This is a genomic window from Nocardiopsis akebiae (genome assembly GCF_018316795.1).
GTDB classification, from domain to species: domain Bacteria; phylum Actinomycetota; class Actinomycetes; order Streptosporangiales; family Streptosporangiaceae; genus Nocardiopsis; species Nocardiopsis dassonvillei.
In genome coordinates this window covers 5,452,130-5,567,231 of sequence record NZ_CP074132.1, presented here as the reverse complement: position 1 = coordinate 5,567,231, position 115,102 = coordinate 5,452,130, and the positions used below count along the sequence as shown (strand labels likewise).

General features: G+C 72.7%; 92 protein-coding genes, 2 tRNA genes and 1 riboswitch (1 of these 95 only partly in view). Of the genes, 61 read left to right on the top strand and 33 right to left on the bottom strand.

The window, feature by feature from the left end:
• From purU to KGD83_RS23710, 8 genes are all read left to right on the top strand, one after another.
• On the top strand, window positions 1-725 hold the 3' portion of the coding sequence (gene purU / locus KGD83_RS23745) for a formyltetrahydrofolate deformylase (RefSeq protein ID WP_212641248.1). It extends 163 nt beyond the left edge of the window; 725 of the gene's 888 nt are visible here — the last part of the coding sequence; its start codon lies beyond the left edge, outside the window; the stop codon is at window positions 723-725.
• 357 nt (window positions 726-1,082) lie between these two features.
• Complete coding sequence (locus tag KGD83_RS23740) at window positions 1,083-1,553, top strand: Asp23/Gls24 family envelope stress response protein (protein ID WP_212641247.1); 471 nt, start codon at window positions 1,083-1,085, stop codon at window positions 1,551-1,553.
• Window positions 1,553-1,873: a hypothetical protein gene (locus KGD83_RS23735; protein ID WP_212641246.1), complete on the top strand. Its 321-nt coding sequence runs from the start codon at window positions 1,553-1,555 to the stop codon at window positions 1,871-1,873. The genes KGD83_RS23740 and KGD83_RS23735 overlap by 1 nt, the downstream gene beginning before the upstream one ends.
• A 37-nt stretch (window positions 1,874-1,910) precedes the next feature.
• Window positions 1,911-2,084 (top strand): hypothetical protein, encoded by a 174-nt coding sequence (locus KGD83_RS23730; protein ID WP_212641245.1) that lies wholly within the window; start codon window positions 1,911-1,913, stop codon window positions 2,082-2,084.
• A gap of 17 nt (window positions 2,085-2,101) precedes the next feature.
• On the top strand, window positions 2,102-2,470 hold the full coding sequence (locus tag KGD83_RS23725) for an Asp23/Gls24 family envelope stress response protein (protein WP_212641244.1): 369 nt from the start codon (window positions 2,102-2,104) through the stop codon (window positions 2,468-2,470).
• Between the two features lies 1 nt (window position 2,471).
• Complete coding sequence (locus KGD83_RS23720; RefSeq protein ID WP_212641243.1) at window positions 2,472-3,077, top strand: DUF6286 domain-containing protein; 606 nt, start codon at window positions 2,472-2,474, stop codon at window positions 3,075-3,077.
• Window positions 3,078-3,079: 2 nt separating this feature from the next.
• Window positions 3,080-3,670, top strand: a complete 591-nt coding sequence (locus KGD83_RS23715; protein WP_212641242.1) for an Asp23/Gls24 family envelope stress response protein — start codon at window positions 3,080-3,082, stop codon at window positions 3,668-3,670.
• A 43-nt stretch (window positions 3,671-3,713) separates the two neighbouring features.
• Entirely contained in the window at window positions 3,714-4,115 is a 402-nt protein-coding gene (locus KGD83_RS23710; RefSeq protein WP_249352013.1) for a VOC family protein, read from the top strand.
• Between the two features lie 38 nt (window positions 4,116-4,153).
• On the opposite strand, the gene KGD83_RS23705 is transcribed toward KGD83_RS23710, so the two are convergent.
• The gene (locus KGD83_RS23705; RefSeq protein WP_212641241.1) at window positions 4,154-5,410 is read right to left on the bottom strand and encodes a metal-dependent hydrolase family protein; all 1,257 of its coding nucleotides are present in this window, start codon (window positions 5,408-5,410) and stop codon (window positions 4,154-4,156) included.
• 120 nt (window positions 5,411-5,530) lie between these two features.
• On the opposite strand from KGD83_RS23705, the gene KGD83_RS23700 reads away from it, so the two are divergent.
• The 3 genes from KGD83_RS23700 to KGD83_RS23690 all read left to right on the top strand — a co-directional run bounded on the left by KGD83_RS23700 (window position 5,531) and on the right by KGD83_RS23690 (window position 8,397).
• Window positions 5,531-6,364 (top strand): MurR/RpiR family transcriptional regulator, encoded by an 834-nt coding sequence (locus tag KGD83_RS23700; protein WP_212641240.1) that lies wholly within the window; start codon window positions 5,531-5,533, stop codon window positions 6,362-6,364.
• A 187-nt stretch (window positions 6,365-6,551) separates the two neighbouring features.
• The gene (locus KGD83_RS23695) at window positions 6,552-7,982 is read left to right on the top strand and encodes a sodium:solute symporter family protein (protein ID WP_212641239.1); all 1,431 of its coding nucleotides are present in this window, start codon (window positions 6,552-6,554) and stop codon (window positions 7,980-7,982) included.
• A gap of 130 nt (window positions 7,983-8,112) precedes the next feature.
• Window positions 8,113-8,397 carry a hypothetical protein gene (locus KGD83_RS23690; RefSeq protein WP_212641238.1) on the top strand — a complete coding sequence of 95 codons (285 nt, stop codon included), beginning with the start codon at window positions 8,113-8,115 and terminating at the stop codon, window positions 8,395-8,397.
• 313 nt (window positions 8,398-8,710) lie between these two features.
• Here the strand turns inward: KGD83_RS23690 and KGD83_RS23685 are convergent, their stop codons facing one another.
• The 7 genes from KGD83_RS23685 to gcvT all read right to left on the bottom strand — a co-directional run bounded on the left by KGD83_RS23685 (window position 8,711) and on the right by gcvT (window position 16,354).
• Window positions 8,711-9,346 carry a restriction endonuclease subunit S gene (locus KGD83_RS23685; protein WP_212641237.1) on the bottom strand — a complete coding sequence of 212 codons (636 nt, stop codon included), beginning with the start codon at window positions 9,344-9,346 and terminating at the stop codon, window positions 8,711-8,713.
• Window positions 9,334-11,001 carry an N-6 DNA methylase gene (locus tag KGD83_RS23680; protein ID WP_212641236.1) on the bottom strand — a complete coding sequence of 556 codons (1,668 nt, stop codon included), beginning with the start codon at window positions 10,999-11,001 and terminating at the stop codon, window positions 9,334-9,336. The genes KGD83_RS23685 and KGD83_RS23680 overlap by 13 nt, the downstream gene beginning before the upstream one ends.
• Before the next feature lie 11 nt (window positions 11,002-11,012).
• Entirely contained in the window at window positions 11,013-11,663 is a 651-nt protein-coding gene (locus KGD83_RS23675; RefSeq protein ID WP_212641235.1) for a hypothetical protein, read from the bottom strand.
• Between the two features lie 273 nt (window positions 11,664-11,936).
• Window positions 11,937-13,349 carry an L-serine ammonia-lyase gene (locus KGD83_RS23670; protein ID WP_212641234.1) on the bottom strand — a complete coding sequence of 471 codons (1,413 nt, stop codon included), beginning with the start codon at window positions 13,347-13,349 and terminating at the stop codon, window positions 11,937-11,939.
• A 77-nt stretch (window positions 13,350-13,426) separates the two neighbouring features.
• A complete protein-coding gene (gene glyA, locus KGD83_RS23665) occupies window positions 13,427-14,695 on the bottom strand; it encodes a serine hydroxymethyltransferase (protein WP_212641233.1) in 1,269 nt (422 codons plus the stop codon).
• A gap of 7 nt (window positions 14,696-14,702) precedes the next feature.
• Window positions 14,703-15,083 (bottom strand): glycine cleavage system protein GcvH, encoded by a 381-nt coding sequence (gcvH, locus tag KGD83_RS23660; RefSeq protein ID WP_212641232.1) that lies wholly within the window; start codon window positions 15,081-15,083, stop codon window positions 14,703-14,705.
• A gap of 158 nt (window positions 15,084-15,241) precedes the next feature.
• On the bottom strand, window positions 15,242-16,354 hold the full coding sequence (gcvT, locus tag KGD83_RS23655) for a glycine cleavage system aminomethyltransferase GcvT (RefSeq protein ID WP_212641231.1): 1,113 nt from the start codon (window positions 16,352-16,354) through the stop codon (window positions 15,242-15,244).
• Between the two features lie 144 nt (window positions 16,355-16,498).
• A riboswitch (glycine riboswitch) is annotated at window positions 16,499-16,600 on the bottom strand.
• Between the two features lie 225 nt (window positions 16,601-16,825).
• Between gcvT and KGD83_RS23650 the strand changes: the two genes are divergently transcribed.
• Window positions 16,826-17,755 carry a class D beta-lactamase gene (locus KGD83_RS23650; RefSeq protein WP_212641230.1) on the top strand — a complete coding sequence of 310 codons (930 nt, stop codon included), beginning with the start codon at window positions 16,826-16,828 and terminating at the stop codon, window positions 17,753-17,755.
• A gap of 291 nt (window positions 17,756-18,046) precedes the next feature.
• On the opposite strand, the gene KGD83_RS23645 is transcribed toward KGD83_RS23650, so the two are convergent.
• Entirely contained in the window at window positions 18,047-19,102 is a 1,056-nt protein-coding gene (locus KGD83_RS23645) for a 3-deoxy-7-phosphoheptulonate synthase (RefSeq protein ID WP_212641229.1), read from the bottom strand.
• Window positions 19,103-19,335: 233 nt separating this feature from the next.
• Window positions 19,336-21,054, bottom strand: coding sequence for an AMP-binding protein (locus tag KGD83_RS23640; RefSeq protein WP_212641228.1), 1,719 nt, complete (start codon window positions 21,052-21,054; stop codon window positions 19,336-19,338).
• A gap of 233 nt (window positions 21,055-21,287) precedes the next feature.
• Between KGD83_RS23640 and KGD83_RS23635 the strand changes: the two genes are divergently transcribed.
• Window positions 21,288-22,169 carry a DUF4429 domain-containing protein gene (locus KGD83_RS23635; RefSeq protein WP_212641227.1) on the top strand — a complete coding sequence of 294 codons (882 nt, stop codon included), beginning with the start codon at window positions 21,288-21,290 and terminating at the stop codon, window positions 22,167-22,169.
• A 201-nt stretch (window positions 22,170-22,370) separates the two neighbouring features.
• The gene (gene pip, locus KGD83_RS23630) at window positions 22,371-23,327 is read left to right on the top strand and encodes a prolyl aminopeptidase (RefSeq protein ID WP_212641226.1); all 957 of its coding nucleotides are present in this window, start codon (window positions 22,371-22,373) and stop codon (window positions 23,325-23,327) included.
• 158 nt (window positions 23,328-23,485) lie between these two features.
• Here pip and KGD83_RS23625 read toward each other — a convergent pair whose 3' ends face one another.
• Window positions 23,486-25,483, bottom strand: coding sequence for a DUF4153 domain-containing protein (locus KGD83_RS23625; RefSeq protein ID WP_249352012.1), 1,998 nt, complete (start codon window positions 25,481-25,483; stop codon window positions 23,486-23,488).
• 429 nt (window positions 25,484-25,912) lie between these two features.
• Here KGD83_RS23625 and KGD83_RS23615 point away from each other — a divergent pair, with 429 nt between their 5' ends.
• Window positions 25,913-26,104, top strand: a complete 192-nt coding sequence (locus KGD83_RS23615; RefSeq protein WP_212641225.1) for a ferredoxin — start codon at window positions 25,913-25,915, stop codon at window positions 26,102-26,104.
• Here KGD83_RS23615 and KGD83_RS23610 read toward each other — a convergent pair.
• Window positions 26,088-27,359 (bottom strand): NAD(P)/FAD-dependent oxidoreductase, encoded by a 1,272-nt coding sequence (locus KGD83_RS23610; RefSeq protein WP_212641224.1) that lies wholly within the window; start codon window positions 27,357-27,359, stop codon window positions 26,088-26,090. The genes KGD83_RS23615 and KGD83_RS23610 overlap by 17 nt on opposite strands.
• Window positions 27,360-27,403: 44 nt before the next feature.
• Entirely contained in the window at window positions 27,404-28,366 is a 963-nt protein-coding gene (locus KGD83_RS23605; RefSeq protein WP_212641223.1) for an asparaginase, read from the bottom strand.
• Between the two features lie 305 nt (window positions 28,367-28,671).
• On the opposite strand from KGD83_RS23605, the gene KGD83_RS23600 reads away from it, so the two are divergent.
• Window positions 28,672-29,691 (top strand): 3'-5' exonuclease, encoded by a 1,020-nt coding sequence (locus tag KGD83_RS23600; protein WP_212641222.1) that lies wholly within the window; start codon window positions 28,672-28,674, stop codon window positions 29,689-29,691.
• Here KGD83_RS23600 and KGD83_RS23595 read toward each other — a convergent pair.
• From KGD83_RS23595 to KGD83_RS23585, 3 genes are all read right to left on the bottom strand, one after another.
• A complete protein-coding gene (locus tag KGD83_RS23595) occupies window positions 29,672-29,935 on the bottom strand; it encodes a hypothetical protein (RefSeq protein WP_019606664.1) in 264 nt (87 codons plus the stop codon). The genes KGD83_RS23600 and KGD83_RS23595 overlap by 20 nt on opposite strands.
• 153 nt (window positions 29,936-30,088) lie before the next feature.
• A complete protein-coding gene (locus KGD83_RS23590) occupies window positions 30,089-30,748 on the bottom strand; it encodes a TetR/AcrR family transcriptional regulator (protein WP_212641221.1) in 660 nt (219 codons plus the stop codon).
• Between the two features lie 135 nt (window positions 30,749-30,883).
• Window positions 30,884-31,765: an alpha/beta fold hydrolase gene (locus tag KGD83_RS23585; protein ID WP_212641220.1), complete on the bottom strand. Its 882-nt coding sequence runs from the start codon at window positions 31,763-31,765 to the stop codon at window positions 30,884-30,886.
• 107 nt (window positions 31,766-31,872) lie between these two features.
• Here KGD83_RS23585 and KGD83_RS23580 point away from each other — a divergent pair, with 107 nt between their 5' ends.
• Entirely contained in the window at window positions 31,873-32,376 is a 504-nt protein-coding gene (locus KGD83_RS23580; RefSeq protein ID WP_212641219.1) for a CGNR zinc finger domain-containing protein, read from the top strand.
• 18 nt (window positions 32,377-32,394) lie between these two features.
• On the opposite strand, the gene KGD83_RS23575 is transcribed toward KGD83_RS23580, so the two are convergent.
• Window positions 32,395-33,102 carry a biliverdin-producing heme oxygenase gene (locus tag KGD83_RS23575; RefSeq protein WP_212641218.1) on the bottom strand — a complete coding sequence of 236 codons (708 nt, stop codon included), beginning with the start codon at window positions 33,100-33,102 and terminating at the stop codon, window positions 32,395-32,397.
• Between the two features lie 585 nt (window positions 33,103-33,687).
• Here KGD83_RS23575 and KGD83_RS23570 point away from each other — a divergent pair.
• From KGD83_RS23570 to KGD83_RS23540, 7 genes are all read left to right on the top strand, one after another.
• On the top strand, window positions 33,688-34,953 hold the full coding sequence (locus tag KGD83_RS23570) for a PP2C family protein-serine/threonine phosphatase (RefSeq protein ID WP_212641217.1): 1,266 nt from the start codon (window positions 33,688-33,690) through the stop codon (window positions 34,951-34,953).
• 26 nt (window positions 34,954-34,979) lie between these two features.
• Window positions 34,980-36,905: an ATP-binding protein gene (locus KGD83_RS23565; protein WP_212641216.1), complete on the top strand. Its 1,926-nt coding sequence runs from the start codon at window positions 34,980-34,982 to the stop codon at window positions 36,903-36,905.
• Window positions 36,906-36,933: 28 nt separating this feature from the next.
• Entirely contained in the window at window positions 36,934-37,368 is a 435-nt protein-coding gene (locus KGD83_RS23560; protein ID WP_013151498.1) for a response regulator, read from the top strand.
• Between the two features lie 230 nt (window positions 37,369-37,598).
• Window positions 37,599-38,126, top strand: a complete 528-nt coding sequence (locus KGD83_RS23555) for a low molecular weight protein-tyrosine-phosphatase (RefSeq protein WP_212641215.1) — start codon at window positions 37,599-37,601, stop codon at window positions 38,124-38,126.
• A 23-nt stretch (window positions 38,127-38,149) separates the two neighbouring features.
• Window positions 38,150-39,082, top strand: coding sequence for a fructosamine kinase family protein (locus KGD83_RS23550; protein ID WP_249352011.1), 933 nt, complete (start codon window positions 38,150-38,152; stop codon window positions 39,080-39,082).
• A gap of 321 nt (window positions 39,083-39,403) precedes the next feature.
• Complete coding sequence (locus tag KGD83_RS23545) at window positions 39,404-40,096, top strand: haloacid dehalogenase type II (RefSeq protein ID WP_212641213.1); 693 nt, start codon at window positions 39,404-39,406, stop codon at window positions 40,094-40,096.
• A gap of 336 nt (window positions 40,097-40,432) precedes the next feature.
• Window positions 40,433-40,810 (top strand): VOC family protein, encoded by a 378-nt coding sequence (locus tag KGD83_RS23540; protein ID WP_013151502.1) that lies wholly within the window; start codon window positions 40,433-40,435, stop codon window positions 40,808-40,810.
• A 208-nt stretch (window positions 40,811-41,018) separates the two neighbouring features.
• Here KGD83_RS23540 and KGD83_RS23535 read toward each other — a convergent pair whose 3' ends face one another.
• The gene (locus tag KGD83_RS23535; RefSeq protein ID WP_212641212.1) at window positions 41,019-41,951 is read right to left on the bottom strand and encodes a zinc-binding dehydrogenase; all 933 of its coding nucleotides are present in this window, start codon (window positions 41,949-41,951) and stop codon (window positions 41,019-41,021) included.
• Between the two features lie 165 nt (window positions 41,952-42,116).
• Between KGD83_RS23535 and KGD83_RS23530 the strand changes: the two genes are divergently transcribed.
• From KGD83_RS23530 to KGD83_RS23510, 5 genes are all read left to right on the top strand, one after another.
• The gene (locus KGD83_RS23530; RefSeq protein ID WP_212641211.1) at window positions 42,117-42,767 is read left to right on the top strand and encodes a TetR/AcrR family transcriptional regulator; all 651 of its coding nucleotides are present in this window, start codon (window positions 42,117-42,119) and stop codon (window positions 42,765-42,767) included.
• 79 nt (window positions 42,768-42,846) lie between these two features.
• Complete coding sequence (locus tag KGD83_RS23525) at window positions 42,847-43,938, top strand: Gfo/Idh/MocA family oxidoreductase (protein WP_212641210.1); 1,092 nt, start codon at window positions 42,847-42,849, stop codon at window positions 43,936-43,938.
• Between the two features lie 166 nt (window positions 43,939-44,104).
• A complete protein-coding gene (locus tag KGD83_RS23520) occupies window positions 44,105-45,472 on the top strand; it encodes a four-carbon acid sugar kinase family protein (protein ID WP_212641209.1) in 1,368 nt (455 codons plus the stop codon).
• 727 nt (window positions 45,473-46,199) lie between these two features.
• Window positions 46,200-46,442 carry a hypothetical protein gene (locus KGD83_RS23515; protein WP_212641208.1) on the top strand — a complete coding sequence of 81 codons (243 nt, stop codon included), beginning with the start codon at window positions 46,200-46,202 and terminating at the stop codon, window positions 46,440-46,442.
• 122 nt (window positions 46,443-46,564) lie between these two features.
• Window positions 46,565-46,855, top strand: a complete 291-nt coding sequence (locus KGD83_RS23510; protein ID WP_249352010.1) for an Atu4866 domain-containing protein — start codon at window positions 46,565-46,567, stop codon at window positions 46,853-46,855.
• Window positions 46,856-46,948: 93 nt separating this feature from the next.
• Here KGD83_RS23510 and KGD83_RS23505 read toward each other — a convergent pair whose 3' ends face one another.
• Both KGD83_RS23505 and KGD83_RS23500 read right to left on the bottom strand, forming a co-directional pair.
• Window positions 46,949-48,178: a serine hydrolase domain-containing protein gene (locus KGD83_RS23505; RefSeq protein ID WP_212641207.1), complete on the bottom strand. Its 1,230-nt coding sequence runs from the start codon at window positions 48,176-48,178 to the stop codon at window positions 46,949-46,951.
• Between the two features lie 44 nt (window positions 48,179-48,222).
• Window positions 48,223-48,888, bottom strand: a complete 666-nt coding sequence (locus tag KGD83_RS23500) for a DUF4097 family beta strand repeat-containing protein (protein ID WP_212641206.1) — start codon at window positions 48,886-48,888, stop codon at window positions 48,223-48,225.
• A 244-nt stretch (window positions 48,889-49,132) separates the two neighbouring features.
• Between KGD83_RS23500 and KGD83_RS23495 the strand changes: the two genes are divergently transcribed.
• Complete coding sequence (locus KGD83_RS23495) at window positions 49,133-49,888, top strand: GbsR/MarR family transcriptional regulator (RefSeq protein WP_212641205.1); 756 nt, start codon at window positions 49,133-49,135, stop codon at window positions 49,886-49,888.
• 207 nt (window positions 49,889-50,095) lie between these two features.
• Here the strand turns inward: KGD83_RS23495 and KGD83_RS23490 are convergent, their stop codons facing one another.
• From KGD83_RS23490 to KGD83_RS23470, 5 genes are all read right to left on the bottom strand, one after another.
• Window positions 50,096-50,995, bottom strand: coding sequence for an alpha/beta fold hydrolase (locus tag KGD83_RS23490; RefSeq protein ID WP_212641204.1), 900 nt, complete (start codon window positions 50,993-50,995; stop codon window positions 50,096-50,098).
• 91 nt (window positions 50,996-51,086) lie between these two features.
• Window positions 51,087-51,521, bottom strand: coding sequence for a DUF4873 domain-containing protein (locus KGD83_RS23485; protein WP_212641203.1), 435 nt, complete (start codon window positions 51,519-51,521; stop codon window positions 51,087-51,089).
• Window positions 51,505-53,064, bottom strand: a complete 1,560-nt coding sequence (locus tag KGD83_RS23480; RefSeq protein WP_212641202.1) for a flavin-containing monooxygenase — start codon at window positions 53,062-53,064, stop codon at window positions 51,505-51,507. The genes KGD83_RS23485 and KGD83_RS23480 overlap by 17 nt, the downstream gene beginning before the upstream one ends.
• A 367-nt stretch (window positions 53,065-53,431) precedes the next feature.
• Window positions 53,432-54,343 (bottom strand): AurF N-oxygenase family protein, encoded by a 912-nt coding sequence (locus KGD83_RS23475; protein WP_212641201.1) that lies wholly within the window; start codon window positions 54,341-54,343, stop codon window positions 53,432-53,434.
• Window positions 54,344-54,357: 14 nt separating this feature from the next.
• The gene (locus tag KGD83_RS23470; protein ID WP_212641200.1) at window positions 54,358-55,212 is read right to left on the bottom strand and encodes an SDR family NAD(P)-dependent oxidoreductase; all 855 of its coding nucleotides are present in this window, start codon (window positions 55,210-55,212) and stop codon (window positions 54,358-54,360) included.
• Between the two features lie 116 nt (window positions 55,213-55,328).
• On the opposite strand from KGD83_RS23470, the gene KGD83_RS23465 reads away from it, so the two are divergent.
• The gene (locus KGD83_RS23465; RefSeq protein WP_212641199.1) at window positions 55,329-56,138 is read left to right on the top strand and encodes a MerR family transcriptional regulator; all 810 of its coding nucleotides are present in this window, start codon (window positions 55,329-55,331) and stop codon (window positions 56,136-56,138) included.
• A gap of 660 nt (window positions 56,139-56,798) precedes the next feature.
• On the opposite strand, the gene KGD83_RS23460 is transcribed toward KGD83_RS23465, so the two are convergent.
• Window positions 56,799-57,527, bottom strand: coding sequence for a hypothetical protein (locus KGD83_RS23460; RefSeq protein ID WP_212641198.1), 729 nt, complete (start codon window positions 57,525-57,527; stop codon window positions 56,799-56,801).
• Between the two features lie 265 nt (window positions 57,528-57,792).
• Complete coding sequence (locus KGD83_RS23455; RefSeq protein ID WP_275956927.1) at window positions 57,793-59,745, bottom strand: GMC oxidoreductase; 1,953 nt, start codon at window positions 59,743-59,745, stop codon at window positions 57,793-57,795.
• A gap of 214 nt (window positions 59,746-59,959) precedes the next feature.
• Here KGD83_RS23455 and KGD83_RS23450 point away from each other — a divergent pair, with 214 nt between their 5' ends.
• Complete coding sequence (locus tag KGD83_RS23450; protein WP_212644574.1) at window positions 59,960-60,616, top strand: DUF6230 family protein; 657 nt, start codon at window positions 59,960-59,962, stop codon at window positions 60,614-60,616.
• Between the two features lie 4 nt (window positions 60,617-60,620).
• The gene (locus KGD83_RS23445; RefSeq protein WP_212641197.1) at window positions 60,621-62,135 is read left to right on the top strand and encodes a DUF6114 domain-containing protein; all 1,515 of its coding nucleotides are present in this window, start codon (window positions 60,621-60,623) and stop codon (window positions 62,133-62,135) included.
• Between the two features lie 58 nt (window positions 62,136-62,193).
• On the opposite strand, the gene KGD83_RS23440 is transcribed toward KGD83_RS23445, so the two are convergent.
• The gene (locus KGD83_RS23440; protein ID WP_212641196.1) at window positions 62,194-64,005 is read right to left on the bottom strand and encodes a UvrD-helicase domain-containing protein; all 1,812 of its coding nucleotides are present in this window, start codon (window positions 64,003-64,005) and stop codon (window positions 62,194-62,196) included.
• A gap of 879 nt (window positions 64,006-64,884) precedes the next feature.
• On the opposite strand from KGD83_RS23440, the gene KGD83_RS23435 reads away from it, so the two are divergent.
• The 3 genes from KGD83_RS23435 (at window position 64,885) to KGD83_RS23425 (ending at window position 68,079) form a co-directional block, all read left to right on the top strand.
• Window positions 64,885-65,493: a DUF1707 SHOCT-like domain-containing protein gene (locus KGD83_RS23435; RefSeq protein WP_212641195.1), complete on the top strand. Its 609-nt coding sequence runs from the start codon at window positions 64,885-64,887 to the stop codon at window positions 65,491-65,493.
• A gap of 327 nt (window positions 65,494-65,820) precedes the next feature.
• Entirely contained in the window at window positions 65,821-66,426 is a 606-nt protein-coding gene (locus KGD83_RS23430) for a SanA/YdcF family protein (protein WP_212641194.1), read from the top strand.
• A gap of 225 nt (window positions 66,427-66,651) precedes the next feature.
• Entirely contained in the window at window positions 66,652-68,079 is a 1,428-nt protein-coding gene (locus tag KGD83_RS23425; protein ID WP_212641193.1) for a hypothetical protein, read from the top strand.
• Window positions 68,080-68,186: 107 nt separating this feature from the next.
• Here KGD83_RS23425 and KGD83_RS23420 read toward each other — a convergent pair whose 3' ends face one another.
• Window positions 68,187-69,035, bottom strand: coding sequence for a SanA/YdcF family protein (locus KGD83_RS23420; protein WP_212641192.1), 849 nt, complete (start codon window positions 69,033-69,035; stop codon window positions 68,187-68,189).
• Between the two features lie 137 nt (window positions 69,036-69,172).
• Here KGD83_RS23420 and KGD83_RS23415 point away from each other — a divergent pair, with 137 nt between their 5' ends.
• A complete protein-coding gene (locus tag KGD83_RS23415; protein WP_212641191.1) occupies window positions 69,173-70,741 on the top strand; it encodes a DUF885 family protein in 1,569 nt (522 codons plus the stop codon).
• Window positions 70,742-71,186: 445 nt separating this feature from the next.
• On the opposite strand, the gene KGD83_RS23410 is transcribed toward KGD83_RS23415, so the two are convergent.
• Both KGD83_RS23410 and KGD83_RS23405 read right to left on the bottom strand, forming a co-directional pair.
• The gene (locus KGD83_RS23410; protein ID WP_212641190.1) at window positions 71,187-72,224 is read right to left on the bottom strand and encodes an N-acetylmuramic acid 6-phosphate etherase; all 1,038 of its coding nucleotides are present in this window, start codon (window positions 72,222-72,224) and stop codon (window positions 71,187-71,189) included.
• A gap of 81 nt (window positions 72,225-72,305) precedes the next feature.
• Window positions 72,306-73,292, bottom strand: coding sequence for a MurR/RpiR family transcriptional regulator (locus KGD83_RS23405; RefSeq protein ID WP_212641189.1), 987 nt, complete (start codon window positions 73,290-73,292; stop codon window positions 72,306-72,308).
• 199 nt (window positions 73,293-73,491) lie between these two features.
• Between KGD83_RS23405 and KGD83_RS23400 the strand changes: the two genes are divergently transcribed.
• The 6 genes from KGD83_RS23400 (at window position 73,492) to KGD83_RS23375 (ending at window position 77,973) form a co-directional block, all read left to right on the top strand.
• Window positions 73,492-75,381, top strand: coding sequence for an AfsR/SARP family transcriptional regulator (locus KGD83_RS23400; RefSeq protein ID WP_212641188.1), 1,890 nt, complete (start codon window positions 73,492-73,494; stop codon window positions 75,379-75,381).
• A gap of 158 nt (window positions 75,382-75,539) precedes the next feature.
• Entirely contained in the window at window positions 75,540-75,725 is a 186-nt protein-coding gene (locus KGD83_RS23395) for a hypothetical protein (protein WP_212641187.1), read from the top strand.
• Between the two features lie 137 nt (window positions 75,726-75,862).
• Window positions 75,863-75,936: transfer RNA gene (locus KGD83_RS23390), tRNA-Lys, on the top strand.
• 195 nt (window positions 75,937-76,131) lie between these two features.
• Window positions 76,132-76,205: transfer RNA gene (locus tag KGD83_RS23385), tRNA-Lys, on the top strand.
• Between the two features lie 440 nt (window positions 76,206-76,645).
• Window positions 76,646-77,131, top strand: a complete 486-nt coding sequence (locus tag KGD83_RS23380; RefSeq protein ID WP_212641186.1) for a septum formation family protein — start codon at window positions 76,646-76,648, stop codon at window positions 77,129-77,131.
• 245 nt (window positions 77,132-77,376) lie between these two features.
• Window positions 77,377-77,973, top strand: coding sequence for a septum formation family protein (locus tag KGD83_RS23375; RefSeq protein WP_212641185.1), 597 nt, complete (start codon window positions 77,377-77,379; stop codon window positions 77,971-77,973).
• 193 nt (window positions 77,974-78,166) lie between these two features.
• Here KGD83_RS23375 and KGD83_RS23370 read toward each other — a convergent pair whose 3' ends face one another.
• Window positions 78,167-79,786 (bottom strand): alpha/beta fold hydrolase, encoded by a 1,620-nt coding sequence (locus KGD83_RS23370; RefSeq protein WP_212641184.1) that lies wholly within the window; start codon window positions 79,784-79,786, stop codon window positions 78,167-78,169.
• Window positions 79,787-80,107: 321 nt separating this feature from the next.
• Here KGD83_RS23370 and KGD83_RS23365 point away from each other — a divergent pair, with 321 nt between their 5' ends.
• The 18 genes from KGD83_RS23365 to KGD83_RS23280 all read left to right on the top strand — a co-directional run bounded on the left by KGD83_RS23365 (window position 80,108) and on the right by KGD83_RS23280 (window position 114,397).
• On the top strand, window positions 80,108-81,199 hold the full coding sequence (locus KGD83_RS23365; RefSeq protein WP_212641183.1) for an ABC transporter permease: 1,092 nt from the start codon (window positions 80,108-80,110) through the stop codon (window positions 81,197-81,199).
• A gap of 13 nt (window positions 81,200-81,212) precedes the next feature.
• Entirely contained in the window at window positions 81,213-82,088 is an 876-nt protein-coding gene (locus KGD83_RS23360; RefSeq protein WP_013151537.1) for an ABC transporter permease, read from the top strand.
• 3 nt (window positions 82,089-82,091) lie between these two features.
• Complete coding sequence (locus KGD83_RS23355; RefSeq protein ID WP_212641182.1) at window positions 82,092-83,153, top strand: ABC transporter ATP-binding protein; 1,062 nt, start codon at window positions 82,092-82,094, stop codon at window positions 83,151-83,153.
• Window positions 83,146-84,192, top strand: a complete 1,047-nt coding sequence (locus tag KGD83_RS23350; protein WP_394358082.1) for an ABC transporter ATP-binding protein — start codon at window positions 83,146-83,148, stop codon at window positions 84,190-84,192. The genes KGD83_RS23355 and KGD83_RS23350 overlap by 8 nt, the downstream gene beginning before the upstream one ends.
• A 4-nt stretch (window positions 84,193-84,196) precedes the next feature.
• Window positions 84,197-84,385, top strand: a complete 189-nt coding sequence (locus KGD83_RS23345; protein WP_212641181.1) for a hypothetical protein — start codon at window positions 84,197-84,199, stop codon at window positions 84,383-84,385.
• Window positions 84,382-86,187, top strand: a complete 1,806-nt coding sequence (locus KGD83_RS23340) for an ABC transporter substrate-binding protein (protein WP_212641180.1) — start codon at window positions 84,382-84,384, stop codon at window positions 86,185-86,187. Before KGD83_RS23345 ends, KGD83_RS23340 begins: the two co-directional genes overlap by 4 nt.
• 1,215 nt (window positions 86,188-87,402) lie before the next feature.
• Window positions 87,403-89,919: an ATP-binding protein gene (locus KGD83_RS23335; protein WP_212641179.1), complete on the top strand. Its 2,517-nt coding sequence runs from the start codon at window positions 87,403-87,405 to the stop codon at window positions 89,917-89,919.
• Between the two features lie 97 nt (window positions 89,920-90,016).
• On the top strand, window positions 90,017-90,442 hold the full coding sequence (locus tag KGD83_RS23330) for a roadblock/LC7 domain-containing protein (RefSeq protein WP_013151544.1): 426 nt from the start codon (window positions 90,017-90,019) through the stop codon (window positions 90,440-90,442).
• Window positions 90,443-90,479: 37 nt separating this feature from the next.
• Window positions 90,480-90,839: a DUF742 domain-containing protein gene (locus KGD83_RS23325; protein WP_013151545.1), complete on the top strand. Its 360-nt coding sequence runs from the start codon at window positions 90,480-90,482 to the stop codon at window positions 90,837-90,839.
• A 22-nt stretch (window positions 90,840-90,861) separates the two neighbouring features.
• Window positions 90,862-91,419 (top strand): GTP-binding protein, encoded by a 558-nt coding sequence (locus KGD83_RS23320; protein WP_047869036.1) that lies wholly within the window; start codon window positions 90,862-90,864, stop codon window positions 91,417-91,419.
• A 60-nt stretch (window positions 91,420-91,479) separates the two neighbouring features.
• Window positions 91,480-92,742: a styrene monooxygenase/indole monooxygenase family protein gene (locus tag KGD83_RS23315; protein WP_212641178.1), complete on the top strand. Its 1,263-nt coding sequence runs from the start codon at window positions 91,480-91,482 to the stop codon at window positions 92,740-92,742.
• Window positions 92,743-93,248: 506 nt separating this feature from the next.
• A complete protein-coding gene (locus KGD83_RS23310; RefSeq protein WP_212644572.1) occupies window positions 93,249-101,357 on the top strand; it encodes a type I polyketide synthase in 8,109 nt (2,702 codons plus the stop codon).
• A complete protein-coding gene (locus tag KGD83_RS23305; RefSeq protein WP_212641177.1) occupies window positions 101,347-104,673 on the top strand; it encodes a type I polyketide synthase in 3,327 nt (1,108 codons plus the stop codon). Before KGD83_RS23310 ends, KGD83_RS23305 begins: the two co-directional genes overlap by 11 nt.
• A 35-nt stretch (window positions 104,674-104,708) precedes the next feature.
• Window positions 104,709-110,945: a type I polyketide synthase gene (locus KGD83_RS23300; RefSeq protein WP_212641176.1), complete on the top strand. Its 6,237-nt coding sequence runs from the start codon at window positions 104,709-104,711 to the stop codon at window positions 110,943-110,945.
• 67 nt (window positions 110,946-111,012) lie between these two features.
• A complete protein-coding gene (locus KGD83_RS23295) occupies window positions 111,013-111,900 on the top strand; it encodes a 3-hydroxyacyl-CoA dehydrogenase family protein (protein WP_212641175.1) in 888 nt (295 codons plus the stop codon).
• The gene (locus KGD83_RS23290; protein WP_212641174.1) at window positions 111,897-112,178 is read left to right on the top strand and encodes an acyl carrier protein; all 282 of its coding nucleotides are present in this window, start codon (window positions 111,897-111,899) and stop codon (window positions 112,176-112,178) included. Before KGD83_RS23295 ends, KGD83_RS23290 begins: the two co-directional genes overlap by 4 nt.
• Window positions 112,171-113,280, top strand: a complete 1,110-nt coding sequence (locus KGD83_RS23285; RefSeq protein WP_212641173.1) for an acyl-CoA dehydrogenase family protein — start codon at window positions 112,171-112,173, stop codon at window positions 113,278-113,280. Before KGD83_RS23290 ends, KGD83_RS23285 begins: the two co-directional genes overlap by 8 nt.
• A gap of 31 nt (window positions 113,281-113,311) precedes the next feature.
• Window positions 113,312-114,397 (top strand): HAD-IIIC family phosphatase, encoded by a 1,086-nt coding sequence (locus tag KGD83_RS23280; protein ID WP_212641172.1) that lies wholly within the window; start codon window positions 113,312-113,314, stop codon window positions 114,395-114,397.
• 37 nt (window positions 114,398-114,434) lie between these two features.
• On the opposite strand, the gene KGD83_RS23275 is transcribed toward KGD83_RS23280, so the two are convergent.
• Window positions 114,435-115,097 (bottom strand): O-methyltransferase, encoded by a 663-nt coding sequence (locus KGD83_RS23275; RefSeq protein ID WP_212641171.1) that lies wholly within the window; start codon window positions 115,095-115,097, stop codon window positions 114,435-114,437.
• Between the last annotated feature and the right edge of the window lie 5 nt (window positions 115,098-115,102).

The window sequence follows — 115,102 nt, the reverse complement described above, 5'->3', positions numbered from 1 at the left end:
CCGAGCGGGGCGGCGACGGCGTGGCCGGGGAGGACGTCCTGCGCGGCGCCTTCGCGGCGCTGGCGGGGGACTTCGGCGGCGGGAACGGCGACGCGTTCGTGGAGTGGACCCTCAACCGCCGCGACGTGCGCCCGCGCATGATCGTGATGGTGTCCAAGTTCGGCCACTGCCTCAACGACCTGCTCTACCGCCAGCGCAGCGGCCTGCTGGACGCCGACATCGCCGCGGTGGTCTCCAACCACCCCGACCTGGAGTTCCTCGCCGACTCCTACGGCGTTGACTTCCACCACCTGCCGGTCACGGCCGGGAGCAAGAAGGAACAGGAGGCACGCCTGCTGGAGCTGGTCGACTCCTACGACGTGGACCTGGTGGTCCTGGCGCGCTACATGCAGGTGCTCTCCGAGCAGCTGTGCGCCAAGATGTCCGGCAGGATCATCAACATCCACCACTCCTTCCTGCCCAGCTTCAAGGGAGCCCGGCCCTACCACCAGGCCCACGCGCGCGGCGTGAAGCTGATCGGCGCGACCGCCCACTACGTCACAGCCGATCTCGACGAGGGCCCGATCATCGAGCAGGAGGTGTCCCGGGTGGACCACACGCACAGCCCGGAGCAGCTCACGGCGATCGGCCGGGACCTGGAGTCGGTGGCGCTGGCGCGCGCGGTCAACTGGCACGCGCAGCGCCGCGTGCTGCTCAACGGGGACAAGACCGTCATCTTCGGCTGATCCGGACGCCCGCCGCGCGGCGGCGGAGTGGGTCCGTGCACGGGGGCGCCTGCGGGCGCCCCCGTGCGTTTTCCTGGCCCGACCGGATCCTCGACGCTGTTTTGGGTCGGAGTTGGGACGCACGTTGCCCGTTCCGACCAAGAAAAATTACTCACAGTGCTTTGTCGGATACAGTGTGTGTGTATATGGTGTGATCAGTTCGACATCCTTCCGGCCATGACACGGGCCCGGGTTTCGGTCCGGCCCTCTGGGAGGGCACATCCGCCGGGAAGGCGCGGAGAGCGGTCCGAGGGGCGCCTTCGGCGCCGCGACCGCCCGTGCGGCCCGCACACTGCGTAGGGGGACCCAGTGACGGACATGAGGACCGAGACCAAGGTGCCGGGAGCCCGTGAGTCGGGCCGGACGAACCGGGGGGACTCCTCCCGTGAGGAGGGCGGGCGCACCCAGATCGCGGACGGCGTGGTCGCCAAGATCGCCGGTATGGCCGCGCGTGAGATCGGCGGCGTCCACGCCATGGGGGGCGGGACCGCGCGGGCGGTCGGCGCGGTCAGGGACGTCGTGACCCGGGGCGGCGACAGCGGCTCGGTCGCGCGGGGCGTCTCCGTCGAGGTGGGCGAGCGCCAGGCCGCCGTCGACATCGACCTGGTCGTCGAGTACGGCGCCGCCATCCAGGACCTGGCCGCCGCCGTGCGCCGCAACGTCACCTCGGCGGTGGAGCGCATGACCGGTCTGGAGGTCACCGAGATCAACATCCGGGTGGACGACATCCACCTGCCCGACGACGACCGCGGCGAGGACGACGGCGAGTCCGCGCCCCGGGTCCAGTGATGGCGGCCGCCGACGCGGACCCGGGCGAGGTCGCCCGGCGCCTGGCGCGGGAGGCCGAGCGCTTCCCGGACGTGGTGGAACTGTCCTCGGGGGGGTTCGGCACGCTGACCACGCCCGTCCCCGGGGGACGGGTCCTGGGGGTGGCGGTACGCGCCGACAGCGTCGAGGTCGGCGTCGTGGTCCGGTTCGGGCGGCCCCTGCCGGAGATCGCCGCCGAGCTGCGCCGCGGCCTGACCCCGGCCGCCGGGGGCCGCACCGTCCACGTGTCCGTGGAGGACGTGGTCGCGGGACTGCGGGACGGCGCCCGTACGGGTGGTTGAACAGGCAGCATCGGGTGCTGGACAAGAGGGGGAAGCCATGTGGCCCATCGTCGGACTGTCCTACGGGACGGTACTGGGGCTGGCCGCCGCGTTCGGCGGTTTCACGGCCTTCGCGCTGGTCCTGATCCTGGGGATCGCGGGGTTCGTCGCCGGTCGGGCGATGGAGGGCGAGATCGACCTCACCGCGATGTTCTCGCGGCGCTCCGCCTGAGAAGTGAGGGAGCGGACGTGGCCGGAGTGCGGACCAGTACGGTTCCCCGACAGCGGGAACGCCCGGGCGACGAGGTCGCCCGGGAGCGGAGCGGGGCAGACCGCGACCCCGGCGGTCGCACCGTCATCGAACCCGGTGTGGTCGAGAAGGCGGCCGCGCGCGCGGTCCGCGAGGTCCCCGGAGCCCTCCCCGCCCGCTCGCGCACGGCGCGGGCCCGGGTGAGCGGCGAGGTCGTGCTGCTCAGGCTGCGGGTCGGCGTCCGCTACCCGCACTCTGTGCGCGAGGTCGCCGCACGGGTGCGCGGGCACGTCGGGCTGCGGATCGAGCGGATCACCGGAAAGCGGGTCCACCACATCGACATCGAGATCGCGGAGTTGGTGCGCTGACATGACCACCGTGGAAGAGGTGCTCGGACGCCCCGACCAGGGCGTCGACCGCCGGGCCAGGCGGGTGGCTGTCCACACGTTCCGTCCGCGGCGGTCCTGGCCCGCTGTGATCACGGGCCTCGTGATCCTCCTCGTGGCCGTCCTGGCCGCCGCCGAGGTGATCTCGGCCCTGGCGGGGAGCCCGCTGGGGCTGATCCCGGTCGGCGCGGCCGGCGGTTACGCGGCGACCACGACCTGGTCGATGCCGTCGGTGCAGATCGCCTCGGCGGTCCTGGCGCTGATCGGGCTGGCCCTGATCGTGGCCGCCCTGGCCCCCGGGCGGGGCCGCTGGACGGCCCTGCGCACCGACGACCCCGCCCTGGTGGTGGGGCTGACCCGGCCCGCGCTGCGCCGGGCGGTGGCCGCCGCTGCCGAGGGCGTCAGCGGCGTCGAAGGCGTGCACGTGACGGTGCGCGGCAACAGGATCCGGGTGCACGCGCGCACCGGGATGCGCGGGTCGGCGGGGCTGCCCGCCGAGGTGACCGCGGCCGTTGAGCGGCGGTTGGAGGAGCTGGCACCGCTGCGCAGCATGCGGATCGCCACCCACGTGCGGTACGCGGAGGGTTGATCATGGCTGGTGACAGGTCGCGCAGGTCGGCGCGGGGGAACCGGTGGGGGCTGGCGGTCGTGGGGGCGGTGCTGCTCGTCGCCGGGCTGGCGTCGCTGGCCGCGGGGCGCGGCCTGTTCGGCGGGGGAGCGGCCGACAGCGTCCTGCTCGGCCCCGGGGCCCGGGAGGCGCTCGACCAGCAGTGGGTGCCCTACGCGGCGGTCGCGGTGGCCTTCGTCGCCGGTTTCCTGGCCCTGCGCTGGCTGATGTCCCAGGGGCTCAACGACACGGTGGGGCGCCTGGTCCTGGAGCGCGGGGAGCAGGGGCGGGTGGAGATGCCGGAGAACGTGGCCCGCGGTGCCCTGGAGCAGGAGGTCGCCGACTACCCGGGCGTGCGCCGCGCCCGCGCGCGGCTGACCGAGTCCGCCGAGGCGCCGCACCTGCGCCTGGCGCTGACCCTGGACGACGACGCCGACGTGGCCGGGGTGTGGCGGCGGGTGAGCTCGGAGGCGCTGGCGAACCTGCGCCGGGCGCTGGACCTGGAGCAGGTCCCGGCCGTCGTGCGGATGTCGATGACGGCACCGGCCAAGAACCCGCGGCGCAGCCTGGCCTGAGCCGTTGCCGCTGATCGTCGGTGCCCGCTGTTAGCTTCGCCACATGACTCGAATGACCTTCGTGAACCTGCCCGTCAAGAGCGTCGACGCCACCCGGGAGTTCTTCAGCGCGCTGGGCTTCGGCTACGACGAGGCCTTCTCCGACGACAGGGCGCTGTGCATGGTCGTCAGCGACCAGTCGCGCGTCCTGTTCCTGTCCGAACCCTTCTTCGCCGAGTTCACGCCCTCGGGGACGGCCGACACCTCCGCGGGCGCGGAGGTGATCACCTGCCTGAGCGCCGACAGCCGCGAGGACGTGGACCGGATCGCGGAGGCCGCCGCCGTGGCCGGGGCGTCCCACGCCAGGACCACCGAGCACACCGGCATGTACTCGCGCTCCTTCGCCGACCCCGACGGCCACCTGTGGGAGTTCCTGTACATGGACGCGACCGCCGCCATCTCCTGAGCGGCGGCCGGGCGCGGGCCCCGCGCCCGGCCGCCGCGTCAGCGCACGGCGTCGCGCTCGTGGCGGATCCGGCCGTCGCGCAGCACGGTGCGCACGCTCGTCTCCGGCGAGGCCAGGACCCCGATGTCGGCGAGCGGGTCGCCGTCGACCACGACGAGGTCGGCCCGCGCCCCGTCGCGCAGGGTGCCGACGACCCCCTCCAGCCCCAGCAGCCGTGCGGCGTTGACGGTGGCGGCGCGCAGCACGTCCGCGGCGGGCTGGACCCGGCCGCGGATGGCGAACTCCTGGCTCTGGCGGTCCTGCATGCCGCCGAGCAGGTCGCTGCCGAAGACCAGGTTCACCCCGGCCTCGTGGGCCATGCGCAGGGCGTCCAGCCCCCGGTCGAGCACGGTGTCCACCTTGGCCTGGCTGGCCGCGGGCAGCCCGTTGGCGGCCCCCTGCCGGGAGAGCTCCTGGTACGTGACCAGGGTGGGCACCAGGTAGGCGTCGTGCTCCAGGAACAGCTCGATGCTGCTCTCGTCGATGAGGTTGCCGTGCTCGATGCAGCGCACGCCGAGGCGGAGCCCGCGGTTGACGGCGCGGGCGGTGTAGGCGTGGCCGGTCACGTAGCGGTTGGCCGCCTCGGCCTCCTCCACCACGGCCCGGATCTCGTCCTCGGAGGACTGGGTGGAGTCGATGCGGTCGGTGGGGGAGGCCACGCCGCCCGAGAGCATGATCTTGAGGTGGTGGGCTCCGGTGCGCAGCTGCTCGCGGGCCGCGCGGCGGAACTCCACGGGCCCGTCGCACACGATGCCCGCGCCGGGGCAGCAGGCGTGGGTGTCGTTGCCCTGGCGGCCGGGCGCGCGGAAGTCGCCGTGGCCGCCCGTCTGCGACAGCGCCTTGCCGCCGAACATGAGACGGGGGCCGTCGACGAGCCCCTCCTCGACCGCCCTGGCCAGTCCCCAGTCGCCCCCGGCGACGTCGCGGACGGTGGTGAAGCCGCGCCTGAGCATGTCGCCCAGGGACCGGCCCGCGTAGCTGGCGACGTAGGCGGGCGAATGGTCCATCGCGGCGCCGAGGTCGGCGCTGAAGGCGGTCGGGTGCACGTGGGCGTCGATCAGGCCGGGCATGAGGGTGGCCCCCGCCAGGTCCACGGTCGGCACCCGCGACCCCGCCTCGGGCGGCGCCCCCTGGCCGCTGCCCGCGACGAGGCCGTCCCGCACCAGGAGCCAGGAGCCGGGGGTCCTCGTGCCCGCCTCGGGGTCGAGCAGCCCGGCGCCCGTGAAGAGGATGTGCGGTTCTGACTGGCGGGTCATGGATACCTCCGTCGGGGTTCGCGTTGTTGCAATATATGTTGCACCACGGGGAGGGGGCCACCCCGGGGGTGGTATCGCTTGGGGGTGCGGCGCGGTCCGGGGCGCCGGGACGGAGGGGTGATGGCGGACTGGATCGAGGCCGCGCTCGGCGGCGGACGCCTGGGGCGCGCGGCCGAGCGCGTGGTCAGGGTGCTGCGGGACGAGCCGAGGTTCGCCTCCTACGCGAGCACGGCCGAGCTCGCCGAGCGGGCGGGGGTCAACGTCGCCACGGTCGTACGGGCCGCGCAGGCCCTGGGGTTCACCGGCTGGCCCGCCCTGCGCGTCGAGCTGCGCTCGCGCTACCTGGCCTCGCTCAGCGCCGGAGAGGTCCTGGCCGAGCACGCCGGGGCCGACGCCGACCCCGTGCGCGAGGCCTTCCGCGCCGACCGCGAGGGGCTGCGCGACCTGGAGCGGACCCTGGACCCCGCCCGGGTGCGCGCCCTGGCGGGCGCTGTGCACGGCGCCCGCCGGACGAGGGTGGTGGGCTCGGGCACCTTCGCGGCGCCGGGCGTGCAGCTCGCGCACGCCGCGGGGATCATGGGCTACGACGTGGAGCGCCTGGAGCTTGGCGGCACCGGCCTTGTCAGCGCGCTGGCACGGATGGGCTCCGGCGACCTGCTGCTGGCGTGCGACCTGTGGCGGCTCCCGGTAGCGCTGCGCTCGGCGGCGCGGGTGGCCCGTGAGCGGTCGGTGCCGGTCGCGGTGATCACCGACCGCAGGGACTCCCCGCTGGCGGAGGGGGCTGCGCACGTGCTGCTGGTGCCCAGCGAGGGCGTGGGCATGTTCCCCTCGCTCACCCCGGTCATGGCGGTCGTCCACGCGGTGCTGGCCGAGTTGGCCCGCCTCGGAGGGGACGCGGTGCTGGCCGCCGTGCGCGACACGGAGCGGCTCTGGGAGAGCACGGAGCTCTTCTGAGCGACGCCGGGGCGAACGACCTGGGACGACGCGGTGACACCACTGTGACGTGATCAGGGTCACGTTCAATGCAATAAGTGTTGCACTTCACGCGGTGTGCCTGCTTACATGGCCCGGTCGGGCCGCCTCCGCTGGCGGTCCCTCCCGTGCACGTCCCCCGAACCGAACCTCGCCGCGAAGGTGGCCCATGCAGACGACCCATCTCGTGATCCTCGCCGTGTACATCCTGGCCATGATCGGGATCGCCCTCTACTTCGTGCGCTCGGGCAGGCTGCGCGGCGGTGACGACTTCCTGTTCGCCGGACGCAGCCTCCCCCGCCCGGTCATGATCGCCACCATGCTGGTCACCTGGGTCGGCTCGGGCACCATCATCGGCGGCGCCAACTTCGCCTACACCTACGGCCCGACGGCCGGAATGATCTTCTTCGCGGGGACGCCGCTGGGCATCCTGGTCCTGCTCCTGGCTGCCCGCCGGATCCGCCGGGCGTCCCGGCACACCATCCCCGAACTGCTGGAGGTGCGCTTCGGCATCGGGGTGCGCACCGTCGCCGCGGTGGTCACCACCATCGCCTTCCTGGGGCTGACCGCCTCGCAGTTCGTCGGCGGCGGGTACGTCGTCAGCCTGGTCACGCCGCTGTCCGCCACCCAGGGCACCGTGCTCATCGCGGTCCTCGTGACGCTGCTGACCGCCACCGGAGGCCTGTTCTCGGTCGCCTACACCGACTTCGTCTCGGCCATCCTCATCCTGCTCAGCCTGTTCGTGTCGGTGCCGCTGGTGTTCGCCGCGATCGGCGGCCCCGGCGCCTACTGGGACGGCCTGCCCGAGCAGGCGACCACCTTCAGCGGCGGGCTCACCGCCCTGCAGCTCCTCGGCTACTTCCTCCCGCTCTTCCTGCTCCTGCTCGCCGACCAGAACATGTACCAGCGCCTGGCCGCGGCCAAGGACGAGCGCGAGGCGCGCGCCTCCACCCTGGGCATGTTCGTGGGCAGCTTCTTCGTCTTCGTGCCCGTCGTGCTGCTCGCCACCTGCGCCGCCATCCTCATGCCCGGCATCAACGGCGACATGGCGGTGCTCAGCCTGGCCTCCGAGGGCTACCTCCCGGTGGTGCTGGGCGGTCTGATCCTCGCCGGGGCGGTCGCCTTCGTCATCACGACCGGATCCTCGTACATGCTCTCCTGCGCCTCCAACGTCGCCTACGACCTGTACGCCCGCTTCTCCGGTGACAGCGCGGACGAGCGCCGCAAGCTCGTGGTCCAGCGCTTGTCGGTCCTGGGCATCGCGCTCGCGGGCCTGGCGCTGAGCCTGTTCTTCCCGACCGTGCTGGAGCTGCAGATGTACTCCTACACGGTCTACGGCGCCGCGATCACCCCGGTGGTCCTGTCGGTGCTGTTCTGGAAGCGCGCGACCACCGCGGGCGCCGTCGCGGCGCTGGTGGTCGGCGCGGCCACCACCATCGGCTGGCAGGTCGCCGGGACCCCGGGCGGACTCAACGCGGTCATCGTCGCCCTGCCCGCCGCCCTGGTCGCGCTCGTCGTGGCCAGCCTGGTCACCAGGGCCCCCGACCCGGCCCGGGTGGCCGCGGCCGAGGCGCCCGCGCCCACCGGGACCGACGCCTGACACACGCGGGGACCGCTCCCGACCGGGAGCGGTCCCCGTGCTCTCCCCGCGCCCCGGCGGGCCAGGCGGCCCGCCGGGGCCGGTCTTTCCCGCCCAGGGCAGCACGGGAAAGCCGTTCTAGGATGGGCGCATGCCGGGGCGAGGACGCAGACGCGAACGCGAGGCGCGCCGTGCCGAGGCCAGGACGGTACGGGAGGCTCGGAGCCGCTGGGAGGTGCTCTTCGAGACCACCGACGAGGCGGACTGGCGCGCCTACCACCGGCGCGGGAGGGGGAAACCGGTCGGCCTCCGCGAGGAGGACCTGCGCGTCGACGTCCTGTGCGGGCGCGGTGCGCATCCCACCGCCTACCGCCTCAGCGTGCTCGTGCCCGGCGGCCTCGACCGCGACGCCTACCTTCGCTCCCTCCGGCGGTGACGCCGCAGGCCGGTGCGCTGGTCACCACCGGAGAACCCCCTCGTACGGGCACGGACCTCCTGCGGATCCCGCATGGGTCCCGGACGGCCCGGCGCCCGTCCGCGCGCTCCTGCGGATCCCCCGGCACTCGATGACGTTGACGGCCAAGCCGCCGCGCGAGGTCTCCTTGTACTCGTCCATCATGTCGCGGCCCGTGTCGCGCATGGTCCGGATGGCCTTGGCAGATGCGACCGTTGGCAGCGGGACGCCCTGGCCCTTCGAAGGGGCGAGGCCTGAGCGGCCGAGGACCACGCTTGCGAGGGTCTGCCGTTCATCACATGTCGGTCGCTGAAGCTGGTACCCGGCCGGAGAACAGCATGGGGGCCAAGGCGTCATGCAGTTCGCTCGTGGTCCGGCTGATGTCGGCGTGCAGGCGGGCCTTGTCGTCCAAAGCGTGGAGGGAGGCCCCGATCGCCTGCTGAACCCCGAGAGGTGGCACCGCCGTGGGAAGTGATCGCAGTGTGTTCACCGTGAGCGACCTGACCGTGCTTCCAGAAGCGTGTCTGTCGATCCAGTGCTGGACTACGGGCAGGGTCAGATAGTGCACCAGGTATACGGGGTCCAGGCGAGCGGACGGTCGCACGCGAAGCAACTGGGTGCTGTACAGCCAGTCCTGCTGGTCCGAAGAGATACGGGCGAACCTGCCGAGTGTTCCGGTTCTTGTGCCGACGACATCCCCTGGGCGAAGCCGGTAGCGGTGTAGTCGCCCAGTTGCGTCGGCGACGCGGGCCAGGCCGGTTTCCGACACACGCCGATCGACGATGTCGCCGGGCCTGACCAGCGGGGTCCCCTGCACGCCGAACTCACGGGAAGGAAGGCTGGCGCCGGAGGGGCCTGCCTGGACTTCGCAGAGATCGCCCAAGCGGTGCTCGCTCCAGCCGACGGCCAACGGCCCGATCAGGGAATCCATCTCTGCGCCTCCCGGAGCACTCGACTGGTTCTGGTTTCGATCAGTGGGATCTGTGACTGCAGGGATTCCAGACGTTGGATGAGTGACACGAGGGTTTCTGCTTGCTTGCCCTGGTCGGTCTGTGGCGCGCGGCCGGACACGTAGATCGGCGGATGAAGCGAATACTGCTTGTCGCGGATCTCCTCGATCGTCGCGACGCGGCTGATACTTGGTGCTTCGCCCTCGGAGCCGTCTCGCGCCCCGTCCCGCCATCCGTTGTAAGCGCGTCGGATGAGTGCGGCGTCCTCTTCCTGGAGGGTTCGGAGCGTACGCGAGGTCATACGCCCCAGACCACCGGCGTCGATGAAGAGGATTTCCTCGCACCTGCCTGTCGGAGCTTTCAGCATCCATACGGTCACGGGAATGGTGGTGCTTCGGAAGAGGTGGCCGGGTAGGGCGATGAGGCACTCCACCGCCCCGTCCTCGACCATGTTCGACCTGATGGCGGCTTCTTTGGCATTGGTGGAGAGTGATGCGCCGTTGGCCATCAGCACACTTGCCCTGCCGTTCGGAGAAAGACGGTCGATCACGTGCTGGAGCCAGCGGAAGTTCATGTTTCCGTTCGGTGGTCTCCCGTAGCGGAAACTCTCGCGGGTGGAGTCGCTGACAGGGGGGCCGCTCATGTTGAACGGTGGATTGGCCAGGACGATATCTGCGGTGGCCCGCGCATCGTCACGATCCCAGGGGAGACCGGGGCGGTCGCCGAAATCGGCCTCTATGCCGTGGAGCAGCATGTTCATTCCGGCGATACCGAAGACCCGCTCGTTGGGAGCGGCGCCGCTGACGTGGGGGGCTCGCGGCGGGTCGATTTCCGTCCGTGCTTGTACGGCCTCGGTCAGGAACTCACCTGTCCGGCAGAAGGGATCGTACACACTGTCAAAGGGGCCGTCGGATGCGAGGAGGTTCACCATGGTGCGCACCACGGACTCCGGGGTGCGCAGATCCGCGTGTGCGGATACCCATTCCCTTTCCAAGAAGGAGAGAGCGCTGTTGAAGGCGGTCAGCAGAACCTCCCGGTCCTTGCCCTGGGCATCGATCGCGTCGACACCTTGGACTGCTGTGGTGAAGGCGTCGGCTCCCAGCTCCCGCAGGGGACCGGAGACGAAAGGAGGGAGGAGGTCTCCGAAATCGGTCGCGAATACGGACCCGTCAACGATGCCGTGGCCGGTCTGTAGGCGTAGAAGGCCCCACTGATCGGCGCTTGAGGAACGGAGGAAGACGAGTACCGCGATGAGGAGCGCGGAATCGACCGGCTCACACGTTCCCCGAAGGTCGTTGAGCAAGCGGAGGACGGTCCTGTCGATATCGCCGATGCCGCTTGCGGACCCGTGCCGTGGCCTTGGACCGGGTCTCGGAGCGTCGGCCTCCATCCCGGCGCGTACGCGATCCGCGTAGGTGGTACCGGCGGGCTCGTGCGGCTGTCGGGCGTTGGCGGGCACAGCGCGTGAGGACAGCCAGCCGGTGACCTGGTCGAGGTCGAACAGTTCCCGTTCGGCGTCCGCCGGTTCGGGGAAGTCGGATCCGCGGTTGCGCCAGTTGGTGACAGCGGCGCGGCTGACCCCCGCGTACCGGGCGAGCTGGGCGCGCGAGACGAGCCTTGGAGCGTTCTCGGCCATGGTGCACCCTCTCAGAAGCTCGGCGGAAGTTCGCCCCGGCACACCTGCTCTTTGACAAGGAGCAGCTCGGGAACGCGATCGAGGGGCTTGATGCCGGAGGCGGCCTCGGGATTGACGTACGAGAGCACGAGGTAGAGCTTGGCGTGGTCCGCCTCCAGGTGGCGGTGGTGGATCGGCTCATGGTGCATGATGCGGTTGCGCAGCAGCCGCAGGGAGTAGAGCTGGTCCTGGAGGGTGCGGCGCGGCCCCCGGTATCCGGGGAACGCGCGGTGGAGGGCGGGGACCCACAGATCCCGGTCGTACCTGCGAGCGACCAGTGAGGACCAGAAGCCGAGGGACAGTTCGGTGACGACATCGTCCGGAGCGGCCGAACGGCGGCACCGCGCCCGTGCCTGGCGGACGAGGCGCTGGCCCTCGTTGTCCAACGGAGCCCTGTTCCACCAGTCCTTCTGCCCGAAGTGGGCGCTCAGACGGTCGTGGACGGAGTTGCGCAGGGCGAGTTCGAACGTGTGGAGCGGACCGTAGAAGGCCGCGGAGACCATGACGTTCCAGTGGTACAGGTTGACCGCTCGGGCCGCATCGCCCCCACTGTGGCGGAGGTAGGGCGCGAGGCGGGGCGAGGAGTACACGGAGACCATCCATGCCGGGATGCCGGTGCTCACGATGACCTTCGTTCTGTCTCGGCTGAGGGCGTGAGAGGACAGCGGGCGAGGGCGTTTGGTATCGTTGGCTCCGTAAGCCCCGGGTTCGCCTCTGCTCAGCACGCCACCCGGGGCACGGCTTTTTCCGGGGCGGCGCAGACCGGACCCCGGCGACCGGCTCATTGCGAACGCGGCCGGGTGCACCGTCTTTCGGGAACAACGGTACGCACGACCGCACTATGGCGCAAGCGCACTCCAGTGCGCGGTTTTGTTAACACCCTTCGGGGTGGTTCCTCAGCACTCGATGACGTTGACGGCCAAGCCGCCGCGCGAGGTCTCCTTGTACTTGTCCATCATGTCGCGGCCCGTGTCGCGCATGGTCCGGATGACCTTGTCCAGCGACACGAAGTGGCTGCCGTCGCCGCGCAGCGCGATGCGCGCGGCGCTGATCGCCTTGACCGAGGCCAGCGCGTTGCGCTCGATGCACGGCACCTGCACCAGGCCGCCGATGGGGTCGCAGGTCAGCCCCAGGTTGTGCTCCATGGCGATCTCGGCGGCGTTCTCCACCTGCGCGGGGGTGCCGCCCAGCACCTCGGCCAGCCCGGCGGCGGCCATCGAGGAGGCCGAGCCCACCTCGCCCTGACAGCCCACCTCGGCGCCCGAGATCGACGCGTTCTGCTTGAACAGGATGCCCACGGCCCCCGCGGTCAGCAGGAACCGCACCACGCCCTCGTCGCCCGCGCCCGGGCTGAAGTGCAGGTAGTAGTGCAGCACGGCGGGCACGATGCCCGCGGCCCCGTTGGTCGGCGCGGTCACCACGCGGCCGCCCGCGGCGTTCTCCTCGTTCACGGCCAGCGCGTAGAGAGTGATCCAGTCGCTGCCGCGCATTGGGTCGGAGTCCACCCCCGTCGGCGCCAGCAGGCCCGACTCGTCGCAGTTGCCGCCCAGCTGCCGGTACAGGCGGTGCGCCCGCCGGGGCACCTTCAGCCCGCCGGGCAGGCTGCCCTCGGTGGTCACCCCGCGGCGCACGCACTGGCGCATCGCCTCCCACAGCACGAGCAGCTCGGCGCGGATCCGCTCGGGGGAGCGCCCGAAGGCCTGCTCGTTGGCGAGCATCACCGCGCTGATCGACATCCCGGTGTCGGCGCAGATGCCCAGCAGCTCCTCGGCGCTGGAGAAGGGGTGGGGCACCCGGGTGTCGTCGGCCTTGATCCGGTCCGCGCCCGCCGCGCGCTCGTCCACGACGAACCCGCCGCCCACCGAGTAGTACACCTTCGCCGCCAGTTCGGCGCCGGAGGGGTCCAGCGCCACGAACCGCATCCCGTTGGGGTGGTCGGGCAGGCTCTCCTTGCGGCGGAAGTCCACGTCCACGGCCGGGTCGAAGGCCACCGGCGGCCCCCCGGGCCCGCCCAGGTACAGGGTCCGCTCCCGGCGCACCCGCTCCACCAGTTCGGGCACCGCGTCCACGTCCACGTGCTCGGGGGTGTGCCCCATCAGTCCCAGGACCACCGCCCGGTCGCTGCCGTGCCCCTTGCCGGTGAGCGCCAGGGAGCCGTACAGCTCCGCGCGCACGCGGGCCGCGCCGTCGAGCAGGCCCTCCTCGCGCAGTCCGGCCACGAACGTGCGCGCGGCCTTCATCGGCCCGACCGTGTGTGAACTGGACGGTCCGATTCCGATCTTGAACAGGTCGAACACGCTGATGGCCATGGCTGTCCTCCTCGTCGAGTACAGGGCCCGGGCATGTGAACGCCGTGCGGGGCCGCCCGGCCCCGCACGGCGGGGCTCTACAGGTTCGGGTAGAGCGGGTACCTGGCGGTCAGCGCCTGGACCCGGCCGCGCAGCGCGGCCTCGTCGAACTCCGGCTTGAGCGCCTCGGCGATGACGTCCGCCACCTCGGCGAAGTCCTCGTCGCCCAGACCGCGGGTGGCCAGCGCCGGGGTGCCGATCCGCAGGCCGGAGGTGACCATCGGCGGACGCGGGTCGTTGGGCACCGCGTTGCGGTTGACCGTGATCCCGATCGAGTGCAGGCGGTCCTCGGCCTCCTGGCCGTTGAGCTCGGAGTCGACCAGGTCCACCAGGACCAGGTGCACGTCCGTGCCCCCCGAGAGCACCTTCACGCCGGCCTCGGCCGCGTCCGGCCGCGTCAGCCGCTCGGCGAGCAGCCTGGCGCCCGAGACCGTGCGGCGCTGGCGGTCGGCGAACTCCTCGCCCGCGGCGACCTTGAGGGCCACCGCCTTGGCCGCGATCACGTGCTCCAGCGGCCCGCCCTGCATGCCGGGGAACACCGCGGAGTTGATCTTCTTGCCCAGCTCGGCCTTGGCCAGGATCATGCCGCCGCGCGGGCCGCCCAGGGTCTTGTGCGTGGTCGTGGTGACCACGTCGGCGTGCGGCACCGGGTTGGGGTGCAGCCCCGCCGCGACCAGACCGGCGAAGTGCGCCATGTCCACCATCAGGAGCGCGCCGACCGAGTCCGCGATCTTGCGGAAGCGGGCGAAGTCCAGCTGGCGCGGGTAGGCCGACCAGCCGGCGACGATCATCTTGGGCCGGTGCTCCTCGGCGAGCGCCTCGACCTCGTCGTAGTCGACGGTGCCGTCCTCGTCGCGCACGTGGTAGGCCACCGCGTTGAGGATCTTGCCGGAGTAGTTGATCTTCATGCCGTGGGTCAGGTGGCCGCCGTGGGCCAGGTCCAGGCCCAGGATGGTGTCACCCGGCTTGAGCAGCGCGAAGTACACGGCCGTGTTGGCCTGCGCGCCCGAGTGCGGCTGCACGTTCGCGTGCTCGGCGCCGAACAGCGCCTTGGCGCGGTCGATAGCGAGCTGCTCGACGACGTCGACGTGCTCGCACCCGCCGTAGTAGCGGCGGCCCGGGTACCCTTCCGCGTACTTGTTGGTCAGGACGGTGCCCTGCGCCTCGATCACCGCCTGGGGGGCGAAGTTCTCCGAGGCGATCATCTCCAGGGTGTCGCGCTGGCGCGCCAGCTCCGCGTCGACCGCGGCCGCCACCTCGGGGTCCAGTTCGCCCAGCGTCTGGTTGAGCGTGTTGTCGGTAGCCATCGGGGGCCTACTCCTCGCCTTCGGTCAGCTTGGTGTACTCCTCGGCGGAGAGAAGGTCGGAGGGCTCCTCGGAGATCCGGGCCCTGAACAGCCAACCGTCCTCGAAGGGCGAGGAGTTGATGGTCTCGGGCTCCTTCTCCAGGGCCGCGTTGACCTCGGTGACCTCACCGCTCACCGGCGAGTAGACGTCGCTGACGGACTTGGTGGACTCCACCTCGCCGCACGGCTCGTCCGCGGTCACCTCGCTGCCGACCTCGGGCACCTCGACGTAGACGATGTCGCCCAGGGACTCGGCGGCGAACGAGGTGATTCCGACGGTGGCGATCCCGTCCTCGACCACGACCCACTCGTGTTTGGCGGTGTAACCCAGCTCCGTGGGAACGCTCACTTCAACTCTCCTTGGAGGTGTTCCATTTTCCTGCCGCGCGCCCGTACGGCTGCCCGGCCCGGCCTACGCCCGGTCGCGCCCCGTGCGTGCGGGTCCCCTGTGGGGGGATCCCGCCGCGCTGGGGCGTGCGGGCCTTCGGGGTGTGAAGGCCCCTGCTGCTACGGCTGCCGCTTGTAGAACGGCAGTTCGACCACGTCGACGTCCTCGCCCCGCCCGCGCACGTCCACGGTGAACGCGCCGGTCGAGGTGTCGAGGTCGCCGTCCACGTAGGCCATGGCGATGGGGCGGCCCAGGGTGGGTGAGGGCGCGCCGCTGGTGATGGTTCCGACGGAGGTGCCGTCGCGCAGGACCTCCTGGCCCTGGCGCAGCGGGCGGCGCCCGCGCGCGACGAGGCCGATGAGGCGGCGGGGACGGGAGGAGCGGGAGGCCTCCTCCAGGGCCGCGCGGCCCACGAAGTCGCCCTTGTCGAACTTCACGACCCGGCCCAGACCGGCGTCGAAGGGGGTGAGGTCGGCGGTCAGCTCCTGCCCGTACAGCGGCATCCCGGCCTCCATGCGCAGGGTGTCGCGCGCGGAGAGCCCGGCGGGGACGAGGCCGTGCCGCTCGCCCTCGGCCATGAGGGCCTCCCACACCTTGGGGGCCCGGTCCGCGGGGCTGACGAAGATCTCGAAGCCGTCCTCACCGGTGTAACCGGTGCGTGCGAGCAGGGCGGGCTCACCGGCGACGGTGTGCTCGTACCCGGCGTAGTAGCGGATGCCGTCCAGGTCGGCGTCGGTCAGCGGCGCCAGGACGTCGACGGCGCGGGGCCCCTGGACGGCGATCAGCGCGTAATCGGCCGACTCGTCGCGGACCTCGACGTCGAAGCCCGCGGCCCGTTCTGCCAGGGCCGGGGCGACCACCGCGGTGTTGGCGGCGTTGGCCACGACGAGGTACTCGTCCTCGCGCAGCCGGTAGACGATGAGGTCGTCCAGTACACCGCCGTCCTCGGCGGTGATCATGGAGTAGCGGGCGCGCCCCACCTTGACCTGGGACAGGTGGCCGACCAGCGCGTGGTCGAGGGCCTGGGCCGCCTGCGGGCCGGTCAGCCGGATCTCGCCCATGTGGGAGAGGTCGAACAGGCCCGCGGCCTCGCGCACCGCCCGGTGCTCGGCGGTCTCGCTGCCGTAGCGCAGCGGCATGAGCCACCCGGCGAAGTCGACGAGGGCGGCGCCGGCCTTCTCGTGGACCTCGCGCAGCGCTGTCGCGCGCGGCGCGGATGCGGCATCTGACATGGGCACTCCCGAGAGGATGGGCGTCGTGACGTGCGTGGCGTTGCCATCCTCCCCCTCTGTCATCTGTGCCTGAGAGCTTCGCCGCGCGCTCGGCGCGGCTTGCACCTTCGGCGAGGGACGGCTGTCCCTGCTTTCCAGAGTGGTCTCGCCCGTACGGTCCGCTGTGCCTGAGAGGTTGTCTTCGGGGAGGGATTGCTCCTTCGGCGGCCCGCGCTGGATACGCGGGCACTCTCCCGTACGGGGTCAGCAACACGTTCAGCCTAGCAGCGGCCGTGAACGGCGCCCAAGGGTGCCCGGGGCCGGGCGGGAACGCCGGCGAGGCACCCGTGAGCGGCGCCGTCGGAGCCGTGCCCGTCCCGGCCGCCGTGCCCGCCGGGCTCCCCCGGTGTCCGACACTCCGGCCGCCTCCACCCTGGGGCGGGAGGGCGGGGATTAGCGTGTTCGGGGAGTACCGACCGGGGAGGGAGACGGATGCGAACCGACACCGGGAGGGCGGCGCGCGCCGCGCGCTCGCTCGCGGCCGGATGCGCCCTGTCCCTGGCCGCGGGCACGGGGTGCGCCGGGGCCGTGGACGGGGCGCGGGGGCCGGACGGGAACGCCCGGGAGGGGGCGGAGGCCGGCCCCCCGCCCCTGACGCGGGGCGACCTGGCCGCCGTCGAGCGCGAGGACCTGGAGGCGGTGTTCGCCGACGCGGGGGTGGAGGGCACCTTCGTGCTCCACGACGTGATGGAGCGGGAGGCGACCGTGGTGGAGCCGGAGCTGGCGCGCGAGCGCGCGGTCCCCGCCTCCACCTTCGACCTCGTCAGCACCCTGGTGGGGCTCCAGACGGGCGCGGTCGGGGACGTGGACGAGGTGGTGCCCGACGGGGCCGGATCCCAGTCCGTCGACCGGCGGGAGCGGGACACGGCCCTGCGCGAGGCCCTGCCTACCTCGAACGTCCCGGTCTACCGGGAGGTAGCCCGCCGGGTCGGGCACGGGCCGATGGCGGCCTGGGTGGACCGGCTGGACTACGGCAACCGTTCGGTGGGCGACGCGCAGGCGCTGGACCGGTTCTGGCTGGAGGGGCCGCTGGAGATCTCCGCGATGGAGCAGACCGACTTCCTGGCGAGGCTGGCCCGCGACGAACTGCCCGTGGACGACGCGCACCAGGAGGCGGTGCGCGGACTCGCCGCCCTGGAGGAGGGCGACGGCTACTCCCTCCACGCGAAGGCCGGGTGGGGGGCAGAGGCCGGTTCCGCGCCGGGCTGGTGGGTCGGCTGGGTCGAGAGCGGTGAGGACCTGTACACGTTCGCGCTGCGCGTCGAGCCGGAGGGGGACCCGGACGCCGGGCTGAGCGAGTCCCTGGGGCGGGAGATGCTCGTGGAGCTGGAGGTCCTGCCCGAGGAGGAGCGCACCGTCTGAGCGGCGCGCGTGCCCCGCGACGCGCGTCGGCCCGCCCCCGTCGCGGGAGCGGGCCGACCGCGTCGTCCGGGAGCGGCTGCGGAGTGTTCCGCGGAGGCCTTCGGGTCAGCGAGCGGCCGTCGGGGCGGTCCCTCGCGAGACGGTTCGCGCGGGTCGGCCCGGTGGGCCCTCCGGGCGAAACCGGCGCGGCGGGAGGTGGCCCGGGACCCGCGGAAGCGTTGGAGCCGGAGGCCCTCCGTTGAGGGCGGCGGAGGGCCACGGACGGGACCGAAACGATCCGAGGAGTACGCCCTAGGCCTTGCGGCGCTGGCGCACGGCCTCGGCCAACTGGGTCAGCACCTCGCCGGTGGTCTCCCAGCCCATGCACTTGTCGGTGATCGACTGGCCGTAGGTCAGGGCGGCGGGGTCGCCCAGCTTCTGGGCCCCCTCGACGATGAAGCTCTCCAGCATCACGCCGATGACGCCCTTCTGGCCCTCGGCCACCTGGGCGGCGATCGCGGCGGCCACACCGGGCTGGCGGGTGTGGTCCTTGCCGCTGTTGGCGTGGCTGGCGTCGATCATCAGGCGGCGGGGCAGCCCGGCGCCCTCGATGACGTCCAGGGCGGCGTCGACCGACCCGGCGTCGAAGTTGGGGCCGCTGCGGCCGCCGCGCAGGATGACGTGGCAGTCCGGGTTGCCCTCGGTGACGACCACCGAACCGGCGCCGGCGGGGTCGATGCCGAAGAAGGTGTGCGAGGCGGCGGCGGCGCCGACCGCGTCCACGGCCACCTGGACGTCGCCGTCGGTGCCGTTCTTGAAGCCCACGGGCGTGCTCAGGCCGCTGCTCAGCTGGCGGTGCACCTGGCTCTCGGTGGTGCGCGCCCCGATCGCGCCCCAGGAGACGACGTCGGCGATGTACTGCGGGGTGATGGGGTCGAGGAACTCGGTCCCGGCGGGCAGGCCGAGCGCGTTGATGTCCAGCAGCAGCTTGCGCGCGGTGCGCAGGCCGCGGTGCACGTCGTAGGTGTCGTCCAGGCCGGGGTCGTTGATCAGGCCCTTCCAGCCGACGGTGGTGCGCGGCTTCTCGAAGTACACGCGCATCACGACGCACAGCTCCTCGCGCAGGGAGGGCACCAGCTCCTTCAAGCGGCGGGCGTAGTCCATGGCGGACTCGGGGTCGTGCACCGAGCAGGGGCCCACGACGACCAGCAGGCGGTCGTCGTCACCGTCCAGCACCCGCTTGACCTCGGCGCGGGACTCCTCGACCAGGGCGCTGCGCTCGGCGCCCAGCGGGAGCTCGGCCAGCAGGTCCCGGGGCGCGATGAGCGGCTTGTAACTGGCCACCCGGGTGTCGTTGGTGCTCGGCATGGTGTTCCCCTCGGGTCCCGTCTGTCGTGTTTTCCGCTGTCGCCACGAAAACCGTCTTATGAAAACAGTAGCGCGGACGGTTCGGCGCTCCGCTGCCGCGTCGGCCGGCGCGGTTCACGTGACAGAAAACACCACGCCGGTTTCGGGCGCCGAAAAGCGTCTCATTTAGTGAGACGAACTTTTTCCGGTGCCCGCTGCCATTTCCGTCGGGTGCGGATCCGGGGTCCGGCCGGTCACCCCTCCGTTCCCGGGAGGTCCTCCTCCCAGTACTCGCGCGGGTTGCGCGCTCCGTCGGTGACCGTGCCGCGCTCGGCCTCGGCCCGACGCAGCTGCACGCGACGGATCTTACCGGAGACGGTCTTGGGCAGCTCACCGAACTCCAGGCGGCGCACCCTCTGGTGCGGCGACAGGCGCTCGCGCGCGTGGGTCAGGATCGACCGCGCGGTCTCGGCGTCGGGGGCCACCCCCTCGGCCAGGGCCACGTACGCCTTGGCCACCGCCAGCCGCAGCGGGTCGGGGGAGGGAACGACGGCCGCCTCGACCACGTATTCGTGCTCGACCAGAACGCTTTCGAGTTCGAATGGTGAGATGCGGTAATCTGAGGCCTTGAACACATCGTCGGATCGGCCGATATAGGTAATGTAACCGCTCGAATCCCGGCTGGCGATGTCACCGGTGCGGTAGCGGTCCCCGCGGACCACCTCGCGGCTGAGGCCGGGGTTGTCGGCGTAGCCTTTCATCACCCCCACCGGCTCCCGGGACAGGTCCACGCAGATCTGCCCGGTGTCGGCGGGCTCGTCGGTGGCCGGGTCCGTCAGCACCACGTCGTAGCCCGGCATCTCGCGCCCCATCGATCCGCGCACCATCCGCTGACCGGGGCCGTTGCCCAGCAGCATGGTCGTCTCGGTCTGCCCGAACCCGTCGCGCACGGTCACGCCCCACGCCTCGCGCACGCGGTCCACCACCTCGGGGTTGAGCGGCTCCCCGGCGGCCACCGCCTCGCGCAGCCCCACGTCCCACGCGGCCGGGCCGGCCTGCGCCAGCGTCCGCCACACCGTCGGCGGCGCGCACAGCGTGTCCACCCCGCAGCGCACGACCGCGTCCAGCAGCCCCGCCGCGTCGAACCGCTCCTGGTTGACGACCAGCACCGTCGCCTCGGCGTTCCACGGGGCGAACACGCTCCCGTAGGCGTGCTTGGCCCACCCCGGCTCGGACACGTTGAGGTGGACGTCGCCCGGCCGCACGCCCAGCCAGTACATGGTCGACAGGTGCCCCACCGGGTACGAGCGCTGGGTGTGCACGACCAGCTTGGGCAGGGCGGCGGTGCCGGAGGTGAAGTAGAGCAGCAGGGGGTCGTCGGGGTGTGTGGGGTGCGGCGGGTGAAAGTCCAGACCGGCGTGCTCGGAGTCGGCGTAGTTCAGCCACCCCTCCATGTAGCCCGTGCAGATCCGCGTCCAGTGACCCCGCAGCGGGGCGAACTTCTCGGTCTCGGCGGCCGAGCACACCACGTGCGCGATCTCGCCGCGCTCCAGCCGGTCCAGCAGGTCGCCCTCTGACAGGGAGGTGGGGGTCGGGCAGACCACGGCTCCGAGCTTGATCGCGGCGAGCAGGGTCTCCCACAGCTCCACCTGGTTGCCCAGCATCAGCAGGATCCGGTCGCCCGGGTGCACGCCCTGGTTGTTCAGCCAGTTGGCCACCTGACCGGAGCGCTCCGACATCCGCCGGTAGGTGTACCTGGCCTGGCCGCCGTCCTCCTCCACGATCCACAGCGCCGTCCGGTCCGGACGGCGCACGGCGACCTCGTCGAAGTAGTCCAGTGCCCAGTTGAACCGGTCCGACCGGGGCCAGGTGAACTCCCGGTGCGCCCTCTCCTGGTCCTCGCGCAGGTCCAGGAGCAGGTCCCTGGCGGCGCGGAACTCGGCCGCGCCCTCGGCTGCCGTCCCTCTCGACATGTGGCGACCTCCGGATCGTGGACAGGGCGCCGACCGCACTGTCCGCCGGTCCCGCCCGGGTGGGGCGGTGCAACGGGTGTGCCCCGCTGGTCCTACCCGGGATGCGCCGCCGTGACGCTTGGGGACCGTCGTCCGGACGTGCCCTCGAGCTCGGGGGGTGCGGGCGTCCGTCGGGGACGGTGGCCGCATACGGCCCCGCGCGGCGGGTTCCGCTGGCTCTAGGATGTGTGGACATGGAGGAACTTCGCGGACACCACGGAACCTGGCGGATCGACGACGAGACGATCCGTATCCGTTTCGACTCCGGCCGCAAGGTGCCCACCCTGTTCCGGTCGTTGGGAAACTGCTCGGTTCCGCTGGCCGCCGTCCGCGAGGTCGACTTCGACCGGGGCACCCGCAAGCACGGGTGGCGGATGCGGCTTCGGCTGGTGGAGGACACCGACCCCTACGCGCTTCTGGGCGTCCCCGGTCGGGACGCGCTCACCCCGCTGCTGATCACCGGTCCGCACGACGGAGAACTGCTCGCCGAGTACTACTCCGAGCAGATCGCCTCCTCGGCCCGTTTCGCCCGTGAGACCAGCACCGGGGAGATCGATCCGCGCGAGGTCGCCCTGGGGCTGGTGGGCCGCGTCCCCCTCCAGGTGCGCACCGCCGAGGGCACGGCCTCCTTCGACGGGACCCGGGTGCGCCTCCAGTGGGACAACTGGCTGGCCAGCACGGCCAAGCAGAAGGAGAAGGCCCGCGACTACCAGCTCTCCGAGATCGAGTCCGTGCACTGGTACCCGCCGGTCGACGTCACCGAGGGCTACCTGCGCATCGTGCTGCGCGGGGTGACCATCCCCGAGGCCACGGCGCTGGACCACGACTTCTTCACGCTGGCCTCGCACGGGTCCAAGGGCAGTGAGGAGACCCTGCTGATGGCCGCCACCGTCAACGCCCACGTCGCGGCGGCCGAGGAGCCCCGGCAGGAGCGCGCCGCGCTCGGCGCGGCGGACGGGGACGGCAGCGAGGCGATCTTCGCCAAGATCCGCGAGCTCGGGCGGCTGCACGCCGAGGGCCTGCTCACCGACGACGAGTTCAGCGCCAAGAAGGCTCAGCTGCTCGACCGCCTCTGACCCCGTCCCTCCCCTGACCGCGTCCCGCCTCCGGCGGCGTCCCGTGTGTGTTCGCGCCCGGTGGACGCCCGGGACGCCGTACCCTCTCCTCGTCGTTCTCCGTCAGGCGTCCGCCGCACACCTCGGTCCGCGGCGCCCGACTCCGCCGGGGTCCCCGGGGGGAACCACGTCCACGAACACGTCCACGAAAGGCCTCGCGCTTTGCGTACCTTGTACCCGCCCATCGAGCCGTACGACTCGGGGATGCTCGACGTCGGCGACGGACACCGCGTCTACTGGGAGCTGTGCGGCAACCCCGCGGGCAAACCCGTGGTGTTCCTGCACGGCGGTCCCGGCGGCGGATGCGTGCCCGACCACCGCAGGCTCTTCGACCCGGAGCGGTACCGGATCCTGCTGTTCGACCAGCGCAACTGCGGCCGCTCCACCCCGCACGCCAGCCAGATGGACACCGACCTGTCCACCAACACCACCTGGACGCTGGTGCGGGACATGGAGCGGCTGCGCGAGATGATCGGCGCGGAGTCCTGGCAGGTCTTCGGCGGGTCCTGGGGCAGCTGCCTGGCGCTGGCCTACGCCCAGCGCCACCCAGACCGCGTCAGTGAGCTGGTCGTGCGCGGCATCTTCACCCTGCGCGGGAGCGAGCTGCGCTGGTTCTACCAGGAGGGCGCCTCCCAGCTCTTCCCCGACCTGTGGGAGTCCTACCTGGAGCCCATCCCCGAGGAGGAGCGCGGCGACCTCATCGCCGCCTACGCGCGCCGCCTGAACTCGCCCGACCGGGAGGAGCGCCTGGCCGCCGCGCGCTCGTGGAGCGTGTGGGAGGGGTCCACGGTGACCCTGCTGCCCAACCACGAGCTGCGCGAGCACCACGCGGACGAGGACTACGCGCTGGCCTTCGCGCGGATCGAGAACCACTACTTCGTCAACCGCGGGTTCCTGGAGCCCGACCAGCTCATCGACGGCGCGGAGGCGATCCGGCACATCCCCGGCGTTATCGTGCAGGGCCGCTACGACGTGTGCACCCCGGCCCGCACCGCCTACGACCTGCACAAGGCCTGGCCGGAGGCGGACTTCCACATCGTGGACGACGCCGGGCACGCGTTCAGCGAGCCGGGCATCCTGGACCTCCTGATCGGGGCGACCGACCGCTTCGCGAAGTAGGCGGTCCGGCCCCGGGGCGGGGGACCGCCCCGGTCTGCGGCCCGGACGCGGGGTGGAGCCCCCGCCCCCGCGTTCCCCGACCGGTCCGGCCGGGGCGCGGACACGGCGGGGCGCCGGAGCGGGAACGGGGCGGCGGGAACGTGCGCCCGCCGCCCTCCCTAGTAGCCGCGCTCGTAGGAGCAGCTCATCCCGGCCTGGCCGCCGATCTCGAACAGGCCCAGTCCGTCCAGCCGCTGAAGGCCCCGGTGGCGGGACAGGTTCCACGAGGCGAACCCGGCGTCGTCGGCCTCCGCCACGAGGTCCTGGAACCCCACCAGGGCGCAGTCGCGCTCGTTGCCCTCCAGTTCGAGCAGGCCCGGGATCGCGTCGGCGGACAGGTCGCGCAGGTACCAGGTGTCGACCGTGGACAGGTCCAGGTCCTGGTGGCTCTCGGCGATCCGCAGGTCCGGGTTCCCGTATGCGAACACGGCCAGGGCCGTTCCGGCCAGGGCGGCGGTGGCCCGGGGCAGCCAGGCCGCCGACCGGCCCAGGGTGTTGAGCGCACCCGCCGCGAGCAGCAGGCCGAAGACCCCCGCGCTCCACACGATCCACGCCTCGGCACTGGCCCGCATCCGGGTCAGCCCGTAGGCGTCGATGTACAGCTGGAGGCGCGTCATCGCCGAGGCCAGGATGACCAGGGTGAGCGTGCACAGCAGCCCGAGCATGGCGTTGCGCAGGACACGGCTGGTGCCGGAGGGCGGGATGCGCACGACCACCGCGATGACGCACAGGACGAGCAGGCTGACCACGACCAACTGGAAGAAGCCCTGGCGCGCGTACTCGGCGTAGGTGACCCCGGCGACGCGCTGGACGTACTCCTCGCCGCCGAACATCGCCACGGCCTGCACCGAGAGGAACGCGGTGAACAGGAGGACCAGAGCGCCGAGGGGGATCGTCCACACCCACACCGGCAGGGGGGTCCGCTCGCGGGAGGGGCTCACGGGGAAGGGGTCCGCGGGTGCGGTGGGGGGAGCGGGCCTCGGCGCGTGGCGGCGGCGCGCGGCCAGCACGGCGGAGCCGGTGAGCAGCATGGCCGCGACCATGGCGAACAGGTCGCCGAACGGGTTGAAGCCGTTCTCCAGGAACAGGTCGGTGAACACCCGGCCCAGGTAGCCGCCGAACACCGGGTCGGCGAAGGCGAAGAGCACGCCGAAGACGATCAGCAGACCGACCGTGGCCGCCGCGGTGACCAGGACCGGTCCGACCAGGCGGCGGGACCGCGTGCTCTGTAGCGGCGCGGCCAGGAACCGCGGTGTGGAGGGCAGGTTGCGCAACAGGGCGAGCGAGCCGGTGACGACGCCCACCGCGCCCTGGCGCGAGGCGGGGTTGCGCGTGGCGAAGGCCATCGAGGCGAAGAGGAAGGAAGCGGTCAGGGTCCACAGGAGCACCCAGCCCGCGTCGCGGAACACCGCCGTGAACAGCAGGGTGGCGGCGAGCACTCCGTAGACCGCAGACCAGGTGTAGGAGTAGCGGTCGGGTGTTGGGTCGGGGGAGGAGTGAGGGGGAGAAGCGGCTGGAGAGGCGGGGGCGGTGGCGTGTGGGGCTGCGGGGTGGGGGAGGGGCCCGGTTGGGGGTGCGGCGCCTGGAGCGGGCCCGGTGGCCTCGGCGGTAGCGGTTTCGCCGGTACCGGGGGAGGCGGTATTGGTGGCCTCGCCAGCCTCGCCAGCCTCGCCAGCCTCGCCAGCCTCGCCAGCACTGGTGATGCCGGTGGCGCCGGTGGCCTCTTCGCTTCCAGACGTACGTGTTCCGCTGCTGTCGGACTCACCGGCCCCCGGTTCCCCGCTTCGCCCCTCCCCGCCCTCCGCCCCGCTCGCGGGGATGACCGGGCGCACCATCAGCGCGGTGAAAGCGGTCAGACCCGCGACGACGCCGGTGATGACCAGGCCGATCCCGGGCCGGTCGAACGTGGCCAGCAGCGCGGACACCACACCGACGCCGAACACGGCGACCGGCAGCCACACGGGCGCCCGGGGCAGGGGCGCCCGGGGCCGCTCCCGGTACCGGTAGGCCGGGTCCTGGTAAGCCTGGTGGTACTGCTGCGGGTATGACAGGTGTGCGAACGTCGTGCCGTACTGCTGCGGCCCCTGGTGGGCACTCCGCCCCCTCGCCTGCCCCACCCGTCCCGCCAGGCCCGGCTGTCCTGAGGCTTCCAGCAGACCCGACCGGCCGGTCTGCCCCGTTGGTCCCGCCTGCCCTGGTCGTCCCTCCCGCTTCGCCTGCCCCGCTGGACCCGGGGGCGCGGGGGTCCTGTCCGGTTCGGGTACGGGGGCGGCCTCCGCCGCCGACCCACGGCTCCCGGGATTCCCGGTGGTCTCGTCCTCGCTCACCCGTGTGCCCCTTTCCCGACGGCACCGGACGGCCCGGTGCTGTCGGCAGTGGGACAGCGTGTGCGCACCGGCGGTTCACACAACATCCTTTTTGCGGACGAATGAGAAGTTATGGACATGCGCCGGTGCGCCCGTACAAGCCCGCGCGAGCCCGTACAGCACACACGTCCCGGCTAGAGTCGGGGGTCACACCCCTTCCGCGAGAGGAGCACGGCGACGATGCGAGTCGAGGTCGACTACGACCAGTGCGAGAGCAACGCCCTGTGCATGGCCGCCGCACCGGAGGTCTTCGAGGTCCGCGACGACGACTTCCTCTACCTGCTCACCGGGGAGCCCGCCGCCGCGTCCCACGAACGCGTCCGCCAGGCCGAGCGCCTGTGCCCCAAGAGGGCCATCACCGTGCGGGAGTGACCCCCGCGGCCGCCAGCGCCTCGTCCCACGTCGTCGGCTTCTCCAGCAGACCCCGGTAGCGCATGGTCCTGGGCGTGGAGCGCAGCCCCATCACACCGGTGAGCATTCCGCCCCGGCCGAGGAAGGCCACGAACTTTCGGTCCTCCGGTGAGCCGTGCACGAAGGTGACCTGATCGGCGGGCGCGCCCTGTCCCAGCAGCTGGACCTTCATCTTGTATTGGTCAGACCAGAAGTAGGGCACCGGAGTGAAGGGCGTGCGCCCGCCGTCGCCCGCCAGCAGGTTGTGCGCCGCGGCCTCGCCCTGCTCGCCCGCGTTGGTCCAGTGCTCCAGGCGGATCCGCCCGCCGTAGCGCGGGTGCGGCCAGTTCGCCAGGTCGCCCACCGCGTACACGTTCGGCACCGAGGCGGCGGAGTACTCGTCGCACGCCACCGAGCCGTCGGCCAGCAGCTCCACCCCGGACCCGCGCAGCCACTCGGTGTTCAGGTGCACGCCGATCCCCGCGACCACGAGGGAGGCCTCCACCGCCGAGCCGTCGGCGAGCCGGACCCGCTCCACCCGGTCCCGGCCCTCGAAACCGGCCACGCCCACGCCCAGGCGCACGTCGACGCCGTTCTCCCGGTGCAGCTCCGTGAGGACCTCGCCGATCCTCGGGTCCACGACCCGGGTCAGCGGGGTGGGCGACGCCTCCACCAGGGTCACGTCCATGCCCACCGCGCGGGCGCTGGCCGCCACCTCGGCGCCGACGAAACCGGCCCCGACCACCACCAGCCGGCCGCCGGAGTCGAACTCCGACCGCACCGCCTCGGCGTCGTCCAGGGTGCGCAGCACGTACACGCCCGCCAGGTCGGTGGCGGGACGGCGCGCACGCGCGCCCGTGGCGATCACCAGGCCGTCGTAGCGCACCGTCGAGGCGGCGCCGCCCGGCCCGGACACGCTCACCTCACGGGCGGCGGTGTCCAACCCCGCGGCTCGGCTGCCCGGACGGAAGTCCAGGTCCAGCGCGTCCACGGCCTCGTCCTCGCGCAGGCGCAGCGCCCGGTGGCCCGCCAGCCAGCCCGGGCCGCCGCCCGCGGGCTCCATGCCCACCCCGGTCAGGACCTCCTTGGACAGCGGAGGCCGCGAGTAGGGCCGATGCTCCTCCTCGCCCAGGAGCGTCAGCCGCCCCTCGTACCCGCGTTCGCGCAGTGCCTCGGCCGTGTGCAGCCCGGCCATCCCCGCGCCGACGACGACGATGTCGTTGAGGGTGTCCCGCACGGTGGTGTCCCTTCCGGTGGTGGTTCCCCGAGGAACGGGGTTCGTCAGAGCGGGCGGACCTCGCCTACGGGGGCGCCACCTCCGAGGACGTCCACGCGCAACCGGTCCTGGACGGGGGAGACGTCCACACCGAGGGTCCGCAGCGCGTCGAGTGCGACCAGCGTACGCGCCCGCTCCTCGGCGTCCCCGTCGCTGATCTTGACGGCTACGGTCTCGCCGGTGACGGCGCTGAGCACGAGCACCCCGTCGGCGCCGACCTTGGCCACCAGGCCGGGCATCCGCCTCATGAGGTCGGTGTCGATCCGGTCGCTGCCCGCCACGTACAGCGGGTGGGCGCTCATCGCCTCTACCACGGCCCGTTCCGGTCCGCCCCCGGGGGCGGTGCGCATGCGCCACAGGCCGCGGGCCAGACCGGTCAGGGAGACCGCCATCTGGGGCGCCCCGCAGCCGTCCACTGCGGTGTGCGCGACCGGCTCCTCGCACAACTCCTCGATGGTCTCGCGGACCAGGACCTGGAAGGGGTGTTCGGCTTCCAGGTAGTCCCCGGTGCTCCACCCCCGGGCGACGCAGGCGGCGAGCATGCCCGCGTGCTTGCCGGAGCAGTTCATCAGCACGCGCTCGGGCTCGCGTCCGGCGCGCACGAACGCGGCGCGCGCGTCCTTGCCGCCGGGGGCGGCCGGCGGACAGCCCAGGGCGTCGGCGGTGAGCCCGGCCGCGGCCAGGATGCGCTCGGTCTCGGCGGTGTGCGCCTCCTCACCGGAGTGGCTGCCCGCGGCGATGGCCAGCGAGGGCCCCTCCAGGCGCGCGCCCGCCCGCAGCATCGCCAGCGCCTGGAAGGGCTTGGCGGAGGAGCGCGGGAACATGGGCTGGTGCACGGGGCCGCGCGCGTAGGCGATCCGGCCGTCCGCGGCCAGTCCGACGACCGCGCCGTAGTGGACGCTCTCCAGCATTCCGGACCGGACGACCTGCGCCAGGGGGACGTACTCGGGCAGCGGGCTCTGGGGCATGCGGGCTTCTCCTCGCCGTTGAGGTCGGGTCAGGGTGCGCGTGGAGTGTCCGCCTCTGGGTGGACACGACTGAGAACGTTACATAACCCCCCTTTCTTCCGGTCGCCCCGCGGTCGCGGAACAGGTCCGGACGGAGCCGCCACGCGGCCCCAGGGGACCGGCCGGTGCGGTCGGCCGCCCCGCCTCCGGGAACGGCCCGACACGTGCACGGGGTCCGCTGTCGGACGCGGGGAGTAAGGTCGTTGCCGGTACGCGGCGAGGCGGGACAGCCGTTCGGCACGAGGGACGAAGGAGTGGGACACACGATGGGAACGCTGCGGATGGGCGCGCTGACCCGGCGCAGGGTCGGCATGCGGGCGGCGGACCTGGAGTACGCGGTGCTCGACATGGAGACCACCGGCCTCGAACCGCGCGAGGGCGCGCGCATCGTGGAGATCGCCGTGGTGCGCGTGCGCGGCGACGGCAAGTTCGTGGAGGAGTTCAGCACCCTGGTCGACCCGCGCGGGCCGGTGGGCGGCCGGGAGTTCCACGGCATCGGCGAGGGCGACACCGTGGGCGCCCCGACCGCAGCCCAGGTGGTGCCCAGACTCACCGAACTGCTCTCCGGGGCGGTCGTGGTCGGCCACAACCTCGACTTCGAACAGCGCTTCCTCGCCTCGGAGCTGGTGACCGCCGGGCTGCCCACGGGCCAGGCCGGGCTGTGCACGCTGCGCGCGCTGCGCTCACAGGTGGAGCTGGAGCGGTACTCGCTGCCCAAGGCCTCCCACCGGCTCAGCGGCGACTGGCCGACCGGACAGCACACCGCGCTGGGCGACGCCCGTGCCTGCGCCAAGCTGCTCGCGGAGATGCTCGCCAACGCCCCCGGCGAACTGCGCTACGGCGGTCCCGCGCCCAAGCGGCTCGCGGTGCCGGACCCGGTCCCCGGCCCGGGCGGCGCGGCGGGGCCCGTCCGCTGGAAGCCGCGCACGGCGTCGGTGCCCGGCGGACTGCCTCCGCTGAGCCCCTGGCGGGCGCGGTGGCGGCCCCACGAGCTCGACCCGCTGCTGTGCGGCGGGGCCTTCGGTGCCACGGACCGCGCCATCGCGGAGATGGCCGCGCACCGCGACACCCGTTTCCGCGAGCGGCTGGCCGCGGCCGCCGCGGTGACGGGCGGGCTCGCGGCCACCGCCGCGGGCGGCCTGCTGCTGCGCATGGCCGGCGGCGGGAGCACGCGCGACCCCGGCCTTCCGGTCGGACGCGGCGACGGCTCCCCGGCGCGGCTGCTCGGCCGGATCGGCCGGTCCGCGTCCGGTGGCCGGACGGGGTTCACAGACCGGAGAGCGTGAGGAAGAACGCCACGATCAGCGCGCTTCCGCCGAGGGTGGTGAGCAGCGCCTTGCCCGGTTCGGTGAGCCGGGCCGACACCAGTCTCACGCGGGGGCGCACCATCTCCGGGCTCTGCGCGGCGGCCACGGAGCCGCCGCGGCCGGGTCGGGGCGCCGGGATCCGCCCGGGGACGTAGCTGGGGACCTTGTTGAACATGGCGACCGCCACCAGGACGGCGCCGAGGAGGATCAGTACGAGGGACACGTCGGAGAGGGCCTCACACTCGGTCGAAGGGGCGACCGCCCGAGGGGCGGGCGGGGCCACCGATTCTGACCGATGTCGCCGTACTGTTGCGACTCGATATCGCCTCGCCAACGTTGTGGCGAAGGTTATGTGCCAGCCCTTATGACTACGTGTTCATTGCTCGCCACTCCGGGTTTTCCTCGCGGCGGTTTGCGGAAGGACGGTGTCCACGGTTTCGGTCGCCACACCGAGGGCGCGGAGCACGAACCGCGTGACCAGGGCGTGGGTCTCGTCGAGCTCGATCTCCCCGCTGACGAGGGGCAGGCGCTGGGAGCCGACCATCGACAGGGCCAGCCGGGAGACGGGCTCGGCGGGCAGGGGGTCGAACTCGCCCGCGGCTGTGCCCTCCTCCAGGATCTCGGTCAGCAGGCGCTGCATGGGCGCCACGTGGGCGGCGAGCGCCTGGTAGGCGTCCGGGCCGAGACTGGCCCCGAGTTCGGCGGCGGGCGGGTGCGGATGCGCCATGATCCCCTCCAACTGGAGGCGGACGAACGCCGAGAGCCGCCGCGCCGCCGACACGCCCGAGGGGAGTTCGCGCCGGTACCGCTCCACGAACGCGCCGTTGACCTGCTCGGTGAAGGCCAGGAGCAGCGCGGGCTTGTCGGGGAAGTAGTTGTACAGGGCGGTACGGGTGATCCCCGCGGAGTTGGCCACGTCGGTCATGGAGATGCGGTCGATCCCCTGGGTCCGGATCAGCTCGTCGACGGCGTCCATGATGCGATCCCGTGTGCGGGCACGGTGGGCGGCGATGGTCGGCGCCGTGATCTTGGGCATCCTCCTATGGTGTCACGCCCGGGGGCGGGCCGGGGTGGTGTCCGGTGACCGTGCGCGACGGTGTTGGCGGGGCGGAGCGGGCCCGGGCGTGCTCGGACCGGCGCCTGCGGGCCACCGGCTCCGCCCGCGCGGGCGTCATCCCCGGGGCGCCGCCAGCGTACGTGTCAGGAAGTCCCGGACGCGGTCGGCGGTGCCGTCCAGATGGCTCTCCAGGAGGAAGTGGCCGCCTCCGGGGACCAGGCTGATCTCGGCGTCCGGCAGGTCGCGGGCGAAGGCCCGTGCGCCGTCGGGGCCGAAGACGCGGTCCTCCGCCCCCCACACGGCCAGGAGCGGGACGCGGCTCTCCCGGAAGTACGCGTGCACCCGCGGGTAGAGGGGCGGGTTGGTGGCGTAGTCGCGGAAGAGGGCGAGCTGGACGAGGTCGTTGCCGGGGCGGCTGATGTCGCGGTGGTCGGCCGTCCAGGTGTCGGGGTCGACCAGTTCGGGGCGGTCCACCCCGTGCAGGTACTGCCAGCGGATCGCGTCGAGGCCGAGGGCGCCGCGGACCGCCGGTTCCGTCGCGGGTCCCGGGTCCTTCGCGTAGGCCCACACGGGCGCCCAGAACTCGGGGACGAAGCCGTCCTCGTAGGCGTTGCCGTTCTGGGTGACCACCGCGGTGACCGCGTCCGGGTCGCGCAGCGCGAGCCGCCACCCGATGGGCGCGCCGTAGTCCTGCACGTACACGGCGTACCTGGTGACGCCGAGCCCGGCCAGGAGCGCCTCCGTGACGTCGGTGAGCGCGTCGAACGTGTACGCGAACGCGTCGGCGGGCGGGGCGTCGGAGCGGCCGAAGCCGAGGTGGTCGGGGGCGATGACGCGGAACCGGTCGGCCAGCCGCGGGATCAGTCGGCGGAACATGCGCGAGCTGGTGGGGAACCCGTGCAGGAGCACCAGGACGGGCGCGTCGCGGGGCCCCGCCTCCCGGTAGAAGACGCGGTGTCCGCGCACGGTGGCGTACTGGTGGCGGATCTCCGTCATGACTAACCCTCCAGGGCGGCTTTGATGGTTAACGCTGCCCCCAGTGGAGCGGATGCGGGGTAACCTGTCAAGTGGATGAAGAGGGTTATTCCGGGAGGCGGGCCGACATGATCGACGAGGAAGCGCTACTCGAAGCGCTGAACAGCACTCCGGTGGTGGACGGACGGCAGCGGGACCTGTGGGCCGACGACGCCGCGCCGCGGCGGTGGGCGCGCGAGCACGGCGGCTCCGACGGCGCGTCGTCGATCGGCTGGCTGCGGGCGGCGAGGGACGCGCTCCAGGCCGCCACGCGCGGCCCCGTGCCCGAGGACCGGATGCGGCGGATGCTCGACGGGGTCTCCCGGGTCCCCGAGGCCGACGGGTCGGACCTGCGGTGGCCCCTCCAGGCGCCGCCCGAGCGGATGCTCGCGGTGGAACTGGTGCTCGCCTGGTACGACGTCCAGCAGCGCAGGCCCGGGCGGCTGCGTCCCTGCGGCAACGGAGAGTGCCGCCTCTTCCTCCTGGACCGCAGCCGCGCCAACACCGCCCGCTGGTGCTCGATGAGGACCTGCGGCAACCGCCTGAAGGCCCGCCGCCACCAGGAGCGCGCCCGCCAGGCCCCGGAGGCATGACGGGCGCGCGGCCGGGGCTCAGGCGGCGTCGGCGTCCGCCCCGGTCCCCGGCGCGTACATCCGGCCAAGGTCGGCGAACACCTCGGTGTTGAGCTGGTAGGCCAGCCGGGTCTCGGCCACCAGGCGGGCGGCCGCGGCCTCGCCCAGGTCCAGGGAGTCGAGCCGCTCCCGGTACCCGGTGCGGAAGCGGAGCAGGCTGCCCAGCGCGTCGAAGACGTAGAAGGAGACACCGGCCGCGTCGGTCAGGCCGTAGGCGCTGGCGGCCGTGCGGCGGATGAACTGTCCGCCGGACACGTCGCCCATGTAGCGGGTGTAGTGGTGCGCGACGAACCCCTCCGGGTGGTCGGCCGTCTGCTCGATGCGCGCCGCGTAGGTGCGGGTGGCCGGGGTGGGGGCGATCCTGCCGCGCCAGTCGGCGCCGAGCAGGTGCTCCAGGTCGCGGACCAGCGCGGGGACCCGCTCCAGTTCCGGGTAGTGGAACCTTCCGGCGACGGGGTCCTCCGCCAGGCGCCGGCCGGTCTCCTCCAGCGCGACGTAGGCGAAGTAGTGCTGGGCGACCATGCCGGTGTACCCGTCCAGGGGGAGCGTGCCGTCCATGAGGGCCCGGGTGAACCCGTGGTCCTCGGCGGCCTGGTGGTCGCTCCGGGTCGCCGCGCGCAGGCGTTCGGAGAACGTCCCGGGGGTGTCGCGGGCGGTCGACGAGGGGACCTCGGCCGTTGCGCTCATCGGTGCTCCTCCGCCTTCCGTCCGACACGTTTATGACATCATGTCATTTAGACGGAGGCTGCTGTCAAGAGGGATATGACACCCTGTCATGAAAATCTGCCGACGCGCCTGTGGTCGCCGCGCCCCTCTCCTTCGCCGGGTCCGCCGCCCCGGACTCCGCCCCCGAGGCCGCCTCCACGCTTGAGGGCGGGCCTCCCGCAGGGGCGCCGACCTCTCCGGAGGGGTCTCGGGTAGGCTCGAAGAAATCCAGCGCGTGTCCCCCGTCACACCCTGCATGTGCTCGTGCATGGGCATATGCCCGTTCCGTCCGCGCGTCGGGGCGGAGCGTCAGCGGGTTCCCCACCGCGGGCCAACAGGCCCTCACACAGGGAGAACAGGGCTGTGATCCCGGTCTCCGGCGTCGGATGTGTCTCGTCACGGCCGCTGGTCAACAGGTCACCGGGGCGATTATCGTTTGGGTGTCGTGCGGTCCGGACCGCCGGGAGAACCCGGGGCGCTCCCCGGGATCACACGGCGCGACACGGCACCCACGAACCGGCAGACCAAGGGCGATGAGTGGATACCAGGAGAACAGGGCACGATCCCGTGACGGTGATCGGCGGGGAGGCGGCACGGGCCGTCTCCGCCAACGATGCTGCCTCGCACGACGCGGCCTTCCTGGGCGACGACACCGTCCCGAACGAGCGGGTGGAGGCTGCTGTCGAACCGGTTGACGTCCTACTCATAGAAGACGACCCCGGGGACGCCTTCCTCGCCGAGGAGCTGCTCGACGAGACGGCCCTGCCCACGCACATCACCTGGGTCCCCACGCTCGCCGAGGCGCGCCGGCACCTGGAGGACTTCCGGGGCTGCGTGCTGCTCGACCTCAACCTCCCCGACGCACACGGGCTGGACCTGCTCCGCGAGGTCCTGGAGGGCGCGCCCGCGGCCGCCGTCGTCGTCCTCACCGGACTCGACGACGAGCACGAGGGCGTGGCCGCCGTGGCCGCGGGCGCCCAGGACTACCTCGTCAAGGGCCAGGTCGACGGCTCCCTGCTCGGCCGCAGCCTGCGCTACTCCCTGGAGCGCCGCCGCGCCGACGAGAACGCCCGCCAGCTGCGCGAGGCCCGCATGAGCGCCCGCGAGAACATGCGCCTCGAACGCGGACTCCTGCCCCAGGTCCTGCTCCAGCGCTCGCCCCTGGAGCACCTGGCCTACTACCGCCCCGGACGCAAGCGCGCCCTGGTCGGCGGGGACTTCTACGACGCGGTCGAGAAGGACGGCACCACCCACGTCATCATCGGGGACGTCAGCGGGCACGGCCCCGACGAGGCCGCGCTCGGAGTCAGCCTGCGCATCGCCTGGCGCGCCCTCATCATGGGCGGCGTCGACGAGGAGAAGGTGCTGCCCAACCTGGAGGACATCCTGGTCACCGAACGGGCCCAGGAGGAGATGTACGCCACCCTGTGCATGGCCAGCCTGGACACCGGCGACGACCGGGTCAGGCTCCGCGTCCTGGGCCATCCGCCGCCCATGGTCCTGCGCGACGGCGCCGTCGAGGAGACCCGCGTCACCCCGCAGCCGCCCCTGGGGGTCTTCCCCGTCGAACAGACCGACACCGACACGGTCGTACTCCCCACCGGGGCGACCATGCTCTTCTACACCGACGGCCTCGTGGACGCCTACGACGGCGCCCCGCCCGCCCGCCTGGAGGTCGCGGGCCTGCGCCGGATGGTCTCCGGCGTGCTGGAACGGGGCACCTCCCTGGCCGGGCTGCCCGAACGGCTGGTGGACGAGGCCGAGCGCAGCAACGGCGGACCGCTCCAGGACGACGTGGCGATGCTGCTCATCACCCACGGAGAACCCGAGTGAGACCCGCGACCGGAGAGGGGACGGCCATGGAGACCGAGGAATCCGGGCCCGCCCCGGACACCGGCGCGCGCGGCGGAGCCTCGATCGGCGGCACGCACTTCGTCAACGGCACCAACCGCGAGGGGAAGCGCTCGCCCCACCAGTCGTGGAGCCTGCGGCGGCGCGTCACGAGCCTGCTGGCAGTGGTCGCCGTCGTCCTGGTCGTGGCGGTGTCCGTCATCACCCTGGCGGCGTTCCAGGCCCGCGAGTCCCTGGCGCTCCAGGTCGACTCCCTGACACCCGCCGTGAGCGCGGTCGAGCAGACGCACTCGGCCTACCTCACCCAGGACCACGCCCTGCGCGGCTACATCCTCACCCAGGACCGCGAGTTCCTCCAGCCCTACGTCGAGAGCCAGCTGACGCTGACGGAGAACCAGGCCGTCCTGGCCCAGCTGGCCGAGGACAACCCCGAGGTGGCCACCAACGTCGACGACCTGCTCACGGCGGGCCGGGTGTGGACCGAGGAGTTCGCCGAGCCCGCCCTGGAGCAGGTCAGCAGCGGCCAGGAGGTCACCCAGGAGGAGCTGCGGCGCGGCCGGGTCCTCTTCCTGGAGCTCAGCCGGATCAGCGACGCCACCACCAGCCAGTTGGAGGCGGAGATCAAGGAGGCCCGGGAGGGCCTGACCCTGGCCACCCAGCAGGTCGTGGCCCTGCTGGTCCTGGTCGGCCTGGTCGTGGTGTTCCTGTCCGTGTTCCTGTGGGTGATGCTCCAGCAGTGGGTCCTGCGCCCCCTGGAGGAGCTCGCCGGGCACATGCGCCAGGTGTCGGAGGGCTACTACGCCCACCGGATCTCCCTGCACGGCCCGCCGGAGATCGTCCGGCTCGGCCGGGACGTGGACGCCATGCGCGAGCGCATCGTGCAGGACCTGGACGAGGTCGCCTCCGCGCGGCGCAAGCTCCAGGAGCAGTCCGTCCTCATGGAGAACCAGACCGAGGAGCTGCGCCGCTCCAACCTGGAGCTGGAGCAGTTCGCCTACGTCGCCTCCCACGACCTCCAGGAGCCGCTGCGCAAGGTGGCGAGCTTCTGCCAGCTGCTCCAGCGGCGCTACCACGGGCAGCTGGACGAGCGAGCCGACTCCTACATCGACTTCGCGGTCGAGGGCGCCAAGCGCATGCAGACCCTCATCAACGACCTGCTGGCCTTCTCCCGGGTCGGCCGGGTCAGGAACTTCGCGCCGGTCGCCCTCGACGACGCGCTGGACGACGCCCTGAGCAGCCTGTCCACCCGTCTGGAGGAGGCCGACGCCGAGGTCACCCGGGACCCGATGCCGACCGTGCAGGGCGACCGCACCCTGCTCACCCAGGTGTTCTTCAACCTCGTGGGCAACGCCGTGAAGTTCCGCGGCGAGGAGGACCCCCGGGTCCACATCAGCGTCGAACGGCGCGGTGACGAGTGGGTGTTCTGCTGCTCCGACAACGGGATCGGAATCGAACCGCAGTACGCGGAGCGCATCTTCGTGATCTTCCAGCGGTTGCATACCAGGGACAAGTACACGGGGACCGGCATCGGCCTGGCGATGTGCAAGAAGATCGTGGAGTTCCACGGGGGACGGATCTGGCTGGAAACCGGCTCCCAGGACCCCGGGGAATCCGAAACCTCAGGTGACCGGGACTCTGGTCGGACCGGAACGCGCATATGCTGGTCCTTGCCCGCCGACCCCGCGGAGGACGAGGACCCGGCCCCCGACAGGGGAACCGCCGAGCCCCTCGCCGCCGATAACGGGGGCGAGGGCACCGAGGACGCCGAGACCACCCCCGAGGACTCGGCTCCGACGGCCGCACGACAGCCCACGGGTACGGACAACCCTGGGGAGGACGGCGCCGAACCGGGCGACAGGCCCGGCGGCGTCCGCTCCGCCCAGCCCGACACCGGTGGCGGTACGGTTCCCCCCGGTCACGGGGCGGGACCCTGAGCAGGGGTCTGGAAGCTTGAGCGAGGTCATGTTGGTGCATCCCATCGAGGTGCTGCTGGTCGAGGACGACCCCGGCGACGTCCTGATGACCAGGGAGGCGTTCGAGGAACACAAGCTGGGCAACCGCCTGCACGTGGTCTCCGACGGTGTCGAGGCGCTGCGCTTCCTGCGTCGTGAGGAGGAGTTCGCCGACGCGCCCCGTCCCCACCTGATCCTGCTCGACCTCAACCTGCCCCGCAAGGACGGCAGGGAGGTGCTGGAGGAGGTCAAGAACGACGAGGACCTCGCGCACATCCCCGTCGTGGTGCTCACCACCTCGGAGGCGGAGGAGGACGTGCTGCGCAGCTACCGCCTGCACGCCAACGCCTACGTTCCCAAGCCGGTGGACTTCGACCAGTTCATACGGGTGGTCCGGCAGATCGACGACTTCTTCGTCAGCGTGGTGCGCCTGCCCAAGGGGTAGGCGGCGCGCCCGCTCCACGGGGGCGTGCTCGCCCCCCGGGGGGCTGCTCGCGGGGTTGTCCACAGCCGCGCGCGGGGGCTACCGCGGCGCGTCCGCGCGCGGTTCCATGGATACAGGGGGGCCACCCGCCCCTCCCGCGTCGCGCTGCCTCGCCCGACTCCCCGCGCCGCCCGGCGAACGCGCGGGAGCCACAACACGTGGCGGCAACGGTTTTTCGTTACGGTAAGGGCATGAGCTTGCCGGAACCGCGTGACCCCGCTGGTCCCTACCGCGTCAGTGTGGTGTGCCTGGGCAACATCTGCCGCTCGCCCATGGCGGAGAAGATCCTCGCCGCCGACCTCGAACGCGCCGGGATGAGCGATCTCGTGGCGGTGGACAGCTTCGGCACGGGCGACTGGCACGTGGGCGGCGGCATGGACCCGCGCGCGGCCTCCACCCTGCGCGTGCACGGCTACCTCACCAGCCACACCGCCCGCCAGTTCGCCCACGGCGTCCTCACCGACCGGGACCTCGTCCTCGCCATGGACCTGGACAACGTCGACGAGATCCGGCGTGTCGTCGACGAGTACGGTGAGGAGTACGGGTTCGACATGTCGAGGGTCCGCCTCTTCCGCTCCTTCGCGCCCGGCACCGGCCCCAACCCGGAGGTTCCCGACCCCTACTACGGCGGCGACGACGGGTTCACCGCCGTACTGAACATGGTGGAGTCCGCGGCCAAGGGCCTCACCGGAGAACTCGTCACCCGGTTGAGGCGGTAGCGCGGGTGAGGGGGGAGCGGATCGTGCGGGACTTCGGAGACGACGGCGACGGCGGCGACGGGCCAGGGGAGGGCCGCCGCAGGGACCCGGTCGACGGGACCATGGCCGAACGCCTCACCGTCCTGCTCGACCGCGACGTCAGGCGGGCCGCACGCGCGGGCAGCAGCCACGACTGGGACATCTACTACGCCGAACTCACCGACGGTACCCGCCTGTTCGTCAAGTCCCTGGTGCGCGGAGCCCCGCCCAACGGGGTGCTCACCGCCGAGGCGCGCGGCCTGGACTGGCTGGGCCGGACCTTCGGCTCGCCCGCCGTCGACGTCGTCGCCTGGGACGACCGCATCCTCGTCCTGCCGTGGATCGAGGAGCGCGAACCCACCGTCCAGGCCGCCGAACGGCTCGGCCGCCAACTCGCCGGGATGCACCTGACCGGAGCCGACCGCTTCGGCGCCGACTGGCCCGGCTACATCGGCCCCCTGAGGATGGACAACACCCCCTCCCGGGAGTGGCCGCGCTTCTACGCCGAGCAGCGGCTGCGCCCCTACCTGCGCCAGGCCCTGGACCGGGGCTCCCTCACCCCGTCCGACGGCCGCGTGGTCGAGAAGGTGGTCGACGCCGTCGCAGACCTGGCCGGAGAGCCCGAGGAGCCCGCGCGCGTCCACGGAGACCTGTGGAGCGGGAACGTCCTCTGGCGGGCGCAGGACGCGGTGGTCATCGACCCGGCCGCGCACGGCGGGCACCGCGAGGCCGACCTGGCCATGCTGGCCCTGTTCGGCCTGCCCCACCTGGAACGGGTCCGCGACGCCTACAACGAGGTGGCGCCGCTGGCCTCCGGTTGGCGCTCGCGGGTCGCCCTGCACCAGCTGCACCCGCTGCTCGTCCACGTGTGCCTGTTCGGCGCCGCCTACCGCACCACGACCCTGGAGGCCGCGCGCACCGCCCTGCGCGGCGGCTGACGGTGCCGGTCCCTCTGGGCGGTGGTCGACCGCGCCGGTCGTCTCGGCCCCGGGTGACCTGGCCGTGCCGGTCCCTCTGGGCGGTGGTCGACCGTGCCGTGCGTTCCGCGTGCTGATCCTCCCGCGGGGTGGCTGGCCGTGCCGACCGCCCGGTGCCGCCCGGACCGGGGGAACCGCTGGATCCGCTGACCCCCCTCCGTCGGGGCCGCGGGGGGACGCGCACTATGCTCACCACGTGCCCGGCGGATCGCTGAACCCTCCTGCAACTGGGCCCCCGCACATCCCGGGTGGCGCAGCGGAGGAACCTAGGGAGCGCTTCTCGTGACTTCACCCTCCGACATTGACGTGATCGTCTTCGACGTTCTGGGGACCATGGTCGACGAGCCCGGCGGCATCGGGCGCGGCATCCGGACACTGCTCCCGGACATCGACGAGGCTAGGACGCGCGAGCTGGTCGAGGTGTGGAACAGGCATGTCGAGGAGCAGCAGCAGGAGATACTCGCGGGCCGCCGCCCCTACGCCAACAGCACGGTGCTCGACCTCGAAGCGGCCGCACGCGTCGCGGCCGATGCCGACGTCGACGACGAGGACGCGATCCGATCGATGGCGGCCTCCGCACGGCGGTCGGCGCCGTGGCCGGACTCCGCCTCCGCGCTGGACCGGATCGCCTCGTACTTCGCGGTGGTCGGCCTGTCGAACGCCAGCCACCCGGCGCTCACCCGCATCAGCGCGCACGCCGGGCTCCGCTGGCACCAGGTGCTCTCCGCCGAGGAGGCGCACAGCTACAAACCCCATCCCGACGTGTACCGGCTCGCGATCGCGAACGCGGACTGCCCGCCCGACCGCCTGCTCATGGTCGCCGCCCATGCCTGGGACCTCCGGGGCGCGCAGGCCCTGGGCATGAAGACCGCATACGTCCAACGTCCCGTCGGGGATCCCCCGCGCACGACGGACCGCTTCGACCTGGTCGTGAAGAGCCTCGACGAACTGGCCATAAGCCTCAACGCGATCTGACGGCCCGAGAACGCCTCCCCTGGAACCAAGGGTGTGGATTCCGGAGCCTGAGTCCTTGAATCGGGGGTCGAGGCTCTGGAATCCGAAGCCTGGAACCCCGGACCGAGAGCCCGGACCTTGGCGCCCCTGGTCCACTTCGGCGGCCTGGCCTGGCCTGGCCTGGCCTGGTCTGGTCTGTCCCTATGCGGCCGGGTAGACCCGGCCGGGCAGTTCCCGGAAATCCCCTCGCTCCCGCTCGCCTCACCCGGTACGGTCTCGGAGTGCTGCCGCCGCGGAGTCCACGAGACCCGCGCGCGGCCACCCCGTCGGTTCCCACGAGGAGAGCAGGCTTCGTCCATGGCATGTCGTATCAGTGAACTCGTGCTCTCCTGCCGCGACCCCGAGGTGCTGGCGCGGTTCTGGTGCGAGGTCCTGGACTTCGTCGTGCTGGACCGCGAGGAGGGCTGCATCGAGATCGGGCCGCGTGAGGGGTTCGGCGGCCTGCAGCCGACGATCATCCTCAGCCGCACCGAGGAGCCGGAGAGGGCGAAACCCCGGCTGCACATCGACGTCAACGCCACCGACCGCGACCAGGACGCCGAGCTCGAACGCCTTCTCGCCGCCGGTGCCGTGTTCGCCGACATCGGTCAGAGCGGGGAGGAGCCCTGGCACGTCCTCGCCGACCCCGAGGGCAACGAGTTCTGCCTGCTCAGGGCCCGCCTCGACCGGCTCTGACGGCCTCCGTGGGCACCGGCGGCCAGTCCGCCTGCGTGGTCGCGGCCGGTAACGGCACCAGCCGCTTTACCGCTCACCACCCGCCGCGCACCGGCCGGGCCGGACCCGCCGGAGGCTCGCCTTCCTGACGCCTACCGCCGAGGTCAGCGGGGGGGAGCCCCCGGCGGCCGCCGCGCGCCGGACACGGGCGGCGGTGGGCGGTACGCCCTCACCCGGCGGTGAGCTCCAGAACGGCCTTGCCCCGCAGGCGGCGTTCGAGGAGGGCGGCCACGGCCTCGTCGGCCCGGTCCCACGAACCTCGCCAGGAGATCCCCGGATCGAGGTCCCCCGAGGCGACCCGACCGGCCAGCCAACCCAGGTCCCCGGCCGGAGCCACGCCGTTCTGGAGGTGGAACGCGGTGATGGAGCGGCTGTGCCGCCCGTCGTCCACGAGGAACGCGTCGAGCGGGAAGTGCTCGGGCCGCCCGGTCACGTGTCCGACGGCCACCAGGGTTCCCCCGGTGTTCAGCCTGTCGAAGGCCGTGACCAGCTGGGGGCCTCCGACACAGTCCACGACCCCGTCGAACAGGTAGTCGGATTCCCCGGGTTGCGACACCACCTCGTGGGCGCCCAGGCCGCGCAGTTCGGCGCCGTGGGTCCGGGGTCCACCGGTGCAGGCGGTCACGTGCGCGCCGCCCATGCGGGCGAGTTGGACCGCGTACCGTCCCACGCCACCGGTGGCCCCGGTGACCAGAATCCTTCTGCCGAGGAGGAACCCCACTTCGCGCAGGGCGCGCAGAGCACTGGTGGCCGCCACCGGGACGGTGCTGAGGGCTCCGTGGTCCGCGCCCTCCGGGGCGGCCCCCAGGGAGGCGGTGTCGACGGCGCGCAGTTCGGCCCAGCCCCCCGCCGCACCCAGGGTGACCACCGCGGTTCCAACGGCGGGGCCGGACCCGTCGGCGGCGGGGCGTTCCACGAATCCCGCGGCGTCCCACCCCGGCACGGTCCCATCGGGCAAACGGGAGACGGTGGACACCTCGCCGAAGTTGAGCGAGGCGGCCGTGACGCGGACCAGCGCCTGGTGCGGGGCCGCAACCGGTTCGGGGGCCTCTCCGAGGCGCAGGTGGCGGGGTGCGGTGCGGTCGACGACCAGGGCGCGCATGTCCGGGCTCCTTCACGGGACGGGGTGGACGGGATCAGAATATGGCACTCAGAGGCATTATGCGTCAAGAGGCTAAAGCTTCCAAGGGGCCAAAGCTGCCAAGGCGCCAAAGCTGCCAAGGGGCTATGGGCGTCGAGTGGCGGTCCGTCTCGGTACACTGCGGCCATGGCCAGCACCCGTCCCGACGCCGCCGCCTCCGAGGAGTCCCTGCGCGAGCGCAAGAAGCGCCGCACCCGCCGGGCCCTGGTCGACACCGCGCTGGAGCGTTTCACCCGGGCGGGGTACGACCAGGTCACGCTGGACGAGGTCTGCGCGGCGGCGGAGGTCTCCAAGCGCACCTTCTTCCGCTACTTCGCGAGCAAGGAGGAGCTTGCCGCGGCTCCGCTGCAGGACCTGTGGGAGGAGTTCCTGCGGGTGCTGGAGGAGAGGGGGCCAGACGGCCGCCCCCTGGTGGAGATGGCACGCGACGCGATCCTCGAAGCCGCGGAACACGTGGCCGACCCGGCGTGGACGCACGCCGCCCGGCTCAGCCTCGGCCTGGCCGGGAACACCCCGGCGATCAGCGCCCACAACCTCCAGTTCTGCGAGCGCACCACGGTCCGGGCCCTGGCCGTGCTGGGGGTCGGCGACCACGGCGACCACGGCGACCCGCGCTCGCGGCTCGCCCTGGACATGGCCGCCTCCGCGGCCCGGCACGCGCTGGGCGGCTGGGCCGCCGCGCCGGGGACCCCCACGGTCCCCGACCTGCTCGCCCGGTACCGCCGGGCCTTCGACGCACTGCCCGGCGGCCTCACCGTGTCCGCTCCCGAGCGCTGACGGCGCCCGGATACCGCGGGGAGACGGCACGTGCCGCCCGTCACCAGCGGGCTGGGGCGCCACGCTCTAGATTGGTGGCATGGCTGACGCATCCGAGGCACAGAGCACACCCGAACACGACGGCCCCGAACTGCACGTCGCCCTCATCGGTTACGGCAAGGGCGGTGAGGTCTTCCACGCGCCGCTGATAGACGCGGTTCCGGGACTGCGCCTGTCCGCGGTGGTCACGGGCAACCCCGACCGCCGCAGGGCCGCCGAGGCGCGCTACCCCGGCGTCACCGTGTACCCGAACGTCGCCGAACTGTGGGCCGACGCCGAGCGTTACGAGATCGCGGTCGTCACCACGCCCAACGACACCCACGCCCCGCTCGCCCAGGCCGCCCTGGAGGCGGGCCTGGCGGTGGTGGTGGACAAGCCCTTCGCCCTCACCGCCCTCCAGGCCCGGGAGCTCACCGACCTCGCGGACAAGCTGGGCCGGGTGCTCACCGTGTACCAGAACCGCCGCTGGGACGCCGACTTCCTCACCCTGTGGGGTCTCATCGAGGAGGGGAGGCTGGGCCGCGTACACCGCTTCGAGTCGCGGTTCGAGCGCTGGCGTCCCCGGGCCAAGGGCACCTGGCGCGAGAGCGGCGGGGTCGAGGCCGGGGCCGGGCTGCTCTACGACCTGGGCCCGCACCTGATCGACCAGGCGGTCAACCTGTTCGGCCAGGTCTCCTCCGTCTACGCCGAGATCGACGCCCGGCGCGAGGGCGTCAACGCCGACGACGACGTCTTCCTGGCCCTCGACCACGCCCGGGGCACGCGTTCCCACCTGTGGATGAGCGCACTCACCGCCCAGGGCGGGCCGCGCTTCCGGGTGCTGGGGGACGAGGGGGCGTTCACCAGCCACGGCATGGACGGCCAGGAGGCCCGGCTGACGGCGGGGGAGCGGGCCGACGCCGACGACTGGGGCGTGGTTCCCGAGGCGGACTGGGGCGTGCTCGGGGTGGACGGCCACACCCGGCCGGTGCCCAGCGCGCGCGGAGCCTACCCCGAGTTCTACGCCGGGGTGCGCGACGCGGTCGGCGAGGGCGAGCCCCTGCCGGTGGATCCGCACGAGGTGATCCACGGGCTGGAGGTCATCGAGGCGGCCCGGCGCAGCGCCCGCACGCGGTCGGTGGTCGACGTCTGATTCCCGGCTCCCGCGGGAGGCCCGGGGCGCCTCCGTGCTCCGGCCTCCCGGTCTCCCGGGGGTCCGGGAGGCCCGGGAGCCCACCGGACCGCCCGCATGGGCCTATGTTGGAAGGACCCACCCCAGCTCGCCCCGGGGTTTCGCCGAACGCCGAAGGAGACGCACCGTGGCCCAGGTCCTCGTGGTCGCCGACGAACTCACCGGTGCCAACGCCACCGGTGCCCGGTTCGCCCGTACCGGGATGCGTGTGGCCACGGTGACTCCCGAGCACGTGAGCCGAGTCGTGGGGGACTACGACGTGGTCGTGGCCAACCTGGACAGCCGCCATGTTCCCCCCGAGCACGCCGCCGACCTGGTCACGGACGTGGTCGAAGCGGTGTGGCCGGTGGGGCTGGTGGTCAAACGGACCGACTCCACGCTGCGCGGCAACATCGGTGCCGAACTGGAGGCCACCTACGACGCCGTGCGCGAGCGCGTGCCCGCCGGAACGCGGGTGCGGGTGCTGTTCGTTCCGGCCTTCCCCAGCTCTGGGCGCATCACAGAGGACGGGCTGCAGTTCCTCAACGGTTCGCCGCTGGAGCGCACCGAGCTGGCCGATGATCCGCTGTGCCCGATGACCACCAGTTCCGTCGCCGACATCCTCGCCGTCCAGACCGACCTTCCGGTGCGCCACGTGCCCGTGCGTCAGGTGACCCAGACGATGCTCACCGCCGAACTGCTCGCCGGTGACGAGCCCGTGGTCGTGTGCGACGCGAGCACCGAGCAGCACCTGACCGACATCGCCGAGGCAGCGGCCGCCGCGCACCACGACACGGGGATCGTGTGGCTGGCGGCCGACCCCGGGCCCACGGGCGCGCTGCTGGCCTACGCGCTGCGGTTGAGAGGCCAGGCGGGTTCGCGCGGGCCGTTGCTGGGGGTGGTGGGCAGCACCACCGAGCTGACCCGGCGGCAGCTGGCCACCGTCGCGCGCACGGGCGCGGTGAGGTTCGTGGACCTGGACGCGGTGGAGTTCAGCGTGGGGGAGCGCGCGGACGAGGTCGCCGAGCGGACCGCGCGGGAACTGTCCGAGCAGCTGACCTCCTCGGGCTTCCCGGAACTGTGCGTGCTGCGGGTGGTGACGCCCTCCGACCGGGTGCGCGAGCTGCCAGTCCAGGTCCGCGCGGAACTGCCCGGCCGGATCGCGCGGCTGGTGGCGGACGTGGTCAACGAGGTCGCCGACACCACGGGGGCGCACGCGCTGCCCAGCGGGCTGTACCTGACCGGCGGGGACCTGGTGGCGAGCCTGCTGGACGAGCTGGACGTGCACGCGTTCGACGTGGGGGGCGAGGTCGTTCCGCTGACGGTGCACGGGCACCTGAGCGGGGGGCCGTTGGACGGAACGCCGGTGGTGGCCAAGGGAGGGCTGGTCGGTGACGACATCACCCTGGTCGAGTGCCTGACGAAGCTCCGCCGGGCGGTGCAGACCCGGTTGCACCAGGTGCACTCGGAGGTGTCGGAGCACGTGGTGCCGACGCTGCTGCGCGACACGGTCTGACCCGGCCCGATCGGGCCTCGCCCATCGGACCGACCGAGGTCGCCGAGGCCGAGTCGCTGCTGCCGGTGTTGTGCGGCCGTGGTATTGCCGGGACTGGGCTTTTCGGCTTTCTGTCCATTTTCCGGGAAGTCGGGAAACGGCCGCTCGCCGCCGGTGAGTTCGCGGTTCGTTGACGTGCTTCCCGCGCACGCGGGGGTGGTTCCGATCCCACCGGGGCCGCCTGGCGGTACGCACCGCGCTCCCCTCTCCGGGATCGGTTGCGAACCCGCCCCCGCAGGAACTTGGAAGAGCCCTGTGCGTCCGCTACGGGGTCGACCGGCCTGTCGATCCCGGAAAAGAACACCCGCACTCGTCCTTGGAGTCGTGCGACCAATACTCCATCCGCCCATCGCCTCTGTGCCGGTGGGAATCCCGGCGATGTCGGTCTCCCCCTCTGGTCGGGCGTCCTTACGCCGGGATGCGGCTCGTCTCCGCGCGCCCTAGCAGCACTCCCTATGCGGGAAAACGCGCATGTACAGCTTTATCTCGACTTGATGAGGTCCTCAGGTAGCCTGCCGGAGGCGGTCTTGGCACGAAGCGATTCGGCGCAGTTCCGATTCAGGGGACCTCGATCGCTGTCCTGTGAATTATCGGGAAGCGAGGCGCTGAGGTCTCCCGCTGTTCGATGGCGCATTTCGCTTGGTTGCACGGGCCGCTGCCAGTTCGTATAGCAGCAGAGTGAGGTTTTATGAAGTCGTGGCGCTCTCTTGCCGCCGCCGGTTTCGTCGCAGGCGCTGCCGCGATCGTTCTTCCGCTGACCGCGGGAACCGCGTCCGCCGCGGAGGACGATTGGAACGTAGTCGGCGGCGCACCCGGTTCGATGGACGAATGCGTCGCCGAGGCCAAGGAGTACCTGGCTGAGCCGTACGTGGACTACACCGAGTGGAAGTGCGAAACCAGTGATGGCTCCTGGACGCTCTTCGCGCGCTAGCCGCGCCGGTTCGTGAGCAGCCGGTCTCTCGTGAAAGCCTCTGCCGCGATGCGCCTTCGCGGCAGAGGCTTCTCGTTTCCTCCGGTACTTCCCGGGCACCCGCGCGGGGAGCGCCGTCGGCGGTGGACCCCCGGAGCGAGCCGCTGTCCGAGTGGTTCCAGGGGCCGGCGCGGACACCGGCGGACAGTCCGTACCCGGGGATGCGGATCGACGAGACGGGCCTCATCCGCCGGGGACCGACCGCGGACGGCCGCTACGACGAGACGCGCGGCGGACGCCCCCACGCCTGCCAGGGGTCGTTCTGGATCGAGGGGGACCACATCGTCTACCGCGACGACCTGGGCCTTTGGGCCTACGGCCGCTTCGCCGACGATGTGCTGCGCCACGCGGGCTACGTCTTCCGCCGCCGGTGAGCGCACCCGCCGGACACGGGCCTCCCCCGCGGGGCAGCGGGGAGAGGCCGTGTACCGCCCACCGGCGGGGCCGTCGCCGCGACGGCCCCGGCCTCAGTCGTCGATCGCCTGGTAGAGCGTGGTCCAGAAGTCGTGGATCAGCCGCGCCGAGTCCGGGACGGACATCCCGACCTGGGTGAGCACGATTCCGGTCAGCCGGTTCTCCGGGTCGGCGTAGGCCGAGGTGCCGGCTCCGCCGTCCCAGCCGAACTGGCCGACGGGCGCGTAGTCACCGCGGTGGGTCCGCACCGCCATCCCGAAACCCCAGCCGCCGTGCTGCCCCTGGCCGAACGACACGTGGACGTTCTCGGTGGCCATGGTGTTGCGAGCGGCCCGCTGATCGGGTGTGAGGCGGTTGGTGGTCATCAGCTGGACGGCGGGCCGGGACAGGATCCGCTCGCTTCCGTGCATCCCCTGGTTCAGCAGCATCCGGAAGTAGGCGTGGTAGTCGTCCACGGTGGAGACCAGCCCGCCGCCACCGCCCTGGAACGCCGGAGGCCGGCTGTGCCGTCCCCCCTCGGCCGGGTCCCACACGTGGAACTCCCCGGTCTGCGGGTCGGGGGCGTACAGGGGCGGCAGCCGGTCCATCCCGTCGGCGGGCACGTGGAAACCGGTGTCCCCCATGCCCAGGGGCTCGAAGACGCGTTCGCGCAGGAACGCCTCGAACGACTGCCCCGTGACCCTGGAGACGAGCACACCGAGCAGGTCGCTGCTGATGTGGTACTGCCACTGCTCGCCGGGCTGGTGCATCAGCGGAAGCGTGCCCAGGCGGCGCGTCCACTCGTCCGGCCCGGGCATCGGCTCCGGCAGGTCGGGCGTGAGCCCCTGCTCGAAGACCGCGTTCATGATCGGGGTGCCCAGCGCACTCCGGTCGATGCCGAGCCCGAACGTGGAGGTCAGCACGTCCCGTACGGTGATCGGCCGCCGCGCCGGCACGGTGTCGTCCAACGGGCCGTCGATCCGCCTCAGCACCCGCCGGTCGGCGAGTTCGGGCAGCCACTGTTCCACCAGGTCGTCCAGCCGCAGCCTGCACTCGTCGAGCAGGACCATCGCCGCGGCCATCGAGACCGGCTTGGACGTCGAGGCCATCCGGAAGATCGTGTCCCGGCGCATCGGCGCGCCGCCGTCGTGGCGCATCGTCCCGAGCGCTTCGACGTGCGTCCCACCGCCCCGGCCGACCAGGGCGACGAGTCCGGGAATCCTCCCGCCCTCGACATGGCGTGCCAGCACGTCGCGCATCCTGTGCAGCCCCGCCTTGGAGAAGCGGCCGTTGTCGTTTTCCATCGTGGATCTCCGTAAGTCGTCAGCTGGTCGGGGGATACGGCTGTTCAGAGGCTGCGGGCGGTGATGTCGCCGTAGGAGGTGGTGGCGTGGATGTCGAGGGTGGCGGCGCCGTCGTTCCTGAGGGCGTTGCGGACGCGGCCGTAGGGGGTGCCCGCGTTCAGGGCGGCGGAGGTGCCGGGGGCGGCGCTGACGGTGATGTCGCCGGATCCGGTGCGCAGTTCGACGGTGCCGTGGACGGCCTGGGCGATGTCGATGCCGCCCTTGTGGACACTGATCTGTGCGGGGCCGTTCAGGCGGCCGATGGTGATGTCGCCGTCCAGGAGGGTGATGCGGGCGTTGGTGGTCTCGTCGAGCTTGACGGGGCCCTGGGCGGCTTCGACGGTGACGTTTCCGAGGCGGCCGACGCCGCGCAGTTCGGCCCTGGCGGCCTTGGCCCTGAGGTGGGAGCCGCTGGGCAGCTGGACGGTGACCTCGATGGAGCCCGAGGGGCCGAAGGCCTGGTACTTGGGAGCGGGGGCCTGGATGCGCAGGACTCCGTCCTCGTAGGCGACTGCGGTCTTCTGGGCGGCCTTGACGTCGCGGTTCTCTGCGGGGTTGGCGGGTCGGATCCGGACGGTGGTGTCGTCGCGGTCGGCGGCGATGAGCTGGATGCGTGCGGCGGGGACGTCCAGGACGGTGGTGACGGGGCCGGGGGTGGGGAGGGTGTGCATCGTGTTTCTCCTTCTTCTTCAGCGGCGCTGGCGCGGCCCGCTGTTTCTGATGTTGGAAAAGCTACGTTGCATTCATCATTATGGCAACAGAGGATCCACGAGTGAAATCGATATCAGCAGGCAAGAGGTGGGAAATTGTTGCAATGGTTCTGGGTTTAATGCAATGAGTTCTCCCCAGGGCGTTGCAATGGATGGAAAGTAAACGCTAGGCTGGGCGCACCCACGCACCCTGAAGGAGACCGCGATGCCCGGAGGCAGGCTCACCCAGTCCGAACGCAGACAGATCGAACTGGGACTGACCCGGGGACTGGCCTACGCGCGGATCGCCAAGGACCTGGACCGCCCGACCTCGACCATCACGCGCGAGGTGGCACGCAACGGCGGCCCCGCGGGCTACCGCGCCGACCTGGCACACCGCGCCACCCAGCACCGCACCCGCCGCCGCACCAAGACCGCGACCCGTGCGGCACAGGCGCCCCCGCAGGCCTACGGGCGCGACGCCGAGGCCGTGCGCGAGTACGAGGAGGCGTTCGCCGCCGTCTTCATGCAGTCGGGCCTGCCCAAGATGACGTCCCGGGTCCTGGTCTCCCTCTACACCACCGACACGGGCAGCCTCACCGCGGCCGAACTCGTCCAGCGCCTCCAGGTCAGCCCGGCCTCGGTCTCCAAGGCGATCACGTTCCTGGAGGGCCAGGGCCTGGTGCGCCGCGAACGCGACGAACGCCGACGCGAGCGCTACGTCGTCGACGACGACGTCTGGTACCAGTCGATGCTGGCCAACGCCCGGGCGGAGGCCCACCTCGTCGAAGCCGCACGTCAGGGCGTCCAGGTGCTGGGGCCCGGAACCCCGGCCGCCGTGCGCCTGGAGAACATCGCCCGCTTCGTCGACTTCGTCCGCGAGAGCATCATCCGCGCCTCGGAGCAGGCCCGTGAGGTCCTGCACACCAAACCAGAGGCCGTCCCGGACGCCACCGACGAGCCGTCCCCGGAACCCCGGTAGGCAGCCGCTTCTGCGGTCACGGCCACGTGCGGCCACCTCCCCGGTCCGCCGCCCGGGAACACGCGGTGAGCCCGGCTCACCCGGTGACGCGGGTCCGGGCCGCCCCGTTCCGCGCGGCCCGGCGTGCGTGTTCCCCGCGCCTCCGGGGTCTTCGCACGCCAACGCCCCCGGCGGGGGAACCGGGGGCGTGCGGGTGCGCAGCCGGGGTCAGGCGGCCCGCGTCCGCGGCTCCAGGTGCTCGGCGGCGAGCCCGTCCACCGCCTCGGCCAGGGCCTTCGGGTACTCCAGCGGTCCCATGTGGCCGGCGCCGGGGATCTCCCGCACCTCCCGGCAGTCCTTCAGCAGCGAGGCGATGTGGTGCGCGTGCCAGGGCGGGGTCAGCTTGTCGTCGGTCCCCACCATCACCACCGCGGGCACCGAGATCTGCCGGGCGGTCTCCTCCGCCTCCAGCGTGCAGATCACCCGCCCCCACGCGCCCCGGGACACACCACCGCACGCGTGCACCATCCTCATGCAGAGCCGCACCATGCGCGGATCGGCCCTCCTGCCCATCACCATCGACTTCAGCACCGCCGTGGTGAGGGCGTTGCGCGGACCCAGCGGTACCGGGGCCCTGAGGAAGAGCTGCGCGCCCAGCGCGCCCAGCGGGCCGGGCAGCGGAATCGCGGTCGACCGCATCGGCAGTTCCTTGCACCCGGTGTTGGTGAGCAGCACCGCGGCGGCCCTCTCCCGGAACACCGGGTGCGCGCCGGCCGACATGATGGTCATCCCGCCCATGCTGTGCCCTGCCACCACGGCCTTCTCGCCCTCGGGCACGGTCGCCCCCAGGACCGCGCACAGGTCCTCGGCCAGCTTCCGCGCGCCGTACCCCGCCCTGGTCAGCGGCGCCTGGGTGCGCCCGTGGCCGCGTTGGTCGTAGAGCACCACCCGCAGGGACGGGTCGAGTTCGCGCACCACCGGCCCCCACGAGGCGAGCGAGGTCGCCCAGCAGTGCGCGAGGACCACGGTCGGCCCGTCCTCCGGGCCGCGCACCTCGACGTGCAGCAGTGTGCCGTCGTCGGAGCGGACCCGGAGTTCTCGGACCTGACCCACGTGTCGGGTTGCCATCGGGGATACCTCTCGCTTCGGGGGAAGGCCGCGCCGGAGCCGGAAGGGGCCGCCCCGGGTCGGCGCGGGCCCGGGGCGTGCGCGGACGCGTTCAGTCGTCGGACGCGTCGATGTCCACGTGGGGCACGGCGAAGGGCGGTGAACCCGCCCCGTTGACCGGATGGCCGCCCCACAGGTTGGGTTCGTCCAGAACCCCGGTGCCCTCGAATCCGTCGGGGGTGCGCACCACGACCGTACGCACCCCCTCGCGGAAGGCCTCGGTCACCTCCGGGCTGGGGGACAGCCGCCCCCGCCAACGGTAGTCGCCGGTCAGGGGGGAGAAGTGGCCCGCCAGGTGGGCCCGGACCCGCACGGCGACGCCCTCGTCCGCCGCATCCCCGGCGTCCGCGGCACCTGCCGCACCCTTCGTGCCGGACGACGGCTCCGACGGCTCCGACGGCTCCGACCGCCGCGCGCCGCCGGTCACGGGCAGCACGACCGTCACCGTGCCCCGGTACTCCTCCTCCTCGTCACCGAACCCGCTCATACCGCTTCCCTTCCTGAGCCGCTTCGGCGCGGACCGCGTGCCGCCGGGCGCCACCTCGGGAGCGGTCCACCCGCAGGTCGTAGTTGTGGGGGTCGAACCAGCGCGTGCGCAGCGCGAACTCCCAGGTGAAGGTCGGCCACAGTGTTGTGTTGCGGCCCTGCTCGTTGAGGTACCAGCTGTCGCAGCCCCCGGTCACCCAGACCGTGCCCTCCATGGCCCTGGCGACCATCTCGTTGTAGTCGTGCTGGGCCTTCGGGCGCACGTCCATGCGGTCCAGGCCGTTGCGGCACAGGTACTTCAGCGCCTGCATCGTGTACCGGATCTGGGCCTCGATCATGAACAGCTGCGAGGTGTGGCCCAGCCCGGTGTTGGGCCCCGCCAGCACGAAGGCGTTGGGGAACCCGGCCACGGTGGTGCCGCGGAAGGCCTGCACGTCCGTGCCCCAGTGGTCGGAGAGCGAGCGCCCCTCGGCGTCGAAGATCCGCCGCGCCACGGGCGGGTCGCTCACGTGGAACCCGGTGCCGAGGATGATCGTGTCCACCTCGTGCTCGGTCTCGCGGCCCGAGGCGTCGCGGGTGACCACGGCGCGGGGGCGCACCTCCGAGATGCCGTCGGTGACCACGTCCACGTTGGGCCGGGCCAGCGCCGGATAGTAGTCGTTGGACATCAGGATGCGCTTGCAGCCCGCCCGGAAGTCCGGCGTGAGCTTGGCCCGCAGCTCGGGGTCCTTGACGCCGCGGCGGATGTTGGCCCGGCCCAGCCTCTCCACGACCGAGAGCAGCCTGGGGTTCTTCGCGAAGCCGAGGATGTAGGTCTCCCGGCCCCAGTAGATGCTCTTGCGGGCTATCTGCTGGGTCAGCGGCACGTTGCGGTACAGCCAGCGCTCCAGCCGGGTGATGCCGCGGTCGTGCCGGAACATCACCCACGGGGCCGTGCGCTGGAACAGTGTCAGCCTCCCCGCCGCGGGCTGGATCCTGGGCACGAACTGGATCGCGGACGCCCCGGTCCCGATCACCGCGATCCTGCGGCCTGTGAGGTCGTGGTCGTGGTCCCAGGCCGCCGAGTGGAACATCGTCCCCTCGAAGGTGTCCAGGCCCTTGATGTCGGGATAGGAGGGGTCCGCGAGCGGTCCCGCCGCGCTGACGAGGAACTGGGCGGTGACGGTCCCCCGGCTGGTCTCGATCCGCCACCGGTTGCCCCCGGGCTCCCAGTGCGCGGACCTCATGTCGTGGTCGGTGCGGACGTGCTCCCGAACCCCGTACTCCCCGGCGACCCGCTCCATGTAGTCGTGGATCTCGGGCTGGGGGGAGAAGCTGCGGCTCCAGTGCGGGTTGGGCGCGAAGGAGAACGAGTACAGGTGGGAGGGGACGTCGCAGGCGGCGCCCGGGTAGGAGTTGTCGCGCCAGGTGCCGCCGACCCCGCCGGCGCGTTCCAGAACCACGAAGTCCTTCAGACCGGCCTGCTTGAGGCGGACGGCCATCCCGATCCCGGCGAAGCCGGAGCCGATGACGGCCACCCGGAAGTGGGGTGGTGCTTCGGTCACGTCTTGGTCCCTTCGTGCGGACCGGCCCGGACGTGTCGCCGTCCGGATCGGCGGGTGTGTCCCCCCGGGGGCGCGGCGCGTTTCGCCCCCGGGGGAGTTGCCACCCCGTGAGGCGCGGCGTGTTCCGCCTCCGGGGAGAGGGCTCCCGGGGACGTGGCGCGTCTCGCCCCCGGGAGGCTGGTCCACCGCCGGAGGACGCGGCGCGTTTCGTCCTCCGGCGATGGGGTCTGGGGACCGCAGGCCGCGGTGCTTCCGGACCGGAGTCCGCGGCCTGCGGGTTCGGGGGAGGACGGGGAGCGGGCCCGTTCCCCCGAGGCGGCCCGGCCGCGGGGTGCCGACAGGAGAGGCGTCCGGAGCCGGGGAGGGGTCAGCCGAGCAGTCCGGCCCTCTTCCAGAAGTAGCGGCCCAGGCCGGTGATGGCTCCGGCGGTGTCGAGGGTGCTCACGACCTTGCGGGCGGCCCAGGTCTTGGTGCCGATCCAGTGGGGGTTGTTCCGGGCGACCCGGGAGGCCTCGCGGGGGTCGAGTCCGACCTGCGCGTACACCTTGGGGTTGATCAGCCGGGTGGCCGAGTAGTAGGTGACCAGGCCGAGGATGATCCGGCTGTAGGCCCGGTTGAGCGGGCCGCGCGTGGCCCAGTCGCGCTGGAACTCCTCGCGGGCGTAGCGCATGTGCCGCGCCTCCTCCACCACGTGGATGCGCGAGACCGAGCGCACCAGCGGCAGGATCTGCTCGTCGGGCACCGCCTCGCGCTGGAGCTGGTCCAGGACCTCCTCGACGAACAGCGCCCCGGCGAAGATCAGCGGGCCGTGCGCGATGGTCTTGAAGAGGTTGCCGAGGTGGAAGGCGACGGGGTCGAGCTTGTGCGTCCGCCAGCCGAGCTTGCCCACCATCTTGGCGAACATCACGGTGTGGCGGCACTCGTCGGCGATCTCGGTGTAGGCGTACTGGACGTGGTTGGTGCTGGGGTCGTGGTGGTAGGCGTGGCGGACCAGCATCTGCATGAGGATGGTCTCGAACCAGATGCCGATGGTGGCGACGCTGGCGATCTCCAGCCGGGAGAGCTCCTTGCGCTGCTCCTCGGTGAGCCGGTCCCACAGGTAGGTGCCGTACAGCGACAGGCGCTCGGGGCGGATCGCCCACATGTCCTTGTCCACGGGGGCGTCCCAGTCGATCTCGACGAGGGGGTCGAAGGAGGCCTTGGCCGAGCCGCGCAGCAGGCGCTTGGCGATGTCCTCGCGGTCGGTGATCTTGGGCTTGGCGGTGATCTCAGCGGTCATCTGTTCGTTCCTCCTCAGGACGCGTCCGGCCGGACCAGGGGGTTGGCGTGCCGCGAGTGGAGTCCCCGGGCGATCTCCGCCTCCCCGAAGGCGCCGTCCGACAGGAGCAGGCCCACCTGGAGCGACACGATCTGTTCGGTGGTGCCGGGGAAGTGCCGGAACAGGTGGAGCCCGGCGGTGCCGAGCGCGGTGGAGGCGGTGTCGCGGCGGGCGTACCTGGCCCCGGCCGCGCGGACCACCGCCATGACGGTGTCGCGTTCGCTCTCGGCGGGGACGAGGCCGTCGAGGGCCACTCCGGTGGCCCGGGAGCTGTTGTGGATCGGGGTGTCGACGTAGCCGGGGTGGACGGTGGTGACGCCGATGTGCGAGCCGTACTCGGCGCGCAGGCAGTCGGCGTAGGCGGTCAGCGCCCTCTTGGAGACCGTGTAGGCCCCGGCGAAGGGCAGCGACAGGTTGGCCAGGAGCGAGGCGGTGACGAGGACGCGTCCCCTGCTGCGCAGCAGCGCGGGCATCGCGGCCGCGGTGACCCGCCAGGTGCCCAGCAGGTTGACCTCCAGCGCCTGGTGGACGTGGACGTCCGGGGCCCGGCCGATGTCCACGGCCGGTCCGACGCCCGCGTAGTGGATCAGCAGGTCCAGGCGGCCGTCGAGCCGGTCCAGGGCCTCGGCGACGCCCTCGCGCACCTGCGCGTCGTCGGTGATGTCGCAGCCGACGACTCCGGGGGCGGGCTTGCGGTCGATGCCGACCACGTTCACGCCGAGGTGGCGGAGGACGGCCACCGTGGCACTGCCGAAAGCGCCGGAGGCGCCGGTGACGAGGGCGTTCTGGCCGGGTAGTCGTCGCAGGTGACGCGGCAGGGGGGTCCTCATGTGATCTCCTCCACAGTTCCTGCCGGAACGTTACAACGGGCATTGTCACAATGCAATGGGGTGGGGCGGGAAATTTACTGACGAGTAAGGTTCACGGTTGTCTCTAGGCTGGACCCATGGCCGAATACCGCATTGACGAACTCGCCCGGCTCGCCGACACGACGGTGCGCAACGTCCGGGTGTACCAGGACCGTGGCCTGCTCGCGCCTCCCCGCCGGGAGGGCCGCGTGGGCATCTACTCCGAGGCGCACCTGGCGCGTCTGCGGCTGATCGGCCAACTGCTCCGGCGCGGCTACACCTTCGCCAACATCGGCGAGATGTTCCGGGTGTGGGAGCGCGGAGGGGACCTCTCCGACATCCTGGGCTTCGAGTCGGCCATAGGGGACGCCTGGAGCGACGAGATCCCCGGCTATCTGACCATGGGCGACCTGCGCGAACTCTTCGGCCACGGCGTCACGCCCCGCACGGTGAAGCGCTCCCTGGACCTGGGCGTGCTCGAACGCGACGGGCTGCGCTTCCGGGTGCCCAGCCCGCGGCTGCTGCACGCCGGGGTCGAACTGGTGAAGCTGGGCATGACGGTGGACTCGGTGCTCGACATAGCGGAGAACCTGCGCGACAAGGTCGGCCACGTCGCCGAGCACATGGTCCGCCTGGTCGCCGACCACATCATCGCCGAGTACGCGCCCGGCACGGTGGTCCGCAGCGAGGAGACCGCCGAGATGGCCGAGCTGATCCGCCGGGTGCGCCCGCTCGCGCAGCAGGCCGTGGACGCGGTGCTGGCGCAGGCGATGGCGGAGAACCTCACCAACGTCATGGGGGAGCACTTCGCCCTGGCGATGGAGTACCTGGAAAAGGACGGCGCGGACAAGGAAGCCGTGGGCGGTCAGCGCGGCGGGGGGCCCGAGGGCGTGGCGGGGTCCGCCTGAGGGCCCTCGGTCCGCTCGTCGGCCTTCGCGCCCCGCGGACGCCGGGTGCGTGTGCGACTGCAGCGCGCGAGCGCGTTCGCGGGCCGGCTACCTGCCCGAGCGCCGGGTGTGTCGACGGCCCCACCGCGCGGGCGCGCTTCCACAGGCCGAGGCGTGCTCTGGCGGACGCCGGGCGGGCGGGGGACGCCGGGAACCGGGAGCGGTACGCCCGCCCGGAGGCGGCACCCGGCGCCCCCGGGACCCGGCCCAGGGCGTGGATGACGGATCTTGGGTTCCGGGACGGTCGGGTCGTGCGCCTAGCCGGATGAGGATGTCCGCGATCCCGCCTGTCGGGTAGGTCGTGGCGGGTTCGTCGTCACGCGCCGACCATGCCCGGTACTGCTTGCGCCGGTTCGTCAGCGGCTCCACCCGGTCGCGTCGGCGGTGGGACTGCCGGTCGAAGCCGGGCGGCCTGCCGCCGGTCGAGCCCCGTCTGCGGCGGTCGGCCTTCTGGCCCTCGCGCTCGGGGAGGGCGTGCCGGGTCCGCGTGGTGCGCGGACGGTGCGCCAGGGACCGTGGCGCTCGGGCACCGCGGCGGCGTGCGGGCGGCCCGGGGCGGATCGGAAAGGCGTCCGCCCCGGGCCGCGGGCGGGCATCCGCCTCCCCCGCCCGCCCGCGGTTTCAGGCGGGGGTGATCCCCTCCACGATGCGCAGGACCTCCTCGGGGTCGCCCTCGGCGGTCGGGTCCTCGCTCGCCTCCACTTCCTCCCAGTAGGCGTCGTCCACGTAGGAGAGCCAGACGATCACGCCCGGCTCGGGGCAGAAGACCGCGGTCGAGCCGTTGTAGTGGCCGTCGCCGCCGGGGAGTTCGCGGGCCGGCGAGTCGGGGAACTCCTCTTCGAGCGTGGAGCCGAGGAGTTCGTAGTAGGCGTCGGCGTCGGCGAGGTCGTCCCGCCGCATGACGGAGACGTACAGGGCGGAGACGGCGACGGCCTCGCGTTCGGGCATCACCTGGTCGTTGTCGTCGATCAGGTAGTCCACCTGGACGGTGTCGGCCAGCCACGAGCGCTCGACCTCGTGCAGGTCGGGGACGACGTGGCCCCGCGCGGCCGCCAGGGCGGTGTGGTCCAGGTCGTAGGGGGTGCCCCCGACGTCGTCGGGCAGGTGACCGACCTCGTAGCCGTTGAGGTCGCCCTCGGCGGGGAAGTACCCCTGGGCCTCCAGGAAGGGCGCGGCCTCCTGCAGGGACAGGTCCTCGGAGGGCGCCTGCCCGTCGGCACCCAGGGGAGGGAGAGCGTCCCGCTCGGTCGCCTCGGCTTGGACGGTTCCGGGTTCGGGTGCGCAGGCGGTGACCGGGAAGCCGAGGAAGGCGAGGGCGCCGAGGGCGAGCATGTGCGGTTTGTTCGTCACGACCCCATCTTCGGCGCGTGCGGCCGCGGGCGCATGAGTACGGCGGCCGGTCCGCACTGAGGTAGTGGCCTCTTGCGCGGAGCCGCACGGCCTGCTAAGGCGTGTCCGGTGGATTTCGAGTCCCGGACCCGTGGTTCCCCATCCGGCCGCGCGCACGGCCCGACAGTCCGGCCCGACAAGATCCACCGAACACGCCCTGGAGCGGCTCCCCGGTACCGCCAGGGCGTTCACCGCCCTGTGGACGAACGACCCCGGGACACCGTCCTCACGTTCGTGCGTCGTCCCCACCGGTCCCGGTCGTCTCGCCGACGGTCACCGCGCCCCCCGACGGCGACTCCGAGTCGACCACCGTGAGCGGGAGAGGGACGGTGAACCGCAGTTCGGCGAAGGCCCCCGCCGGGACCGCCGGGGACGCCGGGAGCACCGGCCCGACCCGCCGGTACCGCTCGCCCTGCTCCGGCCGGGGGTCCTCCCCGCCCCGGTTGGGCCACATCGACATCGCGCGCTCGGCCTGCGCGGTGATGGTCAGCGACGGGTTCACCCCCAGGTTCGCGGTGACCGCCGAGCCGTCCACCACGTGGACGCCCGGGTGTCCGTACAACCGGTGGTAGGGGTCGATGACGCCGGTCTCCGCGCTGTCGCCGATCGGACAGCCGCCCAGGAAGTGCGCGGTCATCGGGACGTTGAACACGTCGCCCACCGTGCCCCCGGGAAAGCCGTCGATGCGTTCGGCCAGCCGGGTGGCCGCGTCCTGCCCGGCCGGGATCCACGTCGGGTTCGGCTCGCCGTGGCCCTGCCGGGAGGTCAGCCTCCCCCTCCCGCCCAGCGGCCCCCGCAGCACCGACGTCGTCAGCGAGTTGTCCAGCGACTGCATCACCAGGCCGATGATGGTCCGCTCCGACCAGCGGCGGGCGGAGAGGCTGCGGGCGAACACCACGGGGTGGCGCGCCGCCAGGCCCAGGAACCGCAGCCAGCGCGGGATCCGCCCGCCGCCGGGCACCTGCATCGCGGTGAGCAGCGCCATCGCGTTGGAGCCCTTGCCGTAGCGGACCGGTTCGATGTGGGTGTTCTCGTCCGGGTGGATCGAGGACGTGATGGCCACGCCCCGGGTCAGGTCCTCCTGCGGCCGGACCCGGCGGGTCATCGCGCCGACGAGCGCCTCGGAGTTGGTGCGGGTGAGCGTGCCCAGCCTCGCCGACAGTCGGGGCAGCGCGCCCGAGTCGCGCATGCGGTGCAGCAGCGTCTGGGTGTTGTAGGTCCCGGCGGCCACGACCACCTGGCGGGCGGTGAACGTGCGGGCGTCCGACCGCCGCCGGGGCGCGTCGGTCCTGACCGTGTCGGCGGCGAAGCCCCCGCCCGGCAGTTCGCGCAGCCGCTCGACGGTGGTCAGCGGGTGCACCTCGGCGCCGTCGCGCTCGGCGAAGTACAGGTAGTTCTCGGTCAGGGTGTTCTTGGCGCCGTGGCGGCATCCGGTCATGCACTCCCCGCACTCCGTGCAGGCCCGCCGGTCGGGGCCCGCCCCGCCGAAGTAGGGGTCGCCCACGGACGCGCCGGGCTCGGCCCGGGCGCCGTCGCCGTCCCGCCCGTCGCCGAAGCAGACGCCCACCGGGGTGAGGCGGAAGGTGTGCCCCACGCCCATGTCCTCGGCGACCGCCTTCATGTGCACGTCGGAGGGGGTGACGGTGGGGTTGGTGCGCACACCGAGCATGCGGCGGGCCTGGTCGTAGAACGGCGCCAGCTCCGACTTCCAGTCGGTGATGTGCCGCCACTGCGGGTCCTCGAAGAACGGGTCCAGCGGGTGGTACAGGGTGTTGGCGTAGTTGAGGGAACCGCCGCCGACGCCGGCGCCCGCCAGGATCACCACGTCGCGCAGCAGGTGGATGCGCTGGATGCCGTACATGCCGAGCTTGGGCGCCCACAGGAAGTTGCGGACGTCCCAGGACGAGGAGGGCAGCGTCTGGGGCGTGAAGCGGCGTCCCGCCTCCAGGACGCCGACGCGGTAGCCCTTCTCGGTGAGGCGCAGGGCGCTCACCGAACCGCCGAACCCCGAGCCCACGACCAGGACGTCGTAGTCGAAGCGGTCGGCGCGGTCACCGGCCGGGGACCCGGTCTCGGCCCTGGTCCCGGTCGGGGTTTCGGCGGCGGTTGGGGAGGTGGAGGCGGAGGAGCTGGTGGTGACGGTGGTGGCGGTGGGGTCTGTGCTGCGCTCTGGGGGCACGGTGGGTCTCTCTCCAGGTCAGTCGCGGTCTCCCGTAGTGCGCCGGATACGGGTCCGCAACATTGAATGCGCCATCTAGAAATGTGACAACAACTATTGTAATGTTCGTCACTACCGCCGAGTAGGGTGTGTTCCATGTAACACACGTGGCGTGCCTCGGCGCAAGTTCGGCTCCCCCTCGCCGCTCACGGGCGGCGGAACACTGGAGGTACTCATGCCCAAGGCTTCCGGCGAGGCGTCCGAGGCGTCCGAGGCGCCTCAGGAAGCGCCCGAGCAGTACGAAGCCGGTGGCGGAACGCGCTGGCGCAGGTTCGCCCTCGTGGCCGTTCCCGGGCTCGCGGCCGCCGCGGTCCTCGGAGGCATGACCACCCAGGGCCTGCTCGCCGCCTCCTTCGCGGTGTCCGGTGACAGTTTCAAGATGTCCGCCGACCAGCTCGTCGGCACCGGCTTCACCCAGTACGGCGACGCCGCCACCTCCGTCGACGGCTCCTCCCGCCCGGTCGGCCTGTCCTCGGTGGGCTCCGCCGAGCTGACCAACCTGTGCATGTCCTCCCTGTGGGACCTGCCCATCGGCCGGGCCACCCTCGTCATCACCGCGGGCGAGTCCTCCCCGGTCGAGGGCACCAACCTCGTCCTGGACATCGAGCAGCTCCAGGGCGACGCCGAGTTCGGCGCCATCGAGATCGGCCGCGACGCCAGCACGCTGGACAGGGCCGAGGGCGGCCAGGGGCCGGCGGGCGGTTTCGGCCTCCAGTCCCAGAACATCACCGTCTCCGACATGCGGTTGACCACATGGGCGGTCACCTCCGGGTCCCTGAAGCTGTCCGGTCTGAGCCTGGCCGTGCGGCCCGGCGAACACGAGTGCTTCTGATCCCATGGCCCACGCACTGATCCTGCTCCGCGGGGGCCGGGCGCGTCTGCGCAACTGGCGGCGCGGACGCCCGTTCTGGGGCGGGCTCCTCCTCGTCATCGCCGGAGTCGAGCTGCTGGTCGCGCCGGCCGCGCAGAGCCTGATCCTGCCCATCGACCTGATCGCCTACACCGGTGTCGCCGGTGTGTCGGGTCCGCTCATCGCGGTGCTGCTGATCACCCTGGGAGCACTGAGCTGGTTCCAGCCCGCGCAGCACCTCTTCTTCGGTGTGGTCGGGCTCATGCTCGGCCTGGTGTCCTTCGTGACCTCCAACTTCGGCGGCTTCGTCATCGGGATGCTGCTCGGCATCGTCGGCGGCTCCCTCGTCTTCGCGTGGGCGCCCCACGTGGACCGTCGCCGAAGGCGCGGCCGGGGAGGCCGCCGGGCCGCGGGCCCCGACGCCGCCGGTCCAGCGACACCCGACACGGGCGTTTCCGGGGCCGTCGGCCCCTGCGGCCCCGAAGCGACCGACGGGGCCGGTGGGCGCGCGGTCGGGGAGGAGCCTCCGGCCGCCGTGTCCGCCGTCCCCGCCGAGAGCGCGCCCGAAGCGGGCCTTCCGGGGCCCCTTCCCGACAGGGACGCCGGTTCCGCGACACCCGGCGGGTCCGTCAGCGAACCCCCGCCTCCGTCCCGGCCGCTGGCCGCGCTCGCCCTGCCCCTGGCACTGGCCGTGACCCTGGCCAGCGCCGCCGCGCCCGCCGACTGGCCCTGGGACTGGTTCCTGCCCCCGGGCGACGAGGAGGAACAGCCCTCGCCTTCCCCCTCCCCCTCGGACGAGCCCTCGGCGAGTCCCACCGACCGGCCCGCCCAGCCGGGCACCGGGCCCGGCGCGGACGAGGGGGGCGGTGCGGACGAACGGCCCGAGGACGAGGAGCCCGAGGAAGAGGAGCCCGAGGAGGCTCCGGAGGAGGACGAACCGGACCGGGAGGCGAACCCGGACGAGTGCGAGATGGGCACCGGCGGGTCCGCCCCGGCCGGGTCCGAGGAGGAGTTCCTGGAAGCCGTCCGCGCCTGCCAGGCGGCCCGGGACGAGGGCGAGCTGCCCGAGGTTCCGGTGGAGGAGGCCTACGACTGCTCCAGCGGCTCGGTCCGCGCCTCCGGCCTGACCGCCGACCGGCTGACGATGAGCGGGGCCCGCTACGACGGCGTGGTGGAGTGCCCCACCCTCGACGGGCCCCGCAGGTACATCCGGCTGACCATGAGCCGGGCCGACTTCGTCAACGCCGAACTGTGGTTCGAGGACGCCGGAACCCGGATGAGCCTGGGCCTGCCCACCATGGTCATGGACGGGTCCGTCCAGATGCACATCACCCGCATGCACGTGCGCATCCTGGGGATCCCGCTCACCTTCACGCCGGACTTCCCGCCCCCGCTGCTGCTGCCGTACATGATCGTCACCGACGTGGACGTGGACGACCCGCTGGCCAGCACCGACATCATGAACATCCCCGACCTCAACGGCCGCTACGGCGGCGCCTGAGCGCGCCGCCGCACGCGGGGGCGGGAGGCGCCGTCTGCGCGCCCCCGCCCCCGCGCCGTCACAGAGTGGAGTCGATCAGACGGCTGGCCCGGCCCACGTGCGACACGTACAGCGCGTCACGGGCCCGGGTGCAGGCCACGAACAGCAGCGTCCGCTCCTGCTGGAAGGCGTGCTCCAGCGCCACCTGGTCTCCGTCGGCGGCCTCGATGGCGGCCTTGGGCGGCAGCAGGTGGTCGCTGACGCCGATCAGCGCCACGCACCGGAACTCCTGGCCCTTGAGCCGGTGCATCGTCCCCACGCGCACCGCCTCGGCGGCGCCGCTGTCCTCCAGCTGGGCGGTGGGCACCCCCCTGGCCTCCAACTCCTTGGCGATGCCGCGCACGACCCACTGGTTGCGCCCAGCCACCGCGATCTCCGCCGGGGCGACCCCGGCCTCCAGCCACACCCGCACCCAGTCGCCCAGCGCGGTGAGCTCCTCGGCGCGGTCCTCGCAACCGCGCACCACCGGCGCCGGACCGCGCAGCAGCGAGCGGTACCCGGCCAGGGTGTCGGCGTTGTCGTCCATGCCCAGGGCCGCGCGGCGGTCCAGGATCGGCGTGCTCCAGTCCAGGATCTCCTGGGTCACCCGGTAGCTCACCCGCAGCCGCTGGCCGCGCCCGCGCACGTTGATGCCGAGCGAGGCCAGCGACACCCGGTTGTCGGACACCCGCTGGTGCGGGTCGCCGACGATGAACAGGTCGTCCGGCCCCTCCGGGACGGCTGCGCGCAGCATCCGCCACTGGGCCGGGTGCAGGTCCTGGGCCTCGTCGACCACGGCGTGCCGGAACAGCGGCTCGCGGCGGCCCAGGATCCGCGCGGCCTCGGCGGCCAGCTGCGGGTAGGACCACATCCCCTCCACCCTCATGGCGCCGACGTAGCGCCGCACGGTCTCCCACACCTGGCGGCGGTGCTCGGGAGCCAGGTGCTGCACCCGCCCGCTGCGCTCGCAGCGGATGTAGTCGGGCAGCAGCTCCAGGCCCTTGGCGAGGATGACCTGCTCCCACTCGTCCACCAGGAAGCGGCCGGAGAAGGGCAGCCCGTCGGCCACCGCCACCGCACGCCAGCGCCGGGCCAGCTCGTCCTTGCCGACCATGCGGGGCGCCACGCTGGTGTGGGTCTGCACGACCGAGCGGGCGAGGCTGTCGATGGTGGCCACGCGCACGCGGGCGCGCACGACGGGGTCGGGCAGGAGCTGGTCGAGCCGCTCGGCCAGCGACTGCGCCAGCGTCCGGTTGTAGGTGGTCAGGAGCACCGACTCGCGGGCGTCCTCGGGGCGGGCCGCGGCGTCGCGCTCGGCCAGGTAGGCGGCGCGGTGCAGCGCGATCACGGTCTTGCCGGTCCCCGGGCCGCCGGTGACCTGCGTGGACCCGTTGTAGTGCGCCTCGGTGATCCGGTGCTGGTCGGGGTGCAGGGTCAGCTGCCACTGGTCGAAGGGGGCCCTCAGGGCCCCGGCCAGTTCGGGCGGGCCGCTGGGCGTGGGGTCGGCCTCGGCGGGGTCGATCCCGGCAGGCGTCTCGGGGCGCAGGTCGCGCGCGAAGCGCAGGGCCTCGTCGCGCGGGCGCACGGTGACCAGGCGGTAGCGGGTGCCGTCGGCGAGGCCGCCGTCACCGGTCCGGCCGCGGCCCGTGGCGTCGGGGACGACGACGCCGGACCAGTCGGGGGCGATGCTGACGACCCGGACGCCCGGGTCGGCGGCGCCCGCGACGGATTCCAGGTCGGGCTCGTCGCCGACCTGGCAGGCGCGCATCACGGCCAGGGTGTCGAGCTGGACGTCGGGAGCGAGGCGGGTGAAGTCGCTGAGAAACGTCGGGGCGATCGCGAGGGCGGACACGTCGTGGTTTCCTCCGGTCTTCGACCAAGGTGGTGTCTGTGGTGCTCGGGGAGGTCGGATCGGATGGTCTGGCCTGGGAGGACGGCCTGTGCGGCCGCGGCTCCCAGAGGAAGGATGCTCGCCGCGGAATTCCGGCAAACGCCGCTCCCGGTGCGTTTCCCGTCAGGTTCGGGAGATGTCGAGGCTCTCGCGTTTTTCCTGTTCAGAGCCTTGTTTGCGGAGGTGTGTTCGACTGTTGGGCGAAGGTTTTCCGGGGCGGTCGGGAGGGGTTCCCGTGACCTGCGGTTCTCCGGTCGGATGCTGCGTCCGGAACCGGGTTTATGTATATGTCCGAAACCCCCTCAACGTCGGGGTGCGGCACCGGAGGAGTGCCTGTTCCGCGTGGGGTCGACGGGGAGTATGAGGGCGCCCCGATCACGTGTGGAGGGCAGGGCCGAAAACCGGAAGAGCGGGAAGGGGGCGCCGGGCCCGTACGGCGGGCCGCGCGGCGGGGGAGCGGTTCACGGTGTGGCCGGTTGCGGACACGCGCTGTGCAGACGCGCGCCGACGCGAGATCGTGTACCGGGGGGAGGCGGGAACCACGTGTGGTTCAGGACTCTGCCGGGGTCCGTCCTACCCCGGCAGAGTCCTCAACCACCCTAGAGAAGCGGTACCCAGTCCCCGACCTCCGCAAAGCGCGCCGGGCCGCCAACCTGCGGTGGGAGGGGACGCGGGTGCCGGGCAGGGGCCCCGCGGCCGTTCCCGCCCGCCGGAGCGGCCGGGCCGCGGCGGCGCAGGTTCCGCACCGCGCTCCCTTCCACACATGCTCTACCGTGGTGGTGACAAAAGGAGCGGGAAAGGACCGGGCGAGCGACAGTGGCCTCCAGTGACATGAGTCGGATGCGCGTCTCCGACGCGGAGAGGGACCAGGTGGCGGAGGTCCTGCGGGAGGCGGCGGCGCAGGGGCGCATCACCCTCGACGAACTCGACGAGCGGCTCAACGCCGTCTACGCGGCAAAGACCTACGCCGACCTCGAACCGGTCACCGCCGACCTGCCGACGGGCGCCGAGACGCTGCCGGGCACCGGCGCGCCGCCGGTGGGGGGCCTCCTCCCGGAGCGCCGCGACGGAGGCGACGCCCTCGTCATCCGCTCCCAGGGCAGCCCCGTCGTCCGCAAGGGCGTGTGGAAGGCGCCGCACCGCGTCGAGGTGTACAACAAGTACGGCTCCACCCGGCTCGACTTCCGCGAGGCAGCCCTGACCACCCCCGTCGTCGAGGTCCACGTCGACGCCTCCTGGGGGTCGGGCGACGTGATCCTGCCCGAGGGCGCCACCGCCGACGTGGAGGCGGACGCCTCCTGGTTCGGCACGCTGCGCAACAGCGTCGACTCCCTCCGCCGCGCGTCCGCACCGCACTTCGTCATCACCGGTTCCTGTCAGGGCGGATCCCTGACGATCCGGTACAAGCGGCCCTTCTCCTGGGGCGCTCTGGCGGGTCTGGGGAGCTGAGGCCGGTTCCCGCCCGGCCGCGCTGGGCCTCCGCGAGCGGGAGTCCGGACTCCGGCCGGGGGCGGCGCCGCGCTGAGCCGGTTCCGCGCCTCCCGGGGGAGGCGGGCCCGGCACGGACGTTCCGAAGAGTCCCGTTCTCCCGCCTCTCGCGCGGGTCCGTACGCCTTCGTCCGGATACCCGCACTCCGCCGGTGCGCCATGATTGGGTGCGACGCGCGCCCCGCGCACGCGCGGGCGGCGGCCACCGCCCCGGGAGCACAGGGGCGGGCCGCGGCACCGCGCGGGCGGGCGGCGGACGCGCGCCGGACGACGGGAAGGGGCGGCAGGGTGGGCTTGTGGATCGCGGCGGTCGGAGCGGGCGCGTGCGCCCTGGCACTGGGCCCCTACGCCTGGACCTTCCTGGGCAGCGCCGGGCGCCGCGGGGAGGTCGACACCGTCCCGCACCGGCCCGTGGCCGTGGTCCTGGGAGCCGCCGCCTGGAACGACGGACCCTCGCCGCTGCTCGCCCGCCGCCTGGACCTGGCCGTGCGCCTGTACGAGAACGGCCGGGTCGAGCGGATCATCGTCTCCGGAGACAACCGCGAGGTGTCGCGCCGCGAGACCGACACCATGACCGCGTACCTGGTCGGACAGGGCGTGCCCGCCGACCGGATCGACGCCGACCGCCACGGCTACCGCACCTGGGACACCTGCGTGCGGGTGCGCGACCTGTTCGGGGTCCGTGAGGCGACCATGGTCACCCAGTCCTTCCACCTGCCCCGCACGGTCGCCCTCGCCCGGGCCGCGGGGATCGACGCCGTCGGAGTGGGCGACTCCAGCATGGGCGCCCGCCGCCGCTCCACCGTGATCGGCTACGCCCGCGAGGTCGCCGCCGCGGTCAAGGCCCTGCGCGACGCCGTGCTGCGCCCGGCGCCCGCCCGGAGCGAGCTCTAGGGGGTCCCGGCCCGAGGCGCTGACCGTCGCGCAGCCCGGGCGTCCACAGGCGCGAACCGCCTCCGGCACCGCCGCGCGGGGCGGACCCGGCGTGGTGACAGGGGGGTCCCCGGGCCCCTCCGCTTCGTGCCGCCCGCCCCGGCCTCGGGCCCCGGCGCCGCCGCACCGCCCCGCTCGTCCACAGGTGGATTCGCGCGTACCGGCTCAGGCGGGATAATCGGCACCATGAACGCGACCACCGACCCACACGACGGCGCGGAGAACGTGGACTGGGCGACCCTGGCCCCCGAGGGCGGCGCTCGCATCCCCGAGCTCCTCGGCCAGCTCGCCGGGAGCGACAGCGCGCTCTCCGAACTCCACGACATCATCCACTTCCCCGCGCCCGGACACCTCGCCGCACCCAAGGCGGTCGACTTCCTGGTCGACCTCGCCTGCGCCGAGTCCACCCCGGCCACCGACCGCTGGCGTCCCCTGAGCCTGCTCCTGGAACTGGTGGCCGGGCACGCCGAGGACCGCTTCCCCGAGGCCCGCGACCTGGACCAGTGGCGCGACGAGGTGGCCTGGGCGGCCTCCAACGACGCCGAGAAGGTCCGCCAGCAGTACCGCGACTGGGCCGAGGAGGCCCCGGACGAGCAGCACCACCACCGCATGCGCAACCGGCTCGCCGTGATGGAGCAGCCCGGCGGCGCCGCGATCCTCCAGGCCGAGCTGGACACCTACGAGGCCGTCCGCGCCCGCGTCCCCGACCTGGTCTCCCTGCTCCACGGCGGCGCCAACCGCGGCGGCATGGACCGCGCGGGGGAGTGGGTGAGCTACCTCCTGGCCTTCCTGCCCGACGACGCCGAGCGCATCACCGCCGAGGTCACCGGGGCCTCCCAGGTCCTGCTCGCCAAGGATCTGCGCCCCGCCCCGCAGGCGCCCACGAGCCTGCGCGACGTGATGAACGCGCTGGACAGCGGCGGCGACCCGCTCCCCGCGGAACTGTTCGCCCTCGGCCTGCTGGCCAGCCCGACCGACGTCGACCTCTCGGTCGGCCTCACCCACCAGATGGCGGGCGGGAACCTGTACAACTCCTTCGCCGCCTCGGTGGCGATGCTGCTCATCCACGGCGAGAACACCCCGCGCGAGGCGCTGCGCCGCATCGGCCGCGGCGGCGGCACCTCCATGGGCTACCAGGGCCTGTTCAACGAGTCCTGGCCGCACTGCGGCGGGCACTCCCCGCAGGTCCTGGGCTTCCTCGCGCTGGGCCGCGCGGGCGACCGCGCCCGCCGCCTGCGCCTGGACATCCTGCCCGGCCTGATCAAGGGCGAGGCGGACTCGCGCGCCCTCGTGACGGGCGTCGGCCTGGAACTGGTGCTCGGCCCCCGCAGCAAGGGCCACACCGCCGAGGAGCACGCCGAGGCCGACTACGACGAGGAGACCCTCAAGGTCCTCTGGACGATCGCCGAACTGCCCTCCTCCGCCTGGGAGGACGAGGAGTTCACGCGGACCCTGAGCGCCTGGGCACTGCCGGACAACGCCGAGGACTTCTGCGCGCTCGTGGGTGTGGAGCCCGAACCGGAGCCGGAGCAGGCCGCGGCCCCGCAGCCGCAGCAGCCCGCCGCCCCCCAGCCCGGCGGGCTGCTGGGACGCCTCTTCGGCGGAGGACGGTAGGGCGCGCCCGGTCCACCGGCGCGGTTCCCGGCGCCGGTGGACCGACCGGTCGCGATCGCCCGCCTCGGCCTCCGGACCGCCGTGTACGGCTCCGGGGCCGGGCGGCCTCAGCCGCCCGCCGCCCCCGGTTCGCGCTCCAGCGCCAGGGCCTCGTCCACTCCGGTCTCGTAGTCGCCCAGGAACGTCGGGTCGGGCCGCAGCACCACCGAGCCCAGCGCCGCCACCGCCGCCGGGACCTCCCGGAACCATCCGTACACGGTGGCGAAGGCGCGCTCCTCCAGGCTGGAGTCGGCCACGCCCACCGCGTCTATGCCCGCCGAACGGCACAGCCGCACGGCGCGGGGCAGGTGGAAGTCCTGGGTGACCACGGTGGCCTCCCGCACCCCGAACACCTCGTGGGCCCGCACGCACGAGTCCCAGGTGGAGAACCCGGCGTAGTCGCCCACGACGTGCTCTCCCGGGACCCCGGCGTCCACCAGGTAGGCGCGCATGGTGTCGGTCTCGTTGTAGTGCTCGACGCTGTTGTCGCCGGTCACCAGGACGACGTCGACCCTCCCGGCGAAGTAGAGGTCGGCGGCGGTGTCCAGGCGCCGGGCCAGCAGCAGGCTGGGCCGCCCGTCGGGTCGCACGCCGGCGCCCAGCACCAGCGCCACCGGGCGTTCCGGCACGGCGGCGGCGGTGTGGCGGTGGTCGGAGGTGGAGGAGAGCACCCACAGGAACGGAACGCAGCCCGCCACCATCGCGAACACGGTCAGCACGGCTAGGCGTCCCAGCCACGTCCGGCGTCCGCGGCGACCAGCGGAGGCCCCGACGTTCCCGGCGTTCTCGGCGCCGGAGACGTCGTCGGCGGTGTCGGTACCGGAGCCGCCGGAAGCGGGGGAGGGCCGCTCGCGGAGGACGCCGGTGTCGTCGTCGGACGGGGGACTCTGGGGTGTGGCGGGATCTGGGATCGTCACGCTTGGGAAGACGCCCGGCGCCGCTCCGGAGTTCCGGCGCGGCGCAGGTTCCGGTACGGCACAGCGGACCCGGCCGGTCCGGTTCAGGCCCGCGAACCGTCTGTCCGCACGGCCCTCTCCGGGGCTAGAGTCACCGCATGTCCTTCCAGCCACAGCACGAAGACCTGCCCGCGCGGCTCCGGCGCCTGGCCGACCTCAGGCCGATGAACATGCGTGAAGGCTCCGGCATGCACGAGTACGACGGCAAGGTCGCCGACCTGTCGCCCGAAGGGGTCCGAAAGGCCCTGGCCGGACTCGGCGGCGAACCCCTCGACGACCCGCACGACGAGGCCCACCTGGCCGCCTTCGAGAACGCCCTGCGCTACGAGCTGGGCGAACTCCAACTGCACCGAGCCAACCCCCTCTACCACGTCAACGAACTCGACCTGTCGGGCTACGACCGCGCGTACGCGCCCCGGGCCGAGCGCGACGCCGCCCGCATCGCCCACCTGGCCGAGTGGCCGCGCGTGGTCGACAACGCGATCGCGGCCCTGGACCGCCTGCCCGCCCCCCTCGCGGAGTCCCTCCTCGGCGCCGTCCGGGGGGTGGCCGACGGTCTCCCCGACGACGTGCCCGCCGATGTGCGCGACGCGGCCCTGGCCGCGCACGCGCGCCTGCTCGCCCACGTCGAGAAGGCGGTGCGGGAGGGCCCCCGCAGCGCCGGGCTCGGCGCCGGGCCGCTCGCCCGCCTCATGGGCAGCGGCGAGGCCGTCGAGGTCGACCTCGCGGACCTGGCCGCCCGCGCCGAGGCCGAACGCGACCGCCTGCGCGGGCGCCTGGCCGAGGCCGTCGGGCGCCTCGCCCCCGGCCGCGACACGATGGAGTTCGTCCGCGAGCTCACCCGGCAGCACCCCGACACCGACGGAGTGCTGGACGCCGCCCGCCGCTGGACGGAGCTGGCGGTGGCGTTCACCGCCGAACGCGGCCTGGCGCCCCACAACGACGGCGAGTGCCGCGTGGACGTCTCCCCGCCCTCCCAGCGCTGGGCCACCGCGATGATGGCGTGGTCGGGCCCGTGGGAGGCCGACACGCCCTCCTTCTACTTCATCACCCCGCCCGACGCCTCCTGGACCGCGGAGGAGGCCGCCGAGTGGCTGGAGATGTTCAGCCACACCACCCTGCCCGCCGTGAGCGTGCACGAGGTGGCTCCCGGCCACTTCTCCCACGGCCGTGCACTGCGTCAGGCGCCCGGGCCGGTGCGCCGCGCCCTGCACTCGATGACCTTCGCCGAGGGCTGGGCGCACTACGTGGAGGAGGTGTGCGTGGACGAGGGCTTCGGCGCCTACGCCGCCGAACGCCTGGGCGACCCCGCCTGGACCGCCGACCACTACGAGACCGGGGTGTGGGTGGAGGCGCTCATCCGCGTCACCCGTTTGTCCGTGGCGATCGGCATGCACAGCGGCACCATGTCCGTGCAGGAGGCGGCCGCCCGCTTCGCCCAGGACACGCCGCTCCAGGGGCCCGCTGCCCTGGCCGAGGCGCGCCGCGCCACCTTCGACCCCACCTACGGCCGCTACACCTGGGGCAAGCTGGAGATCCTGCGGCTGAGGGAGCGGGCGCGCGAGCGCTGGGGCGACGGGTTCACCCTGGAGCGCTTCCACCGGGCCCTGCTGGACCTGGGCTCCCCGCCGATCGGTCTGATCGGCACCGCCGTCGAACGAGGCTGAGCCGGGCGGGGCCGTCCACAGCCGCGGACCGGGGCTGGCGGGGCGGGCGGCGGCGCGGGAGACTCGGATACGGGGGGACCGGCCCCCTCCCACGGCGGCGCGCGGGGCCCCGGAATCGAGCCTACGCCGCCCGCCCGGCCCCGGGCCACAGGGACTTCCCGCCTGTGGAAGAGCCTGGGCGGGGCCCGACCCGCGCGGGGTCGAGGCCGGGCGGGTCCCAGCCCGGGCGGGTGCGACCTCCGGTGCGCGGGCAGCGCGAAGCGGGGGAGGCCGGGGACCCCCCGTATCCAACGTAGGCCGGACGGGACGGACACCGCCAGAGGAACCTTCTGCCTGTGGAAAACCCGGGCGGGACTCAACTCGCGCGGGACTCAACTCGTGCGGGATCAGGCCCGCGCGGGGTCCGACCCGCGCGGGACAGCGGCCGTCCCGACCGCCCCGCCGCCTACTCCTGGGCGCCCTGGCCCGGCATGCCCAGCCCGGCCAGCGCGGGGCGGACCCGGCCCCGCGCCTCACCCAGGGCCCGCGCCGCCGTGTCCGCGTCCACGTCGGCCAGCAGCGACACCAGCGCGACGCGGGTGTCGCCCTCCGCCGCGTTCAGCGCCCGCGCGCACACCCGCTCGTCCAGCCCGGTGGCCTGCGTCAGGATGGTCACCACGCGGCCGCGCAGCTTGCCGTTGGTGGCGTCCACCCCCACCATCAGGTTGGAGTACGTCCGCCCCATCCGCACCATCACCGCGGTGGAGAACGCGTTCAGCGCCAGCTTCTGCGCCGTGCCCGCCTTCATCCGGGTGGACCCGGCGATCACCTCCGCGCCGGTGGCCATGCCCACGTGCACGTCCGCCTCCCGCGCCAGCGGCGCCTGCGGGTTCGCGCTGATCAGCACCGTCGCGGCCGAGCGCTCCCGGGCCGCCTCCAGCGCCCCGCCCACGTACGGGGTGCGCCCGCTGGCGGCCAGGCCCACGGCCAGCGACCCCGGCGTGATCGCGGCGGCGTCGGCCCGGCCCGACTCCCAGTCGTCCTCGATTCCCTCCACGGCCCGCGCCAGGGCCTCCCCGCCGCCCGCGTGGTGGGCCACCACCCACGAGGCGGGCACGCCGTAGGTCGGCGGCAGCTCGGCCGCGTCCTGGGCGGCGATCCGCCCCGAGGTGCCCGCGCCGAAGTAGTGGATGGCCGCCCCGCTCTCCAGGGCGGCCACCCCCAGCTCCACGGCACGCGCCAGTTCCGGCAGGACCGCGCCCACCGCGCCGGGGACCGTGACGTCCTCGGCGTTGATCTGTCGCAGCACGTCCAGCGCCGGGAGCAGGTCGATGTCGTGGGTACCGGAGTTGCGGGCCTCCGTCGGCGCGCGCACGATCACGGCCGCACCGCCCCCGTTCCCTCCGGAGGGCAGCGGGGCGCCGGCCTCCCGAGGGGCGTCCCCGCCTTCCGGCCGGGTTCCGCGCCCGTCTTCGTGCACAGCGCTCTCCTGTTCGGTCCGCACCGGTGCCGTTCCTTTCCCTCGTTCGACCGTCCCGCCTCCGCCGCCGGTCGGAGCCGGGCGGCGGGAGCGGGACGCGTACGGTCAGCCGTCGTTGTCGTCCGTGCCCCCGCCGCCGGGGGCCTCGCCCCTGCGGCGCCTGCGGTCGTCGTTGATCCGCAGCCCCCGCACCGCCTCGAAGGTCGTCTCCAGCGCGGTGCGGCTGTCGGTGTAGCGGCTCTGCGCCAGACCCACGAACAGGCAGTCCACCACGGTCAGCTGCGCGAGCCTGCTCGCGGTGGCCCCCGAGCGGAACGTGGTCTCCCGGGCCGCGGTGGTCAGCACGTGGTCGGCGAACCCGATCGGTGAGCGGGGGAAGTTGGTGACGGCGACGGTCCGGGCGCCCCGCCGCCCCGCCTCCGTGAGAGCCTGCACCGTGTCTATGGTCGTCCCGCTGTGGGAGATGCCGATCGCCACGTCGCGCTCGTCCAGCAGAGCCGCGCTGGTCAGCATCACGTGCGCGTCCGACCACGCGAACGAGGTGAGCCCGATCCGGTGCAGCTTCTGCTGGAGGTCGGCGCCGACGAACGCGCTCGCGCCCACCCCGTACACGTCGATGCGCCGTGCGCCCGCCATCGTGTCGATGACCGTGCGCAGCACCTCCACGTCCAGGGCGGCGCCGGTCTCCTCCACCGCGCGCGCGTCGGTGTAGGCGATCTTCTGCACCACCGTGACGAGGGTGTCGTCCGGATTGATGTCGCTGGACAGCTCCGGTGCCGCCCCGCGGGCGCCACGCGCCTGACCGGCCTCGGTGGCCAGGGCCAGGCGCAGCTCCCGGTAGCCGCTGAAGTCGATGGTGCGGCAGAACCGGATCACGGTGGCCTCGGACGTGGCGCAGTCCTTGGCGAGCTGGGTGATGGAGGAGGCGGCGGCCCGCTCGGGGTCGTCGACGACGTGCTGCGCGACCCGCCGCTCCGCGGGCGCGAGGGAGGGCAGGAGCGACCGGATGCGCAGGACCGTCGTGGGGACGGGAGGCGCGGAGACGCGTCCGGTCTCCGCCCGTCCGCCCGCAGGCTTCGGAATTTCCGCCATGGAGGAAAGTTTCTTTCGGTCGTGGTGAAGAGTCAACGAGGAGAGGGGAAAAAGCGGGAGAATCCAGGATTCCAAGGGACGGCCGCAGCGGCAAGTGGGGGGTGCGTGATTGCGATATCCCAGCTCAGGCGGCACCCTGGAATCAGGGGGCGCCGGGGTTCACCCGCTCGCACGCGCGCTCCGCGAGGGGGAGGGTGCTGTGTCGCTGAGCGACCCGGCGAGGCGGTGGCACGACACGGCCGGGCAGGCCCGGCGGGGCGCGCCCGCGCACACCGCCGGCGGGCTGCGCGTCGGACTGCTAGGGCAGTTCGGCGTCGAGATGGACGGGGCTCCGCTGCGCCTGCGCGGGGACAAGCGCCGCGCCCTGCTGGCCACGCTCCTGCTCAACACCGGGCGCACCGTCCCCACCGCGCACCTCATCGAACGCGTCTGGGGGAGCCCGGCCTCCCCGTCCGCGCGCAGCGCCCTCCAGGTCCACGTGACCCGAGTGCGCGCCGTCCTGGACCAGCACTGCGGCACCCCGCTCATCGCGGGCGGCGACGGCGGCTACCGGGTCGACCTCACCGAGGACCAGTGCGACCTGCTGCGCTTTCGCTCCCTGGTCCGCCGCGCCGACGGGGGCGCCGAACCCTCCGAACGCGCCGACCTCCTCATCAGCGCCCTCGGCCTGTGGCGGGGCCCCGTCCTGGCCGACATCGTCAGCCCCGTCCTGCACGAGCGCGACGTCCCGCCCCTGAACGAGGAACTCCTGCGGACCGCCGAGGAGGGGTTCGGCGCCGCCCTGGCCCGGGGCGACCACGAGCGGGTGGCCGACCAGATCGGCCCCATCGCCACCGACCACCCCGAGCGCGAACCCCTCATCCGGGTCCAGATGACCGCCCTCTACCGCTGCGGGCGCCCCAGCGAGGCCCTGCGCGTGTACGCCCGCACCCGCGACGCGCTGGCCGAGCACCTGGGCGCGGACCCGGGCCGCGAACTCCAGGAGACCTTCCAGGGGATCCTGCGCGGCGACCTCGACCGCGCCCCGGGCACCAGCGTCCCGCACCAGCGCGCCTCCGTCGAGCAGGGCACCGGGGACCGGCCCCCCGCTCCCGCGGCCGGGCCCCGCCCCGGACCGGCCGCCGAACCGGACACCGGACCCGGCGGCGAGCCGGGCGCCCCTGCGGGGGCGGAGGAACGCGACGGCAGCGGCGAAGGCCCGGTCCGCGCGCCCGCCCCGGTCTCGGCCGCCCTCGCACCGGCCGAGCTGCCCGCCGCGCCCTCCGTGCTGCTGGGACGCGATGAGGCCCTGGCCGAGCTGGACCGGCTGGTGGACCCCTCCAGCACCGCTCCCGGCAGTGCGCTGGTGCGCGGCCCGGCGGGCGCGGGAGCCAGCGCCCTCGCCCTGAGCTGGGCCCGCGCGGCCGCGCCGCACTTCCCCGACGGGCAGCTCTACGTCGACCTCCGCGGCGGCGACGGCGGCCCGCGCGACCCGGCCGAGGTGCTGCGCCGCCTGGTGCGCTCCCTGTCCACCGGCATCCGCGGCACCGAGGCCATGGACGCCGACGAGGCCGCCGCTCGGGTCCGTACGCTGCTGGCGCACCGGCGGGTCCTGCTGGTACTGGACAACGCGGCCTCCGCGCGCCAGGTGCGCCCCCTGCTCCCCGGCGGCACCGGGTGCGCGGCGCTCGTCACCAGCCGCTACTGGCTGACCGACCTGCTTGTGCGCGACGGCCTGCGCGCCCTGCCCGTGGGGCCGCTCCCCCCGGACGCGGCGGTGGACCTGCTGCGCCCGCGGGAGGGGCGGGACCGGTGCGCCGAGTCGGTGCTGCGCCGCCTCGCCCACGTCCTGGGACACCTGCCCCTGCCGCTGCGCATGGCGGCGGTCTGGCTCGACGACACCCGCCCGGGCCGGTCCGCCGTGGAGCTGGTGCGCCGTCTGGAGGGGGCGGACCCGGCACGCGGGAGCACGCCCACGGCCCGGATGGCCGCCGTGCTGCGTGCCGGGCCCCGGGAGGGGCGACACGGCCGCGGGGAAGTACCGGCCGAGCCCCGTCCTCCCGAGACCAGTGTCGAACGGGGATCTTACGTTCGGCTTTCACCCGGGTGAGAAGTGACCGCCAGCGGGGGGACGCGGAGTACGCGCCGCATCGCCCAGCGCGGTCACCGCAGGTGCGCGTCGGGGGAAGACCAAGAGCGCGTAGCGAAAAGGATTAGATATACCCACGGGGGTCCTCATCACTCCCATGAGTCGCTAGGGTCAACCCCATGACACAGAACAACGATCCCAACCTGGACCCGGCGGGAACCACGCAGCACTTCCGCCGTTTCGTCGACGAGAACCCGAGCACCGAGGAGCCCGCGCGCCGCCCGGTCATGCCGATCGTGCTGGCCGTCGTCGGCGCGGTCCTGCTCATCGCCGTGATCGTCGCGCTGTTCCTGGCCTTCGCCTAGGCACTCCGAGGCAGGGGACCGAGGGGAGGACCGCCACTCCCGCCGGTCCGCAACCGGTTCGCGGCCCTCCTGCGGTCCTGCTAGAGTTAACGACGTCGCCAGGGGAGGCCCGCAGGGCCGGTACCATGGCACGACAGGCGCCATTAGCTCAGTTGGTCAGAGCAGCTGACTCTTAATCAGCGGGTCCGGGGTTCGAGTCCCTGATGGCGCACAGACAACGGCCCCGGGTCGAAGGCACCGCCTTCCGCCCGGGGCCTTCGTGTTGTCCGCCCGGGCCGCCGCCGACGGGGAGGCGGCCGCCCCGGTGGTGTGCCCCACACCGTGCTGTTCGCGGCGCGGGGCACTCCATCGGTCGGGTAGAGTTGTCCCTGTCGCCGCGGCCGCAGGGCCGGGCGGTGGACGACAGGCGTCATTAGCTCAGTTGGTCAGAGCAGCTGACTCTTAATCAGCGGGTCCGGGGTTCGAGTCCCTGATGACGCACCCGAGGCGAGGGCCCCGGCCGGAAACGGCCGGAGCCCTCGCTTTTTGCGTGGACTCCCTGTACGGGAGCACCCTGCCGCTCTCGCGCCGTTCGCCCGCTTCCCCCGAAGCGATCACTCCCCGCGCTCCGCTGGAAGCCCTCCGCCGTCCTTTCCGGAATCCGCTCCCGGAACCCGTGTGCGCGCATCCGCCTTCCGCGGCAGCTGGGACGAGGACGTGGCTCCGGAAAACGTCATAGGTCTGTGATGTGCTGCTTCGTGTTTGCGGCATCCCATAGGGGTGAAGCGAGGGAGGGGCGGTGGAGACGCAACGTGACGTTTCTCTGCCATTCCGTCGTTTTCGAAGATGAGATTGACATAAACCCCCAGGTAGTGAATTGTTACCCCTTCGCCGCCCCCTTCAGGACGGCGAGCCCCATGCATAACTTTCGGAGTATCCCCATGTCGAATTTCTCCCCCCTCCTGCGTACCGCCGGTGTCTCGGCGCTCGCCGCGGGCAGCGTGTTCGCCCTCAGCGGCTGCGGCGCCCTCATGTCCTTCATGGGCGCCGGCAACGTGATGGATCTCAACGTCGGCGACTGCTTCGTCGAGGAGGAGATGAACACCGCGCTCGCCAGCGGCGAGGTCAGCAACATCCCGCTGGTGGACTGCGCCGAGGAGCACGACTCGGAGTTCTTCTTCTCCTACGAGATGACCGACGCCGAGTACCCCGGCGACGAGGCGACCATGGCCCAGGCCGAGGAGGTCTGCCTCGGCGAGAACTTCACCGACTTCGTCGGCGTCTCCTACGCGGAGTCGGAGATCTACGCCGGTCACCTCTACCCCACCCAGCAGACGTGGGACTCCTACAACGACCGCGAGATCATCTGCTACGTCAACACCCCCGGCGAGATGGTCACCGGCACCCTCGAGGGCGCCAGCCGCTGAGCTTGCCCCGGACGGCGCAGGCCCTGTCCCGCCTCCGCCTCCCCGGCCGCCCGAGCGGCCTTCCCTTCCTCCCCCTCTTCCCCCTCCCGCCTGCGGCAGTCCGCGTCACGCGGTGCTCAGAGCGCAACAGAACCTGATCCGTCCGGACCCGGGTCGAAACCTTCTTCGGGTCCCGGGCATCTGGACAGGTGTCGCCGATCCTGTCCCCCATCGGCATCAGTACCGAACGATCCAGTGGAGTCCCCATGCTGTCCGAAACGCGCCGTCCCCTGTTCGGCCGTGTCGTTCTGGGAACCCTGGCCGTCGGCGCCACCCTGGTGGCCACGACGGCCTGCGGTTCGCTTCCCCTGCTGCCCCCCGCCCTCCAGAACGGCGGGGAGACCGTCGCCCCCGAGCCCACGGACGCCGTGGAGCCGACCGCGTCCGAGGAGACCGCCGAGCCCGTCTCCCCCGGGACCGTCGACGTGTTCTCCCTGGAGGTGGGCGACTGCTTCATCGAGTCCGAGATGGAGACCGCGCTGTTCAGCGAGGGGATCAGCGAGGTCCCGCTGGTGGACTGCTCCCAGGAGCACGACTCGGAGTTCTTCTACTCCCACCAGCTGACCGACGCCGAGTACCCCGGCGACTCGGCGGTCCAGACCGAGGCCGACGAGGTCTGCAAGGGCGAGAACTTCACCGGCTTCATCGGTGTCGACTACCTCGACTCGGAGATCTACGCCTACTACCTCACCCCGACCCAGGACAGCTGGGACCATGCCGACGACCGCGAGATCATCTGCTACGCGACCACCGCCAACATCGGTGAGATGGTCACCGGTACCCTCGCGGGCGCCAACCGCTGAGCGCAGGAGGTCCCGGGACCGCGTCCGGACCCCGGCCCCTCCCGCCGCCTCCTCCGGTAGGCGACCCGCGGTCCGCGGAGCACCCCGGGAACCTGATTCATCCTGTCGTGGGATGAAAAGTCCTCCGCGGCCGCGGTGAGAACGGCCCGCACCGCCCCTCGCGGGGTAGTGCGGGCCGCCGTCGTCTCCGGGGTCAGATCCCCAGGCCGCTCGGGCCGGTCCGGTCGCGCAGCGCCACGAGGTCCTCGGCCTCCACCCCGACCTCCCCGTCTACCTGCGCCGGGGGCAGGCCCTGGCAGGTGAGGTCCTCGGGCTGGGCCCCGTCCACCAGATAGGCGTCCACCGCCTCGGCGACGCAGTCCAGGCCGCCGGGGAGGTAGAAGCCGTGCCCGCCGTCACCGGCGACGGTGATCAGGGAGCTGTCCAGGCGGTCGGCCATGGCCGGGCCGCCCTCGTAGGCCGTGTTGGCGTCGAACTCACCGGCGATGACCAGTGCCTCGGGATAGCCGTCCCGTTCCAGTTCGACCGGCTGCTCGGGCCGGTCGAGGCCGTTGAAGGTGCACGGTCGGGGAACCGCCCAGTAGGCGCCGCTGCCGTAGGGGTGCTCCTCCCGGTACTCCCGGGCGTCCGCGTGGTACGTGCTGATCCTTCCCGGCCACTCGGCCTCGCACAGCACCGCCGTCTGCAGGTCCATGGTGGCCGTGCCGTACTCCTCCTCGGCCAGGGCGCCCGCCTGGGCGGCGAGGGGCTGGGGCAGGGGCTGGTCGTGCACGATGTAACCCAGGAGCTCCGAGACCACGTCCCACTGGTCCTGGAAGCGCGAGTACATGCCCGCCTCTATGCGGAACAGGTGGTTGTCGTAGAACACGCCGGGTGCGACCTCGAGCGGTTCCTCCCGCAGCCGCTCGGCGGTCGCCTCGAAGGTCGCGTAGACCTCCTCCTGGGTCGAACCGAAGCCGAAGACGTCGTCGTACCCCGCCACCCACGCCGTGTAGCGGTCCATGTTCTCGCTGTAGGCGGGCGCCTGCATCATGAAGACGTCGCGCCAGACGCCGTCGGGGTGCACCGACGAGTCCAGCACGCTGCGGTCGAGCCGCTCGGGGAACAGGCTCCCGTAGACCGCGCCCAGGTAGGTGCCGTAGGAGTAGCCCAGGTAGTTGGTCCTCTCCTCGCCCAGGGCGGCCCGGACGACGTCCATGTCGCGGGCGGTGTTGGCGGTGGTCATGTGCGGGCGCAGGTCGCCCTCGGCCTGTTCGCAGGCGCGCTGGTAGCGGATCGCCGACCGGGTGGCCTCGGAGATCTCCTCGTCCGTCGGGCTCGGGTAGACGGGCGGGGGTTCCGAGTCGCAGTCCAGCCTGGGCGAGGATCCGCCGCTGCCGCGGGGGTCCATGCCGATGACGTCGTACACCTCGGCGACCCGCAGGCCCCCGACGAGTCCGGTGCCCGTCTGCGGGTCCAGCGGCAGGGGCATGCTGCGCCCGTGCCCGCCCGGCCCTCCCGGGTTGGTGAGCAGGATGCCGCGCCGCTGTTCCGGGTCGGTGGCGCGGGCCCGGCTGACGGCCACCGTGACGCGCTCGCCCCCGGGGTCGGAGTAGTCGAGCGGGACCACGACGTCGGCGCACTCCAGTCCCTGGAGCGCCTCCTCGGTGCAGGGGGCCCAGGCCAGTTCCTGGTCGTGGAACTCGGCGAGCGCGGTGTCGTCGGCGGGGGAGTCCAGGGGATCGGCCGCGGCGGGGGAGGCCGCCGCGAGGGATGCGGCCAGGGCCGTCACGAGGACGGTCGAGGCCAGTGTGGTTGCGCGTGCTGTGCGCACGGGGGTCGCCTCCGCGTTCTCGGCCCGTTCGGGGAAACGGGATCGTGTACTTCGGAGACGTAACCGTACGAACCGCCCGTGTGATGACAACACCCACAAATGTCATGAGTGTGCTCATGTGGCCGGGTTCGGCCAATCGACGCGGCAACCATATGTAACGGTTTATCGTTTTTTGTTCGTTTTGTGATGTCAATCGTGTCGCTCGGAAGACGCCGTTTGGTCACGAAGGTGGTCTGGACCACACGGGTCGGGTTACCGTGAACTTTCTATTAGGAAACTTTCCTAATAGAAACGGAGTCCCTGCGCCCCCGAAGGAGCCCCGTGGCCACCGAAATCGCGGCCTCCCCACCACCGCCGCGCGCCGGAAGCGGCGCGTCGGCCCGCACCGACGCGCCCGCGCCCCCGCTGACGCGGATCTGGCGCCACTACGCCGCCGTCAAGGTCCGCAAGGCCGTCGTCGTGGTGTTCGTCGTCGCCAACGTGACCTTCTTCCTCGGCCGCGCCATGCCCGGCGACCCGATCGACGTGATGGCCGGACGCCTCACGCAGGGCGGCATGTCGATGGAGGAGGCCCGGGTCATCGCCATGAACTCGCTGGCATACGACCCCGGCGCCCCCCTGTACCAGCAGTGGTGGGACTTCCTGGTCGGCCTGGTCACCTTCGACCTGGGCACGACCATCAACCGGCCGGGCCAGAGCGTCATGGAGGCCATCGGCGCCTACCTGCCCTGGACCCTGTTCAGCATCGGCGTCGGCACAGTCATCGCCGTCGTCCTCGGCCTGGCCCTGGGCATGGTGATGGCCTACTGGCGCAACCGCTTCCTGGACCACGTGCTCAGCGTCCTCGCCTCGGTCCTGGGCGCCGTCCCCAACTACCTCATCGCGATGGCCCTGGTCTTCGGCGGAGGCATGTACCTGGGGTGGTTCGACCCCATCGACCTGCGCGGCACGATCAGCCCCGGCGTCCAGACGGGGTTCAACGCGGAGTTCATCGGCGACGCCCTGTACCACGCGGCCCTGCCGATCGTCACCTACGTGCTCGCCATCATCGGCACCTGGATGCTCATCATGAAGGCCTCCACCACGGAGGTGCTGGGCGAGGACTACGTGACCGTCGCGCGCGCCCGGGGGCTGCGCGACCAGCGCATCGCCGTCTCCTACGTCGGGCGCAACGCGGTCCTGCCGCTGGTCGCCCAGATCGCCATCTCCTTCGGCACCCTCGTCGGCGGTGCGATCTTCGTCGAACAGGTCCTGGTCTACAAGGGCGTCGGCGGCCTGCTCCTGGACGCCGTCAACTACCGCGACTACCCGCTCCTGCAGGGGCTGCTCATCATCATCACGTCCTGCGTGGTGGTCGCCAACCTCGTCGCCGACCTCCTCTACAGCCGCCTCGACCCGCGCATCCGAACGTAGGAGCCCACCGGAAATGGCCGTCACCACCACCGCAGCCCCCGGGGTCTGGGGAACGATCTGGCAGGGCCTCACCCGCAGCACCAGCGGGTTCGTCGGCCTCTGCCTGGTCCTGAGCGTCCTGCTCTTCTCCTTCGTCGGGCCGCTGCTCATCGACCACCACAACCCAACGGACGTCACCGCGATCTGGGGACCGATCACCGCCGAGCACTGGCTCGGCACCAACCACCAGGGCAAGGACACCTTCACCCAGCTCGTGCTGGGCGGACGCGAACCCATCTGGGTCGGCTTCGTCGCCGCCGTGATCACCGTGGCCATCGCGGTCGTCCTCGGCGGCGTCGCCGGGTACGTGCGGGGACGGATCGACCACTTCCTGCTCCAGCTCACCGACATCACGATGACCATCCCGTTCATCGTGCTGATGCTGGTCATAGCGTCGTTCTTCCGCACCTCCTCGCCGCTGGTGGTCTCCTTCATCATCGGCCTGGTCACCTGGCCCTACCTCATGCGCTCCATCCGCGCCCAGGTGCTCACCCTCAGGGAGCGCGAGTTCGTCGAGGCCGCACGGCTCCAGGACCTGGGCACCGCGCGCATCCTCTTCGTCGAGGTGCTGCCCAACATGGCCGGCTACATCTTCATCAACTTCATCATCGCCATCACCAACGCGATCTACGCCGTGGTCGGCATGTACCTGCTCGGCCTGCTGCCCAGCACCGCCGACAACTGGGGCCTGATGATCCAGCAGGCCTGGAACAACAACGCCTTCCTGCTGCCCCAGGCAGCGCCCTTCCTCATCGCCCCGATGGTGATGATCATGCTCTTCCAGATCGGGCTGGTCACCATGACCCGGTCCCTGGAGCAGGCCCTCAACCCACGACTCCGGGACAGGTGAGCCATGACCGACCGCACCGCGGCCCCGCCGTCCGCCGAGGGGCCCCTCCTGTCGGTGAGGGGGGTGGACGTGGGCTACCGCACCGGCCGCAGGAAACAGGTCACCGCGGTACGCGACGTCTCCTTCGACCTCCACCCCGGCCAGTCCATGGCCCTGGTGGGGGAGTCCGGCTGCGGCAAGACCACCCTGGGCCTGGGCCTGCTCCGGCTGCTCCCGCGCACCGGCGTCCTGTCCGCGGGCGAGGTCCTCTTCCGCCGCAAGGACGGCCGCCTCGTCGACGTGCGCACCCTCGCCCGTGAGGACCTGCGCCGTTTCCGCTGGAACGAGGCGGCCATGGTCTTCCAGGGCGCCATGAACGCCTTCAACCCCGTGCTGCGGGTGCGCGACCACTTCCTCGACACCTTCCGCGCCCACGACCGGGGCCGCCGTACGCGCGCCGAGGTCCTCGAACGCTCCGCCGAGCTGCTGCGCATGGTCCGGCTCGACCCCGCCCGGGTGCTGGACAGCTTCCCCCACGAGCTCTCCGGCGGCATGCGCCAGCGCACCCTCATCGCTCTCGCCCTGGCCCTGGACCCGCAGCTGCTCATCCTGGACGAGCCCACCACCGCCCTGGACATCCTCACCCAGCGCTCCATCGTCGAGCGCCTCGCGGAACTGCGCGAGGAGCTGCGCTTCGCGATGGTCTTCATCACCCACGACCTGGGCCTGGCCGCCGAACTCGCCGACCGCGTCGGCACCATGTACGCGGGACGGCTGATCGAGACCGGCACCACCCGCGACATCTTCCACCGCGCCCGGCACCCCTACACCTCGGCGCTGATCAACTCGGTGCCCCCGGTCACCGGCGACCTCAGGGTCCCCGAATCGCTGCCCGGAGGCCCGCCCAGCCTCTCCGCGCTGCCCCCCGGCTGCTCCTTCGCGCCGCGCTGCAAGCACGCCGTCGAGCGGTGCGAGTCCATCCGGCCCGTGCTCGACGTGCTCACGCACCGCCCCGACGGGCTGAGCCACGCCGCCGCCTGCCTGCGTTCGAACGAACTCTCCACAGAGGGGGCCACCCGTGACTGACCGGACCGTTTCAGCGGACCCGCGGCCCGAGCCCGGCGCCGCAACCGCCGCCGACGGCGGGGAGGCCCCGCCGGTGCTCAGTCTGCGCGGCGCGCACCAGGTCTTCTCCACCCCGCGCGGCGACGTGCCCGCCGTCGCGGGGGTCGACCTGGACGTGCGCCCCGGACGGGTGCTGTGCCTGGTGGGGGAGTCCGGCTGCGGCAAGACCACCAGCGCCCGCATGGCCGCGGGCCTGGCCGACCCGGTCCGGGGCTCCGTGCTCTTCCGGGGCAGGGACGTCGCGGAGATGGACCGGCGCGAACGGAGCCGCTTCCGCCGCTCTGTCCAGTTCATCCACCAGGACCCCTACGCCTCGCTCAACCCCGTGCGCACCGTCTACTCCACCGTCTCCGCGGGGCTGCGCCGCCACGGGCTGGTCGAGGACAGGCACGAGGCCCGCCGGGCCACCGCCGAACTCCTGCGACGGGTCGACCTCACCCCGGCCGAGGAGTACCTCGACAAGTACCCGCACCAGATGTCCGGCGGCCAGCGCCAGCGCGTGGCCGTGGCCCGCGCCCTGGCGATGGAACCCGAGGTGATCATCGCCGACGAGTCCACCTCGATGCTCGACGTGTCCATCCGGGTCAGCCTGCTCAACACCCTCGGCGCGCTGCGCGACGACCTCGGCGTGGGCTTCCTGTTCATCACGCACGACCTGGCCGTGGCCAAGTACTTCGCCTGGGAGGGCGAGATCGCCGTCATGTACCTGGGCAGGATCGTCGAGCACGGGCCCACCCCGCGCGTGGTCAACGACCCCCGCCACCCCTACACCAAGGCGCTCGTCGACGCCGTCTGCGAACCGGACCCCGACCTGGCGCACGGCCGGGAACGGATCAGGCTGCGCGGCTCCGAGATCCCCGACCTGACGGACCTGCCGTCCGGGTGCGACTTCCACCCGCGCTGCCCCCTCTACGAGGAGGGCGGCTGCGACACCGTCCGGCCGCCGCTGGCCCCCGCGCACGACCGGCTGCTCGCCTGCCACGTCGTCGGCCGGGGGTGAGGCCGTGCTCGCCGTCGTCGGCCGCTTCGGACTCCTCTCCGGAACCTTCCTCGCCCTGACCAGCGCACTCATGCTCGTCCTCGCACCCCCCGGCACAGCCGAGTTCGTCATCAGCGCCCTCACCGTCGTGATCGGCCTGGTCGTGCTCTCCCTCGGTCTGCTCGCCGTCCTACTCGAAAGGAAGCACCGATGACCCCTCCCACCCCCCACCCCCTGATGCGGGACCTGAGCCGCAGGCGCCTGCTCCGGACGATCGGCTTCGGCGCGGCGGGCGTCGCCGGCGCCGGCGTGCTGTCCTCCTGCGCGGGCGGCGACAACGCCGAGGGCGGCGCCACGCAGTTCACGGGCGTCTTCGACTTCGACCTGGCGGCCCAGACGCGCAACGTGGCCGTGGAGGACGGCGCGCTGCTGATGAACTCCGTGTACGCCGACCTCTTCCTGCCCGCGGGCGCGTTCTACAACTGGGAGACCCACGAGTGGGACTACCTGCTCCTGGAGAACAGCGCCTGGGAGGGCGACGACCTCGTCGTCACCCTGCGCCCGGGCCTGAAGTGGAGCGACGGCACCGACCTGACCGCCGAGGACCTGCACCAGAACTACGCCATCCGGATCCTGGAGGCGCCCGCCTGGTCGGTGGGCTTCCCGCAGATCACCGAACTGGAGCGTCTGGACGACCTCAGCGTCCGGGCGCGCTTCGACAACCCCTTCCCCGGCATCGAGCTCCAGGTCGTCAAGCACCGGATCTTCTCCAAGTCGACCTACGGCGACTTCGGGGAGCGCGCGATCGCGATGGTGGCCGACGGAGTGCGCCAGGGCGACGACGAGCACACCGAGTTCAACGCCGAGTTCATCGAGTTCAACCCCGAGGAGATCATCACCAGCGGCCCCTACACCTTCGACCGGGCGCAGATGTCCGACGCGCGGATCACCCTGGTGCGCGAGAGCACCGGCTACCAGGGCGAGGAGGTGAACTTCGAGGAGGTGGTCGTCCACAAGGGCGACAACCGCCAGGCCTCCCTGCTCATCCAGCAGGGCGAGGTCGACTACTCGACCCTGGCTACCTCCGCCGCGGACCAGCAGGCGTTCCGCGGTGTCGAGGGGTTCCGGTGGATCGAGCACCCCGGCTACGACGGCTGCGGGCTGATGTTCAACTACGCGGCCAAGCCCGAGCTCAAGGACATGCGGGTGCGCAAGGCGCTCAAGCACCTGCTCGACGGCGACCAGATCGGCCAGGTGGCGCGGGGCGAGGCCTACGACGGGGTGCGGTACTACTCCGGCCTGGTCGACCTCCAGACCGAGCAGATCTTCACCCCCGAGGAGCTCGCGGAGTTCGCCGCCTACGACCACGACCCGGACCGGGCCACCGAACTGCTGGAGGAGGCGGGCTGGACCAAGGAGAACGGGGTCTGGCACACCGCCGAGGGCCGGGAGGCCAGCTACGAGATCATCGGCGTCGCCGGCTGGGGCGACTTCGAGCTGACCGCCACTCAGGTGGAGGAGGCCTGGAACGCCTTCGGGATCAAGACGACCGCGCGCAACGTGCCCGCGGACAACCCCTGGGGCATCTGGGCCGCAGGTGACTTCGAGGTGGCCGTCCGCCACTGGGGCAACCCGGAGATCCCGCAGTACTGGGGAGCCTTCCAGATGAACTTCCTGGTGGAGAACGCCCGCACCGGCGAGACCCCGGGGCAGGACTTCGACCTGAAGGTGGACAGCCCCAGCCAGGGCGAGGTGGACCTGGAGGCGCTGGTCGAGGCCGCCAAGACCGCGCAGACCGAGGAGGAGCAGACCGAGGCCCTCAAGACGATGGCGATCGTCTTCAACGAGCTGCTGCCGCGCATTCCGATCTGGACCTACAAGTACCTGGCCCCGGCCCTGGAGGGCGCGCGGGTGGAGTCCTTCCCCGAGGACCACCCCGCCGCCCAGAACCAGATCTACCGGGACAACCACATCATCCTGTCGCTGATGCAGGGCGGCCTGGAGACGGCCGGGTAGGAGGCGGGCCCGGGGGACCGGGCCGAATCCGGGGGCGGGGCCGTGCGGCCCCGCCTCTTCTGTGCCTACTCTCTCTTTTATGCCGGAATCATGACCCTTGATGTGCATTCGCGTCAGGGGAAGGTAGTCTCCTGTACGTCGGGAGGACGGTGTCCGAACACCGCCCGTTTCCGGCGCCAACGCCTTCGGAAGGACCGCCCCGGCCTTCCTCCCCGAAGGCGCGGAAAACGTTTCCGCGCTTCGCGTTCCCCCGGTTGTGCCCCGCTCCGGCGCCGGACGACCCGCGAGGCGCGTCGCCCCTCGTCCGGAGCCGTTCTCGGAGCGATTCCGTGAACGGCGCGCGGGCGGGGGGGAAGAGGAATCGACAGGAGAGCCATGACCCCCGCTCCCCGTGGACCCGCGCACCCGGGCCGTCCGCGTGCCGGGACCCCGCGCCCCCGCGCCGCCGCGGTGCCCCGCGGCGGCGGGCCGACGCGGCCCCCGTGCGACGGGGCTTCCCGCCGGTGCGGCCCGAGGGTCGTCCCGGCTCGGCGGCCGTTCGCGGAGCCGCGCGTCCGCGCTGTTCAGGGCGGGTGCGCGTGGTTCCGGATCACGGGTCCGCCGGTGCGGCGGACCGGTTACTGACACCTGTCCGGAAACAGACACGTGTCCATAAATCTCACAAAAACATCTGGGGCCACACCGGACGCCGGGCGGCGTTTGTGCACGTCAGAGGTGTTGTTCCGGGTGCTTTTGTGATCCTTCCATGATTCGTCTGCCAAGGCTGTCGACCTTTGTTAGTCTGGCGAACCGAACGACGGTTCTCGGTGGAAGTACAGGAATTGTGCGGGGCATGGATACTTGTCTCCGGATGGGGTGTCGCACCCGTCTGGTCCCCGCTCGGGCGGGGGCGCCCCGGCCGAGGCCTTCTTCCGGCGCACGGGGCACCCGGCTGTCACGGGGGTTCCGAGCGGAACCCCGGGGCGGCCACCTCCCCGGGCAGGGCGGTGGAGCGGCGCCGCCGCCGATCCAGCCCCACCGACGCGAGGAGACGAGATTGTGGCAGAGGCGCCGTCGCCGCGAGACAGCCCCGCCCCGTACCCGCGCGGGGGCGGGTCGATGACGTCAGCGGAGGACGGGCAAGGAGCCAGGCGAGAGGGACGGTTCCGACGGGCCATCTCCCGTATGGTCAGAGCCCAGGAACCCCCCTCACCGGAGACCCAGCAAGGAAATCCCGTGCATCATCCCGTGCATCCGCACTCGCAGAATTCCGGCCGCACGTCGGACCGGGACGGCGTCCAGCCCACGGGCGGGACCGCTCCCGAGTCGGGCGCGACGGAGCGCGGCGACGCCGCGCCCCCCGCGACCGGCCCCTTCTCCGGCTCCGCCGAGAACGGGTACCGGCCCTCCTCCAGGACCAGCGTCCCCAACCCGTACACCACCCGTCGGGTGAACGTCGACGACGTGGACACCGGGGCATCCCCGGTCAACCAGTGGCGCGGCGTGGGTCTGGACGAGCCCGAGCCGCGCACCCCACCCATCACGGCCACCACGGACACCATGACTGAGACCTCCTCACCGACAGAGCGCGCGGAGCGGCCCCAGGCCCCCGCGGCGCAGACGCAGGCGGCGCCCGCGGACACCGCGCCGCAGCCGGTCCCGCGGCCCGAGCAGGCGGCGCCGCAGCGGGCCGAGGCCCCGCACGGCCGGTCGCGGCTCCCCGAGGAGCAGGGCCACTCGCCCCGGTCCGAGCAGGCGGACGCCCACCGGCAGGACCCGCCGCAGGCCGACGACCACCGTCGCCCCGAGCCGCCGCACGCTGACGACCACCGCCAGCCGGAGCAGCCCCAGGCCGCCGCACCGCAGGCCGTCCCGCCCGCCGAGGCCCACCAGCAGCCTCCCCAGGCGTGGGCCGGGCCCGCGCCCCAGCCCTACCAGGTGCCGGGGGAGCGCCCCGCGCCCCCGCAGGTGCAGGGCCAGCACGGATACGCCCAGCAGCCGGCCCCCGGTCCGGTCGGCCACGACCCCTACGCGCCCCCCGCGCCCTACCAGGCGGCCCCCGGTGCGCAGTACGGCCCCTACCCCCCGGCCGGGCAGGAGCCCCACCACCCCTACCCGCCGCACCCGCAGTCCGCCCCGGCGCCCTACCCCGCCGCGCCGCAGCAGCACGGCGGCTACGCGCCCCAGCCGCAGGGCCAGCACCCCTACCCCGCTCAGCCCGCGCACTACCCGGCGCAGTACCCGCACCAGCCGCTGGTCACCTACCAGAGCGCCTACCCGGCGCCCTTCCAGCCCCCCGGCTACGTCATGCACGGCCAGCCGATGTTCTACCCGGGCCAGTACAACCCCTACGGCCAGCCGGTCCAGCACATCATCGTGCTCACCGCCGGACAGCAGCCGCAGGTGATCAGCGCCGAGTCGGCCGGCGCGCTCTTCGCCGAACAGGCCGAGCCCCGGACCGACTCCGCCGAGCGCGAGGACCGGGCCCTGACGCGCGCGGGCTCCGACACGGACGCGGCCAAGGAGCAGCCGGAGAGGGAACAGGAGCGCGAGGCCCGGCCCGAGGCCGCCGCGGAGCCCGCCGAAGCGGCCCCCGAGCCCCCGGCCGGGACGCTGACCGAGCGCAGAGCCGCCCTAATGGAAGCGATCGCCCCGGCCGCGGCCGCCCCCGCGCCCTCGGACGACGGCAACAGCCTCCTCAACGAGGCCCTCGCGGGTCTGGCCATGCGCGACCTGTCGCTCGTGGACGCTCTGCTGGAGATGGTCGAGGAGCTGGAGACCGACGCCCAGGACCCCGACCTGCTCGACAAGCTCTTCCAGATCGACAACTTCGCGACCCGTATGCGGCGCAACGGGGAAAACTTCTTGGTGCTCACCGGGCATGACGGCGGCGAGTCCGACGCCCACGACGAGATCGTCCCCCTCCTCGACGTGGCCCGCGCCGCCACCTCCGAGATCAAGGACTACCCCCGCGTCCGGATGGGCAAGATCCCGCAGACCTCCATCACCGGTATGGCGGCCGACGACATCAGCCACCTGCTCGCCGAACTGCTGGACAACGCCACCGCCAACTCGCCCGAGCACTCCCAGGTCGTCATCAGCGCCCAGGAGATGGCGGACGGGCGCCTCATGATCGTCGTCGAGGACGAGGGCGTGGGCATCCCCGCGGGACAGCTCGCCGAACTCAACGACCGTCTCGCGGGCGAACCCGTCCTGGACGCCGACGTGCCCCGCCACATGGGCCTGTACGTCGCCAGCCGGATCGCCAAGAAGCACGGGCTGGAGGCCAGGCTCGAACCCCGATCCTTCCGCGGGGTGAGCGCCTACGCGATCATCCCCAAGGAGCTGCTGCGCGTGGCCACGCCGCGAACCCCCGGACAGGCCCGCACCTCGACCGTCCCGACCAGCGCACCGCCGGCCAAGCCCGCCCCGGCCGCCAAGCCGGTCACGCCCGCCCCGGCTCCCGCCCGACCCGCCGCCAACGGCACGGGCAAGTCCTCCGCGGCGAGCGGTTCCTCGGTGACCTCCGCCGGGCTGCCCCGGCGCAGCGCCACCCCGCACGGGTCGCCCCTGCGGATGATGCCCCGACCCGCACAGAAGCCGGACACCCCGCCCCAGACCCGCGAGGACACCCCGCCCAAGCTCACCGGCGACGCCCGGGCCGAGCAGATCCGCGACGAGCTCGGCGACTTCTTCGACGGCGAGCGCGAGGCCCGCGAGGGCGGCGACGAGCCCAAGGACGACAAGAAGTGACGGCTCCCGACCCCGTCCAGGGCGCCCCTCCCGGCGTGCCCCCGCAGACACCACAGCAGCGAACACGACCCTCGGCCCAGGCAGGTAAGGCACAGCGATGACTGAATCCGTGAACGACAGTGTTGAGAACTTCTCCTGGCTCATCGACCGCTTCGTCCGCGACGTGCGCGGTGTCGAGCACGCCGTCGTCGTCTCCTCCGACGGTCTGGTCCTGACGCACTCCAGCGACTTCCCCGAGGAGCACGCCGAGCAGCTCGCGGCCATCGCCAGCGGTCTGCACAGCCTCGCCGTCGGCGGCGCCAACCTCTTCCAGAGGGGCGAGTGCGAACAGCTGCTGGTCCGCTTCAACCACGGCCACCTGTTCATCATGGCGATCAGCGACGGCTCCTGCATGGCGGTGCTCACCGCCCCGGGCACCGAGCTCAAGATCGTCGGCTTCCAGATGACCAAGCTCGTGGAGAACGTCGCCCACGTGCTCACGCCGCAGCTGCGCTCGCAGCTGCGCGAGGTCATCCAGAACTGACGACGGTGCCCGTTCGGGAGGAGAGGTTGCCTCGGCTATGAGCTTCCGCAGGCGAAGGAGTAACCGTGTCCGTCCGTTCACCTTCACGGGTGGGCGGACACGGTCGCGGCATCCGCTGATGGTGCAGACCCTGGTCTCGACGTCCGAGCCCGGGCAGGAACCTCCTGGCACCCTCATGCCGGAGTCGATCAGTATCTACAAGCTGTGCCGGGAGACCCGGTCGCTGGCCGAGGTCTCGGCCGAGTTGAACATCCCCCTGGGCGTCACCCAGGTTCTGGTCAGCGACCTGGCCGAACAGGACCTGGTGTACATCCACCCGACCATCACCGGCAGCAGTCCATCGGAAAACCAGGTTCTGGAGAGGGCTCTTCGTGGTCTCGAACGACTTTTCCAGTGACAAGAGGTCGAATCGCAAGAAGATGTCGAGCAAGATCGTCATCGCCGGGGGCTTCGGCGCCGGCAAGACGACCTTGGTGCGCTCGGTGTCGGAGATTCCCCCTGTCACGACCGAGGCGATCATGACCGAGGCCAGCATCGGTCATGACGACACCTCGATCACACCCGACAAGACGACCACCACCGTCGCGATGGACTTCGGTCGCATCACCATCGACGACGAACTGGTCATGTACATGTTCGGCACACCGGGCCAGGCGCGTTTCTGGTTCATGTGGGACGATCTGGTCCGGGGCGCGGTGGGCGCCGTCGTCGTGGTCGACTGCCGGAGGCTCGCGGACTCCTTCGACGCGGTCGACTACTTCGAGACGAACAAACGCATCCCCTACATCGTGGCGCTGAACAAGTTCGAGGGCCGCCTCGACTACACCTCCGAGCAGGTCCGCGAGGCGCTGGAGGTCAGTCCTGAGGTACCCATCATCGACTTCGACGCCCGGAACCGGTTGTCCGGGGGTGAGGTGCTCAAGACGCTGCTGCGGTACGCGTTGGAGCACAACCGCGCCAGCGAGCCCGTCGCCTGACGGACGGGGAGACGCCGGTCTTCCCACCGCCCCGCAGATTCCCCAGGAAAGTTAGCGACAATGCGCAAGATCCTTATCGTCGGCGCGGGCCACGCCGGTCTGCACCTGGCCCATGGGCTCCTCACCCATGGATACGACGTCACGGTGATCACGGGGCAGTCCTCGATGGAGATCCGGACGGGCAGGCCGTCGATCTCGCAGTTCACGTTCCCCACCGCCCTGGAGCACGAGCGAAACTTCAACCTCGACCTCTGGAGCGCCCTGTCGCCGCAGATCAGGGAGCAGACGGTGCACCTGTACCCGGGCGGGGGCAGCCTCATGTCCTTCACCGGCAGGACGGGTGAGAACAACGACTACGCCGTCTCCATCGACAGGCGTGTGAAGATGGCCGACTGGCTGGAGTACTTCGAGGACCGCGGCGGCAAGGTCGTGATCCACGGTGTCACGGTCACCGACCTCGACTACTTCTCGCGGATGTTCGACCTGATCATCGTGGCGGTCGGCCACGGCGAGCTCGGCCAGCTCTTCGACTACGACGAGAGCAGGTTCTCAGGGGCCAGGCCGCGTGCGATCGCCCAGGCGCACGTCTACGACGTCTGGCCTGCCGAGGGCCAGGACGAGAACATCAGCTGGGCCGCGTCCGCCGCGGAGGCGGGCAACATCATCCTGCTGCCGATCCTCGGCCAGGACGGCCCCTGCCACTCGCTCGTCATGGTGGACAAGCGCGGCGGCCCCATGGACACCTGGCCCGACCGTCCCGGCCCCGAGGAGCAGCTGCGCCGGATGAAGGACCTCCTCCGCCGGTACGCTCCCGAGTACTTCGAGCGGGCCAAGGACGCGGTCCTGATCGACGGCAGGAACAGCACGCTGGTGGAGGATCTGACCCCGCAGGTGCGCAACCCCGTGGGGGTCCTCCCGTCCGGCGGACGCGTCCTCGGGATGGCGGACGTCATCGTGACCATGGACCCCTACGTGGGACAGAGCTGGAACAACTCCACACGTTGCGCGGAGGCCTACCTGGAGGCCATCATCGAACGCGGTGACCAGCCCTTCGACGAGGGATTTCTGGTCGGCGCCTTCGACCGTTTCTGGGAATTCGGTCTCTACAACCAGCAATGGTCCGAGATGTGCTCCACCTGGTGGGACCAGGGGGACATGTCCCCGCAGATGGTGGAGCTGCTGTCCGCCGCCGTGAAGTACCGTGAGATCTCCGACCGCTGGATCCAGGGGTGGGACTACTCGCCGGACTACGGTAAGTGGCTGCTGGATCCCCAGTTGGCCACGGAGTACGTGGCTGAGGTGCGCGCACGCCACGGCGACTGACGTGTGCGTACCCCAGCGGCCTGAGCCCGGTGTCCGGCGGACACCGGGCTCAGCTGCTTTCTGTGGGGGGTGTCACTCGGTCGCACGCTGGACCGGAATTCAAGAAAGCAATGTCCGAAATAAAGATTCCGTTGTCACCGGCTGTGAACTGTGGGTACTATCCTTCGGGTTGATGTCCGAAAGCGTGACATGGTGAGTGATGGGTCATTTGTTTCTCGAGGGCGAACTGTCCGTATGTGGACTTATTTGTTAGTGTCGGGCGAAGCCCTCTGCTGATCATGAGACCCGCGATGAACTCTGGTAGTACCCTTCCTCTCCTCCGGACCTGACAGAAACCTCCGCCTCCCCCGGCCGCACGGGGGCGCGGACCGCTAATCGACCATTCCTGGCCTGTACGAACACACAGCAGTGGCCCGTGCATTTGCACCGGAAGATCTCCGGTAGGCGGATTTCCGGCACACCGCGCGCGGAGCAAGGGGGCCGGTGGTGTGAGATCGGAGACGACGATGGTGACGGGTGCGTGGACGACTCCTGGGGCCGACGAACCGATCGCGGTGGTCGGGCTCTCCCTGCGACTCCCCGGAGCGTCGACTCCGGAGGCTTTCTGGCGGCTGCTGTGCGAGGGCCGGGAGGCGATCTCCGCCCCTCCCGAGCGGCTCGGCGTCGCCTCCGCCGCGCGTGACCCCTACTGGGGCGGGTACCTCGACCGGGCCGAGGACTTCGACGCCGGATTCTTCGGGGTCTCGCCGCGCGAGGCGCTGGCCATGGACCCCCAGCAGCGGCTCATGCTGGAGCTGAGCTGGGAGGCCGTGGAACGCGCACGCATGGCGCCGGACTCCCTGAGGGGCACCGACACCGGTGTGTTCACCGGCGCCGTCGCCGCCGACTACGGCCTCCTGCAACAGCGTGCCGTGGGCGGCGGCGCCACCCACCACACGCTCACGGGCACCCAGCGCGGCATGATCGCCAACCGTGTCTCCTACGCACTCGGGCTGTCAGGGCCCAGCCTGACCGTGGACAGCGGACAGTCGTCGTCCCTCGTCAGCGTGCACGCGGCCATGGAGAGCCTGCGCCGGGGCGAGTGCGGTACGGCGCTGGCCGGCGGAGTCAACCTCATCCTCGTCCCCGAGAGCACCGAGAGCGTCGCCCGGTTCGGCGGGCTCTCGCCGGACGCGCACTGCTACACCTTCGACGCGCGCGCCAACGGCTACGTGCGCGGCGAGGGAGGCGCCGTGGTCGTGCTCAAACCCCTGGGCCGGGCCCTGGCCGACGGCGACCGCGTCCACGCGGTCCTGCGCGGCGGTGCCGTGAACAACTCCGGCCGGACCCCCTACCTCGCCCGGCCCGACGCCGCCGGCCAGGAGAGGGTCCTGCGCGCCGCCCACCGCAGGGCGGGGGTCGACCCGGCGCGGGTCGGCTACGTGGAACTGCACGGCACGGGTACCCCGGCGGGGGATCCGGTCGAGGCCGCCGCGCTCGGCGCGGTGTTCTCCGACGGACGTGAGGAGCCGCTGCGTGTGGGGTCGGCCAAGACCAACGTCGGCCATCTGGAGGGCGCCGCCGGAATCGTCGGCCTGGTCAAGACGGTGCTCAGCCTCTCCCACGGACAGCTCCCGCCCACACGCAACTTCACCCGGCCCCACCCCGGCATCGACCTGGAGGCGCTGCGGCTGAGCCCGCAGTTGCGGCGCGAGCCGTGGCCCGCGGACGCTCCGCTGGCGGGTGTCTCCTCCTTCGGTATGGGCGGGACCAACTGCCACCTGGTGCTCGGTCCGCCCCCGCCGGTCCACGCGGACCGGCCCGGACCGGCGACGGGGGAAGGGGGCATCGACCCCGTCCCGTGGATCCTGACGGCCCGGTCCGAGGAGGCCCTGCGCGCCCAGGCATCCTCCCTGCACTTCTTCGTGTCGTCACGGCCGGGCCTGCGGGTGCAGGACGTGGGCCTGTCGCTGGCCACCACCCGCAGCGTGTTCGAGCACCGCGCGGTCGTCTTCGCCTCGGCCGGTGACGGCGCGCGGGAGCTGGAGTCGGTCGCGCCCTCGTCCGCTCCCGCCGACGAGGCGCAGGAACGGCCCGTCCTGGTCTTCCCCGGACAGGGCGGCCAGTGGGAGGGGATGGCCCGGGACCTCCTCGACGGTGACGGCCTTCTGGCCCAGGTGTTCACCCGGCGCCTGCTGGAGTGCGAGCGTGCCCTCTCCCCCCACGTGGACTGGTCGCTGATCCAGGTACTGCGCGGCGAACCCGGGGCACCGGCCTACACCGGCTCGGGAGCGCGCGTGGACGTCGTCCAGCCGGTGCTGTGGGCGGTCATGGTCTCCCTGGCCAAGGTGTGGTCGGCGCTGGGCGTGGAGCCGGCGGCGGTCATCGGGCACTCCCAGGGGGAGATCGCCGCGGCGTGTGTGGCGGGAGCCCTGTCGCTGGAGGACGCCGCCAAGGTCGTGGCCCTGCGCAGCCGTGCCCTGACCTCGCTCGCCGGAAGCGGCGGCATGGCCTCGCTGGGGTTGTCCCCCGAACGGGCCGGGGAGCTCGTCGCGGGTGAGGACGACCTCCACCTGGCCGCGGTCAACGGCCCCGAGTCGGTCGTCGTCTCCGGAAGTCCCGAAGCGGTGCGCCGGGCCGTCGAGCTCTGCGTCGACCGCGGCGTCCACGGAGCCCTGGTCGACGTGGACTACGCCTCCCACTCCTCTCACGTGGAGCGCATCCGCGAGGAGCTGCTCGCGTGCCTGGACGGGGTCGAACCGCGCCCCGCCCGGGTGCCGTTCCTCTCCACCGTGACCGGGGAGCCCCTGGAGGGGGCCGAGGCGCGGACGGACGCCTCGTACTGGTACGGGAACCTGCGCGGTACCGTCCGCTTCGCCGACGCGGTGGACGCGGCCGTGGAGTCCGGCCACACCACCTTCGTCGAGGTGGGGCCGCACCCCGTGCTCTCCTTCGGCGTCGAGCGGACGCTGGACGCCCGCGGGGCTCGGGGCAGGGTGCTGCCTACCCTGCGCCGGGGGGCCGGTGACCAGGCGCAACTGCTGACCGCGGCGGCGCAGGCGTTCACCGCCGGGGTCGGCGTCGACTGGGCGGCCCTGTTCGCGGGGACCGGCGCGAGCCGTGTCGACCTGCCGACCTACCCGTTCCAGCGCCAGCGGTACTGGCCCCGCACCCACGCCCCCGCGCCCGTCGAAGGGCCGCCGGCCGACGAACCCGACGCGTCCCCCGACGCGTCCCGCGGTGACGCCCGGAGTACCCGCGCGCTGGTGCGCGGGCACACCGCCCGGGTGCTCGGGCGGGCCTCCCTGACGGTCTCGGACGAGCGCCGCGCCTTCCGCGACCTGGGCTTCGACTCGATGATGCTGCTCCAGCTCGGACGGGCGCTGTCCCGGGAGACGGGGGTCCCGCTGGAGGAGACCGTCCTGTTCGAGCTGCCCACCCCCTCCGCGCTCGCGGAGTTCCTGGTCGGGGAGGCGGGGGAGGAGGTGCCCGGGGCCGCCGGGCCGCCCTCCGCCCCGCCCGCGACCGCTCTCCCCGCGCCCGCGGCGGCCCCCGCCGTCACGGCACCGGCCCCCGACGACGACCCGATCGCCATCACCGCGATGGCCTGCCGCCTGCCGGGCGGGGTGCGTTCCCCCGAGCAGTTGTGGCGGCTCGTCGACGACGGTGTGGACGCCATCGGGGACTTCCCCGACAACCGCGGCTGGGACCTGGAGAACCTGTACGACCCCGAGCCCGGCACCCCCGGACGCACCTACGCGCGCTCGGGCGGGTTCCTGTACGACGCAGACCTGTTCGACGCCGGCTTCTTCGGGATCAGCCCCCGCGAGGCCGACGCCATGGACCCCCAGCAGCGACTGCTGTTGGAGACCTCCTGGGAGGCGATCCGGCGTGCCGGGATGAGCACGGACGACCTGCGCGGACGCCAGGTCGGCGTGTTCGTCGGCGCCATGCCCACCGACTACGGGCCGCGCCTGGCCGACCCGAGCGCGGGCGACGACGGGGGGTACCGGCTCACCGGCAGCACCCTGAGCGTGGCCTCGGGCCGCGTCGCCTACGTCCTCGGCCTGCGCGGGCCGGCGCTGACCATCGACACCGCCTGCTCGTCCTCGCTCGTGGCCCTGCACCAGGCGGCCGAGGCGGTCCGCAGGGGCGAGTGCGAGATGGCCCTCGCCGGGGGAGCCACCGTCATGGCCACCCCCGGCATGTTCCTGGAGTTCTCCGCCCAGCGCGGGCTGTCGCCGGAAGGCCGATGCCGGGCCTTCGGGGCCGAGGCCGACGGCACCGCCTGGGCCGAGGGCGCGGGCGTGCTCCTGCTGGAGCGCGCCTCACGCGCCCGCCGCGCCGGGCGCCCGGTCCTGGCGCTGGTCAAGGGCAGCGCGGTCAACTCCGACGGAGCCAGCAACGGGCTGACCGCGCCCAACCCCGACGCCCAGGAACGGGTGATCCGTCAGGCCCTGGCCTCGGCCGGGGTGGAGCCCGGCGAGGTCGACGCCGTCGAGGCGCACGGCACGGGCACCCGGCTGGGCGACCCGATCGAGGCCAAGGCGCTGATCTCGGTGTACGGCCGGGCGCGCGAGGGCTCCGCGGAGGACCTGCGGCTGGGCTCGCTCAAGTCCAACATCGGCCATGCCCAGGCCGCCGCCGGCGTGGCCGGGGTGATCAAGATGGTGGAGGCGCTGCGGTACGGGCGGCTGCCCCGGACGCTCCACGCCGACGTGCCCACGGACAAGGTCGACTGGGACGGCGGCGGCGTGCGGTTGCTCACCGAACCGGAACCGTGGCCGGACACCGGGCGCCCGCGCCGGGCCGCGGTGTCCTCCTTCGGGATCAGCGGTACCAACGCGCACGTGGTGCTGGAGGGCGTGGCCGACGAGGGCGCCGCGGTCATCGTCCCCGACGACCCCTTCGAGCGCGAACGCCACTGGGTGGACGCCTCCGTCCGGGCCGGGGCCGTACCCGAACCGCACGAGGCCGCGGAGCCGCTGCTCGACGAGGGTCTGGCGCTGGTCGACGGGCGCACCGTGTTCACGGGGCGCATCGGCACCGACGGCCAGCCCTGGGTACGCGACCACGGCCTCCTCGGCCGGATCGTCGTGCCCGGCACGGCGCTGGTGGACCTGGCCGCGTACGCGGCCGACCGGGTCGGCTCCGCCACCGTGGCCGACCTGGTCCTGGAGGCGCCGCTGGTGCTGACGCACGGCGAGGGAGCCACGCTCCAGGTCACCGTGGGCGCCCGTGACGACCGGGGGCGGCGCGAGGTGCACGTCCACGCCCGCTCCGCGCGGGCCGCGTCGGACGCGCCCTGGGCCCGCTACGCCTCCGGCGTCCTGGCGGACGAGCCGGAGCCCGGCATTGGGCCCGCCGACGCGGACGGCTCCGTCCCGGCGGACCTGTCCTGGCCTCCGGCCGACGCCGACCCGGTGACCGTTCGACCCGACTACACCCGTCTGGCCCGGCGAGGCTACGCCTACGGTCCGCTCTTCCAGGGGCTGAGGAGCGTGTGGCGGTGCGGGGGCGACATCCTGGCCGAGGTCGAACCGCCCGACGCGCCCTACACCGGCGGCCCCTTCCACGGCCCGCATCCGGCTCTGGCGGACGCCGCCCTGCACGCGATCCTGCTGTACGGCGGTAGCGGCGAGGACGCGCTGACGGTCCCCTTCGCCTGGTCGGGGGTACGGGTGCGCGCCCTCGGCGAGGAGGCCGCGCGCGGACGCCTGCGCGTGCGCGCCACCGAACTGGGCGCGGACCGCTACCGCGTGCGCGTCTTCGACGAGGCCGGGAACACGGTCGTGGCCGTGGACGAGCTGGCCATGCGCGTGCTGGACGGGGACGCCCTCCCCGAACGCGACCCGTCCGAGGTGTCGGCCCTGCACGAGCTGGTGTGGGAGAAGGCCGCCGCACCCGGCTCCACGCCCTCCGTCCCCACCGGGCTGCCCGGTTTGGACGCCGTCGACCGGGACGGCGCGGTGCCGCCGGTGGTCTACACCGAGCTGCCCGCCGCGGCGGTCTACGCCGAGGGCGACACCTCGGTGCCCGAGTCCGTCCGACAGGGGCTGGACGCGGTCCTGGGGACCATCCGGACCTGGCTTACCGACCCGCGCACCGAACACTCCCGCCTGGTGGTGGTGACCTGGCGCGCGGTGGCCACGGGCCCCGGCACGCGGCTCAGCGGGTTCGCCGCGGCGCCGGTGTGGGGTCTGCTGCGGGCCGCCCAGAGGGAGCACCCGGGGCGCCTGGTGCTCGTGGACTCCGACGGGTCCGAGGACTCCCACCGCGTCCTGCCCGGAGCCGTCGAGCTCGGTGAACCGCAGATGGCCCTGCGCGCGGGCGCGGTCCTGGTGCCCAGGCTGACCAGGGCCGAGGGCGACCGCTGGTTGACGCCCCCCGGCGCGCTGTGGCGTCTGGGCAGCAACCGTCCCGGTTCGCTGGAGAACCTGGAGCTGCTGCCGGCGCCTGAGGCCGGGGAGGAGCTCGGCCCGCACGAGGTGCGCGTCGCCGTCCGAGCCGCCGGCGTCAACTTCAAGGACGTGGTGGTGGCGCTCGGCATGGTCGAGGGGGACAGGGGCGTGGGCCTGGAGGGCTCCGGGACCGTGCTGGAGACGGGTGCCGAGGTGACGGGCCTGAACCCGGGCGACCGCGTGGCGGGCCTGTTCGACGGGGCGTTCGGCCCGATCGCGGTCGCCGACGCCCGCAGGCTCGCCCGGGTCCCCGACGGATGGTCCTTCGAAGAGGCCGCGGCCGTGCCGGTCGCCTTCCTGACGGCCTACTACGCCCTGGTGGACCTGGCTGCGGTACGCCCGGGGGAGAGCGTCCTGGTGCACGCCGCGGCCGGGGGCGTGGGAACGGCGGCCGTCCAGCTCGCACAGCACATGGGGGCGCGCGTGTTCGGTACGGCTAGCCCCCGCAAATGGGCCGGTCTGGCCGAGTACGGGCTCGACGAGGAGAGGCTGTCCTCCTCCCGCGACCTGGAGTTCGAAGCACGGCTGCGCGCCGCCAACGGCGGGCGCGGCATGGACGTGGTCCTCAACTCGCTCAGCGGGAAGTTCGTGGACGCCTCCCTGCGGCTCCTGCGTTCCCCGGGCGACGGCGGGGGGCCGGGCGGCAGGCTCGTGGAGATGGGGCTGACCGACGTCCGCGACGTCCGCGACGTCGCCGCGGGCTTCCCCGGGCGCGGCTACGAGGCGTTCAAGCTGACGGACGTGGCCCCGGAGCGGATCGGCCAGATGCTCGGGCGGGTCCTGGAGCTGTTCTCCAGCGGCACGCTCAAACCCCTTCCGGTCACCGTCCACGACCTCCGCGACGCCAAGGACGCCCTCCGCGGCCTCCAACGGGGCGAGACCGTCGGCAAACTCGTCCTGACCGTTCCGGCGCCCTTCCCGCAGGAGCGCACCACGCTGGTCACCGGCGGCACCGGCAGCCTGGGGCACCGGGTGGCACGCCACCTGGTCGCCGGTTACGGGGTGCGCGACCTGCTGCTCGTCAGCCGGAGCGGCCCCGAGGCGCGGGGCCAGGAGGCGCGCACGGCCGAACTGGAGGCACTCGGGGCCCGGGTGAGCGTGGCCGCCTGCGACGCCGCGGACAGGAAGGACCTGGAGCGGGTCCTGGACGGGCTCCCGGCGGACCGCCCGCTCGGCGCGGTGGTGCACACCGCCGGCGTCCTCGACGACGCCACCGTCACCTCGCTCACCGGCGAACAGGTCGACAGGGTGCTGCGCCCCAAGGTCGACGCCGCGTGGAACCTGCACGAGCTGACCGCGGAGGCCGACCTGGGCGCGTTCGTGCTGTTCTCGTCGGTGGCCGGGACCCTGGGCACCGCCGGGCAGGCCAACTACGCCGCGGCCAACGTCTTCTGCGACGTACTGGCCCACCACCGCCGGGAGCACGGCCTGCCCGCCACCTCCCTGGCGTGGGGCCTGTGGGCCGGGGCCAGCGGGATGACGGGCCACCTGGACAGGACCGACCTCGGTGTCCTCGGCCGGACGGGACTGCTCCCGATGCCCGAGGACGAGGCCCTGCGGCACCTGGACACCGCCCTGCTGCGGAACATGGTCCACGGCGTCCCCGCGCTGTTCGACTCCGCCGCCGGCACCGGTACCGGTGTGCTCCGGGGGCTGGGCGGGCCGTCCCCGGAGGGTGCGCGCGCACCCAGGGACGAGAGGGGGGCGAAGGACGCCGCCGAGCGGTTCTCCGCGCTGTCCGGGCCCGAGCGCGAGCGGGCGCTGCTCACCGAGGTCCGCGCGCACACCGCCGTGGTCCTGGGCCACGGCCCCGACGTCAGGACCTCGCGGGTGGGCGCCGACCGGCCCTTCACCGACCTGGGGCTGGACTCGCTCACGGGTGTGGAACTGCGCAACCGGCTCAGCGCCTCGACAGGTGTGCGGATCCCGGCCACCGCGGTCTTCGACCACCCCACCCCGCGCGCCCTGGCCGCGTTCCTCCTGCTGCTGCTGTTCCCCGAGTCCCCGGACCGGGACGCGGCCGCGGCCGGGGAGGACGGCTCCGGGTCCGGCGACGGAGCCGGAGACCCGGACACCGGCATCGACACCATGGAGGTGGACGAACTCGTCACCCTCGCACTCCGGGGGCAGCACGAGCCCCACCACGCTGGACAGGAGACGGCAGTTGACCACTGATGACGCACGCCTGGTCGCGGCGCTCCGTGCCGCGATGAAGGAGAACGCGCGGCTGCGCGAGGAACTGGACCGCTCGACCCGGCCCGAACCGATCGCCGTCGTCGGCATGGGGTGCCGCTTCCCCGGGGGAGCCGACACTCCCGAGGGGTTGTGGGACATCGTCTCGCGGGGACGCGACGCGGTGCGCCCCTTCCCCGCCGACCGCGGCTGGGACCTGGAGGAACTCCTCGTCGGTCGGTCGGGGGAGCCGCGTTCGGCGACCGGTCAGGGCGGGTTCCTCGACCGCCCGGCCGCCTTCGACGCCGAGTTCTTCGGGGTCTCCCCGCGTGAGGCGGTGGCGACCGACCCGCAGCAGCGGCTCCTGCTGGAGACCGCCTGGGAGGCGGTCGAGCGGGCCGGGATCGCCCCGGAGTCGCTGGCCGGCTCCGAGACCGGTGTGTTCGTGGGCACCATGGCCCAGGAGTACGGGCCCCGGCTGCTGGACGCCTCCTCCGACGGCTTCGCGCTCACCGGATCCTCACCCAGCGTCGCCTCCGGCCGGGTGTCCTACACCCTGGGCCTGACCGGTCCCGCGGTCACCGTGGACACGGCGTGCTCGTCCTCGCTGGTGGCGCTGCACCAGGCGGTCCGGAGCCTGCGCGGCGGGGAGTGCTCGTTGGCCCTGGCCGGGGGCAGCTGCGTCATGGCCTCCCCCGGACTGTTCACCGAGTTCTCCAGGCAGGGGGGCCTGGCCCCCGACGGCCGCTGCAAGGCCTTCTCCGCGGACGCCGACGGCACCGGCTGGGCCGAGGGCGTGGGCATGATCCTGCTGGAGCGGCTCTCCGACGCCCGACGCAACGGGCACACGGTCCTGGCGGTCGTGCGCGGCAGCGCCGTCAACCAGGACGGGGTCTCGAACGGGATCATGGCCCCGAACGGACCGTCGCAGCAGCGTGTCATCGCACGGGCCCTGGAGGAGGCGGGCCTCACCCCGGGCGACATAGACATGGTGGAGGCGCACGGCACCGGCACCCGGCTGGGCGACCCGATCGAGGCGCAGGCGCTCATCGCCGCCTACGGCCGGGGCCGCCCCGAGGACCGCCCCCTCTGGCTGGGTTCGCTCAAGTCCAACATCGGCCACGCGCAGTCGGCCGCCGGAGTCGGGGGCGTGATCAAGTCCGTCATGGCGCTGCGCCACGGCGTCCTGCCCCGGACCCTGCACGCGGACGAGCCCTCGCCGCTGGTGGAGTGGGCCGGGAGCGGTGTCCGGCTGCTGACCGAGGCCAGGCCCTGGCCCGAGACCGGCAGGCCGCGGCGCGTCGGGGTCTCGTCGTTCGGGATGAGCGGTACCAACGCGCACCTGGTCCTCGAACAGGCTCCCGACGACGCCGGGCCGCAACCGCGTCCGGCGGGAGCCGCGGGCCCCGTCCCGTGGGTGCTGTCCGCCCGCACCGAGGCCGCGCTGCGCCAACAGGCGGCCCGGCTCGCCGACCAGCTGCGCCTGTCCCCCGAGACCGCGGCCGAGGACGTGGGCTGGTCGCTGGCCACCGCACGGTCCGGGTTCCCCCAGCGGGCGGTCCTCCTGGCCGGCGACCGGGCCGAGGCCCTGGAGGCGCTGGACGCCTTCGCCGACGTGAGACCGGCACCGGGCGTGATCCGCGGCCGCTCCGTGGCCGAGCCCCGCACCGCGTTCGTCTTCCCGGGGCAGGGGGCCCTCGACGCGGAACTGGACCTGGGCGCCCTCATCGACGCGCAACCGCGGTTCGCCGAGGCCGTCCACGAGTGCGAGAAGGCGCTCTCGCCCTACCTCGACTGGTCGGTGACGGCGGCGCTGCGCGGCGGTCCCGGCGCTCCCGACACCGGCCGTCCCGACGTGGCCCAGCCGCTGCTGTTCACGGTCATGGTCTCGCTCGCCCGGCTGTGGCGGTCCCACGGCGTCGAGCCGTCCGCCGTGGTCGGCCACTCGCAGGGGGAGATCGCCGCCGCGCACGTCGCGGGTGTCCTGACCCTCGAGGACGCCGCCGCGGTGGTGGCCCTCCGGAGCAGACTCGTCCTGCCCCTGGTGGGGAGCGGCGGAATGCTGGCGCTGCAGCTGCGCCCCGGACAGCAGCCCCCATCACTGGAGCGCTGGAGCGGCAGACTGGACGTGGCCGCCCACAACGGACCGAGCGCGGTCGTGGTCGCAGGGGACGACGGTGCGCTCGCGGAGCTCTCCGAGTGGTGCGCCGCGGAGGGGGTCCTCGCCTTCCCAGTCGCGGCGGACTTCGCCGCGCACTCCCGGCAGGTCGACGCCCTGCGGGCGGAGCTCCTGACCGCACTCGCCGGGATCCGGCCGGGGCAGGGGGAGCTCCCGCTGTACTCCACGGTGCACGGTGCCCGGATCGACGGCACCACCATGGACGCCGAGTACTGGTACCGCAACATCCGCCAGACCGTGCGGTTCGAGGAGGCCGTACGCGCCATGGCGGAGGACGAGTTCACCACGTTCGTCGAGATGGGACCGCGGCCGGTCCTGACCATCGGCGTCCAGCAGACGCTGGAGTCGGCCGGCGCGAACGGCGGCGAGACCGCCGTCCTCGGCGCGTTCCACGGCAGGGCCAGCGGTCCCCGTGAGTTCCTGGCGGCCCTCTCCGAGGTGTGGGTGTGCGGCACCGCCCCGGACTGGTCGGTGGTGTTCTCGGATTACAACCCGCGCGTGGTCGAGCTGCCCACGTACCCGTTCCAGCACCGGGACTACTGGCTGGACCCCGCACCCCGCTCCGCCGCGACCCCGCCGGACGACCGTACGGAGCAGGTGCCCGCGGACACCGGGGCCTCCCCGCGCGGGAGCCTGTCCGCGCTGTCGGAGCTGTCCGAGCGCGAGCGCGAGGACGCCGTGGTCGCACTGGTCCGCGAACACGTGGCGGCCGTGCTCGGCTTCGCCTCGCCGGAGCAGGTGGACGTCCGGCGCGGCTTCCTGGACGCGGGCGGCACCTCACTGGGAGCGGTGCGCCTGCGCAACGCCCTGAACGCGGCGACGGGCCTGGAACTACCGGTGACCGCCGCCTTCGACCACCCCACACCGCTGGCCCTCGCCCGGCACCTGCTCTCGCTGCTGCTCTCCTCCGGCGAAGGCGGCACCGCCGACCCGGCCACCGCGCTGGACCGGCTCCGATCGGCGGTGCGGGCCACGGATCTGCGCAGCGCCGAACGCGAGGCCGTGGTGGCGGGACTCCGCGATCTGCTGTACACGCTCACCGAAGGCCGGAGGGCGACGACGGACGGTACCGAGGAACTGGAAGGCGCGAAGGATGACGAGCTCATCGAGCTCATCGGCAAGGAATTCGGAATCTCCTAGCCGCCGTACGCTCCCGCACCCGAAGTTGGTCTCCCATGACGCATGAGGACAAGTTCCAGACACTGGCCCGCCGGCTCGCGCTCGATCTGCGCCATGCCCGCGGCCGTATCGACGAGATGGAGGAACGGCGGCACGAGCCGATCGCCGTGGTCGGCATCGGTTGCCGCTATCCGGGGGAGGTGGGCTCCGCCGACGACCTGTGGGAGCTCGTCGAGCGGGGCGCGGAGGGCCTCACCGACTTCCCCACCGACCGGGGCTGGGAACTGGACACGCTGTTCGACAGCGATCCCGCCACCCCGGGGACGAGCTACCTGCGCAGGGGCGGATTCCTGCACGGGGCCGCCGGGTTCGACGCCGGGTTCTTCGGGATCGGCCCCCGCGAGGCCACCGCCATGGACCCGCAGCAGAGAGTCGCGCTGGAGACCTCCTGGGAGGCCGTCGAACACGCGCGCATCGACCCCACGACCCTGCGCGGCACCTCCACCGGGGTGTTCCTGGGCATGGTCGGCCAGTCCTACGGCCCGTCCATCCGACAGGCCGGGGAGGAGCTGGAGGGATACCTGCTGACCGGCGGCATGTCGGCCGTCGCGGCCGGACGGGTGTCCTACACCCTGGGCCTGGAGGGCCCCGCGCTGACCCTTGACACCGCCTGCTCCTCCTCGCTGGTCGCGCTCCACCTGGCCGTCCGCTCCCTGAGGGAGGGCGAGTGCGACCTCGCCCTGGCCGGAGGCGTCAGCGTGTACACCAACACCGGCCCCTGGGTCGCCTTCAGCCGCCAGCGCGGACTCGCCCCCGACGGCCGCTGCAAGGCCTTCTCCTCCAGCGCCGACGGCACGAGCTGGTCCGAGGGGGCGGGCATGCTCCTCCTGGAAAGGCTCAGCACGGCACGGAGCAACGGTCGCCGTGTGCTGGGGGTGCTGCGCGGCAGCGCCGTGAACCAGGACGGTGCCAGCAGCGGGCTGTCGGTGCCCAACGGAACGGCCCAGCAGCGAGTGATCCGGGAGGCCCTGGCCGACGCACGGCTCGCCCCCGGAGAGGTCGACCTGGTGGAGGCGCACGGAACGGGAACGACGCTGGGCGACCCCATCGAGGCCAACGCGCTGCTGTCCACCTACGGACGTGACCGCCCCGCCGACCGGCCCGTCGGCGTGGGGTCGTTGAAGTCCAACATCGGCCACGCCGGGGCGGCGGCGGGTGTGGGCGGCGTGATCAAGGCGATCATGGCGATGCGGCACGGCGTCCTGCCCCGCACCCTGCACGTGGACGAGCCCAGCGCCCACGTGGACTGGGAGTCCGGGGCGCTGGCGCTGCTGACCGAGGCCGCGCCGTGGCCGCGGACCGGCCGTCCGCGCCGCGCAGCCGTGTCCTCGTTCGGCGTGAGCGGGACCAACGCCCACGTGGTCCTCGAAGAGGCCCCGGAGGACTCCGAGCCCGGACCCGAGACCGGGAGCGGCCCGGCCCCCCTGGAAACGGACACGGTTGCGTGGCCGGTCAGCGCCCGGTCGGAGGCAGCGCTGCGCGCCCAGGCCGCCCGCCTGCACGACCACCTCGCGAGGCGCCCCGAACTCGACCCCGCCGACGTCGGATGGTCCCTGGCCGCCACCCGCTCGGAGTTCGAGCACAGGGCGGTGGTGACGGCGCGGGACCGGGAGGGCCTCCTCCGGGGCCTGGACGCCATCGGCAGGGCCGACCCGGACGACGGCGTCCACCGGGGTACCGCCGCCCGGGAGCGCGCCGTGTTCGTCTTCCCCGGCCAGGGCTCCCAGTGGAAGGGCATGGCCGTCGACCTGATGGCCGCCTCCCCCGTCTTCGCCCGGACGATGGCCGACTGCGAGCGCGCGCTGTCCCCCTTCGTGGACTGGTCGCTCGCGGCCGTGCTCAGACAGGAGGAGGGAGCCGCCGCCCTGGACCGCGACGACGTCGCGCAACCGGCGCTGTGGGCGGTGATGGTCTCGCTCGCCGCGCTGTGGCGGTCCCTCGGCGTCGAGCCCTCCGCCGTGGTCGGCCACTCCCAGGGGGAGATCGCGGCGGCGTGCGTGGCCGGGGCGCTCTCGCTGGACGACGCGGCCAGGGTCGTGGCGCTGCGGAGCCGGGCGGTCCTGGAGCTCGCCGGCACCGGGGCGATGGCCTCGGTCGCTCTCGGCTCCGAGGAGTTGGGCGAGCGCATGGCCGAGTTCGGCGGCCGGGTGCACGTCGCCGTCGTCAACGGCCCGGCCTCCACCGTCGTCGCGGGAGAGCCGGAGGCGGTGCGGAGCCTGGTGAAGGAGTACGAGGCCCGGGGCGTGCACGCACGTCTCATCCCTGTCGAGTACGCCTCCCACACACCGCACGTGGAGCGGCTCCGGGACAGTGTCCTCACGGCCCTGGCCGGTGTCGTCCCCCGGCGGCCGGACGTCCCGGTCTACTCCTCCGTGACGGGCGGCCCCCTCGGCGACACGCCCATGGACGCCGACTACTGGTACCGGGGCCTGCGCCATCGGGTCCGCTTCGAGGAGACCGTCGGCGCGCTGCTCCGCGACGGACACGGCACGTTCCTGGAGGTGTCCCCGCACCCGGTGCTCGGCACGGCCGTCCAGGAGACCTGCCAGGAGGCGGGCGCCGACGGCGCCGTGGCCCTGGGCACCCTGCGCCGCGACGAGGGAGGGCCCGAGCGCTTCCTCGCCTCGCTCGCGCAGGCGCACGCGCACGGCGTCGCGGTGGACTGGTCCCGGCTGTTCGGCGCACGCCGGAGGGTGGACCTGCCGACCTACGCCTTCCAGCACCGCCACCACTGGGCCGTCGACGGTGCCGAGGGCGCGGACGTCACCCGTGCGGGCCTCAACGGAGCCGACCACCCCATGCTCGGCGCAGCGGTCTCCCTCGCGTCCGGCGACGAGTACCTGTTCACGGGCCGGATCGGTCTGGAGAGCCACCCCTGGCTGGCCGACCACGTCGTGCTGGACATGGTCCTGGTTCCCGGGACCGCCTTCCTCGAACTCGCCCTGCACGTCGGCGAACGCGTCGGGTGCCCGCGCGTGGAGGAACTGGTCCTGCACACCCCGCTGCGGCTCCCGACCCGAGGGGGCGTACGGCTCCAGCTCAGGGTCGGCCCGCCGGACGCCAACGGCGCCAGGCCGCTCGCCGTGCACTCCCGGCCCGGAGACGGCGACGACGGCCCCTGGACCCAGCACGCGAGCGGCCAGGTCACCCGGCCCCGGCCGGAGCACGGGGCGCCGAAGCAGGACGCGTCCTGGCCGCCGAAGGGCGCCGTCCCGGTGCCGGTGGACGACTTCTACCCCCGCATCGCCGAGATGGGCAACGCCTTCGGGCCGGTCTTCAGCAGTATGCGGGCGGTGTGGCGGGACGGGGACGACCTGTACGCGGAGGTCCGGCTGCCGGAGGGGGCGCGGGCCGACGCCGCCCGGTTCGGCGTGCACCCGGCGCTGATGGACTCCTCGCAGCACCCCCTCGCCCTCGCTCACACCTCCGCCCCCTCCGGCGGCCCGAGCCTCGCCGAGGCGGCCGGCCTCCCCTTCGCCTGGTCCGACGTCACCCTCCACGCCACCGGGGCGGCACACGTCAGGGTCCGTCTGTCCCAGACGGAACAGGACTCGGTCTCCCTGGAGCTCACCGACCCCTCGGGCCGCCCCGTCGCCTCCGTCGGCTCCCTGGTCATACGTCCCATCAGCCCCCGGCAACTGGCGGCGGCCACCCGCGGGGGAGGGGACGACCTGTTCCGCGTCACGTGGTCCGAACCCACCGGCGCGCCCGCGTCCGCCGACGGCCCCCGGCCCCTCGCGATCGTGGGGCCCGACCCCCTGGGCGTCGCGGACGTCCTCGCGGCGGCGGGCCACCCGGTCCGGTCCCACCAGGACGCCGACGCACTCCACGCGGCCCTGGCGGCCGGGGACCCCGTTCCGTCCGCCGTGGTCGTGCCGTGCGCGGCCACCGATCCCGAGGACACCGCCGAGGCCGCCTACACCGCCACCTACCGGGCGCTGGACCGGCTCCAGGGCTGGCTGCTCGACGAACGCTGCGAGGACCTCCCCCTGGTCCTGCTCACGCGGGGCGCCGTCAGCGCGGCGGAGGGCGACCACGTCCCGGACCTGGACCACGCGCCCCTGTGGGGGCTGGCCCGCACCGTGCAGATGGAGTTCCCCGGCAGGTGCTCCATCGTCGACGTGGACGACACGGGGTCGGCGCCGACGGCCCTGGCGGCGGTACTGGACGGGGGGGAACCCCAGGCCGCCGTCCGCGGCGGCACGGTGCTCGTCCCGAGGCTGGACCGCGCCGCGCCGCTGGAGGGCCGGTCGCTGGACCTGGGATCGGACGGGACCGTGCTCGTCACCGGTGCCAACGGAACGGTCGGCAGCGTGATCGTCCGCCACCTGGCCGCCGAGTGCGGAGCACGCCACCTGCTCCTGGTCAGCCGCAGCGGACGGCAGGGCACCAGCCCCGAACTCCAGGCCGACCTGGCCGGACTCGGGGCCACCCTGTCCTTCGCCGCCTGCGACACCGCCGACCGCGACGCCCTGCGCGAGGTCATCGCCTCGGTCCCCCCGGACCGGCCGCTGAGGTCGGTCGTCCACATCGCCGGCACCGTCGGCGGAGCCGTCTTCACCGCGCTCACCAGGGAACACGTCGACCACGTGATGCGACCCAAGGTCGACGCATCCTTGAACCTGCACGAGCTGACGCGCGACCTGGACCTGCGGGAGTTCGTCCTGTTCTCCTCGGCGGCCAGCACGCTGGGCAACCCCGGCCAGGCCAACTACGCCGCGGCCAACGTCTACCTCGACGCCCTGGCGCACCGGCGCCGCGCCCGGGGCCTGCCCGCCACCACCATCGGATGGGGCATGTGGGCCGAGCGCAGCCAGCTCACGGTGCGGTTGGACGACACCGACCTGCACAGGTACGCGCGAATGGGCATGAGCGAACAGATCGCCACCGAGCGGGGGAAGGCGCTCTTCGAGGAGGCCCTGGCCGCGGACGCGGCCCACCTCCTGGCGGTGCCGCTGGACGTCGCGGGGATGTCCCAGCGGAGCATGAGGGGCGCCGACGTCCCGACGATGCTGCGCGCGCTGGTGCGCCGACCGCGCCGCAGGGCGGCGGGGCTGACGGCCGACTCCGGGGACCTGCGCCGCCGTCTGGCCGGGGCGGAGGCCGAACAGCGCGGACAGCTGGTCCTCGACCTCGTACGGGAGGCCACGGCCGAGGTGCTCGGACACTCCGCGCCCCAGGACGTGCCGGTCGACCGGGACTTCCTGGAGATCGGCTTCGACTCGCTCACCGCGGTCGAGCTCCGCAACCAGCTCCGCTCCCTGACCGGACTGCGCCTTCCCGCCGGGCTGGCGTTCAAGTACCCCACGCCCACGGCCGTGGCGGGTTTCCTCCTGGAGAGCCTGCCCGCCCCGGACGAGTCGGCCCCCCGGCCGCGCGGGGCGGAGAGCGCTCCCGAGGCGGACGGGCGGGGGACGCCGGACAGCCTTGTCGCGCTCTTCGAGGAGTTCTGCCGCCAGGGCAGGACCGCCGAGGGCATGCGGCTGCTTGACACGGCAGGGCTGGTGCGTCCCTCCTTCTCCGAGGCGGAGGGCTACGTCAGCGCCCGAGGTCCGGTCGTGCTGTCGAGCAAGGAGGCCGACTCCTCCGTCCTGGTGTGCCTGCCGTCCATCGTCCTGGCCTCCGGACCCCAGGAGTTCGCCAGGTTCGCCGCCGGCGTGCGCGGTCTGCGGGAGGTCAAGGTCGTTCCCCACCCGGGTTTCCGGGACGGGGAACCGCTGCCGGACACGCTGGCGGCGGCCCTGTCGGCGCAGGCCGACGCCGTCGCCGGCTGCGCCGACGGCCGCCCCTTCGTCCTCGTCTCCCGCTCCTCCGGGGGGCCGGTCGCGCACGCCGTGGCCGAACTCCTGGAGGAGCGCGGTGTGCGCCCGGCGGCCCTGGCGCTGCTGGACCCGCCGCACCCGGACGACGAGGCGGTCCTGCCGACCACGGAGGCCCAGATGCTCCAGCGCGGCGGCGCCCTGGGCATCGTCGACAGCGCCCGCCTCACCGCGATGGGACGTTACATGCGGCTGTTCGCCGACGTACGCCTCGGTGCCGTCGCGGCGCCCTCGGCGGTCCTGCGGCCGGAGGACCCCATCACCGACCGGGACGGAGCCCCCATCCCCCCGTTCAGCTGGGCGCCCCCGCACGAGCGGATCACCGTTCCCGGCGACCACTTCACGATGTTGGAGGACCACGCCGACATCGTCGCCCGGGTGCTGCACGACTGGTTGTCGGAGCGCGGTCTGTGAACGGCCCTCCCCGCACCCGCGTACCGTCTCCCCCGGCGGTACCCAGCACAGAAGACAGGAGGCCCTGATGCCCACGCAGGAGGCACCGCCGAGCCCGGGCGGGCACCGGATCACGGTGATCGGAGCAGGCACCATGGGCGCCGGGATCACCTCCCTCGCGCTCGGCCACGGCGTGCCCGTGACGCTGGTCGACGTCGACCCGGCCGCCCTCGACGGGGCGCGCGACAGGATCGCGTACCACGGGCGCGTCGCCCAGTTGATGGGGGCCGCACCGGAGGGGGTGCGGCCCGGCGCGCTCGACACCACCACCTCACTGGAGTCCGCGGCCGGGGCCACGGTCGTCATCGAGGCCGTCACCGAGGACGAGGACACCAAGGCCGGGCTCCTCACGGAGGTGGGCGCCAGGACCAAGCCGGGCACGGTCCTGATCACCAACACCTCTTCCATTCCCGTGGACCACCTCGCCGGACACCACCCCCGCCCCGACGAGGTGGTGGGCACCCACTTCATGAACCCGCCCTACCTGATCCGCACGGTGGAGGTCATCAGGGGCCCGCGGACCTCTCGACACACGCTGGACGCCCTCGACGGCCTGCTGCGCACGCTGCGCCGGGAGTCCGTCACCGTGTCCGACGCGCCGGGGTTCGTCACCAGCCGCCTGCTGCACCCGATGATCAACGACGCCGCCCGGGTGGTCCAGGAGGGCACCGCCAGCGCGGAGGACGTCGACGCGCTCATGGTCGGCTGCCTCGGCCACCGGACGGGGCCGCTGCGGACCGCGGACATGATCGGCCTGGACAACCTCGTCGACTCCCTGCGGGTCCTGTACGAACGCACCGGCGACGAGCGCTGCCGCCCCTGCGACCTCCTCCTGGAGAAGGTCGGGGCGGGAGACCACGGCCGTAAGAGCGGCCGCGGTTTCTTCACCTACGAACGGACGGAGCAACTGTCATGACCACGCCCGCACAGACACCCCGGAGCCACGGGGAGATCGAGGCCGGCCTCATCACCTTCCTGGAGGGCCGGACCCGGGCGTCGTGGGACGAGGACGTCGACCTGTTCGCCACCGGCGGGCTGTCGTCGATGTTCGCCATGGAACTCGTCGTGCACCTGGAGCAGGCCCACGGGGTCTCCATCCGCGGCGGCGACCTGAAACTCGACAACTTCCGCACGGTCCGGACCATGGCCGCCCTGGTCCGGCGCCTGAAGGCAGACGAGGACACCGATGGCTGACGACGTGACGGCCCTCGCGGCGCGGGTCAGCGAGGTCGTCGGGGACCGTGCCGACGCGTGGGACCGCTCCGGGGAGCTGCCCGGACCGGTGCTGCGCGAACTCGCCTCCGGCGGTCTGCTGTGCCCGCAGGTCCCCTCCCGGTACGGCGGCCGGGGGCTGGACAGCCGTGAGGGCGGGGAGCTCACCGCGCACGTGGGCAGCCTGTGCAGCTCCGTGCGCAGCGTCATGACCTCGCAGCAGATGGTGGCGGGCAGCGTCGAGCGGCTCGGGAACGAGGACCAGCGCGACCGCTACCTGCCGCTCCTGACGTGCGGGCGGATCGCCGCGGCCGCCTTCAGCGAGCCCGGCGCGGGCAGCGACCTCTCGGCCATGGCGACCACCATCCGGGCCGAGGGGGACACGGTGGTGGTCGACGGGCGCAAGTCGTGGATCACCACGTCCGCCTACGCCGACGTGCTCCTGGTGTTCGGCCGGTTCGGGGACGCGGCGGCCGCGGTCGTCGTTCCCGCCGACGCCCCCGGCGTCACCGTCGAGAGGATCTCCGACCCCCTGGGCTGCCGGGCCGCCGGGCACGCCGACATCACCTTCGACGGTGTGCGCGTGTCGGCCGACGCCGTGCTCGGCGGCGGCGGGCTCCCCCTGCCGTTCCTGGTCACGGCCGCCCTGGCACACGGCCGCATGTCGGTGGCCTGGGGGTGCGTGGGAATCCTGCGCGCCTGCCTGTCCGAGGCGACCCGGCACGCCCGTACCCGCGAACAGTTCGGCGTCCCGATCGCCCGGCACCAGCTGGTCGCGCGCCACCTGGCCGAGATCTACACCGCCGAACAGATCGCCACCCGCGCGTGCGAGCACGCCAGCGGCCGCTGGGAGGCCGGTTCGCCGGACATGGTCACCGCCACCGTGCTGGCCAAGCACGTCAGCGCCACCCACGCCGTCTCCGGCGCGAGTGCGGCGCTGCAGGTCCTGGCGTCCGCGGGGGCCCGCGACGGCCACACCGTGGCGCGCGCCCACCGGGACGCCCGGATGATGGAGATCATCGAGGGCAGCAGCGAGATGTGCACACTCCTCCTGGCCGACCACGCCCTTGCCACCGCCGACTGAACCATTCCCGAAGCGAAGAGGAGGAGCAACGGTGAGCGCAGACACGGAGAGCCGCGATCCGGCGCTGGTGAAGTGCCTGGTGTGGGACCTCGACAACACGTTGTGGCGGGGCACCCTCCTGGAGGGGGACGAGCCGGTCCTGACCGAGGAGCTCCGCGACGTGGTGGTCGAGCTGGACTCCCGCGGCATCCTCCAGGCGGTCGCGAGCAAGAACGACCACGACATGGCCTGGGCCTGGCTGGAGAAGCTGGGAGTGGCCGACTACCTCGTGCTGCCCCGCATCGGCTGGGGCCCCAAGTCGCAGTCGGTACGGGCCATCGCGGACCGGCTGAACTTCGCCCACGGAGCGGTCGCCTTCGTCGACGACCAGCCCGCCGAACGCGCCGAGGTCGAGTTCTCCCTGCCCGAGGTCCGCTGCTACACGGCGGAGCAGGCCGCGTCCCTGCCCGAGCTGCCGGAGTTCAGCCCGCCCGTGGTCACCGTGGACGCGCGGCGCAGGCGCACGATGTACCAGGCCGGGTTCGCGCGCGAGGAGGCGCGGACGGACTTCACCGGCCCCGACGAGGAGTTCCTGCGCTCCCTGGACCTGGTGATGGGCATCGGGAGGGCCGGCGGGGAGGACCTGTCCCGGGTCGAGGAACTGACCGTGCGGACCAGCCAGATGAACGCCACCGGCGTGCACTACTCCGACACCGCCCTGCGCGGGCTGCTGTCGGATCCCGGGCACGAGGTGCTGGTCGTCACCCTCACGGACCGCTTCGGCCCCCACGGGGCCGTCGGAGTGGTGCTCCTGGAGAGGCACCCGGCGGTGTGGCACCTGAAACTGCTGGCGACCTCCTGCCGGGTGGTCTCCTTCGGTGCGGGCGCCGCGATCCTGAACTGGCTGGTCGACCAGGCCGCGCGCGGGGGGAGGCACCTCGTCGCGGACTTTCGGCCCACGGAGCGCAACCGGATGATGGAGATCGCCTACCGGTTCGCCGGATTCACCGACGACCCCTGCCCGTGCTCCGGGGCGGTGGCCGGGGCCGCCGAGGAGGGCGTCCAGAGGCTGCACCTGGCGGCCGAGCGCCGCGAACCCCCCGCCACGCTCAGGATCGAGGCCGCGGACCTGGGGTGAGGACCCGCCGGGTGGAGGCCACCCGGCGGCGCCCTACCTACCGTTTGCGGACCAGGGTGATCCCGTCGGCCATGGGGACGAGGGACAGGTCCACCCGCTCGTCGCGGTGCAGGGCCTCGTTCAGCTCACGGATCGCCTCCGTGTCCGGGTCCCGCGCGTCCCCGTCGGCCACGCGGCCGGAGAAGAGGGTGTTGTCCACGACGATGAGCCCGCCGGTGCGCACCAGCGGGAACGAGCGCTCGTAGTAGACCGGGTAGTTCTTCTTGTCGGCGTCGATGAAAACCATGTCGAAAACGCCCGGGCCCTGTTTCCCCGCCAAATCCGAGAGCGTTTCCGCGGCGTCCCCCACGCGCAGTTCGATGCGGTCCTCGACCCCGGCGCGTTTCCAGTGGGGTGCGCCTATTTCCGCCCAGCGGTCCGTGATGTCACAGGTGGTGACCTTTCCCCCGGGAGGGAGCGCGCGAGCCATGCACAGGGTGCTGTAGCCGGTGAAGGTGCCGATCTCCAGCACTGAACGGGCGCCGACCAGCCGGACGAGGAGGGCCAGCAGCTGTCCCTCCTCCGCCATAACCTGAAGCGACTCCCCTCCGGGAAGTCCGGACGTTTCCTCGCGCAGTTCGGACAGGACGTCGTCCTCGCGCAGGGAGGCGCCGCGCACGTAGTCCAGAAGGGCGGGGGTCATTTCGGTCTGATGAGCCATGCGGT

What these genes read in the sequence shown, in the direction of transcription:
- KGD83_RS23740 (WP_212641247.1), top strand. Translation starts at nt 1,083, where the DNA reads ATGAGGACCGAGACCAAGGTGCCGGGAGCCCGTGAGTCGGGCCGGACG.
- KGD83_RS23735 (WP_212641246.1), top strand. Translation starts at nt 1,553, where the DNA reads ATGGCGGCCGCCGACGCGGACCCGGGCGAGGTCGCCCGGCGCCTGGCG.
- KGD83_RS23730 (WP_212641245.1), top strand. Translation starts at nt 1,911, where the DNA reads ATGTGGCCCATCGTCGGACTGTCCTACGGGACGGTACTGGGGCTGGCC.
- KGD83_RS23720 (WP_212641243.1), top strand. Translation starts at nt 2,472, where the DNA reads ATGACCACCGTGGAAGAGGTGCTCGGACGCCCCGACCAGGGCGTCGAC.
- KGD83_RS23715 (WP_212641242.1), top strand. Translation starts at nt 3,080, where the DNA reads ATGGCTGGTGACAGGTCGCGCAGGTCGGCGCGGGGGAACCGGTGGGGG.
- KGD83_RS23710 (WP_249352013.1), top strand. Translation starts at nt 3,714, where the DNA reads ATGACTCGAATGACCTTCGTGAACCTGCCCGTCAAGAGCGTCGACGCC.
- KGD83_RS23705 (WP_212641241.1), bottom strand. Translation starts at nt 5,410, where the DNA reads ATGACCCGCCAGTCAGAACCGCACATCCTCTTCACGGGCGCCGGGCTG.
- KGD83_RS23700 (WP_212641240.1), top strand. Translation starts at nt 5,531, where the DNA reads ATGGCGGACTGGATCGAGGCCGCGCTCGGCGGCGGACGCCTGGGGCGC.
- KGD83_RS23695 (WP_212641239.1), top strand. Translation starts at nt 6,552, where the DNA reads ATGCAGACGACCCATCTCGTGATCCTCGCCGTGTACATCCTGGCCATG.
- KGD83_RS23690 (WP_212641238.1), top strand. Translation starts at nt 8,113, where the DNA reads ATGCCGGGGCGAGGACGCAGACGCGAACGCGAGGCGCGCCGTGCCGAG.
- KGD83_RS23685 (WP_212641237.1), bottom strand. Translation starts at nt 9,346, where the DNA reads ATGGATTCCCTGATCGGGCCGTTGGCCGTCGGCTGGAGCGAGCACCGC.
- KGD83_RS23680 (WP_212641236.1), bottom strand. Translation starts at nt 11,001, where the DNA reads ATGGCCGAGAACGCTCCAAGGCTCGTCTCGCGCGCCCAGCTCGCCCGG.
- KGD83_RS23670 (WP_212641234.1), bottom strand. Translation starts at nt 13,349, where the DNA reads ATGGCCATCAGCGTGTTCGACCTGTTCAAGATCGGAATCGGACCGTCC.
- glyA (WP_212641233.1), bottom strand. Translation starts at nt 14,695, where the DNA reads ATGGCTACCGACAACACGCTCAACCAGACGCTGGGCGAACTGGACCCC.
- gcvT (WP_212641231.1), bottom strand. Translation starts at nt 16,354, where the DNA reads ATGTCAGATGCCGCATCCGCGCCGCGCGCGACAGCGCTGCGCGAGGTC.
- KGD83_RS23650 (WP_212641230.1), top strand. Translation starts at nt 16,826, where the DNA reads ATGCGAACCGACACCGGGAGGGCGGCGCGCGCCGCGCGCTCGCTCGCG.
- KGD83_RS23645 (WP_212641229.1), bottom strand. Translation starts at nt 19,102, where the DNA reads ATGCCGAGCACCAACGACACCCGGGTGGCCAGTTACAAGCCGCTCATC.
- KGD83_RS23640 (WP_212641228.1), bottom strand. Translation starts at nt 21,054, where the DNA reads ATGTCGAGAGGGACGGCAGCCGAGGGCGCGGCCGAGTTCCGCGCCGCC.
- KGD83_RS23635 (WP_212641227.1), top strand. Translation starts at nt 21,288, where the DNA reads ATGGAGGAACTTCGCGGACACCACGGAACCTGGCGGATCGACGACGAG.
- KGD83_RS23615 (WP_212641225.1), top strand. Translation starts at nt 25,913, where the DNA reads ATGCGAGTCGAGGTCGACTACGACCAGTGCGAGAGCAACGCCCTGTGC.
- KGD83_RS23605 (WP_212641223.1), bottom strand. Translation starts at nt 28,366, where the DNA reads ATGCCCCAGAGCCCGCTGCCCGAGTACGTCCCCCTGGCGCAGGTCGTC.
- KGD83_RS23600 (WP_212641222.1), top strand. Translation starts at nt 28,672, where the DNA reads ATGGGAACGCTGCGGATGGGCGCGCTGACCCGGCGCAGGGTCGGCATG.
- KGD83_RS23590 (WP_212641221.1), bottom strand. Translation starts at nt 30,748, where the DNA reads ATGCCCAAGATCACGGCGCCGACCATCGCCGCCCACCGTGCCCGCACA.
- KGD83_RS23585 (WP_212641220.1), bottom strand. Translation starts at nt 31,765, where the DNA reads ATGACGGAGATCCGCCACCAGTACGCCACCGTGCGCGGACACCGCGTC.
- KGD83_RS23580 (WP_212641219.1), top strand. Translation starts at nt 31,873, where the DNA reads ATGATCGACGAGGAAGCGCTACTCGAAGCGCTGAACAGCACTCCGGTG.
- KGD83_RS23575 (WP_212641218.1), bottom strand. Translation starts at nt 33,102, where the DNA reads ATGAGCGCAACGGCCGAGGTCCCCTCGTCGACCGCCCGCGACACCCCC.
- KGD83_RS23565 (WP_212641216.1), top strand. Translation starts at nt 34,980, where the DNA reads ATGGAGACCGAGGAATCCGGGCCCGCCCCGGACACCGGCGCGCGCGGC.
- KGD83_RS23560 (WP_013151498.1), top strand. Translation starts at nt 36,934, where the DNA reads ATGTTGGTGCATCCCATCGAGGTGCTGCTGGTCGAGGACGACCCCGGC.
- KGD83_RS23555 (WP_212641215.1), top strand. Translation starts at nt 37,599, where the DNA reads ATGAGCTTGCCGGAACCGCGTGACCCCGCTGGTCCCTACCGCGTCAGT.
- KGD83_RS23540 (WP_013151502.1), top strand. Translation starts at nt 40,433, where the DNA reads ATGGCATGTCGTATCAGTGAACTCGTGCTCTCCTGCCGCGACCCCGAG.
- KGD83_RS23535 (WP_212641212.1), bottom strand. Translation starts at nt 41,951, where the DNA reads ATGCGCGCCCTGGTCGTCGACCGCACCGCACCCCGCCACCTGCGCCTC.
- KGD83_RS23530 (WP_212641211.1), top strand. Translation starts at nt 42,117, where the DNA reads ATGGCCAGCACCCGTCCCGACGCCGCCGCCTCCGAGGAGTCCCTGCGC.
- KGD83_RS23525 (WP_212641210.1), top strand. Translation starts at nt 42,847, where the DNA reads ATGGCTGACGCATCCGAGGCACAGAGCACACCCGAACACGACGGCCCC.
- KGD83_RS23515 (WP_212641208.1), top strand. Translation starts at nt 46,200, where the DNA reads ATGAAGTCGTGGCGCTCTCTTGCCGCCGCCGGTTTCGTCGCAGGCGCT.
- KGD83_RS23505 (WP_212641207.1), bottom strand. Translation starts at nt 48,178, where the DNA reads ATGGAAAACGACAACGGCCGCTTCTCCAAGGCGGGGCTGCACAGGATG.
- KGD83_RS23500 (WP_212641206.1), bottom strand. Translation starts at nt 48,888, where the DNA reads ATGCACACCCTCCCCACCCCCGGCCCCGTCACCACCGTCCTGGACGTC.
- KGD83_RS23495 (WP_212641205.1), top strand. Translation starts at nt 49,133, where the DNA reads ATGCCCGGAGGCAGGCTCACCCAGTCCGAACGCAGACAGATCGAACTG.
- KGD83_RS23490 (WP_212641204.1), bottom strand. Translation starts at nt 50,995, where the DNA reads ATGGCAACCCGACACGTGGGTCAGGTCCGAGAACTCCGGGTCCGCTCC.
- KGD83_RS23485 (WP_212641203.1), bottom strand. Translation starts at nt 51,521, where the DNA reads ATGAGCGGGTTCGGTGACGAGGAGGAGGAGTACCGGGGCACGGTGACG.
- KGD83_RS23475 (WP_212641201.1), bottom strand. Translation starts at nt 54,343, where the DNA reads ATGACCGCTGAGATCACCGCCAAGCCCAAGATCACCGACCGCGAGGAC.
- KGD83_RS23470 (WP_212641200.1), bottom strand. Translation starts at nt 55,212, where the DNA reads ATGAGGACCCCCCTGCCGCGTCACCTGCGACGACTACCCGGCCAGAAC.
- KGD83_RS23465 (WP_212641199.1), top strand. Translation starts at nt 55,329, where the DNA reads ATGGCCGAATACCGCATTGACGAACTCGCCCGGCTCGCCGACACGACG.
- KGD83_RS23450 (WP_212644574.1), top strand. Translation starts at nt 59,960, where the DNA reads ATGCCCAAGGCTTCCGGCGAGGCGTCCGAGGCGTCCGAGGCGCCTCAG.
- KGD83_RS23445 (WP_212641197.1), top strand. Translation starts at nt 60,621, where the DNA reads ATGGCCCACGCACTGATCCTGCTCCGCGGGGGCCGGGCGCGTCTGCGC.
- KGD83_RS23435 (WP_212641195.1), top strand. Translation starts at nt 64,885, where the DNA reads ATGCGCGTCTCCGACGCGGAGAGGGACCAGGTGGCGGAGGTCCTGCGG.
- KGD83_RS23425 (WP_212641193.1), top strand. Translation starts at nt 66,652, where the DNA reads ATGAACGCGACCACCGACCCACACGACGGCGCGGAGAACGTGGACTGG.
- KGD83_RS23415 (WP_212641191.1), top strand. Translation starts at nt 69,173, where the DNA reads ATGTCCTTCCAGCCACAGCACGAAGACCTGCCCGCGCGGCTCCGGCGC.
- KGD83_RS23405 (WP_212641189.1), bottom strand. Translation starts at nt 73,292, where the DNA reads ATGGCGGAAATTCCGAAGCCTGCGGGCGGACGGGCGGAGACCGGACGC.
- KGD83_RS23395 (WP_212641187.1), top strand. Translation starts at nt 75,540, where the DNA reads ATGACACAGAACAACGATCCCAACCTGGACCCGGCGGGAACCACGCAG.
- KGD83_RS23380 (WP_212641186.1), top strand. Translation starts at nt 76,646, where the DNA reads ATGTCGAATTTCTCCCCCCTCCTGCGTACCGCCGGTGTCTCGGCGCTC.
- KGD83_RS23375 (WP_212641185.1), top strand. Translation starts at nt 77,377, where the DNA reads ATGCTGTCCGAAACGCGCCGTCCCCTGTTCGGCCGTGTCGTTCTGGGA.
- KGD83_RS23360 (WP_013151537.1), top strand. Translation starts at nt 81,213, where the DNA reads ATGGCCGTCACCACCACCGCAGCCCCCGGGGTCTGGGGAACGATCTGG.
- KGD83_RS23355 (WP_212641182.1), top strand. Translation starts at nt 82,092, where the DNA reads ATGACCGACCGCACCGCGGCCCCGCCGTCCGCCGAGGGGCCCCTCCTG.
- KGD83_RS23340 (WP_212641180.1), top strand. Translation starts at nt 84,382, where the DNA reads ATGACCCCTCCCACCCCCCACCCCCTGATGCGGGACCTGAGCCGCAGG.
- KGD83_RS23330 (WP_013151544.1), top strand. Translation starts at nt 90,017, where the DNA reads ATGACTGAATCCGTGAACGACAGTGTTGAGAACTTCTCCTGGCTCATC.
- KGD83_RS23325 (WP_013151545.1), top strand. Translation starts at nt 90,480, where the DNA reads ATGAGCTTCCGCAGGCGAAGGAGTAACCGTGTCCGTCCGTTCACCTTC.
- KGD83_RS23320 (WP_047869036.1), top strand. Translation starts at nt 90,862, where the DNA reads ATGTCGAGCAAGATCGTCATCGCCGGGGGCTTCGGCGCCGGCAAGACG.
- KGD83_RS23315 (WP_212641178.1), top strand. Translation starts at nt 91,480, where the DNA reads ATGCGCAAGATCCTTATCGTCGGCGCGGGCCACGCCGGTCTGCACCTG.
- KGD83_RS23310 (WP_212644572.1), top strand. Translation starts at nt 93,249, where the DNA reads ATGGTGACGGGTGCGTGGACGACTCCTGGGGCCGACGAACCGATCGCG.
- KGD83_RS23300 (WP_212641176.1), top strand. Translation starts at nt 104,709, where the DNA reads ATGACGCATGAGGACAAGTTCCAGACACTGGCCCGCCGGCTCGCGCTC.
- KGD83_RS23295 (WP_212641175.1), top strand. Translation starts at nt 111,013, where the DNA reads ATGCCCACGCAGGAGGCACCGCCGAGCCCGGGCGGGCACCGGATCACG.
- KGD83_RS23290 (WP_212641174.1), top strand. Translation starts at nt 111,897, where the DNA reads ATGACCACGCCCGCACAGACACCCCGGAGCCACGGGGAGATCGAGGCC.
- KGD83_RS23285 (WP_212641173.1), top strand. Translation starts at nt 112,171, where the DNA reads ATGGCTGACGACGTGACGGCCCTCGCGGCGCGGGTCAGCGAGGTCGTC.
- KGD83_RS23275 (WP_212641171.1), bottom strand. Translation starts at nt 115,097, where the DNA reads ATGGCTCATCAGACCGAAATGACCCCCGCCCTTCTGGACTACGTGCGC.